Here is a 115,343-nt window from a genome sequence, read left to right as displayed (position 1 = left end):
CAGTTCCTAAACGCTCTTTTTGTTCAAAAATCATTACATCTTTTACAAATGACTGAACAACGTGCGTAACCTCCTTAGCACCACATCCCACAACAACGGCTAATTGCGAAGAGCCAGCCAATTCTATTTGTTTTAAAACATGGCATATAAGAGGCAATCCAGCAATTTTATGAAGTACCTTAGGCAGAGGCGATTTCATGCGCGTCCCCTCACCTGCAGCAAGAACAATAGAAAGACAACTTCTAACCATAAAAACACATAAGACTAACGAGAAAATCCAAAAAAATTCATAATATTGTGCCAACGAATATCTTCAATATAACTCAACGAAGGATAATGTTCTAAAAGCCAAAATGAAATATCCTGCATAGAACCTGTTAAAAACAAAATCCCTGTAAGAAGAAGAAAAATACCAATAATTTTTTCAACTTTTCCTAAATGAATACGAAAAGCGCCTAAAAATCGCATAAAACTGCTCGAAAATAAAGCTGCCAACACAAAAGGGACAGCAAGACCTAATGCATAAACTGCTAAGAGAATAGCTCCCTCGCCCACCGTCTCTTTTGTTCCAGCAAGCGTTATAATAGGCCCTAAAATGGGGCCAATACACGGTGTCCAACCAAAGGCAAAAGCTAAACCAATAATATACGCGCCTAAAGGACCAGCAGGTGTTTTATGGGTCTGAAAACGCGCTTCACGAAATAAAAAAGCGATCTTGAAAATCCCCAAAAAATTTAAACCAAAAATAATAATGACAATTCCAGCAGCAAGTGCAAACCAATCACGATAATAACCGATGAATTTCCCAATTGTGCTAGCACTGGCACCTAAAGCAACAAAAACAGTCGTAAACCCAAGAACAAAAGCAATAACAGAAGACAATAAAGTCCACCGTATAAAGACTTTCTCATCACGATTTTCTGAACGAAAATCATCAATACCAATCCCTGCCATATAACACAAATAGGGAGGAACTAACGGCAAAACGCATGGTGACAAAAAAGAGAGTGCCCCAGCAAAAAACACACCAACTGTTGAAACTTCAATCAAAACTCATACCCCATCTCTCATCATAGTTTACCCCCATGAACAACGATCAATCCACATCTTCATCAATTCGTTGCATATTTTGTTCATTCGCCACCACACTTATATCTTCATCATGACCAGAAACGACTGAAAAAACTTTTTGATAAATTTTATCTTTATTTTTAGCAATTGCAATATACTCTCCCTCCGCTAACACGAGTGAAACATACGCACCAACTGTTTCATAAACGATATCACCAGAATCATTGGCAAGAGACCAACTTGTATCTGCAAGTGCTTCTCCTCCTTCTTGTCGGACCAGCTTTAAGACAATTTGAGCGGCCTGATGTTCAAGAGTAGCTTCTGTTATTTTACCAGCATCCACTTGAATATCCGAACGAGCCGTCGCATTAATAGAACCATAATGGGAAGCAACATGGTAGCGGCCAGCTTTTAAACGCACAACTGAGTGGGGTTTAACATTTGATATAATCACTCCCGTATCATCATTTTCTTTTTCATCCTCATAAATGGTAAAACGGAGTTCCTTTTCATTCATTACGCCATTGAGCAGTGTTGCATTTAAAATAACACCACCAGCCTTAAGATTAAAGTTTTTTACAAGACTTTGCCCATTTTCTAAACGAATATGGCGCACAGCACTCGTGTGACCAAATGAGACATGAACAAGATAATTTCCTGGTTCGAGATTAAAACGTGCACTTCCCCCCTTATAGGTTGCCACTAATGGTAATTTATTATCAATCCCTAGAATAGGGGCATAAACCCGCCAGACAAGCCCTTTTTCAATATCCGGATGACTATTTGTTAATCGAGCATTCAAAATGAGTTGTGTTTGAGATGCTAAGTTTTCATTTTCCTGCTCTTGAGTCTTTACAATAAAACTCCTTGATTGTCTCTGCTGCTGATCTTGCCCTTCTCCTGCTTCAGAAAAAGCACAGTGACTCCAAGTCAATAAAGCAAGCACCACGCACAACCATACACATCGGTGCACTATTTTTATAAGAATACCCATTTTTGCATTGTTGACCAACATGATCTTTTTTTCAAGAAACAATATCACACAGCCATCATTTTAAATTGAGAAACTTACACCACAACCACATGATGAAACAGCATTGGGATTGTGGACTTGAAAAGACTGCCCCATAAGATCATCAACAAAATCAATCTCAGCTCCTTCCATAAAAGGAAGTGATAGTAAATCAATAAACACAACTGCCCCGTCTTTTTTGAGAACGAGGTCATCTTCACACATTTCAGAAACCAAGTCATATTTATAAGAAAAACCAGAACACCCACCACCTTCAACAGAAATACGTAATGCTATTTTATCGGGTTCACGCAAAAGTATCTGTGCAATTTTTTTGGCAGCAACATCTGAAATTTTCACATTCATTTTATATATCCTTGCATTAAACCATCAAGAAAGAGTATCCTACACTCAAAGAGCAGTTTATTTGTCATAAACCACTCTCAATTTTAAGATGATAATAGACAGCTTGCAATGGATATAGGAAATATCGACTTCAATTACCAATCTCGAGCAGTATACAGTGCTCATCCACAAACAAGCCGTGGTCGATTATACCATGAAACGATGAGCACCACACGCTCACCTTTTCAACGAGATAGAGATCGTATTATCCATTCTAATGCATTTCGACGTCTTAAACATAAAACGCAAGTGTTTATTGCTGATGAAAGCGATCATTATCGTACTCGCCTAACCCATTCCATAGAGGTTTCTCAAATTGCAAGAACATTAGCCCGTGCCCTGTGTCTTGATGAAGACCTTGCCGAAGCCATTGCCCTTGTTCACGACTTTGGACACACACCCTTTGGCCATGCTGGAGAAGATGCTCTTAATGAAGCCATGGTATATTATGGCGGCTTTGATCATAATGCACAAGCATTACGCATTGTAACAAAACTAGAACAGCGCTATGCAAATTTTGATGGACTTAACCTTACATGGGAAACCCTCGAAGGACTTGTAAAGCACAATGGTCCCCTTTTAGGGCCTTACGCGAAGAATAAGGAGGTTCCTATCGATATTTTACAATACAATGTAAAGCAAGATCTTGCACTCGATTGTTTTGCAGGATTAGAAGCGCAATGTGCTGCTATTGCAGATGATATCGCATACAATGCGCATGATATTGATGATGGTCTACGTTCGCAATTTTTAACACTCGATCAATTTGAACATGTTTCACTAACAGCAGCAATATTAAAAGATATAACAGATGAGCATCCCCACCTCGACCAAACGCGTCGCGGTTACACACTTGTACGAAGACAAATAACAACCATGGTTGAAGATGTTATCAAACAGTCACAAAAAAATTTAGCACGCATCAAACCAACAAGCATAAACGATATTCACCAAGCAAAACAAACCATTGTTACCTTTTCACCGACAATGACCGTTTATGAAAAAGAACTAAAAAACTTTTTATTTAAAAATCTTTACTACCATGAACAAGTTCTTAGTCGTCGCAATGCAGCAAAATGCATTGTACAAAAATTATTCAATTGTTATTATGAAAATCCAAATACAATGCCTGAAAGTTGGCAGAGCAAAGCAGTGCACTTAAAAAATCAAGAGTTAGCACGTTTGATTGCTGACTTTCTTTCAGGCATGACGGATCACTACGCTCTACGTGAATATCAGCGTTTATTTGACCATACAGATAATTTCGTTTAATGGCTTTTGGCATCATCATGGAAGCTAAATATGAACATCTTTAAAAACTTCGAAAAAAAAATTAAGAGATCAATTGAATTATCTGATATAAAAGGAAAAAATGGAGAAGATCTAGATTTATCAAAAATCACTGTTGATCCTCCGCGTGATTCCTCCCATGGTCATTTATCAACCAATGCTGCTATGGTGCTTGCAAAATCTATTGGAATCAATCCACGTGCACTTGCAGATAAAATCATAGAACTTCTTAAAAATGATTCCTCTATCGAAAATATAGATGTTGCCGGTCCTGGTTTTATAAACATAAAGCTTACAAAATTATTTTGGCAAGATGCTATAAAATCTATGCTTGAATTAGGCACTTCTTATGGTCGTATTCCAATGGGACAAGGAAAATGCGTCAATGTTGAATATGTCTCAGCAAATCCGACAGGACCAATGCATGTAGGACATTGCCGCGGAGCGGTTGTTGGGGATGTTCTCTCCAATTTGCTACAATTTACGGGCTATAACATTACAAAAGAGTATTATATCAATGATGCGGGTCAACAAATCGAAGTCCTCGCCCATTCGGTACTATTGCGCTATCGTGAAGCTCTTGGGCAAAAAATTAATGAAATTCCAGAAGGACTCTATCCTGGAGAATACTTGATACCATTGGGTCAATCGCTTGCTCAAGAGTTTGGTGACCAACTCCTCACAATGGATAAAGATGAAGCCTTATCTCTTGTGAAAGAACGTGCAATTCATGCAATGATGTCCATGATTCGCGAAGATTTGGCTGCTCTTAATATTTATCATGATATCTTTTTCTCTGAGCGAATGCTTTATGCAGATAATGCACGTGCCATTCGTAACACTATCAACGACCTCACTTTAAATGGTTATATCTACAAAGGAAAACTCCCCCCTCCCAAAGGACAAAACACAGAAGACTGGGAACCAAGCGAACAAACTTTGTTCCGTTCAACAAATGTCGGTGATGACCAAGACCGTGTTTTAGTCAAATCTGACGGTTCTTACACTTATTTTGCTGCTGATGTTGCTTATTTTCGGGATAAATTTAATCGTCATTTTGATGAAATGATTTATATTCTAGGCGCAGACCATGCTGGCTATGTAAAACGACTAGAGGCAATGGCAAAAGCGATTTCTGGTGATAAAGCCAAATTAAGTGTTTTCTTATGTCAATTGGTAAAACTCTTTCGCAACGGTCAACCTGTCCGCATGTCAAAAAGAGCAGGATCATTTGTCACTCTACGGGATGTTGTCGAAGAAGTTGGTCGTGATCCTGTGCGTTTTATGATGTTATACCGTAAGTGTGAAGCGCCTCTTGATTTTGATTTTGCAAAAGTAACAGAGCAATCAAAAGATAACCCCATCTTTTACGTACAATATGCAAGTGCACGTTGTCACTCAGTCTTTCGTCAAGCACAAGAAGCGCTTCATATTAAAAGCTTTTCAAATGATACATTGATTACCTATCTTCATCGATTAACAGATGACCATGAAATATTGTTAATACGCAAACTTTCTGAATATCCACGTATCATTGAACAGGCCGTAGTTCATAAGGAACCGCATCGATTAGCGTTTTATCTTTATGACCTTGCCTCCAGCTTTCACACCCATTGGAATAAAGGGAGTGAAAACCTCAATTTACGCTTTATTCAACCCGATGATAAAGAGTTATCCTTTGCAAGATTAGGATTGATACAAGCTGTTATCAATATTTTATCATCAGGGCTTACCATCATAGGAGTCGAAGCACCCATAGAAATGCGTTGAAAAAGTTCTATAAATACATACAATAGGTACTCTATTGATAAACTTTTTCATGTATCCTTGCATGAGAGGGGGAAAATTTATAATTTTAATATAACAAATCAAATCAACCATTGATTGCACGTAAGTGCAAACCATCATGTGAGAAAAGCTATGAGCGATAACGATCGCAAAAATCTACACGAAACAAAACACGATCATGAACACCATGATCCTTTAGAAAGGCTTACGCGCATTTTTAATCCGCACAAACAAAGCGGAAACCAAAATGGGCAATCTTCTTTAAAAACAGATCAATCAACATCTCACCCCGAAATATCATCCCATGATGATGATTTTGATTTGTCCTTTCTAGAAGAGGAACTTGAAAATAATTTAGCACATGACTTACCGTTTGATGATCAAAAAAAACAATGGGGCTTGCATGCAACCAGCAACGCAAAAGCCTCAGATATTGCACAAGCTGCTTCTTTCAACCATTCAAAACAAAATAATTTATCTGAAGAGAAATATTCTTCATCTAACAATCATGATGAAGAACAAATTTTAGATGCGCTTTCTCCATTACCAATCCCCAAAAATCAATCACATCAACAGAAAACAACAGCAACCAGTGCTGATCCTTTTCTTGAAAAAAGTAATCTTATGTCACAATCAGAATCAGAAAATTTCTTTTTTGATAAATCTGAAAGGCGTGAAAATAAGAGAGAGACACCAGAAGATGTTGAACAAACCAATCGTTTTTCACAAATAAATTCACAACAACCTGAGGCTACGAATATACAAAAAACTTATGATGACAATCAAAACCTCTATGACACTCCTATAAACCATCCCTATAAAATTTCAGCTGATCAAGAAAATTGGATTAAAAAAGATTATCCTGATTCCTCCTCTTCTACAGAGGAAAATGAGTTTTTCTCATCTTCTAATCTTGTGTCAGAAAGACAAAACACTACAAGAAATCAAACAACAAGTACCTTCTCCTCACCTTTAGATTCTCCACCAGTTGATAGACAATCTTATTTAAAGGGAGCTTCACAAGAAGATCATAAAACCAATTATCCCCATTTTTTTGAAGAAAACCCCTCACAACAAGAAACTTATAGCGAAAAAGTTCCGATATATGATGAGGCTCGAGCCCAATACATCAATAACGCCGAAGGTGCGTCTAACCCAAATAGAGAAATTTCATATAATGAAAATAATTTAGATGAGTTTCTTTCCTCATCCCCCTCTTTAAATACAAAACAAACGGATGACTTTTTTACCCATAACTATACGCACAGAGATACTCCCCCTCCCAATGTTGATACTTATAAATTTTCAGAGGAAATCGTAGAAAAAACTGGCCCTATTATGGTTCCAGAAGTTCCGTATGAAGCGCCAGAATATGATGTGCCAACTAATGGTGGTTTAGAAGAAGAATTTGCTGATGTACTCAATGTAGGGAATGTCCCAACGGATAATTTTTCTCAAAAACAACAGAAAAATGAGGTTTTTAGTGAAATTTTTCATCAGTCTATGCAAAATTCAAAAGAAGGTGTTTATATAAACTCTAAAGAACAAAACTCCGACTATTTTTCTTCTGCCAATATGGAATATAATTTTCCCTCTTTTAGCGAGAATTCATCATACACAAGCTCAGATGAGGTTCCCACGCATCCATCAGCTCCTCCTCCCTTAAAAAGTTTTATTTTTGGTAAAACTTTCATTAAAGGTTTTTTTATACTTATTTTAATAGGAATTGGGTTTGCTGGTTATTCTCACTTTTTTATGCCATCACAAAAAAATCAAGAAACGGTCATTATCCACGCTGATAATACGCCTTTTAAATTCAAACCAGAAACAACTGAAACGAAAAATGATGTTGCACATAATTTAGATATCTATAAACAAACAACTGAACAAAATGAGAAACAAGAAAATACACAACAATTTCTTATTGATAACTCTGAACAACCTGAAAATTTAAAAGAATTAAACCCTGAAGAATCTTCAAGCGTTTCCTTATCGTCTTTAAATGAATCTGATGTTGAAGATGCAGTCACAGAAGCCATAAATCATACTATTCCAATGCGAGAAGTACAAACTGTTATTGTCAATCAAGATGGTACAGTTACACTAGCCCCCGCGCATCAAACAAACAGCAAAACTGCTGCTCAATCTGAAGAAAGCATTGATCAAGCTTCTAATGAACTTCAAGATTCGTCCCATGATTCTGATATAAACGACCAAGAAAGAGATCATGATCTCAAAAATAATATTGATAAAATAATCGCAGAAAATAATTCTAGCTCAAATATTGAAGAAAAATTTATCCCAATTCCTTCTCATGCAGAGAGAAATGCACAAGTCGAAACAGAGACTGCATCTCGCCCCACCTCATCAAACAGAGTTGCACCACAAAATTCAGAAAGTTATTATGTACAACTTGCATCTCAACCAACGCATGAGCTAGCTAGAGATTCTTTAAAAAATATGAAATCTAAATTTGGGTTCCTTATCGGTGCCCGTCCTTTAAATATTCAATCCGCTTTTATACCAGGAAAAGGCACTTATTACCGTGTTCGGATTCAAGCGCAAGACCGTAATGAAGCCATAATCCTTTGTGAATCCATTAAAAGTTCTGGTGGAAGCTGCTTCATCACACGCTAAACCAATAATGCAGCGGTTTTAACAACCGTTGCATTATTTATTTCCATACCAGCTCATTACTTATCGAAAACGTTAGAAATTACAATTCCCTCAATCTTTTTCGCTTATGTCTTTGTGCTGACTTTATTCCTTAATCTACGTCGATTTTTGCTCTATCTAAAAGATTATATTTATGAAAAAATCACTCCGTACCCTTATAAGTATAAGGTACAAGGGGAGGTGAATTTAAATCTTTTTTGGGCGTTGTTACGCTTTGGCTTGTTTCTGGGGTATTATAACGCGAACTATGTTCAGGAGATTTTGCAAAAAAAGATCCTAAAAAACCAAAAATAAACCAGATAATAACCATCGCAAGAAGAATAGCAAAAATACCCTTAGCGATTGAAACAGGTTGTTCACGACCTCTTCTTTCTGCGGCCATACGTTCTTCATATGTGTGATAATTTTTATCAATCATAGTGGATTCCTTTTCTCAATTCCCTTACCTTTAAATTTCTAGAAAATATGCATATATGAAATTATTCAGATACTTATTGTGAGAAAACGATAATTATAGACAAAAGTTCCAGCTTACTTCATAAAGTTGAGGAGAAGAGGCAGGGATAGAATTAAAATATCCACCCTACCCTAGCCTTTGAATTCTATAATAAACCCCTTTGTATTCTATAATAAAACATTGACACAAAGGTTTTGTTAATAATAGAGTTATAATTAAAATATTTCATTATTTTTATTAATAAAAATGAAACATACTCAGAAGGTTTTTTATGAAATCTCCCATATCATCGCTTCCCTTTAAAATAGAAAAACACCCATCTCCTCTGTCAGAAGAAAAACGTGAAAAAATTCTACAAAGTCCCGGTTTTGGTCAGTTTTTTACAGATCACATGTGTACTATTCAATGGACTGAAGACAAAGGCTGGCATAATGCCATCATTTCTCAATACAAAGCTTTAGAAATTAATCCTGCAAGTACCGTTTTGCATTACGGACAAGAAATTTTTGAGGGCTTAAAAGCATATCGTGCAAAAGATGGACGCATCTTGCTCTTCCGTCCTGATGCCAATGCACAACGCTTTATAGAATCAGCACAACGGTTAGCGATGCCAGAATTACCAAAAAATATTTTTCTAGATGCCGTTCATCAATTAGTAAAAATTGATCAAAAATGGGTTTCCGACCATCCCAATGCTAGCCTCTATATACGTCCATTTATGTTTGGCAATGAAAGCTTTTTGGGTGTTCGCTCTTCTCAAGAATATCTTTTTTGTATCATAGCCTCTCCAGTTGAATCCTATTTCAAAGGAGAAGAAAAATCTGTCAGCGTTTGGATTGAAACAGATTATAGTCGAGCCGGTCCAGGGGGGACAGGGGCTGCCAAATGTGGTGGAAACTATGCAGCGAGCTTACTTGCACAAAAAAATGCAACTGAAAACAATTGTAGCCAAGTGCTCTTTCTCGATATGGTTGAACATGAATGGATTGAAGAACTTGGTGGTATGAATGTCTGCTTTATTATGGACAATAATACACTCGTAACTCCTCCACTTAATGGAACAATCCTTCCAGGAATAACACGTCATTCGCTCTTAGAATTGGCAAAACAAATAGGATTAGAGATAGAAGAGCGTCCTTATTCCTTTAAATCTCTCCAAGAAGATGCAAAGAGTGGACATCTTAAAGAAGTCTTTGCTTGTGGTACAGCTGCCGTTGTCACATCAATTGGTCGTTTTAAATATAAAGGGGGAGAGTTTATTATTGGAAATGAAACAGTTGGAGAAATTACAAAGCAGCTTCGTACACAATTGGTTGGCCTTCAAAAAGGGGACATAGAAGACAAAAACGGCTGGGTACATTCTATCCAGCTCTCATAATAATGAGATATTTTTATATTTATAACGCTTCCATGAATACATATCTACCTTCATGGAAGCGTACGTGCTCACTAAAAAGTTTCTCTATTTTTTAGCGACTACAAAAAATATTAATCAAATTTTGAATAATCTTTATGCTGTGCTTTAATATTGCGGACTGTTCCCGTATGGGAACGCATTACGAGAGTTTCTGTTTGAATATAGCGAGGCGTGAATTTAACGCCAGAAAGCATATTACCATCTGTCACCCCTGTTGCTGAAAACAAAACATCACCCTTTGCCATTTCTTCCATTGTATAAACCTTATTGGGATCACTAATCCCCATTTTAGCTGCACGAGCAATTTTCTCTTCTGTATCAAGTAGCAAACGACCTTGCATCTGTCCCCCAATGCAGCGCAAAGCAGCAGAAGCTAAGACCCCCTCTGGAGCTCCACCAATCCCCATATAGATATCAATACCTGTTTCTTCTGGATCAGTTGTATCAATAACAGCAGCCACATCTCCATCCCCAATCAAGCGAATCGCTGCTCCTGTTGCTCGTACTTCATCAATCAATTTTTCGTGACGAGGTCTATCCATAATACAAACAGTAATCTGATTAACCGCCACTCCTTTAGCCTTTGCAAGAGCATGGATATTATCGGCAGGACAAGCATCTATATCTACTATTCCCTTTGGATAACCAGGACCAATAGCAATTTTTTTCATATAAACATCAGGAGCATAAAGAAGGTTACCCTTTTCAGCAATTGCAACCACAGCCAAAGAATTGGCAATATTTTTAGCACAAAGTGTTGTTCCCTCTAGTGGATCAAGTGCAATATCGATCGCCAATCCACTTTGAAGACCTACTTTTTCTCCAATATAAAGCATAGGCGCTTCATCCCGCTCACCTTCACCAATCACCACTGTACCATCAATAGGCAATCGATTAAGTTCCTGCCGCATTGCATCTACAGCAGCTTGATCCGCAGCCTTTTCATCGCCACGTCCGCGCCAGCGTGCAGCAGCAACAGCAGCACGTTCAGTAACACGTACCAATTCAAGTGTCAAAATACGATCAAGTCCATTTAAAATCTTCTGAGTTGTGGGCATATGAAAAAATCCTACCGAATGAATACCAGAAAAAATATGAGTCCTTATTAAATACTAAGAATAAAGTTTTTGGCAAAGATGAAAATTTTCCACAAGAGACAAAAGAACTCAAGCTTACCTTTTTGTCATTATCAAGAAAGTTATCAATTCTCTGCCATAGGTTCAATACGAATAAATTGAGATTTTGCAACAAGATGTCCATCTTTTTCAATTTCTGCAAGTGCCTGTCGTACATTCACCTCTGTTGTTTCATGCGTAATTAAAATAATTGTTTTTTCAATTTGATCTTCTACAAAAGATCTTTGAACAATCGACTCCAATGAGATGTGATTATCAGCCATATGCCTTGCGACCGCGGCAAAAACACCAGTACGATCATGAACATTTAAACGAATAAAATAACCACCTGCATGATGCGAAATACGTGCTTTTTTATGAGGAGCAAGTTCTAATGCTGGGCGTCTTAAAACAGGTGCATACTGAAAACCAGAACGTGCTTTTGCTATATCAGCCAAATCACCAATAACGGCTGATGCTGTTGCCTTTCCTCCGGCACCGGGACCAGAAAACAGTAATTCACCTAATAAATCACTTTGAATAGAAAGAGCATTGGTTACACCATTTATCTGTGCAATCATCGAGGATGTTGGTACCATTGTTGGATGAACGCGTTGCTCTATTCCAGAATCCGTTTTTAATGCAACCCCTAAAAGCTTAATCCGATACCCCAATTCATCAGCTGCTCGAATATCAATTTGCGAAATATTATGAATTCCTTCAACATAAACATCATCTAACGAAACAGCAGTTCCAAATGCCAAGCTTGTCAACAAAGCTAATTTATGAGCAGTATCATTTCCCTCAATATCAAAACTTGGATCTGCTTCAGCATACCCAAGTCTCTGTGCATCTGCTAAACAATCTTTAAATGAAAGACCTTCCGTAAACATACGTGTTAATATATAATTACAGGTTCCATTGAGAATACCATAAATTCGCGATATGCGATTACTAACAAGTGATTCTCTCATCGCTTTGATAACAGGAATTCCCCCAGCAACAGCTGCTTCAAAATGAAGAAAAACACCTTTTTTTTCTGCAATTATAGCGAGCTCTACTCCATGTTGAGCAAGAAGAGCTTTATTGGCTGTTACAACATGATGTCCCGCCTCAAGCGCTCTCTTAACAGCGGTATACACCACATCCAATTCACCACCAATTAACTCTACAAAAACATCAATCTCATCAGAAGCAGCCAACTCCACAGGTGAATCAAACCATTTTATACCACTAAGATCAATTCCACGATTGCGGCCTTTATCACGCGCACTAACAGCAACAACTTTGATGAATCGTCCACATTGACAAGCTAAACTATTCGCTTTTTCACATAGAGTTCGAACAACTGAAGTACCAACTGTACCAAGTCCCGCAACACCAACTTTTAAAGCTTCTGCCATTATTAACCACTGATCCCTATCTTCATTGAAAAATCGTTTAAATGATGTGCCAATCAACACAAAAAGTACTTATGTTCATAAAAACAAAAGAAATACCCTGCTCTATTCATTTCATTTTTTCTAATAGAATTATCCCCGCTTGTTCAATCAACATTCCTAAAAATATAATATTTATTGTCTTCAAAGATTTCAGAATCTTTATAAAATATCTAATTCAGAATGAAAATCTGTAAAACTTATAAATGCAAGTTTCCATAAAGAAAAGTTCTAAAAAATAATCAATAACCAGTTAAAGAATATTGAAGAATTGGTAAGAAAGAATAAAAACATCTCTTCTAAATCAACAAGTATGGAACAAAAAACATTCTTTCATATGATAAATTAAGGGAATGAATAAAATAAAGTAAATCAGTAAATGATAACACATTCCTTCCTACCATTCCATAGCTTTAACTATAAATCTTTAATGCAAAAATCTTAACGCACTCATATATCAAAATAGAACCTTACATTAAAGTAAAAAACAAGACTTGATATGTGTACACCATAATTCTGAAATATTATAAATATGGAGAATAAATTTGCAAAATTCGAATATTTTATCTCAACTTATTACCACCTCTTTGCAAAACTAGCGAATTGAAGTGACAAAAAACTCAATTTACCCTTTATCCACGCTAATTCATTTTCAAATCAAGAACTTCTCAATATGTAAAAGAACAAATGAATGGTTTTTAATTTTAAAAATTTTACAGTCATATAAAAGTAAATATAAGAAAATTATTTTTTAATATATTCTGTAAAAATTGCTTTAATATTTTTATTATAAAGAATCTTTTTATATTTTGTTAAACTGAAAGGAATCTGTGGCTTGTTCCTCAAAAAACTTTTGTATGATTGGTATTATTTGTTAATTTGGTAATAAATATTGTCTTTCTAATTCATAAATTATACAGTTTTTGCTTTATGATAAACTCAAATGAGAAGTCTTCTGTATAAAGGCTCTTTCAAGCAAGTTAAATAATATTCTCATATGGTGAGCAAAGATAACAAACGATAAAATATGCAAAAAATAAATACATTAAAAATGCTGTTTTTGATCATTTTTGCCTACTCCTCAAACTGAAAAAAACAATCCAAACAGAAATCGCTCAAAAATTATTCAATAAAACACACTTTTTTCAAAAAAAATGACACAGAGGGCTTGCGAAGTAAAAAGATCCTCTCTATAAGCCTCATCATTGGTTTGCGCCCATCGTCTAGCGGTTAGGACATCGCCCTTTCACGGCGGAAACAGGGGTTCGATTCCCCTTGGGCGTACCATGTTTCTTTTTTCTATGTGTAATATATTCATTTTATTTGTGTTTTTAAAAATGAGGGATGCATAAATAAAAACGAGGGAATAAGATTTTAAAAGGAATCTCTTCGTAAAAAGGATACAAGAATCATTAGGTGATTAATTTCTTTGTTGCATTTCGAGGATAGTGCTTTACTGTGCACAGTTAATAACAATAAGAATCGATAAAACATAAAAGTTAGAAGATTCTAGCTCGCGATACGGTAATTTTATAAGTCATATCCTTGCGTATTTTCCAACCTTCAAAATTGAAGTTTATCCTAAACGCATTTTATATGAAGCATTTCTAATTACAGTGCCATTGTTATCACATTAAACTTTTTATAAACAAACAGACCGTAAGCTTAAAATTGAAATAGAAATATAAAAATAGTTTCTTATTCACCTAACACAACAAATCAAGAAACTATAATTCAGAATACGATCAACTTATTAAATGGAATCTCTGATAATAAAAATGTATAATCTCGATCCCCCGATGATCTAACTACCTTAATCTATTAAACAGATTCCTCATCAATCATAGAATAATTATAGATTTGCAAACACATCACTTCTTTTCAAAAGTTAAACCCTCCAACAAAATTTTACACTCTATTGATAATATATTCTAAAAGCTCATATTTGAATGCTTTTTTCCCCTGTTTTTACTTTTCATTATAAACTTGAAAGTGTTATACAAATAGTATCGCTTAAAAGAAAAAGGATTTCTAATGGTAAAGATCAAAGTAGAAAACCCCGTTGTTGAACTTGATGGGGATGAGATGACCCGCATCATCTGGAAATATATCAAAGATAAATTAATCTATCCCTACCTCGACATTGATCTAAAATATTATGATCTTTCCGTCGAAAATCGTGATGCAACCAATGATCAGGTAACTATCGATTCTGCCAATGCTATCAAAAAATATGGGGTTGGTATAAAATGCGCAACCATCACACCTGATGAGGCACGCGTTAAAGAATTTAACCTAAAAAAAATGTGGAAATCACCTAATGGCACAATCCGCAATATTTTAGGAGGAGTCATTTTTCGCGAACCCATTATCTGTAAAAATGTCCCTCGCCTTGTTCCTAACTGGACAAAGCCAATTATTATCGGACGTCACGCTTTTGGTGATCAATACAAAGCAACAGATTTTAAATTTCCAGGAAAAGGAAAATTAAGTATTAAATTTGTCGGTGATGATAATCAAGTTATTGAACATGATGTTTTTGATGCTCCAAGCGCAGGGGTTGCCATGGCTATGTATAACCTTGATGAGTCAATTCGTGATTTTGCCCGCGCATCCTTTAATTATGGACTACAACGAAATGTTCCAGTTTATCTTTCAACAAAAAATACCATTCTAAAAACTTACGATGGTCGTTTTAAAGATATTTTTCAAGAAATATTCGATACGGAATTTAAAACTGAATTTGAAAACCGTAAATTATATTACGAACACCGTCTTATTGATGATATGGTTGCTTCTGCATTAAAGTGGTCAGGTGGATACGTATGGGCATGTAAAAACTATGATGGTGATGTCCAATCTGATATTGTTGCCCAAGGCTTTGGTTCTCTGGGTCTCATGACTTCTGTTCTCATGACACCTGACGGCAAAATTGTTGAAGCAGAGGCAGCACACGGCACCGTAACACGCCATTACCGTCAGCATCAAAAAGGTGAAGAAACATCAACAAATTCCATTGCCTCTATTTTTGCATGGACGCGTGGACTAGCGCACCGTGCTAAACTAGATAACAATGAAAAGTTAAAAAACTTTTCCACGACATTGGAAGAAGTTTGTATTAAAACCGTCGAAGAAGGTTTTATGACTAAAGATCTCGCACTTTTGATTGGGCCTAAACAAAAGTGGCTTTCTACAACAGGTTTCCTCAATAAAATTGATGAGAATCTCAAAAAAGCAATGGGCAATTAAGTTATTACTTAAATTAAAATTCAAAGCTCTAAACAGAGCTTTGAATTTCTCTTGGCAAATTTAAAGAACTGCCTTATAAATAAAAAGAGGATAAATTTTATTAAATAGCAAAAACAGTGAAAAAACAAAGCTGGTCTGCGCTTTTATTAGGTAAAAATGGTCTTTGCTTTTTGACGTTTATAGGCGGTGTTGTGTTACACGCTACCAACGTTTATATTGTTATTACTATTTTGCCCTCTCTTATGAATCATATTGGCAATGAAATATATTATTCTTGGGTGGCAACTGTCTTTATTACAGCTTCACTTCTTGGGACTTCACTTGCAACAAAAATATTAGGGAAATTAGGTCCTCGCAACACTTATGTTCTCTCTGGACTTATCTTTACCCTAGGCACTTTCATGTGCAGCATTTCTTCATCTATGCCATTATTTTTAATAGGACGTTTTATTCAAGGATTTGGAAGTGGTTCTTTGTTATCCTTATCCTATTCCATGGTACGTATTGTTTTCAGTCCATCTTTATGGTCACACGCATTAAGTGTCATCTCTGGAATGTGGGGAATATCAACCTTGTTAGGACCAGCAATCGGAGGAATTTCTGTATATTATGGCATGTGGAGAGCATCTTTTTGGATCATTGGTGCATTAGCTATATTATTCTCACTCATAGCCTTTAAATTTTTACCCCAAAAGAATGAAAATTATATTCCAACAACCCCTCTCCCTCTGCTCCAGCTTCTCACACTCACCTTATTGATTTTTATCATTTCTGTTGGAGGAGCTATGGACACAACAATGGCCAAAATTTGCGGATTAGTTATCGGACTTAGTCTCCTCTTTGTCCTAGCAAAAATCGAATCATCTACCCTTCATCCTATGTTGCCACGCAAATCCTTTTCTTTTTCTTCTGAAATTTTTCCTGTTTACGCATTAATACTCGTTATGACGACAGTCGTATATAGTATGGAGCTTTATTTCCCACTTTTTCTTCAAGAGCTTCATGGACAAACTCCACTTCTTGCTGGTTACATAGCAGCACTTATGAGCCTAGGATGGACATGTGGAGCCCTCTCAAGTGCTGGTGTATCGGCAAAAAAAATTCGCAACATCATTATATACTCCCCCCTATTAAAACTATTAGGCATAGCTATTCTTTTATGGCTCATTCCAACAAAAGTTTCCACACTTGAATATATTTTTATGATCTGCTTAGCACTGTTTTCTATTGGAATCAGTGCGGGCATAGCATGGCCACATTTGCTCACAAGGATCTTACAATGTGCAAATGATGAAGATGCTCTCCGTGCCAGTGAATCCCTTACCTCTGTACAACTATTTTCAGCGGCCTTAAGTGCAACTCTAGCAGGAGTCATCACCAATCTTGCTGGCCTCTTTAATCCTGGAGGAACAATAGGAATGATCTTAGCAGCAAAAACTCTTCTTATAGTGCTCATGGGTCTTTTATTTTGTCTTGCTATTCCATTAGCACTGCGCATTTCTTACTGCATATTAAAAAACCCAACAGGACATTCCAATAACTAAAAATAAATATAAAAATTCCTTCTTCATTTAAAAAATGAAAAATATTAAGCATGCTTCTCCATATACCATGAGATGCAAAAAACCATTAATCCACACAAAGTTAGAACACTTCCTAAAACAGCTGTATATTCATAACTATAGCCCAATTTTAAAACTAATGCTCCAGATTCTGCACCAAGAGCGTTGGCAATATTAAAAGCAGACTGCATTAATGCTCCTGCCAAAATCTGTCCCTGTAGTGCAACATCCATAATTTTTGTTTGTATAGAAGGCATAGCAGCAAAAGAAGTTCCAACAAAAAAGCATCCTATTGCCGCTGTTAACGGAGCATAGGATAAAAAGAAAAAAAGAAAAAAAACAAATACGCTCCAAAGCATAGAAAAAAATATCATCGGCGAAATACCAATTTTAACGGCTAATTTAGGCCCCAAGAGATTTCCTACCACCATACCCAATCCAACTAAAGGCATGATAAATGGTACCAACTCAAGTGAAACACCAGAAATATGCATTAACGTTGGCTTGATATAAGTGAAAACAGAAAATAATCCTGACGCTCCCACCGAAACCATCAACAAAAGAAACCACACCTGCTTTTGCTTTAATGCACCCATTTCTTGCAAAGGATTCGTTTTTGGAAAAATTGAATCACAAGGAAAAAAATTCCAAATAAGCAAGCTACACAATAAAGCAATCATACCCACAAGGATAAAAGCAATCTGCCAACCAATAAGTTGACCAATCCAAGTAGCACTGGGTGCTCCCAAAACGGTTGCAATTGTTAAGCCGAGCATAACATATCCAACAGCTTTAGAACGTTCTTTCATTTCGACCATTGAAGAGGCAACCATAGCCGCAAGTCCAAAGTAGATTCCATGGGGAAGTCCACTGAGAAAGCGTAATACGACTAATATGCTAAAATCAGAAAAAAAGGCACTAGCGATATTTGCTAAAGCATAAAAAAGCATCAATCCTATCAAAACAGTTTTGCGTGATACCTGAGCTGTTGCCACAGCTAAAAGAGGTGCTCCAATCACAACTCCTAATGCATAAGCAGAAATATATTGACCAGCGGTAGGAATATCAACATAGGAACTTCGTGCCATCTCTGGTAGTAGCCCCATTGCGACAAACTCTGCAGTACCAATAGCAAAACTCCCCACAGCAAGAGCTAAAATTATTAAACGCCGTATTCTCGAATCAATTCCCAATGCAAGAACCTTTTGTTGATAAAAATCCTTCATATCATCACTTCTGGATAGGAGTTTTAACTGTAGATATCTGTAATACACACAAACAAAAATTCAAAACATTGTTATACGCATGCCCAATAGTCCCTAATAAAATTTTAGAAATATTTTGATATATAAAGCATTTTATGAAGCTTTAAGTAAGATTCTTTAATGAAAAACCTTTGAAAACCTCAAGGTCACAGACGTATTTACCTATTTTTATCAGATCTGCCAGATAATAAACTTTACCTCCTCTTTTCAGTCATTGTAATTTTACAATGAAAGCTTTATTTTGCAACAACATACTATATCCTATAAATAATTCTAAAATTTGCTGAAGAATGCATTTCAACAAGTGAATAATATCTCATCATTATTTTGATACAAAGATAAAACGTCTCCCCTAAAATTATTGTTGCTTTATTTTTGCTACCTGAATACAGCCCCTCCAAATCGATAAGTTATAATTTCAACTTTATGCCATTTTTATAAATTATTATAAATTTTTTTAAAAATTCTCATGATAATAGTGCTTGGTTTCTAGATTTATTAAATACCCTCTTTTAGGCATCTTTAGCCCTCCCTCATCTAACAGAGGAATCGCATCAGATATCTAACTCACTATCTGTAAATTAAAATATTCACATAAATATATTATGATTATTTTCAGATAAATTCTATAAACAAAGCAAAAAACAAATATAACAAATTTTGTATAAGTATATTTATTGATATTTTATAAATATGACAATTATCGTGATTAATATTTAATTTATTATAACATTATATCTATAGTTTTATAATATTAATAATATTACATAAATATATTTTAAAGAATATTTATATATGAAAAATTAAAAAATAAAATTACAACATTTAAAATGTTGTAATTTTATTTTAACTTTATTTTAATTTTCTAAAAATTTATCTGTTCGATTGTATATAATCCATTCTTTAACTTTAGTAATAAAAAATACCAAGTAGCTTATAAAAGTACAATTTTCATACTTCTTTAAGAGTTCGCTAACGCCTCATTAACATTGTTGCTGTAAACAGTCATCAGAAACAGAAAAACTGTTTTTCTCCGGATCAGGTAGCGCGTACCGGAGTAACAGTTTCTGTTTTATATAGTACTTAGAAAGAGAATATATGCCCTATAAAACCGCACTGTTATATCTTAAGATAGTGGATTTTATAATTTTGGAAGATATTTCTAATTTCATATTTTTAGCTAAATTTGTAAGTGCGAGAATAAATTCAATAAAAAAATGAGGTGCTATATTTCGATTAATATTTTAGCGTCCTTGTGCCCATAGAGCACGCGTTTCAGCGCAAAAATCAGCATAACAACCTTCCTCAATGGCATCACGAACTCCCTGCATAAGTTGTTGATAATAAAAAAGATTATTCCAAGTCAATAACATCCCCCCAAGAGATTCACCAGATTTGATCAAATGATGCAAATAAGCACAACTATAATCATGTGCTGCTGGACAAAGTGACTGTGGATCAAGAGGATGTGGATCTTCTGCATAACGCGCATTACGCAAATTAATTCTACCAAAGCGGGTAAAAGCTAAACCATGACGTCCTGCACGCGTCGGCATAACACAATCAAACATATCAATACCACGAGCAACACTTTGTAAAATATCATCAGGTGTCCCTACTCCCATAAGATAGCGTGGTTTATCCTCTGGTAAAATCGGACAAGTAGTATCCAATACTGCTGTCATAACACTCTGCGGCTCACCAACAGCAAGCCCTCCAATAGCATAACCTTTTAAATCCATTTCTTTTAATGCTTGAGCAGAACGCTCACGCAGTTTCATATTATCACCACCTTGAACAATCCCAAACAATGCTTTATCTGGCTGATCTCCAAAAGCTGTTTTACAACGCAACGCCCACCGCAATGAAAGTTCCATAGCTTCTTCCATTTCTTTTTCAGTGGCAGGTAATGCAATACATTGATCCAACTGCATCTGGATATCCGCATCAAGAAGCCCTTGAATTTCGATAGAACGCTCTGGACTCATTTCATAGTAAGCGCCATTAATGTAAGAGCGAAAAATCACACCTTGTTCAGTAATTTTACGGATTCCCTCCAGCGACATCACCTGAAAGCCTCCAGAATCAGTTAAAATAGGTCCGCTCCAGCGTGAAAATTCGTGTAATCCTCCCAAACGTGCAACACGTTCAGCTCCTGGACGTAACATTAAATGATAAGTATTTCCCAAAATGATATCTGCACCAAGATCACGAATTTGATCCATATACATAGCCTTAACGGTTCCTGCCGTCCCAACAGGCATAAATGCGGGTGTACGAACGCATCCTCGCCCCGTTATAATTTCGCCTCGACGTGCATACCCATCTTGAGCAATTTTTCTATAATGAAATGTCTTTATCATAACTCTCGTCTTTTTGATTCCATCAATGCATATCTCTATAGAAAGAAAAAAGATATCCCCTTACGAGCATTGTCATAAGCTTTATGAATTAATTTTTGATTCGCTCAATATTGTAATCAGCATCAAAAATTAAACGAGATAAAAGAACATTTCTTGTTAAGAAATCAACATAATAAAAGTGATAATCTAGCTCCAGAAAACAAGTAAAATCCTTATAATATCACACCTCAAAATACCTATGCTTAACGCACTAAAGCCTTAACAGAACTGCAAAATTATTATCTCAACAATCTCATCTTTACGTACTTTCATAAGTAATAATTTCGTACGAATAGAAGAAAGTTATGAACGCATTGTACAACTTACAATATTCTTTAACTTTTACAGATAAAAAGTTTTCATCTATCGGGCACCGAGAGCCTTACGCTTAATAAAAGTGCAAATGCATATTATCATTTATCCGTTCACAACATTGAGATAGCCCTTGAGATAATTCATAAAAGGGAGCTTTTTCCAATAGTTTTTCCCCACGCCAATCTCATTTGTGACGAGCAAAAGGGATGATTTTGATTAATTCAACCGCATGAATAATCTGTAAGAGACCCCTACCGTGAAAAAAGAAAGGCTTACAAACCGACACTTGTAGAAAATTCACCCTTTAGGATGGAGAAGAAGTCAATATAAGAGAAATTGAAATAAGAAAATCTTACAATATTCAAAGCGCTCTTTCAATGGACAAAATAATAATTTATCCGTTATAAATCAATGTACTAATCTAGAAAGAAACCTATCTCTAAAGTTATTTAGATATAACTTCATAAAACACAAGCCTAGAGATTACATCTTTGCTCCATTGTAATTGCAAATAAAAAAATCATGATTTCATTTTCATTATCTTGCGCAATATATTCATATAATATGGCGTTAAAATGCTCTCCAGATTGTACAAGACAACCAACATCACAAATGTAATACTCTATTTTAAAACCTTACCTTGTATCATCCACATTGATAGATTCATCAAAATTTTTTAAAAAGCACAAGCATGAAAAAATAATTCATTCAATCTAACAGGAAAAATCCTTAATTAAACTGTAAGATCATTACCCACATGGGATAAAAATAAAATGAACCACCTATTATGAAACGCAAAAACAATTTTAAAAAACGACGAACCCTATAAATAGTAAGTACAATAAAATAGGCTATTCATACTCAAATTACATCGAACAAACCGTATTAAGATGTAAAAGCCAAACTTTGATAGAATATCCTATTAACGACAATATTTAGAAACAGCATCAATACATTGATTTATAATAATAATTCATTTCTATATGTTGAATGAAGGGATAGCTTCTCTTATTGTAAATCTGTATATATTAAAATAACTAAAATCATTTTCTTGCACATCACAAGAGAGATTAACGTGTAAATAAAAACACTAAAAAAAAGCACTTTTTTAAGATTCTCACATACTGTAGCTTATCATCGGGTTTTGCATCAATTTATTTTTTTCAAATGATTTTTAAGGGGCTCTCAAAGGGTCTTCAAAGGCGGTTTTCTGGGATTTCACAGACTTTTTAAAAATCTTCAAAGGATTTTAAAAGATCTTTCAAAGCCTTTTATCATTTTTGCTCCAAAATTCCAAATTTCGTTATTTTTAGCTCTTTTTGGCAATTTCAAGTGTCAAAATCCATTTTGACAAAATACGCATTTAATGCTAAATTTTATACATAAAATAGTAAATTATCACGCATTCCTAACTAATCCCACCTCTTCCCACTTACTGCGAAACTTACTGTCAAACTACACATACCAAAGGCTCTGTTATAACATTGGAGGCTGAAAAAAGCATATGATGATACTGGCTTGCTCCTTCACAAGCATAAAGATGAGGGAGTTTAAATGAATGTTGGAATAGACTGAGAGATGTTTCTTTAAAAAAGCGCGTAAATGCGCAACTCTATTTGGGACGCTCTATTCCACGTAATGAGTGTTCCTCTTATTAAAAAACAAGAGGAACCAAAGCATAAGGCAATGCGTCATCTTTATTATTTAAAAGACATTGCTTTAGATACTTTTGAAAAAGTAAAGCTGAATTAAAAAGGAGAGAGCAAGATGAGCCTTTTATTTTCATCTTTACGTCTTCCACCCAATTGAGCTGTCTCTTCGTTCGAGAAAACACCCAAACAAATTACAACCTTTCCCCAATACAGCAAACAAAATTCTCTAAATCCATAAATTAAAAGAAACTTGGTAGAAAGAATAAAGGCATAGCAGCTGAACTCTGTTAGGAATTTAAGCTGTAATCACTGATCACCACCCTATATCAGATAGGAGAATTTTCTCTTAGCAACTTACAATTGAAACCAGTATAATTTATACTATTCTACATCCGCAGCAATAATGGCTTTGGTAATTGAATCTGGGTCTGCAACAGGTTCACCACGTTTAATTTTATCAACATTTTCCATACCTTCAACAACCTGCCCCCATATGGAATATTGACGATCAAGCCACGGAGCATCTGCAAAACAAATAAAAAACTGAGAATTAGCAGAATTTGGATTCTGACTCCGTGCCATAGAAACTGTACCACGCTTATGAGAAAGATTTGAAAACTCTGCTGTTAAATTTGGTTTTTCTGCCCCCCCCATACCAGCACGTGATAAATTGAATTTTTCACCATCCTTCTTTCCAAATTGCACATCTCCAGTCTGCGCCATAAAGCCATCAATAACGCGATGAAAAATAACATTATCATAAGCACCTTCACGGACAAGTTCTTTGATACGTGCAACATGACAAGGCGCTAAATCAGCAAAAAGCTCAATAACAACTCTGCCCTTTGTTGTTTCAAGAATTAAAGTATTTTCCGGATTTTTATCCTCAATCATATGAAAAGCTCCTTTGCTTCATCTATCAACTTGTAAAGTAGCAGCATTAATAACATCTGGATTTTCTACAGATCCATTATTACTTGTGGTACCTTTTTTAATTTTATCAACAACATCCATCCCCTTTATTACTTCCCCAACAACCGTATACTGACCATTTAAAAAAGCAGCATCATCAAAACAAATGAAGAACTGAGAATTCGCGGAATCTGGATCTTGTGAACGTGCCATCCCAACAGTACCACGCTTAAATGGCTGCTTTGAAAACTCAGCCGGTATATTGGGATAATTTGATCCCCCCATACCAACGCGTTTCAGATCAAAATCTCTACTGCCTTTTTTTCCAAATTCTACATCACCAGTTTGCGCCATAAAGCCAGGAATTACACGATGAAACACAACATTATTATAGGCCCCTTCCTCTGTTAGTTTTTTGATTTGCGCAACATGTTTTGGTGCCAAATCAGGACGCAGGCGAATAACAACATCACCGTTGTTGAGAGATAAAACAAGAAGGCTTGAATCACTCGCTGGACTAGAATTACCAGCGACAGCGGACAATGAAAAAAAACAAAACACACATATCAAAACAGCAAAAATTCTACGAGACACACTTATTCTCCTCTAAAGACTGGAATTTCGAGCGCAAAGCTTGTGCAACATTGGGCGGCACAAATGGTGTCACATCACCTCCCATAGAGGCAATTTGACGTACCAATGTAGACGTTATCGCACGCCCAGAAACACTTGCGGGCAAAAAAACAGTTTGCAATTCAGGAGCCAGAATGCCATTCATCCCTGCCATTTGCATTTCATAATCAAGATCAGTACCATCACGTAATCCGCGAACGAGAAATGAAGCACCAACTTCACGTGCCTTGTCAATGAGAAGGTTATTAAATGAAAGAACCTGCAACCGATTAGAATCTGCACCGAAAAAGTCTTTCCCTACTTGGGTAATAAAACCAACACGCTCTTCAAAGCTAAAGAGTGCTTTTTTGTCACCCTGTATACCTATAGCGACGACCACCTTATTAGCTAACACAAAACACCCTTTTAAAACATCAAGATGACCGTTTGTAAGAGGATCAAACGAACCTGCGTAAAGAGCAATTTTCATGATTTTACTCCTTCCTCTTAAAAATTACTTTTCTTCGCTCATATCAATCGTATCAGAATGCTTCTCACCTTCATCATCCAATGAACTCGTATCATCTTCAGGCTCAGAAATACGTTCAACCGATACGACTCTTTCACCTTTGGCTGTATTAAAAATTGTGACTCCCTTAGTTGAGCGCCCAGCAGTACGAATTCCCTCAACAGGGACACGAATAAGCTGCCCCCCATCTGACACCAACATAATTTGGTCTTGCGCCTTCACCGGAAAAGCCGCTACTAATTTACCAATTTCAGCTGTTTTAGATGGATCTGTTGCACGAATCCCTTTTCCACCACGCCCCGAAATCCGGAACTCATAGGAAGAAGAACGTTTACCATAACCAAATTCACTCACTGTTAAAAGCATTTGTTCACGTGCATGAAGTTCTGCATAACGTTCATCTGTTAACTCTGTTTCAACACCCCCATCTTCATCATCCAGAATGACAATATCTTCAACATCAGCATCTGCACCAGCAGCACGCCGCTCATTCATGACACGTTTAATATAAGCAGAACGTTCAATGGACGTTGCCTCGACATGCTCTAAAATTGTCATTGAAATGACTTTATCGCCTTTAGCCAAATTGATACCACGAACTCCCACAGAATTACGCCCCGCAAAGACACGCACATCAACAACTGGAAAACGGATACACTGTCCATTCGCTGTTGTTAGAACGACATCGTGATGTTCTGTACAAGTTTCGACAGAAAGAATTTCATCTTCCTCATCAAGTTTCATTGCAATTTTACCATTACGGTTAACCTGAACAAAATCTGACAACTTATTACGACGCACAGTTCCACGTGTTGTCGCAAACATGACATCCAATGCGCTCCAGCTTGCTTCATCTTCAGGCAAAGGCATAATTGTCGTAATGCGTTCACCTTGTTGTAAGGGAAGCATATTGATCAAAGCCCGCCCACGTGATTGCGGTGTACCTAGCGGTAAACGCCAAACTTTCTCCTTATAAACAATCCCACGTGATGAAAAGAAAAGAACCGGAGTATGCGTATTGGCGACAAACAACCGTGTTACAAAATCCTCATCCTTCGTGGACATACCAGAACGCCCTTTACCACCACGACGTTGCGCACGATAGGTATTAAGAGGTACGCGCTTAATATAGCCACTATGGCTCACCGTTACGACCATATCCTCTGGCGCGATCAGATCTTCACTCTCCATCTCAGCGCTACCAAAACCAAATACGGTACGTCGCGGTGTTGCAAATTCCTCACGCAGAGCACTCAACTCGTCCTTAACAATACCCATAATGCGTACGCGCGATGCTAAGATATCAAGATAATCAGCAATATCCACACCAATTTTATTCAATTCATCAGCGATTTCATCACGTCCAAGGGCTGTCAATCGTTGCAAACGCAATTCTAAAATAGCACGTGCCTGTTCTTCAGAGAGATTATAAGTACCATCCTCGTGGATAATATGACGAGGATCATCAATAAGTTTAATCAAAGGCGCGACATCCATCGCTGGCCAACGTCGTTCCATTAATTGTGTACGTGCTGTATGTGGATCAGGAGCTTTGCGAATAAGCGCTATAATTTCATCAATATTGGCAACTGCAAGGGCAAGACCAACCAAAACATGGGCCCGCTCACGCGCTTTACGCAAAAGATATTTTGTTCGCCGACTGACAACTTCTTCCCGAAAAGAAACAAATGCACGAAGCATATCAAGCAACGTCATTTGTTCGGGTTTTCCCCCATTCAACGCAACCATATTACAACCAAAGGAAGTTTGCAGCGGCGTATAACGATATAATTGATTTAAAACAACTTCCGCAACAACATCTTTTTTCAACTCAATAACAACGCGATACCCATCACGATCCGATTCGTCACGTAAATCAGAGATTCCCTCAATGCGTTTATCGCGCACCAATTCGGCCATTTTCTCAATCATTGTGGCCTTATTAACTTGATAAGGGATCTCACTCACAATAATTGCCTGCCGACCACTACGAATTTCTTCAATATCAACTTTAGCACGCATAATAATTGAACCCCGCCCTGTTTCATAAGCTGAACGGACACCAGAGTGGCCAAGGATAATACCCCCTGTAGGAAAATCCGGACCAGGAATAATTTCAATTATTTTATCGAGTGTGATATCAGGATTATCAATCAAAGCAATACAACCATCAACGACTTCACCAAGATTATGGGGAGGAATATTGGTTGCCATTCCCACAGCAATTCCCCCTGACCCATTAACCAAAAGATTGGGAAAACGTGCTGGCAAGACAACCGGTTCACGCTCACGCCCATCGTAATTATCCTGAAAATCAACAGTATCTTTATCAATATCAGCTAAAAGTTCTTCTGAAACTTTTTCTAAACGACACTCAGTATAGCGCATAGCTGCAGGTGGATCACCATCAACGGAACCAAAATTCCCCTGACCATCAATCAATGGATTTCTCAAAGAGAAGTCCTGCGCCATACGCACCAAAGCATCATAAATTGAAGCATCACCATGAGGATGGAATTTTCCCATAACCTCACCAACAACACCAGCAGATTTACGATACGACTTATTGAAAGAAAGCCCCATCTCATTCATAGCATGAAGGATACGTCGATGAACAGGCTTAAGACCATCACGGACATCAGGGAGTGCACGCGAAACAATCACGCTCATCGCATAATCGAGATAGGAGCGTTGCATTTCATCAATAATACTGATTGGTTCAATACCGGTCAGCACATCACGTTCTGGGTGTGGAGTAAGATCGGTCACAATTTAAAAACTTTCAAAAAAGAATCATTTCACTTTATTTATATCGGTTTATATCGAAAAATACACAAAAATGCTAATTTCTCTCCCATAACAAAAAAGAAATTTAACAATATTTTTCAAGATGTTATTAATTTATATTTTAAATTACCAATAATAATTAACAACTTTCACTTTGCTAAACTTCAAAAATCTAAAACAAACAAACCATAAAGCAATCATAATACTGCAACTTTAAAGCCTTTTAAAAAGGAACATCATCATCTAATTTGTGTGAAAAACTTTCTCCTAATTGGTTATTATTTTGACCAAAAGTATTTCTTTGATTTGAACTACTATTAGCAAAGTCACCACTGTAACTCCCCCCTTGACTTGCTCCCTGCTCTCCACCCGCTGCTCCGCGCCCATCAAGCATTTGTAATTCACCACGGTATTTTTGCAAAACAACCTCTGTCGTATAACGGTCATTTCCATTTTGATCTTGCCATTTTCGTGTCTGTAACTGCCCCTCAATATAAATTTTGCTCCCCTTTTTTAAATATTGCTCTGCAACTTTGACAAGGTTTTCATTAAAAATAACAATACTATGCCACTCAGTGCGTTCTTTTCGCTCATTTGTATTCCGATCGCGCCAACTTTCTGAAGTAGCAATACGCAGATTTGCCACTTGATCACCAGAATTCAAACGGCGGATTTCAGGGTCCGCACCAAGATTACCAATTAAAATAACTTTATTAAGGCTACCAGCCATCGCATAAACTCCAAAATTTTAATTTGTAAAATACTCTGTTCTATAACAGTTATAACCATCTTGACCTTCAATTTACATGTCGCAATTGACCATCAATATAGGTATTGCTATCCTTTACCAATATTGTATTCAGTGTAATTATAACAAAAGATGATAAAAACGCATAGTTTATTCCACCTCGAGAGAATAAAAAGCTGCTTATTTGTATTTTCTTCACAAAACTTATACCTTCCTTTTGCATTAAAGCAGTTAAACACATTGTAATTCTAAAAAAACAGTTTTATTCCATTTTAGGTGCTCAATTTTTGCCACATATGCCAAGGATAAAGTATGACTCATCAAAAATATATCTCCATTCGCGGTGCACGTGAGCATAACCTTAAAAATATTGATCTCGATCTGCCTCGTGATAAACTCATTGTTATAACAGGACTTTCTGGATCAGGGAAATCATCCTTAGCGTTTGATACAATTTACGCTGAAGGACAACGTCGCTATGTCGAAAGCCTTTCGGCCTATGCACGCCAATTTTTGGAAGTCATGCAAAAACCCGATGTCGACCGCATAGACGGTCTCTCTCCCGCTATCTCCATTGAACAAAAAACAACCAGTCGCAATCCTCGTTCAACGGTAGGTACCGTTACTGAAATCCACGATTACATGCGTCTTCTCTTTGCCCGTATTGGCATTCCTCATTCTCCTGTGACAGGACTTCCTATTGAAAGCCAGACAGTAAGCCAAATGGTGGATCAAATTATGTCCTTACCAGAAGGAACGCGAATTTTTATTATGGCCCCTTTGGTGCGAGGACGAAAGGGAGAATATAAAAAAGAGCTAACAGAACTTTTAAAAAGAGGATTTCAACGCGCTAAAGTTGATGGAAAATTCTATGAAATCGCTGATATTCCACCTCTTGATAAAAAATATAAACACGACATCGATGTCGTGGTAGACCGCATTGTTGTACAAAAGGATATCACCTCTCGTTTAGCTGATAGTATAGAAACCTGTTTACAGCTAGCAAATGGGCTTGCCATTGCTGAAATGGCAGACCAACCCTTAGCACAAAAAGAAACGACAAAGGAATCTGCTCATAAATCAAAAAATGATACACACAAACGGCTCATTTTTTCAGAAAAGTTTTCCTGCCCTGTATCGGGTTTTTCTATTCCTGAAATTGAACCACGCCTTTTTTCGTTCAATAATCCTTTTGGCGCCTGTCCTCTCTGCGATGGACTGGGCATAAAAAAAGCAATGGATCCACTGAAAATTGTGCCCAATAAAAATCTTACCCTCAAGAATGGCGCCATTGCCCCTTGGGCTAAATCAGATTCACTTTACTATAAACAAACCTTAGAAGCATTAGGAAAAGCTTACGGTTTCAAACTCACAGATCAATGGTGTGAACTCTCTAATGAAGCACAACAGGCTATTCTTTACGGTACAAAAAGAGATGAAATTTCTTTTATCTATAAAAATAATTCTGGTTCGCATAAAACGACCCAACCTTTTGAAGGAATCATCCCTAATATGGAGAGACGCTGGAAAGAAACCGATTCTGCTTGGTCTCGAGAAGAAATCGAACGTTATATGTCTTCTTCGCCCTGTCCGGCTTGTCACGGTTATCGTTTAAAACCAGAGGCACTTGCTGTAAAAATCAACGGAATGCATATTGGGCAAATATCAGATCTTTCCATCTCACAAGCAGATGATTGGTTTGCCAATGTTCATCAATATCTCACAGAAAAACAACGTAATATCGCCGTACGTATTTTAAAAGAAATTCGTGAACGTTTGGCTTTTTTAAATCATGTAGGATTGGAATATCTTACCTTGTCTCGAAATTCAGGAACGCTTTCAGGGGGAGAAAGCCAACGTATTCGATTAGCATCTCAAATTGGTTCTGGTCTTACAGGCGTTCTTTATATTTTAGATGAACCATCTATCGGTTTACACCAACGCGATAATGAACGCCTTTTGGAAATGCTGCAGCATTTGCGCAATCTTGGCAATACAGTTATTGTCGTTGAACATGATGAAGATGCTATTCTCACGGCAGACTATGTTGTCGATATGGGGCCGGCCGCGGGCGTTCATGGTGGAAAAATCGTAGCACAAGGAACACCGCAGGAAATTATAGAAAATTCAGCCTCTCTCACAGGCCAATACCTTTCAGGAAAAATGGCTGTTAGAATGCCAACAGAACGGCGTAAAATATCAAAATCGAAAACACTTAAAATCATCGGTGCCAAAGGCAATAACCTCAAAAATATCAATGCGAACATCCCTCTTGGAACCTTCACATGCATAACTGGTGTTTCTGGAGGAGGAAAGTCAACATTTCTTATTGAAACGCTTTTCAAAGCAGCATCACATCATATCATGGGCTCTCATCACAGCCCTGCCAGCTATGACAAAATTGAAGGACTAGAATTTCTTGATAAAGTTATTGATATCAACCAGTCCCCTATTGGACGCACCCCACGCTCTAATCCCGCAACCTATACAGGCGCTTTTACACCGATTCGTGAATGGTTTGCCGAACTTCCAGAATCAAAAGCCCGTGGTTATAAAGCAGGACGTTTTTCATTTAATGTTAAAGGAGGACGCTGCGAAGCATGTCAAGGTGATGGAGTCATTAAAATTGAAATGCACTTTTTACCTGATGTCTATGTTACTTGCGATGTCTGTAAAGGAAAACGCTATAACCGAGAAACACTAGAAATAAAATTCAAAGGACAGTCTATAGCCGATATTTTGGATATGACAATTGAAAAGGCAGAAGAATTTTTCCAAGCTATTCCCGCTATTCATAATAAAATGGAAACTCTCATTAAAGTAGGATTGGGTTACATAAAAGTAGGACAGCAAGCAACCACACTTTCTGGTGGGGAAGCACAACGTGTAAAACTTGCGAAAGAACTTTCTCGTAAAACAACGGGACGTACACTCTATATTTTGGATGAACCGACAACAGGTTTACATTTTCATGATATTTCCAAACTTCTTGAAGTGCTTCACGAACTAGTCGAGCAAGGCAACACAGTCATCGTCATTGAACATAACCTTGATGTTATAAAAACAGCCGACTGGATTATTGATTTAGGACCAGAAGGTGGAGATCGCGGTGGAGAAATCGTTGCAATTGGACGCCCTGAAGACATTATTAAAATTCCCGCTTCCTATACAGGAAAATTTCTAAAAGATGTTTTACTGCGCCCATCCCTCTATAATTCCAATTCTTAAAAATGCTTCCCCTTATAAAACACAGCATACGAACAAAGCCTGTACTTTTATTGTTACCTGTAAACCAACACCTAATTCCAGTGGTGCAACATGTTGGAAGCAAAGACTAAAAACAATTTAGCGCTTTATAAGCTGTTTTATTTTAGTTTTTGTATTGTCAAATAGCGGCAAACATATTGCATAGCTCTATTGGGTGTAATCTCTGAAACGAGAAGACAACCTAATTTTGAAAGGATATGAAGTTTTAAGGGTATAAACCAGTTTCCATCTTTACCCTCCCCTTTTAATTCATCTTTACGATTTTCAAAAACATCTACAGCAATATTTTAAAAAGAATGAAGATTGCGCATTGCTTCACGCTTTTGTTTATCGCATTCTTTAATGAGATCTCGCTCCTCACGAAAAACAAAACGCCCCAAATAGAATATATTTTCGTTGCCAATTCACACGCTTGTTTTAAAAAATATTTTTCAACACTCCCAAATCCAGTTCACGACATCACCTGAGAATGGTAAATTAATTATTATACACCACTATCTTTGTGCTTTTAAGCAAGTGCAAACTAACACCTTCATTTCCAATATTTGCGCTCTCCCCTAATCTCTAATATTGTAATAACCTTTGGTTATCGAGAGCTTTCATAAAAAGCATTTATATTCCTTTTTCAAATGTTTTTATCCACACACTCATATCTCTTGATATACAAGGATATAGCTTTGATGAGACGATCTAAAATGAGAAAATCTTACGCTATTAGAATTCCTCATGCCATATAGAAAACGTCTAATTATCCTTATAAGTCAATGCATTATCCCCCAAAAAGGAAGCAAACTCTCTTAATGATATTATTTTGATTCGCTTATAAGGATTATAAGTTTTTTCCAAAACAATAATATTTCACTTTAATTTTACAAAAGAAGCGCCTCTCCAAGAATATATAGTATCATCATTTCCGACTTTTTGTGCACAAAGTATCTGTTGGACATCTTACAGTTGTCAATATAATGTGATGCAGTCTAAAAAGACAAAATAACGTTGGAGATAATTTCAGCATGAAAAAAATTGAAGCCATTATAAAACCTTTCAAACTTGATGAAGTGAAAGAAGCGCTTCAAAAAATTGGGTTACATGGTATTACAGTAACAGAAGCGAAAGGTTTTGGTCGTCAAAGGGAACATACAGAACTTTATCGTGGGACGAAATATGTTGTTGACTTTCTCCCTAAAGTAAAAATTGAAATTGTCGTGTCCGATGACAAACTGGAACAAACTGTTGATGCAATACGTAAAGCAGCCCAAACCAAACATATAGGAGATGGAAAAATATTTGTCTTTTCCATTGATGATGCCATTCGTATAGGGACTGACGAAACTGGGATCGATGCCCTTTAATAGATAACGAAAAAATTAGTCTTTTTATCCACCTCAACGCCACATTAAGGAAATTGAATATGACAACCGCATCAGATATTATCAAACAGATTGCAGACAACGAAATCCGTTTTGTTGATTTACGTTTTACTGATCCACGAGGAAAATTGCATCACATCACAATGGATATCGCAGAAATCAGCGAGGATACTTTTAGTGATGGTGTTATGTTTGATGGCTCTTCAATTGCTGGTTGGAAAACAATTAATGAATCTGACATGGTTTTAATGCCAGATCCAGCAACAGCACATATTGATCCTTTTTTTGCTCAATCTACTTTGGTCATATTTTGTGACGTACTTGACCCTGTCTCTGGTGAGTTTTATCGTAGAGATCCTCGTTCTATCGCCAAAAGGGCTGAGGTTTATATGAAATCTTTAAACATTGGAGATACAATCAATGTGGGTCCAGAAGCAGAGTTTTTTATCTTTGATGATGTGCGCTATAAAACGGACCCTTACAACACAGGGTTTAAACTCGATTCAAGTGAACTTCCCTCCAATGATGATACGGAATATGAAACAGGAAATCTAGGGCATCGCCCACGAATAAAGGGAGGCTACCTTCCTGTTCCGCCGATTGATTCTTGCCAAGATATGCGTTCTGAAATGCTCACAGCACTCAAAGATATGGGTGTACAGGTCGAAAAACACCATCACGAAGTAGCAGCGGGCCAACATGAATTGGGTATTCGTTTTGATACACTTGTTCGCGAGGCTGACAAGATGCAAATTTTTAAATATGTTGTACATCAAATAGCAAACAGTTATGGGAAAACAGCAACCTTCATGCCAAAACCAGTTTTTGGTGATAACGGCTCTGGAATGCATGTCCACATTTCCATTTGGAAAGATGGCAAACCCATTTTTGCAGGAAATGAATATGCTGGACTATCAGAAACCTGTCTGTTTTTTATCGGTGGTGTTATTAAGCACGCAAAAGCAATAAATGCTTTTACCAACCCATCCACAAACTCCTATAAACGTTTGGTTCCTGGTTATGAAGCTCCTGTTCTTCTTGCCTATTCAGCACGTAATCGTTCTGCATCTTGCCGTATTCCAATGAGCTCCTCACCAAATTCAAAACGCGTAGAAGTTCGTTTTCCAGACCCAACAGCAAATCCCTATTTGGCATTTGCAGCCCTTTTAATGGCTGGTCTTGACGGTATCAAAAACAAAATTCATCCCGGACATGCTATGGATAAAGATCTTTATGATCTTCCCTTAAAGGAACTTAAAGAAATCCCTACTGTTTCAGGAAGCCTGCGTGAAGCGCTTGAAGCACTTGACAAAGATCGTGGCTTTCTTAAAGCTGGCGACGTTTTTGATGATGATCAGATTAATTCCTTCATTCAAGTAAAGATGCAAGAAGTCTTGCGTTACGAAACAACACCCCATCCTGTTGAATTTGATATGTACTATTCTGTTTAAACAATTAATACGCATTCTTTTGATTTTAAAAATGGAGGCAAAAGCCTCCATTTTTGTGGATATTCGTCTCATGCAAAAGCGCAAGAGGCTTTTTGCTCATCCGCTTTTCCTTTATAATGTGTTGAATCTCTTCAAATGAATTAACAAAGGTTTCTAATGCCGCGAATTTGTTTTCTCGTTCCCGTTCTTTTATGCATTGTCTTTATCACATCAACAACTAAAGCACATACAATAACCAACCAAAAGCTTACAACTCTTGAGAAAGCAACATCTGCTTATAGTAAAGCACTTAAAAATGCCGATGCAAATGCCATCTTAAATGCTATTCCTCCCCAAATCATCAACCGCTTAACCGCCAAAAAAAATCTTAATCAATCACAATTTCTACAAATTATGAAAAGCCAAATAGAACGGTTGGCAGAAAGTTACAAGATTGAAACAATCAACATTGATCAAAAACAAAAACGTGAAGGGACACTTGATAATGGCATTCCTTATTTTGTTATACCCGTGGAGCTTGTAACCGCAACAAATGCTGGAAAAAAATGCTCTATTCAAACTGAAATTATTGCCCTCCTTCACGATAATGAATGGTATTTTATCCGTGGTAATGACGAAGCAATCTTAAACATAACCAATGAAATATTTCCTGGACTTGAAAAAGTAAAAATCAATCCTCTCAAAATCACAAAAATAATGTAACAGCAAAAACAACACATTGATTTATAAATGAATTAGAAAGCTAAATATCGTAAGATTCTCTCATTTCAAATCTGTGTATATTGAATCAATAAAGACCATTTCCTTGCGCGTCAAAAACGAGGCTAGCATATGAGTAAAAACTGTACAAGAAAGAACTAAAAATGCCTCTTATGAACCCTCTCAAATACCAAGGACTGTTCGCAACACCTACGAGCTGGTAAAGTGTATGATGGTACTGGCTTGCTTCTTCACAAGCGTAAAGATGGTGGTGTTCAATGGCTTTATCGTTATACCATTCATGGTTGTCACCGTGAAATGGGCTTGGGTACTCTTTGAGAGATGTTTCTTTAAAAAGCCCAAGGAAATAAAGAAATCTTATAAACATACTGTAGCAATTGTAACCGCAGCATTAAATTCAACTTTTTTATGAGCACGGCGTGCTATTGTTTCTTTATCCGTTCCCCATTGTTCCATCATCCAATCTTCATCTAAATGGGCAATAGACCATGCATGATCAGCATCAATCTTTCCCGCAGCAACCGCAAGAGCAATGAGAGCAGATCCCGTTAAGGTCGTCATCATATGAAGTGCAGCAAGCATATAAGGAGATTCAACTCTACGTAAATAATTACTGACTGCTTGAAGTGCTTCTGGTGATTGTTCCACATGCATTAGCCCTTCTGTCAAATAAAATCGCGCCCCCAATTTTTCTTCTGCCCAATCTAATAAAGGATCCCACTGTTTAGATTGTTTTTGCACCAGCTCTTTAGGTGTCTGCGCACGATAAAAGATCATATCACATACAACGAAACGCAATAAATCTTCAAACACAGCCTGCATATCATCAGCGATACCATCAATAACTGTGTTAACCAAACGCGTCATCGGCATTTTTGCAGGATCAACAACGTGCTTTTGGCTCTCAAATTCCTGAGCAACGAATTCAGCAAACACTTGCGTTGGCACATAAAAATGACGCCTTGCGGGCGTCTTAACAGAACGTTCATCTAATAAGATAGTAAAACCTCTTTCCTCACAAGCAATTTTCACTTGTTTATAAAATCGTTTTGGGTGTGATTGGCATGAAAGATTTTGAGTCTGTTGAACAGAAATCTTTTTATTCAATGGCATATCAAAATGATCCAAAATCTCACGCATATTGTTTACCTCTGATCTTTTCAAGAAAGAGACTATTTTTTCTAAGTTTTATATATTTTAATAAGATTTAATCCACCCTTCCCACACCTCAAAGAAGGAAAAAGATTCTTGCCAACCTCACTCTAATTTAAGAATCATATTTCATCTTTCTTTCACAAACAAGCCAATGGTGATACCTTTTCCTATATTCAATACAGTTACAACTGTAGAATATTTTTTAAAAATATTATTTTAATTAAAAAGTTAAATATATTGAATGAGATGGTAAAAGCAATCGTGTTTTAACACTCTGTTCGTTATCCACCTACAATAGTGCACTCGATACGAACAGCTAAAAAATACTTTTTGCAAAATTTTAAAGTAGAAAAAAGCTTATTATCCCCAAAAGAACAGTGTGCTTTACACATCATCAACCTTTGCTTCACCATTCCAATAATTCTCTAACATATCCAATAAACACCCCCTGCATAGAATCTTTTCTCCCTAATAACTCCCCTAAATAACGATATTTTATGGCAATAGGGCAATGACAAAACAAAATTATAATCGTAAATTTTCTTTTACCTATACATATGTTTTCTAAAGCACTAAATTATTTAACTTATTTTTCTTAATATACTTCACATACTGCACTAGCTTAAATTTAATTGTATAATTATAGAGTGTAGAGGTCGTGAAACCTGAAAATAATACTTTAATACACTTGGCCCTGCAGAAACTAACTGTGCAACTGTGGCTTAATAGTGGCTTGACAATCATAATCAAAATATTTTTTCCTCTGATTCAGAATCGCGTATTATCTTATATGCAACTCTTGAAGAAGCCTTTGATGAACTCGCTCAGAAAAAGGATGGTTATCTCCTAAGCTGTGCAGCTTACCCCGACTTGCATACATTTATATTCACCCGTTTAGGTGACATGCAATTATTTAATAGCTTTTCATGCCTACCCATTCTATGGTTTTAGCTAAACACAATAAATAAGGCTGATGAAATTAAAATCGTAGCGACTCGTCCTACTCCGCAATCTCTGGTAGCTCATCAATATGACAAAGTATTTGCCAACAGCAATGCTGATGCAGCCGTTCTTTGTAAGGCTGAAAAAGCCGATGCTAGTATCACAACATCGGTTGCAGCAAACCGTTATAAGCTGAATATTATGAAAAATTTTGGACAAGTGCCAATGGCTTTCTTGCTCCATTCGCTAAAGTCAGCTCATTATAAAACAATCTGAAGCTCCTCTTTCTATTGTTAACTTGGTTGACAAATTCCGTATGCGTCAAGAACGAGATGGGAGCATTAAGGAACCAACTTCGGCAGATAGTAATATGATTAATGAATTGATCACTCTACTCAATCATCATGCAGATATAATTGACGGATTATCTCCGGAACTTTTGGTGACCACTTCTGATGATCTTCATCAGTGAATGCTCAGCGGTTTAACTACCCCTCCTAAACTTGATAACACCTTGACTGCTTTCAAAGCGCCATTACCAGATGCTCCCCTATTTTTCTTGGCTCCAATGCGTGCAACAAATGGTCCCGATCCAGAAGGATTCCGACTGGAATTAGACAGGATATCGTCATGAAACGGACTATCTTGCCGACGCCTCAAAATATACAAAGGATTATGTATCACCTTTTCAATGTATAAAAATGGGAAGAGCATCAAAAGGTTTTTTAGAAGGCAATTACATTGTTTTATTCCCAAAATCTGTGCAACTGCTAAAAAAATTGACAAACAAGCATTTGCTTTGTTTGTTCAGCAAACTCTTTGATATTTACAACAAGCAAACAATTGTGAAAGCTGAAAATTTACTCGGTCGAGATAGTAAATTCCTGTTCAGTCAATTGCATAGTCGTAACTTATCTAAAGAAGACATTTACGATGTTCACTGTTTATGGGGGTATTATCATGACTATGCACATCATACTGGACCGCAACCATTAAATAAGAATCTGTATATAAAATTAAATTGGTTTACAGATCTTCTAGAAGAAATTAAAGTTAACTTAGTTACAGTGCGTATTATGCTAGAAGACTGTTCAAAGTTTTGGAAAGAAATAACTGAATTTATCCTCTTAGAACGCATATTTCGTTATCCAAAAGATTCTGATCAGCATATGACATTCGATGCTGGTACAGGGATCTTGCTTTTTGAAATATTGATGTGAAACAAAGCATTGATTGAAACGGATCAAGGAGGTATCTTTAATTTGGAGCATCTCAAACAAGTAATAGCATTGATGATTGCAGCTATAAAGCACTTGAAGCATTAGATGATGATGCTTATTTGGCAGGAGCTAAGGATTATATCCAAGATAATCTTGGAAAACCACAGACCTCAAAGTCACGATTTAACTTTTCAACATCATCTTATGCACAGTACATTATTGGGGGATTAAATCATTGAGTTTCTTAAAAGGACGGTTATTCCTATTTACCTTTGCTATTCTAGCATTGTTTTCCATAAGTTGGTTATTATCTAAGAATTTGGTTAGCAATATACCCGTCATGCATGCGGTTGGACTTAGGTTGTTTGCCACCGCTGCCGCCTTATGGTTAATTGCACTATTTCGTGAGAAAGCCGTTTTCAGATCCCTACCATTGCTTTCCATGATACCTGCTTTTTTTATTCTCTCAGTGTTAGGATTCTCGCTGTATTTTGTATGCAGTTTTGGTGCATTAAAATCACTCAAAGCTAGTGATTTAACCATGATGCTTGCTACTATTCCAGGGATTACTTATATATTAGGTGCATTGACAAATGTCCTTAAATTCTCATGGCTGAAGCTTAGTGGAGTGATAATTGTCAGTGTAGCAGCTGTAGCATTCAATATAAACAGTGGAGAAGGTGGATATTATAACCTGATAGGAGTAGGTCTTGCCTTAACAGCAGCACTTTCTTACTCTGCTTATGGCTTATTGTCTAAACGTTATCTTAAACATTTACCTTTGCTCACCTCACTGGCTTGGATTACAACAATTTCTGCCGCATCATTTATGCCATTATTCATTTTTGATCCTGCCCCACTCTTATATCTTAAGTTAGAAGATGTATTTAAGATATTGATTTTAGGAACTATTTGCTCGGCACCAGTTTACGTTTTGTACCAAAAAGTTTTAGCTGAGGGAGGTGTATTATACGCCAACACTATTGGCGTATTATCCCCTTTTGCAGTGGTTACATGTGAATGGATAATCGGCTCGAGCCCTTCTCTCAACATTATCAAAATAATTGCTATGATGATGGCTGTTATAGGAATGACATTCTTATTTATAGATGCATCAAAGGTATCTGGATGGCAACAAAAACGTCGTGCCACAAATTCCAAATTTAATAAGGAAACAAAATGAAAAAACTCGCATTAGTTTGCCAGCGCAATACAAAGCTCCCGTTTATATTTGAAGCAGCACAAGCAGCTAATATCGAATTAGTAATGATCTATGATACCGCTGAAAGCGCTCCTATTCAACACCCCGCAGCAGTTAGTGAAACTTGGCAACTTCCTGTTTTTGATAAGCCAGAGGCAGCTCTAGACGCTTTTGCAGTAGGCGTAAAAGAACGCAATATTGCTGGGGTTATGACCCTTCGCGAAGAAGCCATTCTATGGACAGCTTTGGCTGCCAAAAAAATCAACACTCCAAGTATTGAACCAGAAGTAGCAGCATTAACCAGAAACAAATATCTCATGCGTCAAGCTTTTGCTAAAGCAGGCTTAAGAACACCAAAATTTCTGTATATAGATAATCCAGAAGACCTATCACAAACACAAACCTTAGACTATCCGCTCGTTATTAAACCCGTCTCTGGATGGGCGAGTACAGGCGTCATGTTAGCTAAAAATCCTGAAGAATTTTCTAAGCTCATCAAAGCTGTATGGAATATTCAGCATAAAGATATGGCACGTTTTAATGATAAAAATAAACCTGTAGGTTTAATTGTAGAACAATATTTGCCAGGAAAAGAATTTGTCGTAGAATGTTTTGTTGATACAACAGGTGTGCATGTTTTAGCCGTTGGCGACAAAGGACAACCTGAAGGACCATGGTTTGAAGAAACAATTTATCGTCAACGCTGTGATATAGATGATCCTTTAATTATTGCTTTATGTGAGGCTGCATGCTCTGGAGTCAAAGCTCTTGGTATAAATATGGGAGCTGCCCATGTAGAGCTACGCCTAGATGCTAATAATTTACCTTATATCATTGAGATCGGCGCTCGTATAGGTGGGTCAGGTGTCTCCCATTTTATTGTAGAACAAGGTACAGGAATTTCATTTGCAAAACTCTGTATGAATGCCGCTTTAGCTGAACAAAATTTAGATCTTCCTGATGTCCTCCCAGCTAAAAAAGTGGCTGCAAATTATATTATTCCTCTTCATGGGTATGGACGCTTCTCTGGATTTTTAGGTCTCGATAAGGTCGTACAACATCCACAAACTAGCAGAACTATCATTTTCTTTGAAACGGATCATATTTCACCACCTCCACCAGCATTTGGTGGATATCCTGGCTTTATTTTCTCTGTTCATGCCTCAAACAAAGAAGCGTGCAATTACCATAAATGGCTTGATGACACTTTAAACATCATATGGCAAAATACTGACTTATAAAAACAATTTATTGTTTTGCATGTTGAATGAGCGTTCCCAATATTGGAGAACTCTCTCATCCCAACCCTGTTTATATTGAATCAGTCAAAACAATTTTCTTACACGTTACAAAAGAAGTAAAAATGCCTCTTATGCATCATCTTACGACAAGAGCTGTAGCAAAAAACATTGGAAGCTGGCAAAGTGTGTGATGGTGCCGGCTTGTTACTTCATAAGCGTAAAGATGGGAGGCTCAATGGATTTACCGTTAGACCATTCAAAAATGCCGTCGCGAAAGGACTTTTGGAACGTTGAGAGAACTTCTTTAAAACAAGCGCGTAAAACTGCACCCACTGGAAATACCATATTTATCAATAAGCCGATAAAGATATTTCTCTTACCCTTTTCAAAACCTAATGATTGAGGAAGCGATGATCTACTTTTACACCCCATTTTAATAGACTCTCTTCAATATCTCCATATTTCAAACCATAAAGAAAACTTGTCATCGACTTTTTCGATATGATCAATCTCTTCTCCCCACGCCTTAAAGAAAGAAGAAAATCTTACCACTTTCACTCCGATTTAAAAGTTATATTTCATCTCTATTTAACAAACAAAACAACGGCCTTGTTCATCTATTCAGCAACAATTCTAACAATTTCTTCAAAGGATTTATCTTGATTTTAAAATTAAAGATAGTGAATCTTATGGTGAAAGGAAGCACACTTTACCACTTTTCTTATTCCCCACTTACAATAATGCACTCGATTCCAAAGCTTCAAAAACGCTTTTTGCAAAATTTAAAAGTAGAAAAATGCCCATTATCCATGAAACTATAGAGTTGTGCATTCTTTCCCTTCACATATCCTTAAAAGCAAAGGCTCTCAATCAGCACAAACAATATTCCCCTGCCTTTTTTCATGCCTGATATCAGCATACCTTACACAACGGTGTTTTATGGCATAATAAGATAACAATGCTGTTCTTTTAAAAAGATGATAACGAAGGTATCCCAAATATTTATAGCCAAAACAAGACAAAAAAATTTAGAATCTAATAGACCAATTTTTTAAAAGCATTTAAGAAATGCTATACTCAATAAAAATAAATCAACGTGATACTTTCATATTTATTAAAGCACATGGGACTATTGTTAAAAAATTCTGCACAAACAATGGTTTTAGTTCTCGACAACAGAACAAGATTTTGAAAATCACATTTATTATTTTTAAAAAGAGTGATTAAAAATGATAGCGCAATCCACCAGAAAAACGAACTCCAGAAAAACCCGCCTTGGTTAACGTATGCTGATAGCCAAGATCACTGTAAAGTGTAACTTTAGAAGAAAACTGTGAATTGACACCCAAGCCAACCTCTAAGGAAGAACCAAAAGAACTCAACTGGAAAACATCTTTAAAATGAACAAATTTTTCTTTATCAAAACAATGAGTAAGATGAATATTGCCATAAAAAGAAGTGATACGATCCTTTTCAGATGCTGAAAATGTTTTATTTAAACGCCCACCGATACGCACCAACCATTGACCTATTTTTTTCATCTCAACATCAAATCCATCAATATCACGAAACTTATTAAATTGAAGATGTTGATAAATAAGCTGAAGTTGCGGATCAAAAATAAGATCTTCATATCCTGTCATAAACACTTTACCAGCAGAAAACGAAACGTTGAGAGGATTTGCTTTTAATGTCGCCGTCTTACCCCAAGCATGGGTAAGCACTTCCCCTTTAAACAAACCATAAGATAAAAGACCATCTACATAAAAACCAGTGTTGTTTTCCACACTAGCGTATGCCGTAAATGACCATTTATTAAACGTACTCTTTTGGCTTTGTTCTACATTATGAGGTTTTAAGGAAAGCTTTCCATAGGTTCCCATAATCCCAAAAGATGTCGTACTATATGCGCTTTCTATTGTTTTGAGCAAAATATCTGTTTTTATAGCGTTATAATCAACATGACCATCGTACCCATATTTAAGTGTAGAAAGATCTGAGACATAACGATAACGCCCACCATAACTGTGAATAGATAAAGCAAAATTCTCTTCGTTTTTTAACAATTTACGAGAAATAGACCGCGTAGCTTGCAACTGCTTTTGTTGATGACTAATATCCATGAGTCCAACATGAAACAAAGCATTTGGTAACAAAAGATAGGTCGGAACTTGTGGAACAACCTCTCTGACCTTTAACTCAGAAGGGGGAATAGCAGACACCTCTAAAACAGGCTGAATATATTTACTTTCAAGGCGGAAATCCCAAAAGTCTCCATCTCCTTCAACCAATCTTTGAGAAGTTTGTGCATTTCCAAGAGAAGAATTCGGACCATAAGCATGAAGATAATATTGGTAAGGCAAACCCTCTAATGCAATATAAGCACGATCTAACTGAAAAGAATCTTCTGCCGCTTTTCCAGAAACCTGAATAAGTGAAATACTATGAGCCTTTTCACCGGTTGCTATCTCCCCCTGATTTCCTGTAACAAATTGCACATAAACTGTGGTTTTCCCAGAAACATCACCATGTATCAAAAGTCGGTCAGTCTGTTTATTATCAAGCAAACCATCACGACTGAGATGTGTATTGAGATAAATATCTGCACTATCTTGCGCACTATAAACTTCTTTCTCTCCCTTCCCAATATAAAGTGTCTGATACTCCTGAAACATTGGCGTTTCAAAAGCAATCAAACTATCAGAAAGTTTTACAAATGAAATAAATGAACTTGTACGGTTTGCAATATGTGAATCTATCGCCCTTCTTTTTGTTACGAACCATTTTGATCCTCCTGTTAAATAAAGCTCAGCAATAGAATCATCAGCAACACGAGTTCCTCCTATCAATGAAGAAGAATCAGCCAAAATCGCTACAGCCCCCCCCTTTTCAGCTGTTAATAATAAGTCACCAAAAATTTTTGTGCCTTCTGTTACTGCAATATAACTACGACTGTTATGACTATGAATAGCTGTTCCATCTGCAACCTCAAAAACCGTCCTTTTCAAAAAAACTAGTCCTTGTTCGTACGCATTGTTCCCTCCCCCCATCTCAAAATGCATACCATGTTTGTTACCGATTGCCTTAATTGTTGAATCTTCAATATTAACCCGCGAAATTAAAATATTTTCATTCCAGCCAACATTGGATTGTGCCTTAGAATCTTGTCCAACCATTAAAACATGAACATTTGTAGAAACAATATTAGTCTTCTTCAAATAAACAGAACCACGCTGGTCTACATTGAAAACTGTATACGCAATTTTTTCATTTGTATTTTCTTTATCTTCTGTTTTTTGACGTTTTGAAGTAATGGTAACATCATCTAAAGTTGCATTTCCCCTTATACCCACATAAAGTGCAGCGGCATCATTTACATCAATAAATCCACCCGTCATCTGAATGCCCGCATCAGCACCAACGAAAAAAGCACTCTCTCGACCAATACCCTGACCTTCTACTTTAATTTTTGTATTCGTTAACCTAACAGCTGCTTCTTGCTTCTCTGCATAAGCAGCTATATGAGAAGCTTCAATTGTTCCACGATTGACCTCAATTATTCCACTATCAGCTTTAAGACCTACTGATACATTTTTAAAAGCTGAATCGCTTAAAACAATTCTTCCCCCTCGTGATACAACAGCACCATAAATATCTTCTATACCTGAAATTCCTTCAACCTCTACACGCGTTGCCTGAATAACTGTATTAGGCTCCTGTACTACTATAGCAGCAGGCAATATGAGAGAACTACCTTCCCCATTCTTTTCTTTAACAGGTGCAGTGAACTTATATATTTTATCACTAATTGTATGCTTTGCACCATCTCTGCATTCATAAGGTAATTTGTTTTCATCACATGACAGTAATACAAATGAACGAGAATGTGCCTCAATATTTGTGTTTAACAAAAAAGAAAAAATAGCTGCCGTAAAAACACACGAATATAAGCGATTTTTAGATACCTTGCTTATCATTATTTTCAAAACTTTCTTTTTCTCAACAAACACAAAAAATGCCGGTAAAAAATAAACCATACATTAAATACGATAAGAATAAAATAAACAAAGTTATTTTACTATTTTACTGATAAATGACAGCATTTCATAATATGTTTTGTATTTTATGTAAAGAAAGAACAAAAAACTTAATAATACCATTTAGGATTACGCTCTCTTAAAGAACTAATCCCCCAATTGCTGAGAATGGCAACACAAAGTGTCGGAAAAATAATCCCAAAAAAACTTGAAGAAAGGCAAACTTGGGAGAGATATAATCTTAAATTTCTTTCACTACCCAAAAATAAAAATACAATAAAATGAGAATAATTGTTAAGATTTAAAAACTCAAAATGTCTTAATAAAAACACAACACTATGAAATAAACTATACAAAAGTTATAATTGCACCATTTCTTCTACAACAAAAACCTAAGGAAATGCTCACTAGCGTATAAGTTAATGTAGGTATCTAATTCTATATAAAAGCTGTAAACTACCTAGTGAAAAAATTGAATAAATTTTCTCGTAAGTTCCTATCATCAATGTTTTCAATTCATCAATAAACCACTCTAAAAGATATCATCTCGAAATAGACCATAAAATGAAAAGATATTTACATCAAAATTACTTGCATAACGCTTTAATATCTTCTGATAAAATTTAAAATACAATAAAACACTCACTTTCCTGAAATTAAAAAACATCAAAATAAAATATTTCATCAAACTCATTTCTATAAAAATAATCTATTTATTATCGTTAAAGAGGATATTTTAGCAAAGCTATTCTTTGCCATTTTTTATATTGAATAATCTTCTCTAAAAATGCTAACCATCCCCCAATATTATTATCATCTGAAAATAATACATTGCTAAGCTAGTTTCTAATGAATATAACTATATCGAGGATAAAAGAGCAGCACTTTTACTCCCTCACCCCTATTAATATTTTCATTGAACTATTACTTTAAAGATGAATATATTTTACTGTTAGGTCACTTTTTCAAAACTTTTCTATTTTTTATCATTCTGAAGACGTAACATCAAATCTTGTTTTTGTTTCAAAGTATCATTGTCCATAACCTTCTGATACCCTGCTACCATTAAATTGACTAAAAATGAATCACTTCGCGGTGTTGATGAAAAATAGATTCCCTTTGAATCCTGCAATTTGTACCGATAACCTGCTTTAGTCATACACTCATAAATTGCTGCAAATTCACTTGCACGCGAATCCATATTTTCAGAAGAAACGTAGATTGGTTTCCATCCACATTTTAACAGTGCTTGTTGAACCATAGATTTATTGACACCAGGCTTTTCCCCTCATGCCAATATCGATGGGGGAGATTTACTAACACATCCCACAGAGCTTAAAAAAAATCATAGCACTCAATAATTTCAATATTTTTTTCATTTTCCCCCTCCCTCAATATTTACGAATAAAAAAGCCTATAACTCTGTGCTAATTTTTTCACATGTAAGATTGCTAGTCTATTGAGAAAAACAATCCCGCCCCCCTTGCGAGAACAAAAATATAAGGATTATTGATTACAACAGCATCAATATTTAAGGTTGACATTCGGGCTGCTCTTTGTTCTCTTCACAATGAGGACTATTCAAGCGCCTCTCTACACTTCGCTGAGGAATAACAGCATCAGGCTGACAAATTGGAAGATTTTCATACTTTTCACACCACTTTACCCTTCCCAATTTATCTTGGAAACCTGCTTGTATCATGCATGCATTCACAGACTCCTCTGCATTGAATCTCTCATCAGTACTTGTTTCTGTATCAAAACGACCATCAAGATACTGTATTCCACACTCTAACAGAGCTTTTTTTATCTCAAGTTGATCAGCACCAGACTTTTCCCATGCATCTACAGCTGTTTGAGAAGGCTTTTCTGGATAACATCCAGCCATAACAAATAGGGTCATCCCACTTAATAATTTTAAAATCTGCTTCATTTTCCTATCCTTGAATAATTTGATATTATGAAACAATCCATAAATTACTTTACATGCTGTTTTTTCACTTCCAAAATAACGATGAACATTATCAACCTTCATGGTTATTTATCTCTTTCCGATAATTATGCCACCGATATTATATCAAAAATACAGCAAAATTACTACTTAAATCGTATTCTATCAACGTTATGCATATAATTATTCTCAATATTTTGATTACAACCAAGATAGATATTTTATATTATTGCGCCAACAGTTGTAGTCCCCATAAATAAATAGCATTGACATGCTGAATTAAGCCATCCCCACACGGGCATGAGAAACATGAAGGTAGGGATTGTTGATCGTCACAAACAGCAAGACTTAAGGTTTGCATTCAGGTGCATTTTTATATTTTTTACAAAAAGGGCTGTTTAAGCGCTTCTTGACACTGCGCTGTGGAACAACAGCGCCTGGACGACAAATCGGGAGATCTTCGGCTTTATGATTCTCGCACCAAGTCCCTCCCCCCACTTTATCACGAAATCCCGATTGAACCATACAGGCATCAATAGTTGCCCATGCATTGTAGCTGAGTTTTCTGTTTTCTGGATCGGCATCAATAAGGCTTGGCATACCACATTCTAACAAAGCTTTTCCTACCTCAGTAAAATCAGTAACACCATTTTTCTCCCACGTAGCCACCTCTCCTGGAGGAGGTTTATTAAACTGGCACCCAGCTATACCCAATAGAATTATCGCACTTAATAATTTTAAGGTTTGTTTCATTTTTTCCTCCATGATTTAATTCAAGGCTTTTGTTCTAAATGAGATGTGCCATAAAACTTTTGGCATTTCGGACCCGCATCTCCAAGACAGGTATGGGAGCTTATGGGATTCATGATCACTCTCCACCATTCTGTCCACCAGTTACTACCAGCAGGTGCTGTCTCGTAAGTATAGTCATTGCCGCCAATAATTCTGCTTACAAAGTCAAATCTATGCCCATCAAAACCTGTTTCATGCCTCTGTGAATGACCGCTATGATGGTTTGTCATGCTAACAACCGTCATACTTTCTTCCATTACATTGATATCTTGACCAGAAATCAGATGAGAAGCAATAATCGTAGCATCTCATTGTACATCCATATCAACTTTGCCTGTTACCTCAAGGATAAACGGAATCGTTGTTGTGTGTGTTTCAGAGCTATTGGAAGACTTCTCGTGTAAAAAGCCACTTTCCGATGATTGTTTTTTCTGGTCGTAGTGTTCTTGAGCGCCTTTTATGGTAATATTGAATAATTTTGCACCGAAATACAATTGCGGAGTACATTTTGTCCGCCTCCACTTGTAATAAAAACTACTCTCGTATCAATATTATAAAAAATAAGTTTGATCCTTCCTCTTGTGAGAGCAATAATAATAAGAATCGTAAAACTGTCACACGTTCATTGTTCTTTTTAATTTACTCTTCTATGAGATTTTATTGTAATATCTTGCTGCTGTTTATTAAAGTTTTTATAAAAACAATGATACAATGCCTCATGTAACTTTGTTATCCACTATTTTCTACCAACGCCAATTCTCTTTAAGAAAAAAGAATAGAAAAAAAAACTTCACCCCTTCTTTTCAAGAAAAGACATAAAGAACTTTATCTTCGTTTCTAAAAGCAATAGTAATTTTCTAAACAACAAAATTTAAGCAACCAATTTTTTAAAGAGCTTAAAAAAACAATTCTTACAATAACTTCTCTTGTAAAACAGAACTTCATTAATACATTTAGAAAAAGATATCTGCCTATAATCTTGTATCTGGTAAAATCTATTTGCACTGTTAGGCATTTTAACCTGAAAGACTTATATTGATAGCACAGCTCACCATCAAAAAACGCCTAATATTTATATGATTTGGTCGTTACCGTAAGCAATGGCTCACAAAAACTTCCAAAGCAAAATAATAACGAACAGATTTTTTCAATCTAGATTGTTCTAACCTTTAGAGAATAACAATCAAACACCTGTTTTCCTGATGACATCAGCTATTTGTTTTGAGTTTTATCTCTATTCACATTTTATTGCTGTTTCTTTTGCTTAAAATTATAAAGTTTAAGTACATAGAAACAAACAACAAGCCAAGCAATCCAACTAACACCTATAATTAAAACCGGTCGTGTCTCATCAAAATACCATAAGAGAATAAAAATAAAAACCATAAATAAAATAGAAAAAATCGACCCTATTGGCCAAAATGGAATGGGAAATTTTAAACCATTCTGTGCTTCTTTAGGCATCTTAATTCGCATAGAAAATTGTGAAAGTAGAATCATCATCCAAACAAAAACTGTCGCAAATGTTGCCATTGCGGCAATAAGAAAAAAAAGCTTTTCATGATAAAAATAATTAAGGAGAGCACCAAGAAGAAAGATACCGAAGATCATCAAAATAACAAAAACTGGTATACCATTTTTTGATAAATATTGAAACTTTTTTAAAGCATAACCTTCCTGCGATAAACCATGGATCATACGACAAGCACCATACATTCCACTATTCATTGCTGAAATAGCCGCTGTAACAACAACAATATTTAAAATATTTGCTGCATACGAAATCCCAAGATTTTCAAAAATAGATACAAAAGGGCTATCCATAAGACCAATCTCATTCCAAGGATAAAGAGACATTAAAATAGCTAACGTCATGACGTAAAAAAGCAAAATACGAACTGGAGTAGAATTAATTGCCTTTGAAATCGTTTGATGAGGGTTTTGAACTTCCATAACTGCCATGCCAATAATTTCTATGCCACCAAAAGCAAAAACAACAACACTAAAGCAAGCTAAAAAACCAAACCAACCATTGGGAAAAATACCACCATTTTTCCATAAATTATGAACAGTAACGGTAGAAAAATCTGCACCTTCACCCCACCCCCAAAAAATAATTGCTATTCCTAAAATAATCATCGCAATGATAGCTATAACTTTAATAGAAGAGAGCCAAAACTCTAGTTCACCATAGACTTCTACAGCAGCTAAATTAATGCCTGTGATGATTAATGTAATACTCAGTGCCCATACCCAAGGAGCAACATCAGGATACCAAAAACCCATATAAGTCGCAAAAGCTGTAATATCAGCCAAACCAACAAGAATCATCTCAAATACATATGTCCATCCCGTTAAAAAACCTGCTAATGGTGATATGTAATTTGCCGCATAACGAGCAAAAGAACCAGGCAATGGATTATGAAGTATCATCTCTCCTAGAGCCCGCATAACCATAAAAATAGCTAAACCAGCAATACAATAGGCAATCAAAACACTGGGACCCGCAAGCTTAATTGCCTGTGCAGACCCATAAAAAAGACCTGTTCCAATAGCAGAACCAAGAGCTAAAAAAATAACTTGGCGCTTACTCATACCCCGTTTCAGTTCATTTATTGCCATTTCTTTCCTTACTTTTTGAAATGCTGACAATCCACACCACGATAACAGCCCTATGATAAATAAAGCCTCATGTTTCTTTCACAAATATATTTCAAAAAACATCGAAGACCAGCCAGTCCAACACTTTGCTCTAAACAATGAAAAAATACTTTTATTGCGAATTATTCAGCTTTTATAGCCTACAATTTCGTATTATTTTATTCAAATAAAGTGATAATGAATTTTTTCACAATTGTCATTTAATTCATTTCGTATTCTCTAGTTTTTTACAGAGAAAATTAACCTTAATGTAATCTAAACTTTTAGGCTTCTATTTCGGTGCACTGAAATAGAAGCCTAAAAATTCATAACAAACACATTAACTATGCATAAAATTAATTTTTTGTTACTTTAAGCAAACTTTCTTTGAGCCCATAAAACAAACTTTTTATGCCAATTGAATAGCTCAATCAATGATAATACGAATCTCGCAAGTCTTCAAAAGCATGAGAAAATTTATCTACAACCCATCTTTTAAGGACTCCAGCTGTCTTAACGACAAGCTTTCCAATGAAAAAAAAATATACGATAAAAAGAGCATCTTTGATTATTGGTCCGATGATAGCGTTCTCATTACCTCTGGGAATTTGCCCTGAGATAGCAATAAAATCTTTGTTTTTCGCTGAAATAAGAGGCTCTTTCTCTTGAGCCACTATCATAATGAAAACTTCCTCTGGAAAGCTAGCTCTCCTAAAATTTGCATGAATCTCAAGAATTTGAGAGAAAAAAAGAACTGTTATTGAAACACATAATTTAGCACTTTTAAACATTCTTTTCTCCTTTTTTATTTTAAATATCAAAAATGAACTATAAAATTCATAAAGTATTAAAAATAAGAAGAATATAAAATAAAAATTTTATATTTACTTGATACAATACATATATCATAATTTATATTTATAAAAATATAATATCACGAATATATAATTCGTATATATTATTTAACTTATATTAAAATTTCTGATATAAATCAGAAAATATAGGTGCTTTAATTTTATAGTTTCTATAAAATAACAAAATATCTAGTTAACTACAAAAATCAGATATATACAGTAATAAATATACATTTTATTAAATAATTCAAATATAGTATTGCTCCTCTATATTTTCATATGAGAAAGTTTCAAAATTCAATATCCCCCCTTCAGCATTGACCTTAAAACAAATACTATTGAAAACTTAATGAAGGAAAAATTGTTTCTGGTAAAACAGATAATAAATGTCCTTCACGCACAAGTATATGTACTCGATGAAGATCTGGAGCCAGATAGCGATCTTCCTTAAGAGAAGCAACATTTTTTCGTAAACATTCCATAACAGATTGCAAAAAAGTACTTGTTTTTAAAGGTGCACGATATTCAATTCCTTGTGCTGCAACAAGCGTTTCAATGCCAATAAGTGTAAAAAGGTTTTCACTCATGACCAATAACCGACGAGCGCCATGGCAAGCCATTGAAACATGATCTTCTTGATTAGCTGAAGTAGGTGTTGAATCAACGGAAGCAGGATAGGCCATTTGCTTATTTTCAGACATTAAAGCTGCTGCTGTTACTTCAGCGATCATAAAACCTGAATGAAGACCTGGATTATGCGCTAAAAAAGCTGGAAGTCCATAAGAAACAGCTGGATCAACCATAAGAGCAATACGCCGCTGAGAAATAGATCCTATTTCACACAAAGCAAGAGCGATCTGATCAGCAGCAAATGCTACAGGTTCTGCATGGAAATTCCCACCTGATACAACCTCACCATTCCTTAAAATCAAAGGATTATCTGTAACAGCATTTGCTTCAATAATAAGTGTTTTTGCTGCGGCTAACAAAATATCAAAACATGCCCCCATCACCTGTGGCTGGCAACGTATACAGTAAGGATCTTGTACACGCTCATCACCCCGTAGATGTGCTGCACGAATTTCTGAATTCTCTACAAGTTTTTCTAATGTTTTCGATACGGCAATCTGCCCATAATGTCCTCGTAAAATATGGATATCAGGATGAAATGGCGCCGTTGACCCCATGAGGGCATCTGTTGTCAAAGCTCCTGCCAGCAATCCACCACACAATGCCCGATAACCTCGAAAAAGACCGGCAAGTGCAAGGGCTGTTGAGGTTTGAGTCCCATTAATAAGAGCGAGACCTTCCTTTGCCTTTAAAATAATAGGCGACAATCCCGCTTTTTCTAACGCAGCTGCTCCACTCATACGAATATTTTTAAAAAATGCTTCTCCCTCTCCCATCATAACAGCCGCCATGTGAGCAAGTGGGGCGAGATCACCGGAAGCACCAACAGACCCTTTTTCAGGGATGACAGGAATGACGCCCTTTGCAAGCATATTTTCCAGCAAATTTATCAATTCTAGACGAACCCCTGAAGCCCCTCTTCCTAAAGAGATAAGCTTTAAGCTCATTATCAAACGCACAATATTTTCTGCTAAAGGTTCTCCCACCCCACAACAATGGGACAAAATAAGATTTCTCTGTAAAACAGCAACATTGTCCGTATCAATTTTAATGGAAGCCAATTTCCCAAAACCAGTATTAACACCATACACTGGCTTACTTCCAGCAGCAATTTCAGAAATGCGCTGCGCTCCTTTCTCGATAGCTAAATGCGTATTATTATGAAGTTTACCCACTTCTCCATTAAAATAAATATCTTTAAGTTCACTAAGCGTTACCTCGCCCGGTTTTAGTGTAATCATCATGATTTTCTTTCTTCGTTCATTAAAGTACAATGCTTAACATTATTGATCTTTCTATAAAACAAAAAAAACTATAACGACTCTTTAAAGCGATAATGCTTTCTTAAAGGTATTCCTTACAATGGAGTCATTATCCAAAAGTAGAATAGTTGACGATAAATGAAAATGAAATATTGACAAGCACAACCAAAGTAATGGATTTCAAAAATAGATAACACTTTAATTTATAATCATAATCTAGCATGCTGCATATTAAATGAGAGAGCTGAATATCTTAAAACTCTCTCATTCCAAATCTGTGTATGTTGAATAAATCAAAACCATTCGCTTGCACGTAATAAGCGAGATTGGCGTATGGATAAAACTGTAAAAAAGGACTAAAAACTCCTCTTATGAACCGTGTCAAGGGCTGTCGCAACATTGGGAGATGAAAGTGTGGATGGTGCAGGCTTATTCTTTTATGAAGCGTAAAGATGGAAAACTCAATGGATTTATTATCAAGCTATTCTTACTAAACTTATAAAAACCTTAAATAGATAGCTGTCACAATCTATCATGATTGCAAAAATCAAACTCTATAGAAAATTAAAAACTTATTCAATACATCACAACAGAGAAGAAATTGAGCTTATTTGCCACTTCTAAAATTGTATTTAAAGCGCCAGATTAAACCTTGAAAAACACATCTTCAATAAAACCACATAAGACTCGGCCTAACCCGTTATTTAAAATAGAAAATAAAAGAAGTTTTCTTATATCAAAAAAAATAATTAATATATTGTTTTATATTATATCTTTTAAAAAGAGAAATGCTTCATATAGCATATTTATATTTTACTTTTTTGTTATACTGAATCTAAATTTAGAGATAATTTCAAAATGAGTTGTTTTTTTAAGGTTCTTCCAAGCCATTACTTTTTTACTACAAATTTCTGATTATGATAATTTTTTGTACTTTTTCAGTTATTTTTGTCAAAATTTATTAAAAACACTCTCATTTAATAATAAAAAGCAATCATAAAAACAAAGAATTATCAAACATTTCTATTCAATCTACCTCTTTCCATTTTATAAAATAATCTGTTGTTAAACTGCAGTAAAGAAAGCGCTTCGATGCTATAATGCAGAGCATAAGTTTTCTATTTAAACTCTCTCATATTAAATGAACAATGAAAATCAGCGGTAATAAGATGTCAATGTGAATGCTGAAGAAGAAAAAACCTTTCTCCCTCAAAGTCTGCCTTAATAATGCGTTAATTTTCTGAATACCGCCCACTCTGATGTGCTAAAAGAGCAAAAGCAATCATCGATATCGGATTATCCTGCATACATATAGAGCTCACTTCGATACAAAATCTCCAAATTGCCTTGCACTTCATATTTCTTTATCAATGCGACCAATTGCCGCAAATATTCTTTTCCATGGCTCGCAATAGCGCGTTGCGCTTGCGTTGAAGAGCGGCTCATTCCAATAAAAGATTCAGACGAGATCATCATCGTCCAATTATGCGTATGGAAAGAAATTTTTTCTGCTTTTACCCCAAAGCCATCACTCATTTCCTGTAAAAAATCAAAATTACGATAATAACGGGAATAATTTGGACTCATCTTCTCTAACAATGTCTCATAAGCCTCTAGAAATTCGCTATGCTTGAAATCACGATTATTTTGAATAACCGCCATGACACCATTGACCCGAAGTTGATCTGAAATAACGCAAAGCAATTTAGGGCGATCCATCCATTGAAATGCCTGCGCTGCAACGATAAGATCTACCTTGCCTATTTGAGGCAATAGATCTTCGGCTCGGCCCTGATACCAACGCACGTTCGGAAATTTTCTTCGTCCCTGCTTAATCATATCTTCCGATACATCAATAGCATGATATTGGTGCTCGTTGCCTAAAAATTTAACAATCCCCTCTAATGCGATGCCTGTCCCAGCGCCTACATCCACGATGGACAAATTCTTTTTGTTCTTAAAAGGAAAGAGCATGGTCTTAAATAAAGTAAGGGGATAGCGAGGACGATAGCGATTATAATCATCAGCCAATCCGTCAAATTTTTCACTTTGCTGTTGGACACTTTCTATCATAGAACTTTGTCTCTCCTTACAGTTGCTGATATACATAATTAAAAAGTATTTTTATCCAATACGTTAAGCATAACTTCTAAAGGAAGAAAATAAGAACTGCCCTTACCTTCTATTTTTCTATAAAATTGATCCTTACATTTTTCTCTTTTCCAATTATTATCTGCACGTTGCGAAATCCAAAACTCCTACGAAAATAATATAATTTTCTGTAATAATAATTGATATAAATATTATTGATCTTTTATAAGATGACATCTATATTACTATTATTATTTTAATATCAACAAGTCACTTAAGCGTACCTAAAACGCATAGAGATATCAATTTATTGATAAATACGCCTGTTTATAAATTTCAAAATACTTTCCACCAAGAAAAAAGACTCTATATAATACATAAAATATCTGTGGAGACATCTTTATGTTAAATGTACAAACTTCTTCAATGTTTAGAATATTAAAACGATTTTCAATTATTATTTTTTTGGTATGGTTAGTGCCATTTTTAAGTGGTTGCGGATTCAATGCGATACCAACAAATGAAGAAAAAGCACACGCCGCATGGAGTGAAGTGCTCAATCAATATCAACGTCGTACAGACCTCATCCCTAATCTTGTAGAAACAGTTAAAGCTTACGCAGCTCATGAACAAAGCGTTTTCACAAATGTAATTGAAGCACGTGCTAAAGCAACGCAAGTCAATATTAATGCAGATATGTTGAATAATCCAGAAATTATGCAGCAATATCTCAAAAATCAAGCAAACTTATCAAGTGCACTTTCGCGGCTTATGGCTGTTGTTGAAAACTATCCGGATCTTAAAGCAAACCAAAACTTTCTTGCTCTTCAGTCACAATTAGAAGGAACAGAAAACCGTATTTCCGTTGCGCGCCGCGATTATATTGAAACAGTACGTGCCTACAATACTGCACTCAAAACAATGCCGACGATGATTTGGGCAAAGTTATGGTTTCGCGATGCTAAACCCATGCCAACTTTTACCATCGATACAGATAGCCAACAAACACCAAAGGTTAATTTTAATTAATGAAACTATTTCGATACTCTTTGCAACGTATTGTATTTCCAAAATTATGGGCTTTTATCTGCTCTCTGTATTTAGTTGCTGCATTGGGAAGTATCGCTTGTTCGCAAATAAAATTTCCTCATTTAACAGGGTATGTTAATGATGTAGCTCATTTGCTCGATAATGCAACCAAGGAAGACTTGATAAAAAAACTGGCAGCACTCGAAGAGAAAACGGGAGATCAAATTGTTCTTGTCACACTCCCTACTCTTTCGGGCAATGATATAGAAACATACAGCAATTCTCTTTTTCGTACATGGGGATTAGGCCAAAAGAAGATCAATAATGGTGTATTACTGGTCATTGCACCAAATGAACGCACAGCACGTATCGAAGTAGGCTACGGTCTGGAAGGAGAACTAACAGATGCCATTTCTTCTGTCATCATTAATAGCTTCATGATTCCTAATTTTCGTGAAGGAAATTATCAAAAAGGGATTGTCGAAGCGGTTCATGCAATTATCAAAGTAATCACACAAAGTGATGCTGATTTTTCTTTTCGAATCAATCAAAAAGCTAAAGCTGTTGAAGAACAACGTAAACAAGCTGAAAAAGAAGAAATGATTATCAATACAATCATGTTTTTCATTCTCTTTATAGTCGTTGGTTTGCCCATTCTTGCAATGATTTTTGGTAAAAAAGTAGGCCCACAAAAGTATCTTTGGATGGGGATTATCTTCACACCTTGGTTTCTTAACTTAAGTGCCGGTGGCAGATATCCTGGTGGAAAGTTCGGAGGTCCTCGAGGTGGAGGGGGATTTAGGGGTGGTGGTGGATCATCAGGTGGTGGCGGTGCAACAGGAAGATGGTAAAACGAGCATATAACGATTTTTTTATAAAATTCATTGCACTTCTTATAAACTATCTCTTAATTTTATTCTTTTTTTATTTTTCTGATTACAATATAAACTCAAACATCAAGATAAATATTACTAATGACATTTGAATTGAAACATACGGATCGTAATCACTTATCACATCATTTTAATGCAATTCTAGGCAATCCACCAGTTGAATGGAAGATAAGTGATCATCTAGTTGAGTATCCTGAAGCTCTGCGTTATATGCAAGAACGTGTAGAAAAAATTCTTGCAAAAACCGCACATGAACAAGTTTGGCTTCTTGAACACCCTTCCCTTTATACAGCGGGGACGAGTGCCAACAAAAAAGATCTTTTAGCACCCCATTTATTCCCTGTTTATGAAGCAGGACGTGGAGGTGAATTTACATATCACGGTCCAGGACAACGTATTGCTTATATCATGCTTGATCTTAAACGCCGAAAACAAGACATTCGTGCTTTCATTAGTGCATTAGAAGAATGGATCATACAGATGCTTGCAAATTTTAATATTAAAGGCGAACGACGAGAAGATCGCGTTGGTGTCTGGATTAAACAGCCTCATTGCCCATCAAAACAAAATGATCTTTCTTCTGAAAATAAAATTGCAGCTATTGGCATTCGAGTGCGCAAATGGATAAGCTTTCATGGAGTTTCTATCAATGTTAATCCTAATTTAGCCCATTATTCAGGAATTGTTCCTTGTGGAATTACAAACCATGGTGTAACAAGCTTTCTTGATCTAGGGTACTCTGTAACAATGTATGATATTGATATCGCTCTCAAACACGCTTTTGAAGAAATTTTTGGTCCAACAATTGATGTTTCCTAAGTGCATTGATTTTTAAATAAAAAACAGGCATAAAATTTATTTTAATAAATATTTTATGAGGTGGATAGTTAAACGCTATGAGCGATAACAACAAGGATCTTTTTAGTGTTTTAAATAAAGCCCAATCTCGGGTAAATACAAAAGAAAGCACTCTGCAGTCTCCAATGAAATCAAAAGCGATGATTTCAAAAAAAAGTGCGAAAGATATGCAAGAAGATGACTATAATGCTCTCTCTATTCGAGTACTTGAGGGGTTAGAGCCCGTACGTTTACGCCCTGGAATGTATATTGGTGGAACAGACAGTAAAGCACTTCATCATTTATTTGCCGAAATTATTGATAACGCGATGGATGAAGCTGTTGCGGGTTATGCAGATTCTATTGAAGTCTCATTAGATAGGAACGGTTATATAACCGTTACAGATAATGGACGCGGTATTCCTGTCGAAAATCATCCTCAAATGCCTGAGAAATCTACTCTTGAAGTTATTATGACACAACTCCACTCAGGCGGAAAATTTGATGGAAAAGCTTATCAAACTGCTGGTGGGCTTCATGGAGTAGGAATTTCTGTCGTCAATGCTCTTTCTGATGATATGGAAGTTGAAGTTGCACGAGAACGAAAACTGTACCGCCAACGTTTCTCACGCGGTATTCCTCAATCTGGATTGGAAGATCTGGGAGATGTTTATAATCGTCGTGGTACGCGCGTTCGTTTTCATCCTGATCATGAAATTTTTGGTGAAAAAGCAGCTTTTGATCCAGAAAAAATCTATAAGATGACATGCTCCAAAGCCTATCTTTTTGGTGGCGTAAAAATTCGCTGGTGTTGTGATCCCGTCATACTTGAAGGCGCAAAAAATATTCCTGAAAAAGCTGTTTTTCATTTTCCCGATGGGCTTAAAGACTATTTACTTGCGTCACTAAAAGATGAATATCGAGTAACGTCAGAAATTTTTTCTGGCAAAACACAACAAAATAACGGCCATGGCTGCGTTGAATGGGCGATCGCTTGGCATGGTGGTGATTCTTGTGTGCAATCTTACTGCAATACGATTCCTACAGGAGAAGGCGGAACACACGAAATAGGATTACGCCAAGCTCTTTTGCGTGGATTGAAATCCTACGCTGAGTTAATAGGAAACAAGCGCGCAGCAATTATTACGTCTGACGATATTATGATTTCAACAGCCGCAATACTTTCAGTCTTTATCAGTAACCCTGAATTTGTTGGACAAACAAAAGATCGATTAGCAACCATTGAAGCACAGCGTATCGTTGAGAATGCAATCCGCGATCCTTTTGATCATTGGTTAGCAAATTCCCCACAAGAAGCAACAAAACTTCTCGATTGGGTTATCGAACGTGCTGAAGAACGTGTTAGACGACGCCAAGATAGAGAAATAAGTCGAAAAACTGCTGTCCGTAAATTACGTCTGCCCGGTAAACTTGCAGATTGTAGCCAGAACCATGCTTTGGGTGCTGAACTATTCATTGTTGAAGGGGATTCTGCAGGAGGATCTGCTAAACAAGCAAGAAATAGAGCAAACCAAGCAATTTTACCTCTTCGTGGTAAAATCTTAAATGTCGCTAGTGCTGCACATGAAAAAATGAACTCAAGCCAAACAATTAGCGATCTTATCCTTGCTCTTGGATGTGGAACACGCTCCAAGTATCGTGAAAAAGATCTCAGATATGAACGTATTATCATCATGACAGATGCTGATGTTGATGGTGCTCATATTGCGTCACTGCTCATTACCTTCTTCTTTCAAGAAATGCCTGACCTTATTCATCAGGGACATTTATATCTTGCCGTCCCTCCCCTTTATAGAATATCGCAAGGAGGAAAAGTTGCTTATGCTCGTGACGACATTCATAAGGATGAATTGCTCAAAACTGAATTTACTGGAAAAGCTAAAATCGAAATCGGGCGTTTTAAAGGGCTGGGTGAAATGCGCGCAGAACAACTTAAAGAAACGACTATGCATCCTCAAAAACGTACATTGCTTCGTGTTTCTATTGATGCCGTGGAAATACAAGAAACGAAAAAGACTGTAGAAAGTCTCATGGGAACAAAACCAGAAGCACGATTTCGTTTCATACAAGAAAACTCTACTTTTGCTTCTAATCTAGACATCTAATATAAAAAATATCCCTTTCAAACCACTGCGGCTGCGTCAATCACGCGCAGTTGCGGATTGATCGTTCCATTCCAATAATTCAAACTAAGATGACCAGCTAAATGAATCATTTCACCAATATTTTCAAAAAGAAAATCACCAAGTGATGTCCCTACAGCACGAAAAGCTATTCCTTGTAGTTTTTTTCCTTCAACATTAGATACAATGAGGCGAAGATGTCCTTTACCAACTTCAGATAGATTCACCAGTCGATGAGAGGGAAGAACAAAAACAGGTGTTGCATTCCCTGCCCCAAATGGCCCTGCTTTTTCAAGCAATTCAAACAGCGCTTCATTAACACCGGAAGCAGAAAGAGAACCATCTATACTAAGAGATTTTTTTGCACGCAACTGTGAAACCATTAAAGAAACTTTTTCTTCTAGCCATTTTCGAAAAATTTCAATTTTTGTTGATTGAATTGTAATTCCTGCTGCCATACTGTGTCCCCCTCCTTTTTCTAATAAATTTAATGTAACAGCTTCACGAACGAGTGCTCCTAAATCTATACCATTAATTGAGCGTCCCGACCCTACGCCATTTCCATCTTCTTTCAAAGCAATAGCAAAAACAGGACAAAAAAAACGCTCTTTGAGACGGGAAGCAAGAATACCAATAATTCCCGGATGCCATTCTTTATGAGAAATTACAAGCGACAATGGTATTTCTTGATCTTGATAAAGAGAAGTAATATAAGATTCCGCTTGTGCTAATTGAATGTTCTCCATTTCTTGGCGTTCTTGATTAAGCCGATCTAATTGTTCTGCTATTCTGTCCGCTTCATCTTTATTCTCACAACTAAGCAAACGTGCTCCCAAAGCTTGATCACCAATGCGCCCTCCTGCATTAATTCTAGGACCTAATAAAAAACCTAAATGAAAACTATTAAGCGGCTCCCCTATTCGTGCAACCTTTGTTAAAGCTGTTATTCCTAGATTATGCATAGAACGAGCAACTTGCAGCCCTTTTATCACAAAAGCACGGTTAACCCCCTGTAATGGAACAACATCACATATGGTTGCCAATGCAACAAGATCAAGCATACTGAGAAGATCAGGCAGTTTCCCTTTGAATTGTTTTTTCCGCAGTAAATGATGAACCCAAGCTAATGTAACAAAGACAACACCCGCTGCACATAAATGACCCTGTTCAGAAAAATCATCAGGACGATTAGGATTAACAAGAGCAATAGCTTCTTGATGAATCTCTGACATTTGATGATGATCTAAAATCACAACATCAGCCCCAGCAAGCCTAGCTGCTTTTACGGCATCTGGACTGTTTGCGCCACAATCAACAGTGATAATTAACCGAGCGCCTTCTTGCACAAGCATCCTCATTGCTTGTTCATTCGGACCATAGCCTTCAACAATACGATCAGGAATATAAATTTTGACTTCAATACCAAAATAACGAAAAAAACGCGCTATAAGTGCCGATGAACAAGCACCATCAACATCATAATCACCAAACACAGCAACCTGTTCTTGATTGAAAAGAGCCTTAACAATACGCTCTGCAGCGCATTGCATATCCCTAAAACTTTCTGGATCAGGCATAAGCGTACGCAATGTTGGATTAATAAAAGCAACAGCCTCAGCTTCATCCACATCTCTTGCTGAAAGTACTCGAGCTAGCTGATCTGGAAAACCAAATTTTTGAGAAATAGCGCGCGCATTATTTATCCCTTGAACATCAAGGGCATCTAACCAAGCTTGACCACAAGCAGAAGATTCAACATTGAGAAAATAACGAGGCGACTGCATTATTGTTTATTTTATAATGAAGAACGATAAAATACAATCATGCGTTAAAGATAAAATAGTCTTTTGCAACATTCATTTTAAATTTAAATGATCCACAAACTTCTTTAATATGGTATTATAATACCTCTCTCATAACATGCTGTTTTATAAAGTTTTTATTTTCTCTTGACGTCAATCAAAAGACATTATATCAGAGCAAGTAGTATGCGTTAAATATTTCGCTATGGTAACAATTTTCAACGCAAAACAGTAAAAATTCCCTTATATTAAAAGGGTTCTAATAAAGGATACTTCTATGGCAACTTTTTCACAAAAGCCAACTGAAGTGGTGAAAAAATGGGTTATTATTGACGCAGAAAACCTTGTTTTAGGTCGTCTTGCCACATTTGTTGCGAACCGCTTACGTGGCAAACATAAAGCTACATTTACTCCACATGTTGATGATGGTGACAACGTTATTGTCATTAATGCAGATAAAATAGCTCTCACTGGCAAAAAATATACGGATAAAAAATATTATTGGCATACCGGCTATATTGGTGGAATAAAACAACGTACAGCACGTCAACTTCTTGAGGGGCGTTTTCCCGAACGCGTTATTGAAAAAGCGGTAGAACGTATGATTCCTCGTGGGCCTCTTGGTCGCCGTCAATTGAAGAATCTGCGTGTTTATGCTGGAAACCAACATCCACATGAAGCACAACAGCCTGAATCTCTTGACGTTGGTGCTTTAAACCGCAAAAACAAAAGGATTGCTTGATTATGGCTGAAATTAATTCTCTTTCTGAGCTTAGCATAGTAACAAGTATTACAGAAACACATGAAAATGTTGTTCCTGTTCACGTGCAAAAGCTTGATTCACAAGGACGTGCTTACGCAACAGGAAAGCGTAAAGACGCTGTTGCACGTGTATGGATTAAACCAGGTTCTGGAAAAATCACGATCAACAATAAGGAATTTGACAAATATTTTGCTCGTCCTGTTCTTAGAATGATTCTTCGTCAACCAATTGTTGCAACAAATAGGGATACCCAATTTGATATTATTGCAACCGTTGCAGGCGGTGGTCTTTCCGGACAAGCCGGTGCAGTGCGCCATGGCATTTCCAAAGCTTTAACCTATTACGAACCAGAACTTCGCTCAATCTTGAAAAAAGGTGGGTTTCTTACCCGTGATAGCCGTGTTGTTGAACGTAAAAAGTACGGTAAAGCAAAAGCACGTCGTTCTTTCCAATTCTCAAAGCGTTAATTTCAATTTTTGCAATGCATAAAGCCTCGGACAAAAACGGGGCTTTTTCCCCTACTAAAACAAACTTTTAGATGAATGTAGGAACAAATCTATACCGATTAGAAAAAACAAGAATGCAAAACAATCCCTTCTCTTAAGATAAAAGGCAAGAAAAATAGACCGAAAAAATTCAAAACTTCAGTTTCAATTTTTAAAATCTGTTTTACTAACTTGTAATATATCCACGTGCTGAAGCACAAAAATATTTACGCGACAACTTTAACAATCTTATAAGCTTTTCAATGCTTTTTCTATCACCACTTAACAAGCTTTAGTCCAAGAAATGCTTTACCATTGTGATAAAATGAGGGACAGAAATAGGCTTTGACATATATTCTTCACATCCACTGGCACGAATTCGCTCCTCATCGCCTTTCATAGCAAAAGCTGTTACAGCAACAACGGGGATTGATCGAAGTTCTTCATCTTCTTTTAATTGTTTAATAACATCTATTCCAGAGACCTCTGGCAACTGGATATCCACAAGGATAAGAGATGGCATTGATGAACGCGCCAAATCTAATGCCATAAGACCATTACGCGTTTCAACGGTTTCATAACCACTCGCTTCTACAAGATCGCGAAATAACTTCATATTAAGCTCATTATCTTCCACGATCATGACTTTTTTTGACATTCGTATAACTCCACCCTTCTCAGATAAAATAGAGAAATAGAAATGAATTCACATTCTCTTTGCTTAAGATAAAATGATAAAATGAATTGTAAACCACAAAGAGATTAAAAGATTCCAATAAAAGCATTTTTGCAAATATTTGTAAGACGCATCGCTATACTTATTCAGTTCATCAACATAAAACCCACAAATAGTCGTAAGATTGTGTGACCTTGTATTTTTTGAGTTGATATACAAAGTTTATGGATATCTCAATTAATGCATTCGCGTTTTCATCATAAAAAAATATCAACCACAAACTTAGCTAAAATGCGCATTTTGAAGAGGAAAAAATTTAAGTAAATTTAAAAAGCAACTGATTAGCTGAATTTAATGCACCATATACTGGCATCCACAAAACAATATCTTAATGATATAAAAGGATAAACTTATCAATGTCATTAAGATTAAAAAAAATAAATAAACCGTGATTAATTATCACGATTTATTTAATATAAAACATTCAATAACAGAATAATATATAAGTTTTATGTAAAAATAACTTGCTGTATTTATACAGCTTTTTTACAGTGAGGGACGCGTAAATAAAAGTTAGGGAATAGGATTTTTAACATTTCTCTATAAAGCACGCTTCGCACAATGTTTCTAATGTTTCTTTGAAGTCTGCTAACGCTTCTTGATGTAAGCCATCTAAAAGTCTCATAAACGCAACAACAGTTTCACGTTGCAACGGAGTAGAAGGCTTTATGATGATGCTTTTTCGACATGCATAGGCTTCTTTTTTTAAGAGAGAAGCCTTCTCTTTATCTAAACCGTAAAGCTCTATGATCTTTTCCTCCAGTCCTACAGGAACAGATTTTTTGCCAATCTCGACAGAAGATAAAAATGCTACAGATATGTCTAATTTCTTAGCCATATCTAAGAGGCGTTCGGAGTGATCAATGCGAAGTTTCCGTAAAATTTTACCAAAAGATGTAACCATATAAAAAGTCCTATTAGAGAAGAAATATTTTCTTCTGATTCTAACAAATCTTTTTATGATTTTCTTCAGTTATTACGAATCAAGAGTTCTTTTCGGGGTGGTTTTTTAGCAAAACCAGAGGTCCAAAGGATCGCTATTCTAAGATGTTCTAACTTTTTGTTATCCATCTTTTAAGATGTAAGAAGCTATTCTCTATGGCGTCCACAAAACGGGAAAAATCTATTACAAACATAAAGAGAATGAAGGCAATCCACTTCATGATTCGTGACATCATCTTTAAGCCTTGATAGGTCTCTATCATCTCATGAAGAAGCTGTTGTTCTGTTTCTGTAAGATCTTTATCTTTGCTGCTTCGTTTCTTGACCATCTTTCCAACCACATAAATGGGCTCCCTGCTTGTTATGCTTCAAAATATCTCTTGCAAGGTTGGAACTGATGACCTCAACATCCTGATTATCCAAATAAATGGGCAACCAGCCACCACAAGAAACAGACCTATTTGCCGCGCACCCAACGAGAAAGTTCAGAGCGCACACCACCATCACTTTTTTGATTAACTTCATTTTCTACCTCAAGACGGGTTGTTGCTGTCTTTAAAGCATTCTCTGTTTGCTTTTGCCGTTCGCTTTGCTTGCCAAGCTGAAACGCCTTGGCTAAAGCCATAAAAAAAACGGCTAAAGCCGCTGTAAACATAAGAGAATATTTCTTTAGCCAAAAAATCATAAGCGTTGCTCCCGAAAACGCTTGGCGACAATCACTATGCCCGTTACAGCCGCTAAAACCATGATGCCTGCTAATGCCCATTGCACCGGACCATTGCCTGCTAACAAGCCACCAAAACCAGAACAAGACCCTATAATCGGGGCAAGCGCTTCTATCTTTAAAAGACCGCTTGCTGTTTTCGTTTCTACCCTTTGATAATTCGAAGAAACATAAGCCCCTTTTACCCATAATCCCGCTTCTGCTGCTCGACGGTTGGCTAAACCCGCAAGAGGCTTCCCACCGACCTTATTCCATTTCTGTAATTCTAAGGGTACGGCTTCATAATCCCCTTGATTAAGCTTCTTCAACAAGGTTGACTTGCGAAAAGCTGCTGTTCCTACATTATAGCAAAATGAGACCAATGCCGCGAATTGGCAATCCGTTAACGAAACCGTCACCGATTCCTCTACCGTCTGCTCAAATTGCTTTAAGTCTTCACAAAGGATTTCTTCTGCTTGCTTTTGCGTAATACGCATGCCTTTTTTGACAAGGGGGTGACCCGCATTGCTGGTGTGACCATAACCAATCGTCCAGATACATGCCGTGTCTCTATATGCCTCTAAACGCAATCCTTCCCATTGTTTGATAAGCTCTAATCCTTCTTGCGATATCTTTCTCATCTGACGCTCCATAAAAAAAGCCCCACAAAAGTGGAGCCGGATAAAAATGTTTTCTTATGATCTCTATTGACTATGCTCTTTGATCAGCTGCTCGACTTCTTCAACACGAAAGCCAAGTTGAAAGAGCGGCGCATAGTCGCTTTCCTGTAATTCATACTGACAACGCTTTTCTACAAAATCACCATTTGAATCAAACGGTATTTCTGTTGTTCGACAAACCTTATGCGTATCATCTTCTACCCCCTCTTCCCCTTCACTGAGTTCTTTGACAAAAAACCAATAAAAACGCGTTGTCAAAAGCATCTCTAGCCTTCTTACTGTTTCAACTTTGTCAAAAGAAAGCATGTTCAGATAATCTTCTTTGCTATTTAAATGTTCTGGATATTCTATCATCTCTCCCTCCTAAACAAAATGACGCGTATGGCTACATCCACGCGCCGCAACTTGTTCATTTCCACCATTGACGATCATGGTGGCTCGAGTAAAACGCCCATTATCCGTTGTATTACTCCAGCTACCACCCCCTAACAATGCTCTCATTTCAAACGTATTTTGCGTAAGGCTTATGGGTATAGGAAACGTGCCCGATAAAAATTGCCAAACATAACCGCAACCATCCTCACAACCGATATGCGAGATCATTCGACGATTCGCCGTATCCTTATATCCACCTGAAACCTTAGAGGTTGGTTCTTTCTTGCCAACAATATGTGTCTTTTCATTGCTTCCATACATAGCAGAAGCAAACGCTTCATCACTCAGTAAAGATTTTTTAACACGCGCCATATCTGTTACATGTTCGGTATAATTACGGTTTGTTGTTATATTGGTACGATACATTGATTTCGTATTTTCACCCGTCCCTGATTGAAGATAAATATCAACCCAAAGATCTTGCAAAGGATCATAAACCATACCTTCTGGTGAACTATGCGGACGGTGATTGAGACACCAAACTGAATTGGGTAAAATATCCCCTGCTCTATAACCAGACAATGAATGACCGGAAATCGTACCAACATCCGCACAGAGCGTATGGAACCCTCCTATCTTTCGCGAATTACTCACTGTGTAATTCCTTGGATACGTAGAGTTTTCTGATAAAACAAATTTATGAGACTGTCCTCCATCAGAAACCAAATAAACATAATAATCCTTCCCCGCCGAAATAGAAGAAACGTTTATTATTGTATCTGCCGTATAACTTGCAACCAAAGTATCATTGCCTAATGCCAAGGTTATACGCGTTCCTTTCTTCAATGTGAGTTGTTTTTTCCCTGTCGCAACAAGAAAAGGGGTGGAAATTGAAAAAACCGTTAAATTGGACTGTTTCAGTAAATTGTTTACCTCTTCCGCTAGCGCTTTTGCCTGTGAAGCTACTGTATGGGCTGTTGTTGCCGTTGCTAGGGAATTCTTGATCCCTCCAAGCTCTTGTTTCGTCGTATCGGCTGTTTTTTTGGCTTCTTCTGCTGTCCTTTTCGCTCTATCGGCTACTTCTTTGGCTTTTTCGGCTTCGCTCTTGGCTTGATAGGCTTGTGAATCTGCCGACGCGGCTTTTTTCTTGGCTTCTTCGCCTGCCGTTTCTGCTAAACTTGCTGTAAGCTTAGCACTATCTGCTGTTTCATTCGCTTTGTGGGCTTTATTCCACGCTGCATTCGCTGTGCTTTTTGCATTTTCCACCTCACTACGCGCTTGCGTCGCATCATGTCTTGCATAACCAGCAGACTCCTTGGCTTCCTTGGCTATTTTTTGTGCCTCTTCCGCTTCTTCTTCTAAAGACGCGGCTTTCTTACCCGCTGTTTCGGCTGCCCTCTGCGCCTCTCCTGCTATATATTTTGCATTACTCGCTATTTCCTTGGCTTTTTCTACTTCATTCTTGGCTTCATACGCTCGGTCATCGGCTTTCTCTGCTATTTTCTTGGCTTCTTCACCTGCCATTTCTGCTAATCTGGCTATAGTCTTAGCGTTATTGGCTGCTTCATTCGCGTCGTAAGCTTTACTCCACGCTTCATTCGCTGTGCTTTTTACTTTTTCCACCTCACTACGCGCTTGCTCCGCATCATGGTTAGCATAACCTGCTGTCTGTTTGGCTTCTTTAGCTATTTTTTGTGCTTCTTCTGCGGCTGCTTCTAAAGACGCGGCTTTTTTACCCGCTGTTTCTGCCGCTTTCTGTGCTTGTTCTGCTGTATATTTTGCACTATTAGCTATTTCCTTGGCTTTCTCTACTTCACCCTTAGCTTCATACGCGTAGTTATTGGCTTTCTCCGCTATTTTCTTGGCTTCTTCACCCGCTGTTTCCGCTAATCTTGCTATAACCTTGGCGTCCTTCGCTGTTTCATTCGCGCTGTGGGAATTACTCCACGCTGCATTCGCTGTGCTTTTTGCATTTTCCACCTCACTACGCGCTTGCTCCGCATCATGTTTGGCATAACCTGCTGTCTGTTTGGCTTCTTTTGCTATCTTTTCAGCTTCACCCGCTACTGTCTCTACCTGTGATGCCTTCTTTTGTGCACCATCAGCTACCTTCTTTGCCTCTTCGGCTATAGACTTCGCACTACCTGCTACTTGTTTTAGACCATCCAAAGCACCTTTCGTTTCTTCTGCTACCTTCTCTGCTGCTTCCGCTTTACTCTTTGCTGCTGTAGCTATACCCTTCAACGCCTCCACACTCGCTTCACCTGCCGTTTCTCCTGAACGCACCGATGCTTCTGCTGCTACCTTCGCTTCGTTGGCTATTCGTGTTGCTTCTGTTGCACTCTGTTGCGCTTGATCGGCTTTCGTCTGTGCACTATCCAACGCACTTTTGGCTTCTAAGGCTGTCGCTTTGGCGCTCCTTGCTTCTTCTTTTGCTTCTTCTGATAAGCTTTTTGCACTAGAGGCGGTTTGACTTGCTTGTTCACTCGTGGATTTCGCTTCAGTCGCAACAGTCTCTAAATTTTCTGCTTTAGATTTCGCATCGCTAGCCTCTTTTACAGCTTGCTCTACTTTCGCTGTCGCCTTATCAACGGCGCTTTTCGCTTCCTCCGCCAAACCCTTCGCCTCAGATGCCGTACTCTTAGCTTCTCTTGCTTCTGTTAATGCTGTAGTCGCTGTAGATTTTGCTTCATTCGCAACTGCCTCTACACTTTCGGCTTTAGCCTTTGCTGTTTCTGCTGTCTCCTGTGATGCTGCTGCCAACCGTTTTGCTTCTTCTGATAATGTTTTAGCTGCCTCAGCACTCCCTTTCGCATCATTGGCTATACTAGATGCCCCGCCCGCTGTTGTTTTCGCAGAAGTCGCTTCTCTTAATGCCTGTTCTGATGCCTTTTGCGCCTCTGTAGATGCCGTATTCGCTTTTTCCGCTAAACCTTTCGCCTCTTCTGACGTGCTTACAGCTGCCTCTGATTGTGATTTGGCTTCTCTTGAAGCTGTTAATGCTGTCTCTACTCCCGCTTGTACTTGTGAGGCTGTTTTTGTGAGTTCTGTAACAGAAGATGTCGCACCTTCTGATAACTCTTTTGCTTGTTCTGCAATATCCTTGGCATCATCGGCTGCCTGTTTGGCTCCATCTGCCTTTAGACTTGCTTGCATGGCTACAGTCTTAACTTCATGACACGTTGCTACCGCCGTCGCTGCTACTTGCGTCGTCTCTGTTGCTGTTTGTGAAGCTTCTCTTGCTGTTTGTTCTGCACGCGTTGCAATGGTCTTCGATTCATCGGCTAACCTCTTGGCTTCGGTCGATAAATTAACAGCATTCTCACTGCTCTGTTTGACCTCTTCAAAACGTTGTAATGCCGTAGCCAATGAACCTTTCGTACTATTGATTTCCCCTGAGGCTCTATCGACTGCTGCTTTTGTCTCTTCTGCCATGCGCTTCGCTGCATCAGAAGTATTCTTGGCTTCTTCTGCTAAGCCATTGGCTGTATCCGCTGTCTCTTTCGCAAAGCTAGCCGTTGTCGTCGCTGCTTTAGCTTCTTCCTTCGCTTCATGAGACGTCGTAAGCGCTGTTGTCGCTGTTTGAACTGTTTTCGTCACTTCGCTAAGCGCTTGTTCCGAAACCCTCTTCGATTCTTCTGCAACCTGTTGCGCACCATTCGCACGCGACATGGCTTTTTCTGCTTCTTGACGTGCATTAACAACCTGCTCTAACGGCGCAAAGGTTTCATACGAATACAAAGAGGCCGTCCCTAAAAGCTTCGGAACAACAACGCTGTCTTGCGAAGTCCCTTCTCTGATTTCCTCTTTCGTTGCAACAGGTATCAAATATTCATGTTCATGATCGGGTATCTTCATCTGTTTTATTCCTTCATTCAGAGGGCTTCATCCAATGAACACTCTTTCAAATCTTCAAGCTCTTCGCTTAACGCCTCTAAGCGCTTCTCTAAATCTTTCAGTGAACCATCAAGCTCTGTTTTCAAAGCGGCTTTCAGTAAATCAAAAACCCCATGAAGAGGCGCATGCACAAAACCTCCCCCCGAATACAAAACGACCCGTACTTGAGACGGGTCGCTAAGCTCTGATATTGCAAACGGTTTTAATGACATTTCAACTCCTCATGTCTTGATCCCATAAATTACACTCACATTAACGGGGCGCGTTTCAACACCACCAACCCTCTCTGCCATGAGATGATGTTCATGATGCTCTCTGTCATTCAGACCGTCTGTTATAGGCGTTGAATAATATAAAAAATTAGCAAAGGGACTCCTGATAAACCAAGGTAAACGCGGCGGCTTGTCTTTTTCTGTAAACCAAAAGGGAGTCTCTACCTGTGGACTTCCTGCTATTTGGTCAAATTCTTGATTACACTTGTCCAAAGCATCCCCACTCAAACCTACACACTCTTCGTCTATAGCTCTCTTGCGCCTTGTCACGCCCGCTTCAGTAGAAGAAATATCCCGTTTCTTTCGAGAAGAAAGACCTTCTGATGACGCGGGACCTATAAAATGTTCATGCGCTTTTAAAGAACAGGGTTGTATACTTGCAAAAGAACGCCAAGGGTCTAAATTGCGTTCATTATCAAGTCCCCGTAAAAACATTCCTCGAAAATCGGGAACATTAAATGTCGTGGCGCCATCACCTTCTCCCCACGTCGTCCCTATTACTTCAAACAAGGCTCTATACGTTCTTCGCGAATAAGCCTTCCCATCACATGGCAACCAACCATCTGGCAAGCGCTCCATTGCAAACGGTCCTATCAGACCGGAAGGTAAACGTTTTAAGGAAGAAACTTTGCCCCTTGTCGGATTGAGAATTTGCCAACCAGTTATATCTTCATCGTAAATAACGGTATAAAGACAGCCATCTTGTATCTCTCCTCCCGATAAGGCTAATAAACCGGTTTCTGTCGCCTTATAAACGGGCTTACCAGCTAAATTATTTAAAGCAATTGTTGTCGCCCCAACATTCTTGCCCTTCGCTTTAAAACAAACCGATATGCCATTCTTATACTCTAAAAATGCCGATTGGCTTAGAAGCCTTATCACGCTCGTCTTTTGGTTATTATCAACCGTCACAATCCCTTCAAGCACACCCCCCGTATCCGATAAATACTCACTTACCCGTTGCATCATAAAACGAGCGCTATTATTAACCGTGTTAGGGTGCTGTCCCTCTGACCAATTAATTAAAGCATCAGCACCACCATTCTCAGATGCCGTTAAAGACCAATCATAAATCGTGGACATCTAAACCTCACATCTTGATTCCAAACACAACACTCATATTAATCGGGCGCGTCTCACTTACACCTGAACTTGCCAATGCAACATCGCGCATATGAAGGTGGGAATGGGGAAAGGCGAGCTTATGGTGCACGCGTATATCCTCTGCTCTCACGCCCAAACGTTCAGCAAGCTTCAACCTTTGCTGGTCATTCAACACATATCCCCAGATGATCGTCATATCACCATGCCAACTCTCTTCCTGATTTTCATCATTCAAAATCGTAAAGGATTGACCCCCATGGTCATGCTTTCTCATTGCGTCATTTTGTAAAGTGCCAAGATAACGAAAGCGGTCTATCTCGCGGTCATCATCAACACCTCGTAAAAAAACACCACGCAAATCGGGAACATTAAACTTCGTCCAACTATCAGCGCCTCCCCACCTGATCCCTATCGCTTCATAAAGAGCAGGATAATCACTACGCAAATAAGCCTTCCCATCACAAGGCAACCAGCCATCTGGCAAAACTTGCATCCCAAAAATCCCTATCGTCCCTGGTGGATAAACGGGAATAACCGGCTCTTGTGATAAAGAGAGAGGCGTAGGATTTAAAACTTGCCAAGCATGATCCCTATAAACCAAGCTATAAATGCATCCCCTTTGAAGCTCGCCCCCAGATAAAACACGAATGCCTAATTCCGTCGCCTTGTAAACAGGTTTAGCCGCCAAATCATTCAAGGCAATTGCGGTTTCCCCAACATTCTTGCTCTTCGCTTTAAAACAAATTGATATCCCATTCTTATACTCTAAAAATTGCGATTGGCTTTGAAGTCTTATCAACGTCGTCTGGTGTTCAGTATCAACCGTAAAAGTGCTTTCAATCACACCACTCGTATCCGATAAATATTCACGCACACGCTGCATCATCACACGAGCACTATTATTCAGACTACTAGGACGTTGTCCTTTTGACCAATCAATCAAATCATCACAATAGGCATTCAAGGAGGCATTTAAAGACCAATCATAGATCGTCGACATCTTACACCTCATGTCTTAATCGCAAACAGAACACTCACATTTACTGGACGCGTCTCGCCTTCACCAGTGCTCTCCAAAACAACCTCTTGGTTCTCATCAAGAGTATGAGAACTTACAATGTAGCCCCCTAAATTCTCACGCTCTATGCCCATAAAATTCGCTAGAGAGCTCCCCCCAAACAAGCCTAGACGATAGCCCAACACATCCGTCGTATTCCCATCCCAAAAGTTTTCGTTGCTGGTAAAATGAGACATCGAAAGGCTCTGTCCTTGATGTTGATGCGACTCGATTAAATCTGTTTGCACACTTGCAAAAGAACGCCCCTCATCAATATTGCGCCCTACATCAAGCCCCCGTAAAAACATTCCTCGAAAATCGGGAACATTAAATGTCGTGGCGCCATCACCCACGCCCCAAACCGTTCCTATCGTCTCAAATAAATCACCATAATCACGACGCAAATAAGCCTTCCCATCGCAAATTAACCAATCCTTTGGAATCCCGCGCATTCCAAACGTTCCTATAAAACCCGTGGGATAAAGACTGCTTTCTTCTACTAAAGGGAGTGAGGTAGGATTAACAAGATGCCAATGATCTCCATTATAAAACAATGTATAAATGCACCCTTGTTGGATTTCCCCTCCCGATAAAAGCGATAAACCCGTTTCCGTTGCCTTATAAACCGGCTTGCCATCTAAAGCATTTAAGACAATCGTGGTCGCTCCAACATTCTTACCCATAGCCATAAAGCGCAAAACAATACCATTCTTATACTCTAAAAACTGTGAAGTGCTTGCAAGTCTTATCACACTTGTTTGTTGGACATGATCATTTGTAACAATGCCTTCAAGCTCTCCACCCGTGTCTGACAAGTATTCCTTTATGCGCTGCATCATCACACGGGCGCTCGTGTTCACACTGCTAGGACGCTGTCCTTCGGACCAATCAATCAAATTATCCACGCGCGTATTATCCGACGCTCTAAGCGACCAATCATAAATCGTTGACATTTCTCGTGAATCCTAGCTTCTGTAAAACGGTCCGTAAAACGCCCGCATGAATGGCGTCATCAAAGGATTATCATCTTCATCACTCTCTTCTTCTTCCGAAGCCTCTTCTTGTGATGCTAATAATGCCCGTAAAACCTCTAACAAGTTGTCTCTATTTCTAATGTCACCATGCGCTGTAGGACTTGCTCTATGAGGCTGCCCACCATACATCTGTAATACACGGTTGACAAAATCACTTGCACGCATAGCGTTGTTTCCACCATTCAAGCCAACCGCATTGCTCCCAACAATTTGCGCCGCATTGGCATGGGGATTTTGAAGAAGCCGCGCGGCTCCTCCTGCTCCTTGTTGATGGGCTAAATACAACTCCGCTTCACTAGGCGCTCTTCCCAAAAGGCGGCTTAAATGATTGCGATTATCAAGCGTCAACCGCCCCATGGCATCAGCTGCTTGTATGGGGTCAAAACGATCCTGCAAACCATATTGTTTGGCGGTGCTGTCTATAAATTGATACAACCCACCAGCAGAAGAGCGGGGATTCCTTGCATTCGGATTGCCTCCACTTTCCACTTGCGCAACACGGTACAAATAACTCTCTGGCAAACCATAACGCGCTGCCGTTTGCCGTATCGCTTGATCGACTGAAGGACTATAACGGGTCATAGCCTAATCTCCTCCCTTACTCAAATGCACTCAATAAATTCAACTCCTCCGTTGAGGCTTTTCCCCCACCTCCAAACAAAGCAGCAGAAAGCTTTTTGAACCATTCTTTTGTCGCATATCCCTTATGATGCGCGTTTACCATGCGTTGAATGAGAGCTACAATTTGATCATTCTTAATCTGTGTTCCCCCTGTTAACAATTTGACAACATCCTTTTCAATCCGTTGACGCTCTCTAAACGCCGCCTCTTTGAAAGGAATCCAAGCAGCCTTCCCAGCAGCTTTTGCTAATTGTACAGCTGCATCATGTTTACCCGTTGGCATATTGACGTTATGCCTAAATGATATCTTTTCATCCGCTACACGACCTGGTATTCTATTATAAAAATCTGCATAATTAGCTTCTTTTTCGACAACCTTCTTAACAGCAGAAGCTTTATCGGCTCCATAAATCTTTGCAAATCGTTCATACAGATCATTCGTACCAAAAATATCTTTTGCCTTGGAAACTTGATCTCCTAATTGCCCCATACCTTGTAAAAGTTTTGCCCTTGAGCCCTTTTTAAAGTATTCTTGTTCTCCCTCTGATAATTCATCAAAGATTTTACTGAACTCATCCTTATTAACTGCCTTGCTAAGGATTTTAGAACCTTTACCCATAGCATCTACATGTGAACTATATTGATGATACAATGCCCGCCCTTTCTTATATTCAGACGATATATCATCCATAATCTCTAATAACTTTTTGTCGATATCTACTAAGCTACGAACTTTGCTATTGTTTCCTTGCCTCTTTTCTGCCCGTATCATAAAATCAATAGCCTCCTTAGTTTTATGGAGAATACCCATGTTGGGTTTTTCTTTAAGAAGGCTAAATTTTTCAGAAGAAAACGGACTGGCTTTATTACCATCACTAATGAATCCCCTTAGCCCTTTATTATAAGCTTGTTTAAAGTATGGACGCTCCATTAATTCATTAAGTGCCCCATAATATTTCTCTCCTATTGGTATCTTTTTAGCTATTTCATAAAGAGTATGGGATGCTTCTTTCCTACTCGCGATAAGATCACCTTTTAAACCTGTGACATTTTGACGAGGAACAAAGTGTTCATCAGCAGCTTGATGAATACGCTCCCCTCCTCCCAGCGCTCTCTGCCCAGCTCTTTTAGTCAAATCAAGATAAGCTCCTTGATTTCTTTTCGCGATATCAAAAACAAGATCTTGTAAAAAAGGACTATGATCAGCTACATAATCGGTAGGAACTGCTTTTTTAAAAGATTCTCCTAGCTCTTCAGACGCCTCCTTACCTAAATGTTTACTGATTGCTCTTAACGTGTCTGTTGCAACACCTTCCTTATGAGAAGGAGAAAAAAGTCTTCGTATTCCGCTTACCGGATAACCAGCTAAATGGGCTAAAGCACTTCCAGCCAATGCCCCACCCGCTCCTAAACCTGCACCAGATAACGTACTTGTAAGTGTATTACCAAGTCCTTCACCTTCTCCCGCTCCATGTAATGCACCAGATGCCGCCCCTACTTTAAGCAAATGCGGCAATGTTGTTTTGTTCGTGATGCCTAAAAACGGGCTTGCAAATCGACTTGGGGGTAACTGACCTGCTTTCAAAAAGGCTTGACCTAATTTTGACCCCGCCACATTCCTTGCAAGTGTAGGCGCTACAAAGCGTGCTCCTGAGGCTAACAATCCTCCCCCTAACGTCGCAAGTGAAGGGATTGCCGACCCTAAAGCATTTCCAGCAAAAGAAGTCCAATAATGTTGATCACTCATCCTACGATAATAATCACGTATTCTATTGGCTTCTTTCTCATATTTTTCTATGGTTTTCTTATCTCCAGTCCAATAGTTGATAAGCCCCTTCGCAAAAGCCTTTATTGCCAACTCATCATCAGAATCACGTCCTGCCGCTGTGATCCCTGCAATCTCATCATCTAAATTAAAACTCAAACCATGCTTTAAAGAGTTCCAAAAAGCTTCACTTTGCGTGATTTCGGGATGTTGGGATGATGTTTCGTATTCATCTTTAGGGATACGACGTATAACCCTTATTCCAGGACCAAAATCTGGAAATGGTTCCTCTACCGATGTTTCGTATTCCTCTTTAGGGATACGGCGTATAATTCTTATTCCAGGACCAAAATCTGGAAAATCTTGATGAGCATTATTATGATGAACCATTTATCTATCCCTAATAATGTCATATATATAGTTACCGTCTGGTATGGATACTCTTTCTCCAATAGCAAGTTTTTTAATATCTTCTCTGCTACTTATAGTTGGCAAGTTTTCAACACCTCCTTGCGGCATCGACTGATTAGCATATTGAGTAGAATACTTTAGACGCGATCTTACTTCCATTCCGTTTGACAACCTATAAATTTCCTCATCATTCAGTTTTTTAAAAAGATCAAACATATCTTTGATTTTTAAGAGCGTTTTATATAGTTCTTCTGGTTTATCGCTAATGTCCATAGTACCATAAGATGCTACTATGCGCCTGCTTTCTTCATTAGATAACGGTCCAACGCCTAATTTCCCGCCGTCACTTTGCTTTTTGATTGCTTCAATCACTCGAACAAAGACACCACCTTCAAGCGTTTTTAATTTATTTTTTAATGTTTTTGCAGCAGTATCGGGGAAAATCTGAGCAAAAGCACCGACCTTACCAGCAGCCTTTTTGGGATTCTTCTCTATAATTTGAAGAGCATTGTTAACTGTATCCACAATATGATTAATTTCTTTTGCTGCTACAGCAGCAGTGTTTCTCTTACCTATTTCCCACTCTTCTATGTCTCGTTTTTTCTGATTATACTCAAGTTCCTGCATCGACCCCTTAACCGGTCTCGCTCTACGTTCACCTAATTGTGAATTGGGATCCCATTCATAACCTTTATCTAACTGAGGTTTATCACCACCTGTTAGCATCGCACTAAGCATTTGCGGATTACGTGCCATAATAGCAGCTTCTTCTTCACTATAGCCTTTAGACTTTAGATACTCGACAGTCTGGTTAACCTGTCCTCTTTGTTTATCTCCTTCATTAAGACGCTTCACACCACTTGCAAGCGCATCCCACCCAGAACCGTCTGATGAAGATTCTGCCATACCTGCAAAAAGATCTTTGAGTTTCTGATACGCATCTGATTGAAAAAACTTATAAGTATTGGACTGTAAAAATTTCTCTGCATCTGTCAGTTCAGGAGTCGGTGTTGGGGAAGCGGGTGCTAATGGTTGCGTTTGTTCATTAACATGAGGTTTTAGTTCTTGTGGAGTACTCTCTAGTGCATTTGGCATAGGTGGCTGTTGATCAACTCCAAGAAGCATATCCGCTCTAGGAACCGTATAGGGCATAAATGGTCCATATGGATTCTGCATGTTCTGTAAATAGGGGTTGGATGGTGCATGTGCTTTCTCTGGTGTCATCATACTTTCAATGGCTGACCCCACACCCATAACTGCACTGGTTTTTGGATACTTTGCTACGAATTTCCCCACGGGGCTCTTTGTTATTAATTGTCCCAATCTGTTCGCCCCTGTAACCGCTTTGGGAGCAATATATCTAAAAATATGAGGCGCAGCTCTCGCTGCCATAAAAGCTGCCCCAGCTAATGGAAATAATAATGGAAATGCCATCACGCTCTCCTACAAAACTATTCTTTAATGATTATACAGCTATTGTTTCTGTTTCTTATTCATGTGATCTAAAAAAAACTTGGATGCTCCTCCTGCCAACGCTGCTCCCATTGGACCACCTGCCATGTAACCAAAAGCCATTGGTGCTGCCTGAAGTGCCAGAGAGCCTATTGTCCCTACATTTTTCCATGGACTATTCCCTTGTATCATCGAAGCTGTATTATTATTCGTTGTCGTGCCGTAATTTCTTGCAAAGCCATGACCGGCATTCATAAGCATATTCAACCTATTCCAGCCGCTATTGTCTTGTTCCAGCCAACGTTCTCTATTGGCATCAACAAGGCGTTGATTGTGGGCATCAAGCACACCTCCCCCTTGTATGGCATTGGAATAGGCATTCCCATAACCCTGTAAGAAGTTATTTGAAGCTCCTAACTGATTTTGATTGGCTTGGTCTATCATGGCATTGGCTTGCATCATGCGATCCGCATCACGATTATACTGGTCTGCTGTAGCACTTGTAGACAAAGCACCAAGTTCATTTGCCAATACACCCGTATGTGCACCAGAACCATAACGACCCGCACCGGCAAAAGAGCTGTTAATCGTATCTCTGACGCGGTCTAAGCTATTTTGAAGCGCAGCATTAAAAGACGGATTCTGTCCAACCATATCACCAGAAGCCACTCTTCCAAGATTGCTTGCTGCCGACGTTGGATTATAGATTGTATTCATCAAAGAGCGATTGTGATAATGCTGAGGAATACTTCCAAGACCACCAATTCCATAGCGTGTTTGAGCACTTAACGGGGCAACACGCGGTCCCCCATACACATTACCCCCAATCCCTGTATCATACATTTGATACGCATCTGCACCCCCACGCTTAAAGACATTCTGCATCCAAGTGGGAGGGGCGCTTGTTTGTACCTGCTTCTGTTCTGTCGTTGTTGGTGTCTTGCTCCCCATGTCACAATTCCTTCCTATAATAAAGCATAGCTATGCCATAGCCTTGCTTGTCCAATGCGCGCTTCCAACCTAAACGACCCAAGATCTCCATTTCAGAAGCCCCATTCTCACGCGCCCAATCCTCTACAAATGTCAAATTATCAACTTGATCAAGAACGCCCTTGCCACTACATTCACAAATCAGAGCGCGCTTCTTTCCTAAAACTGTCTGTTGTATCTGGGTCGTGAATGCCGCTAAAAAGCGCTCCTCATCATCCAAAACAAGCCATAACTGTTTCTTACCACTGCAAATCGCTTCAAGGAGCTCTTGCAACGTGATTTCATGTTTAAAACGTTCCACATACTCTCTAAAAGATTCAATGATGTCTTCCAGATAAGGCGCTATACGCTCCACATCCCAAGACGTGGTCAAAAAAACTTTTGCCATTACCCTCTGCCTAAAGGACGTAAATCCACATTAAACCCTGTGATATGGTTCCAATGAACGCCTTCAGGAATACGTAATTTAAAGCGGTGATAACGATTGCGCGAACGACCATGATAAGCGCCCGTGACATATGAACATGCCCTCTCTTGGTGCCATGTAATCGGTGTCTGATGATTACGAAGCCGACGCTCTCCAATGCTTAAAAGACCTTCCGTCGTATCAACTTCGGCAAACATTTTCGTGATAAAGTTAAAACTTCCATCTGGTGCTCCCATTTCTTGTGAAACAACCGTTGCCTCCATCGCTGCTCCCGTAAACATAACAAGCCGATTGTTATCATCAAAAGCACCAAGCATTGGCGCGCCACTTTGCCAACGAGGGCTGTCTAAAGAAGCCGGCAAGGACTCAAGATTGATCGAAATCTCATCTAACTGTTCTAAAGTATAACCTGTCGTAAATACTGGAAACAACGTGAAAGGTTTTCCCTGTAGCGTCGACCATTTCTGCAAGCCCCAATCATAGACAAAGGTCGTTTGCTCGTTATTGCCTCTTTTTAAGGACCAGTAAATCCGGTTATCAATGGGATCTATCACTCCTTGCATCTCATCAAGAGCAAATTTATCAAAAGTTTTAAAAACCGTTCTATCAACCTTCTCAAAGCCTATCGGCAAAAGTTGACCATCCAAACTCATCTGATAAAAACCACCATCACCTGCAAAAAAAGCATCACTCCCTCGACATGCTATAGAGGCTGCACTGCGGGCTCCTCGCTTGTCTTGTATCTTTTGAAACGTAAATACAATCTTAGAACCCGCAACAAAGGTTCCTGCATAAATAGCAGAACGCATAAAAATGAGGGGATTGGTGGACTCTGTTGCCCCTTGAACATATTCTCCATCCGGAAAATCTTGAAAATCGCAATCTTTCTCTTTAACTGTCCAATGAGTAGCATCTTCCAAGCCAGACCAATGAATGCGATTGGGGTGATCTGTCAATTGCATCAAACAAACAAAAGGTCCCCAAACCTTCACCAAGCCTGCTTTCGGTGGATTGCCTCCTAAATCTTCAAACCGTTCAGAGCTATGGGTATTAAAGACTTGCGGTTTATCATTTTTATTCACTGCAATAATTCTTTGACCAAACAAAGCGAACGACCATTGATTATCCTCATGTGCTTGATACGTCACACCATTTTGGCTGATGTCTTTCCAACCCTTCGTTTGACTATCATAACTGTAAAGCTTTTGCTTGCCTCCTACGATTATCTTAACACCATTGCCACTTCTAAACGCTATTGAACCCAAAGGCTTTTCTTCTAAAGGATGAGACACAACCATTGCACTAGGCATGGGTATGTAACCGCCATCTGCCGGTAAAACATTCACAAGTGTATCCGTAAAGCTACCGTTGACGATCGCAACATCTGGTCTGTAATCAGCGATTGGAAAATAAACCATCTTAAAAATCCGTTGGTATTATTCTGGTCACGTTATGACGTTGAGACGTCTCTGCACGCAATTCATGCAACTGTTCGTTAAAGTCATTGTACGCTGCCGTTGCACAATCGGGTTCTTTAAGAATATTCTTGTACAGTTCATATTTTGCACGCGCCTTAATCAAATCAAACGCGTGCACAAACCATGGATGCTCCTCATCAACACTCTCTATCTCTGATAAACGCAATGGAGAGAGAATGAGTTGAATCTGATAGGCTCTATCCGGCGTGGGATAAAGATGTAATTTCCTATCAAAATAACTGTAACAAACCGGCGTTCCTTGCTGCTCTGATGATAACAAAGGCTCTAAAGAAACATGATCCTTACACTCCAATGCAAACTTATGATGTTGATCAGAACTCAGATAAACGTTTTTGATTTTAACAGCTGTTTCAATAGGGCGGGTAGTGCTTGCATCATAAACACCTTGTCCCGCCCGTGTCTCAAACACCACATCACGGCTTTCGTTAAAGTAAAAGGTCTCTCGTTCACAAAAACGAATAGCTGCAAAAATGCTTTCTTGGATTTGATGAACATACTCATCGGCTATGTCATCAATCTCATCTTGAATGACCGACACTAAGTGCGAAAGTGTTCTCTTATGACGATAAACATCTCGCTTTACAGGTATCGGTCCTCCGGTCTTAACCCGAATATAATGACGTGTCATCAAAATACCTTTCTGTGAGGAATATTATTATTGACATTATACATTATGTGTATTACAGTACACTAATGGTGTTCATTCATAAAACGATAGAATTTGATACTTGGCTTAAGAAACTTAAAGATAAAAGCGTTAAGGCTATTATTCTTCAACGTGTTATACGCTTAAAACAAGGTCTTCTCGGTGATGTTAAATTCTTTAATGGCATAGGTGAATTACGTATCCACTATGGTGCTGGTTATCGAATTTATTTTATCCAAAAAGGCTCTGATTTTATCCTTTTGTTATGCGGTGGAGATAAATCAACGCAGAAAAGGGATATCGAACAAGCATTAAAGTTAAAAGAGGAGTACAGTGATGAAAATAACCCCATTTAAACCAGAAGAATATCTTGAAGACATTGAAGTACAACAAGCATTTCTCAATGAAGCCTTCAAAACTGGTGATGCTGCTCATATAGCGGATGCCATTGGTATTGTTGCTCGCTCTCAAAATATGCGTGCTTTAGCAAAAGAAACCAATCGAGAACGCAGTGGATTATACCGCTCTTTAAGCAAAACAGGTGACCCTAAACTTTCTACCTTAGTCGCTGTCTTATCTGCCCTTAATTTACAACTCTCTGTACAATCTGCTAATTCATAAACTGAGAGGAGTTAATAGATATCTCCTCTCAATTTTAGTGATTGGTTACGAATTCAACGACTATACTTGCTTGACCAGCTTGTACCGTTTTGTCCGCTTTAGCATAGAGAGTAAGTTCTTCATCATAAGGGACAAATTCCTTCTGATTGGTGGGCTTAACTTCTTTGACTGCCTGCTGTTTGATTTCTGCTTCCCCAAACTCAGTCCCTCCAGCAGTGCTGCCTATTTTTACCTTCGTGTCCGAAAATGCTGTCTTAACATATACTTTGATCGAAGTAATCAAAGCACCACGAGGTAGCGTACCTATTCTCATAGCGTTTTCTTTATCTTCATAGCTAAAATTAAGCCGCAAAAAGCTTACCTGCTGCGTATGAAGACTTCTCCCTTGCAAGGGCTGTGGTAAATAATCTGCCATGTCTTATCCCCTCAATGATTTGTCACGAATTGCACAACCACAATACATTCACCAGCATCAGTGGTTTTGTCTCGTGTTGCATAAAGGGTCATCTCCTTATCATCTGCAACAAAAGACTTTTGATCTGTTGGCGTAAAATCTTGCGTGCCTTGGGCTTTGATGTCTTTTTCACTGAACTCATTGCCTCCATAGGTGCTGCCTATCTTTAATTTTGCCTCAGAAAACGCGGTCTTGACAAAAGCCTTCATCGAAGTGATCAAAGCGCCACGAGGCAAAATTCCGATTTTTTCCGTAAGATGCTTATCTTTATGCGAGATATTCAAACGTAAGAAACTCACCTGTTGGGTGTGAAGATTTCTTCCCTGTAATGGAGGTGGTAATTGATCTGCCATGTCTTGTTTTCTCCCTATGATTAATTATCAGGTTCACCACTGTAGGTGGGGATAACAATCGTTCCAAAATCTTGCGCTGCTTGAGAGCTATTTGGAAATTTGAAACGGGTTTTCTTCATGCCAATCAGTGTTTTCGCAGACAAACCATAGTAACGTTGATAGTCGAAATGCTCTTCCACCAATTGATAGCGATTGACATTGCGATTGTTCCCAAAAGCCATAACGATACTTTGTGCTCCAAGAAAAACAGCACGACGCACGCTTTTTTTCGCTGCACGATTTGTCGAGTTAACACCATGGGTAACATGTTCAGATTCACGTAAAATCACACCATTATACATGCCTAAAGAACCATCAAAGATTGGATTTTTGGAACGCGAACCGGTATAAGCAGCTTTCTGAATATCAAGCCATTGACCAGTCTCTGTATTGGTGCGCAATTGCATCACTTGTGTTGGATGCAAATAGAGTACATAAACACTCTCCCCATTCACACGCACTGGTCGAATTTTGGGATTAGCAAGTTTTGCCATTTTTACAGCTTCATCAATAAGCTTCAAACTAAAGCTATGTTTGTCTGCTTCACTTAGATCTTCATCCTTGGTTTTCTCATCTGGACGGATAATTCGCTTACTACTTGGTGCAAGAGGTTCATTAAATCCATAATGCACATTCTCGATATCTATCATCCGATCTTCAAAAGAGATTGTCCTTGCTGTATATCCGCAAGCTTGAATGAAAAACATCAAGCTTAAGCGATCTGCATACCAATCAACTAAGCCATCTTTTGCTTCGTCACGCAAATCAAACGTTGTACGTTGTTGCGCTATACTACCTTCATTTTCTACACGAACTGCATGCGAAAGTTCGTCAATATAGAGTCTGTCATGAAGGAATTGTAATGCCTCTTCATTCCCCTCAAGCGTCTGTCCTGAGGTAACACCCCGTCCCAAAAGCTGTGTACGTAAGCTAAATGTAACACAATCCCCTCTTCCTTTCTGCATTTCGGTTTTTAGTTGAATAATGCTGTTTGAACCCTTGCCTATAAGGGGGGCAATAGGTATCGCCTTTGAAACTTCTGTATTTAATAATTTTGACCACGTGCTTATCGCATGAGGATCATCTGCTCTAACTGTTGTTAATGCCATTGATTTTACCTTTCTTTGCTGTAAAAAAACCGGCTTAAAAGCCGGACCATAACCCTGCATAAAACAGGCTAATTTCTATAAAAATGCACTCTTAATACCCGTTACCAGCACCATGCAATTGCCGAAAAATTGCTTTATTTTTCGGATTTGATATCCAAGCGTCAAATTCTTCTTCTGACATCCTATCAATGCTTGCTAAAGTGATTGGTCCAACACTCCCCCCTCCTCCAGATGCCGTTAAGGTTCTCGCAGAATTCTGCCGACTTTGAAGTTCTGCAACTTGATTATTCGCTTGTAATGCTTGGTTCTGATAGCCAAGATTTTGCGCTATTCTATAAATCTCTTCTGCCGGATTGAGATCTCTTTGTGCACAAGTCGCTACAAGCGCATGCAATTGATCTCTTATAATCGCATCTATTGTGTTTTGTTGTCCATACTCAGGATAAAGTGATGACCAAGAACTCAATTCCTTTGCGCGTGCCTCATAAAGAAAATTTGCCGCGGCATCAAAATCACTGGATTTATTTTGAAACGACTTAACAGAATTATTAAAAAATTCACCAAGACGCATATCGTGCTGCTGCTGTTCCTCAGCTTGTCTTAGCGCTTCTTTCTGTTCCCTAATATACGCATCCTGCTCTCGAATCTTTTTTCCCATCCAACTCATATAGCCAATAATGTCTTGTGTAGGGTCTGGGGGTGCATTTTCACCTTCAACCATTGGTGTCTGGGATTGGGGTTCATAAAGCTTGACAAGCGCTTCACGAGCTTGTTTGGCTTGTTGCTCCACACGCTGCTGTTCTATACTAGGAACAATCTCTGAAGGCTTTTCAACGGGCTGTGCAACCGGCTCTGGAGACGTGATGTCATCATTATCAATCGTTTCACCATCATAAGTGCCAGCATCAAAAGAGTTCTCATCATCAAATACCGGTGCACCAACCCTATAATCTTCATTCATAGCTTCGTTCATTTCTGCATTCATTCTTTCACCTCTCTCAAATATGCATGCCTCTGTGCAATGCTATTCTCTCTCGCATAATCTGATTGTGTGCTTGTTCATTGAGAAGCTTCTGACGTTCAATGTCATGCCTCTGTTGCATCATTTCGGCTTCCAATTCTGCTCTCTTTTGACGCATGAACAATTCAATCTGCTTTTGTTGCAAATCCATCTGTTGCATCTGGCTTTTAGTCGCAATATCCTGCTGCTTTTCTTGCAACTTCATTTCTTGTTCCGGATCCATTTGCTGTTGTTGGGCTTGTTGTGCCATTTGCTGCTGTTGCATCTTCTCACTAACACGATTGAGTAATGACGCAGGCAATGGTGAATAACGAAGCAAATCAAGCATGATATCCGGTGTTACGGCATTTTGAAGCAACGGTAATAATTGCGTGATAATGCCAAAGGTACGCTCTTTCTCATTCGGGCTGGTTGGAGCATCATCAACTACAATATCATACTCGACACTCGTTACTTCTTCACGCGTCAATGGAATATATTGCGCGTTCTCCTCACCCGATATCCGTACCAAGCGACCATCAGACAAATAATTCTGTATAAGGTGTAAAATAATCTTACCTTGCCGCTTGCGATACAAACGCAAGCCATCAAACAGACAAGCAAGCAGGTTAAGACTAGATTGACGCCGTTGTGCCTCTAAAATCCCTGCTTGTGAGACTTCTCTCGTCCCGATAAACTCAGGCGATAAGCCCGTAACTTGGTGATGCGGCATTATATCAAAAAACACAATAAAGTCAATAGGTTGTGTGAAGTTATTTTATATGAATCCACTTAAGAATCCACACTTTTATACGTGATTCATTTGACTATTTTTTATATAAGATTGCCATGTATGAATAGACCATAAAAAGCAAATCATAATGTAAATATTATAACGCATGTAAACGTTCATATGAAATGAAAAGCCGATATCATTCATAACAGTTCATAAATTTTATGATACGTTTTTATCACAGCACAAATCACATTGTTTTAAATTTAGTCGTTTGAAAATATCGATAACATACGTTTAAAGATCACATCTTGTTTTAAAGATTGGATTGTTAATCACATAAAAGAGCAAATTAACATTCGCCAAAATTGGCGAGCGCAAAATAGAGAGCTGTCATAACAGCATCATCATAACACCGAACATTTTAAAGATTGCATAAAAGGATTTAAAGACAAGATCGATTTTATAACCACGGTATTTTTTTACCGAGGTAGGAAATAAAGGTCATGAAATTCAAAATGCTATATCTTATGAAATGAAAAGCCTTTTAATGAATAGATTGCAGGCTAGTCTTTAAGAATGGAACTATTCGCTTCCACAAAAAAATGGAGGCAAATAATGCCATGGCAGTAGAATAACTATCTACTTTAGATTTGGTACTAAAAACATTTTAAAAGTTATAGTTTAAAAATACGAAACCAAATGAGCTCTTTCCAAATTTGGGGGCAGCTATTAAGACAAAGATAAGCAAACAAACTTCAAAACCATTGTAACATCATAAGGTATGGGTTTTTACTTAATTTTGAGTCAAAAGCTGTAATGTTTAAAGAATGCTCTATTCTAAGATAATGCCTCCAAAAATGGACCGGCTAATATTTAAAGAAATTAGGTTTTAATGAAAAGTACAAATACGCTTATGAGAACCTCTTTAAATGCACGTTTAAACGTTTGAAACATAAGATGAGATCTTTATAAGAAACGTTAAAACTTTTTTTTATAACAGTTATAACTTAGTTATCATTTGCTCTTAAAAACGTTTCATTTATGAGAAAACTAAGATTTAGCTTTCACAGCAGAGCAAAATCTTAAAAACCTTACACTTTATAAAAGCGTTTGTTTATTTATCTTATGAAAAGCTGCTTTTAAAAACCAACGCTTCCAAATGTAAAAAGAACGTTTTTTGCAGATATTTATTGAATATGCATTTGCTTTTGATTGGATTGTTAAAGCTACCGAGCATTTTGATTTGTTTGATACGTTTGATAGCCATAACAAGCGTTATAGGCTCTCTCATTCAAATGAGTGATTAAAGATCATACGCACATTTACATTCCTTTTGATAAGTTTTCATATCTCTCATAGAGCGCTTGCAATATGATACGTTTTGTATATATGCATTCATTACTCCATTGTGGATGATTCATTTTAATCAATAAGAAACGCTATTTGAAAGCCGCGTCATATCATTTGACACGGCTTTTTTTATGTTACTCTCTCTTTTATGATATTTTTATAGCAATGCATTTTATATGCGTTTATACACCATAAAGAAAGCACGCCCCCCACGCCGTTCTTTATTCTGTTTTATCAGTTATATTGACAACATTATCCCTTTCATACACCTCACAATTTTTTGGAACCAACCTTACTTTGCTTTTTTTATTGATTTTTGCATTGCCATAAACACGCCCCCAGATCGTTGCACAATATGAGATTTTAGCATTGCCATAAACAGAGCCATAAATCTCACAAGAGCCACTCACACAAGCATTTCCATAAACCTTGCCATAAATTTTAGCACGACCATTAATAACAGCATAATTATAAACTTTTGCATGGCTATAAATGCAAGCAGAGCCACAAACCTTGGCATGACCATAGACGCGTGCATAACTAAAAACCGTAGCATCATAAGAAACATGCGCATGATCATAAATATGAGCATCAGCAAGAATGCGGGCACTACCATTCACATGAGCATACCCATAAACATTGCCATAAACATGAGCATTGCCATAGACAAAAGCATGGTCATAAACTTTAGCATATTGAGAGATAAAAGCCTTTCCATAGACTTCAGCATTGCCATAAACTTGACCACAGACTTGAGAAAAATGGCGTATTTTTGCATTTTCATACACTCTTGCATGACCATAGACACAAGCCTCATCATACACCCAGCAATTACCATCATGGGATAGGTTAACTTCCTTTTCAATAAAGCCGCCTAAAGACCCCGCCTTTATATCATCGAAATCTTTTAAAGCACGAATGCGATAAAGAGTTATAATATTTCGAGTAAGAGCATGTTTGATTTTTTTGATTTCACTGGTTAATTCATATTTTTTGCACATAGAGATACCCTCACAATTTAATGTGATAAACATTTGATAAAATTTGGAATGGGAAAATTTGAAAGAGGGGCGCCCCCGCCGCGCCCGCGCGTCTTTACGCAGCGTTATTTTCAATAATCTTTACAACGGTATCGTTTTCATAAATTTCACAATCTTCAGGAATTCCATATGCATAATAAAAGTTTTGTTTGACATATGAATAACCATCTCTTTTTAACCTTGCATTGCCATGTACCAAACCTCTAATGGTGTGATAACCAGTCACTTTTGCATTCCCATAAACAGAACCATAGACCTTAACATACCCACCCACGCTAGCATTGCCATAAACCTTGCCATAAATTTTTGAAGAGCTACTTACAACAGCATGATCATAAACCTCAGCTTTGCTATAAATGCGTGCACTTCCTGTTAATTTTGCATTCCCATAAACCCTTGCATATTGATAAACCCACACCTTATCAGAAAGATGCGCATTATCATAAACATGAGCTCCAAAATACACGCGGGTTTTATCATATATATGCGCATTGCCATAAACAAAACCACCAATGGCAGCATTGCCATATACCCTTGCATTTTCATAAACACGACCAGATTTTACAACACAAGCATTATCATACACCCAGCAATTGCCATCATGAGAAAGGTTATCTTCCTTTTCAATAAAGCCCCCTAAAGTACCTGCTTTAACATCAGCAAAGTCTTTTAATGCTTTAATGCGATAAAGGGTATGATTATTAATTACACGCGTTTCATTTGTGAGTGCAAACTTCTTTTGCATGAGCACAATTCCTTTATAGAGATTTAAATTTTTAAATGAGATGTTTAAAGGAGGGCGCCCCCGCACCGCCCGCGCGTGTCATTTACGCAGCATCACTTTCATATTCGCTGTCATTATCATCGTCATAATACCCTTCAAAATCAGCATAATACTCATGACGATAATAATCATCTTCGCTCCCAAACTCAGGATATGCATCATCACAGATATCTTCATTAGCTGTTAAAGAGGCATTGCTATGAATATATGAAGAACCAGAGATAAGAGCATCACAAATAACGGCATCATCAAAAACACGTGATTCATCACAAATGTAAGCAGAGCCACTTATTTTTGCATTGCCTCCGACATGAGCATCATCACAAATGACAGCATTATCGGAAATATGAGCATGATCAGTGACACGGGCGTTATCATAAATTTGTGCATTGCCTTCAATTACAACGGCGTTGCTAGCATGCGCATTACCAGACAGCTTTGCATTGTCCTTTAATGTCATACCTTCAAAAATAGCATTCCCATAAATTTGAGCATTACCATAGACATCAACAAAAAAGCTTTTTACTTTAGCATTTCCAAAGACGCGTGCATTTTGAAAGACCCGAGCTTTATTATACACCCAGCAATTACCTTCATGAGAGAGATTATCTTCACTTTCAATATAGCCACCGAAGTCACCTTTTTTCACATCATCAAAATCTCTTAAGGCTCTAATTCGAGTTAAGAAATGACCATCGATATATTCACAATCATCAATAAATTCGTATTTTTTTGCAGGCTCTTGTTGATTAGCAAGCGCGGTTTCATTTGAAATAGAAGAGATAATGGGGGTGTTGTTTGAATTTGTCATAATTAAAACCTATCTGTTTAAAAGCTTGTTATTGACAGCCCATAAGGGCGCCGGGCGCTAACAAACACGGCAGATAGTCCGTTGCTATGCTTTTCCCTCGCGAAGGGTATTGTATAACATAGCTACACCCGACAAAATCATCATATATGCTAACAAAAGCATAAAAGATAGTCAGTTTTTATAACAGGATTAGGTTTATCGTAACCTATTCGCTATCTGTTTTAGTGTTTGTTAATCACTTGAGTATTTATATAATAAAATACGTATTTATTGTCAAATAATATTTTATCTTTTTTGATATTTTTTCTTATTTTTTAAATACGTTATGTATTGATAATATCTTATGCTTATTAATTGCTTCTTTTATATTTATGTGCTTTTAAAGCTATATTACGGGCTTTGTGAAACGATTGCGTATTTTCTGAATCTATACATTTATAATATTTTAGAAACGCTCTCATTATGCGTATTTTAAACTTTATAACCTATCAATTTTATTGCTAAATGGCTTTTAAGATTTCTGTTAATTTCTTTTAATAACACATTTTAGACTTAATAGCCTTTATAGGGACTGTCTTTATAAACAAATGCTTTCATTTGCATTTTTGCTTTCTCTATAGTTGTTATGTTCTTTATAGCCATGGCATCATTGTTCATGTTCATAAGAGAAATGATAAATAGGATAATTGCGATTTATTGTCTGTTATGAAAACACTTATGAAAACATCTCAATAGAAACTGATCATTATAGAGATGAGCAAAATCCCTTTTAATAAACTTTTGTCATTTTTGTCAGTTCTTTTTAGAACCTATATCATTTTTTTTAAATGATAAAAAATTAAAATCATTATATTTCAATAAGTTAAGTTTTATGAATTTTTCAAAATACAACTTATTAAAACATCCATAACAAATAAATACAACTGTAAATATATATTTGTCAGTTTATGTCAGTACATTGAATCGACAAAAGTGATCATTTAGTGAATGATTAAAACATGTCTTATGAGAGTATGTGATCTTTTAAAGCCTTTCAAAAGAAAGGGATTATAATCATAATAAATGCTATCAAGACCATTATGGTTATGAGTTTTGGAGGTGCTTTTTACGCCCCCCTTTACATATTTTTCAATAAAAAATAAAAATCATTATATTTCAATATGTTATTTTTTATCAATTTTTCAAAAAACAACCTATATCAATAGTACAACCTATAAATTCAACTAATGCTCTATGTTTTGTAAGGGTTTTGGGGGGGTAGAAACATTCAAAACCTATAAGTAATATAAGAAAATGAATATACATAACCCTCTTTAAATAAAGCTTCTGATAACAATAAAGCACTCATTTTAGATTACGGTTTAATCTTTTAAAGGCAATGTAAATAAGAGTATCTAAAAGTGCAAGTTTCTTCTTTTTAAATAACGTATGATAAATTATCCTTTTAAAGATTGTATGTCAGCAATTTATAAAAGGGATATAAGAACCTATAGGTATAAAACCTTATACCCCTTATGAGTTTATCATATCCATTATGTGAGCATGCTTTTAAGTTATTCAGTTTCTCTTATTTTCAATTTTGGTAGGTTCTTAACAATTTTCATTGTCTCTAAACTTATGGAAATAACTCTAGAGGGTAGGCAGGGTTGCCAATGGTTTCAACAGCATAACGATTGGCATCATTAACAATGCCACTCTTTTTATCAGTCTTAACACATTGACGCCCCATAACCCATTCAAGAGCGGATTTACCATTAACGATATACTCACAAGCGTCAAGAGGGATATCTGTTATTGTGATATTGTTATTATAAATAACAGTGGTTTTATCTTTCTCTTTACCTGTTTTTGCGAATTTCATTTCAGTCACGTAATAGAATTTTTCTGGATTAGAGATCTCTGTAACTTTTGGATTACCTTTTTTAAAGGTTACGCGATAAGGTTTTACAGTTTCATAATTCACGTGCAAATGATCCAGTTCACGCCCTGTTACAACAGAGCTCCGTTTTCGTATAAGGGGTTTAAGTCTCTTCAAAAGAATTAAAATGAAGCTTATTAAATCCATTTTGAACGAATTGAGAAAAAATGCAGAAAAATGCTAAAAAAGCCGATAATTTTTTCAAAAGAGTTTTTTAAATGCTGTTTATCCGCAGCCCATGAGAGAGATCAGATCAGCAAAATAGTGAAATTTGCTGTTTATTTTATGGAAAAAAGACAAATGAAGCATGTGCTTTTAAAATATCATAATGATTATTTTGATAGGTTTTATGAGTCACTAAAATAATCTAGTTTGTTAGTTCAATTTACAGACACAAACTGACAAATATATATTATTGATTGTATTTAAGGTTGTATTGTCGATATAGGTTGTATCGTTAAAATACTAACCTATTGAAATATAATGTTTTTAATTTTCTCTCATTTAAAAAAAATAATATAGGAGCTAGAATGAACTGACAAGACTGACAAAACTCTTCTGATAAGGTCACTCAGATCATTTGCTTTTGGAAAAAAGTTCCTTGATGAGAATGCCATAAAAAGAGTTTTGCGTGGTTGTCTTAAAGACTTCAAAAGAGATTTCTTTATTGTTTTATGCTGTTGTTTTTAACCAAAGGATTCCATTCATACCGTCTATCAGGACGCCGACCTAATTCATTCCCCTCTATAGGAAATTCACGAATATAGTTACAACGACATAAAAGCTCTAAAGCTTGCTTAACGGCTCCATTGTCTTTTAAAGATCTCCAACACCGTCTATAGATATCTCTTGCCGTAAAAACATTGGGTAAAAGATCACAGCGCTCTACAATTAATTTTGCACGCTCTGCTGTTAATGTATCATTCGCCGCATAAAGACGTTTTGCATGACTTATCAGATATTCTTCCCAATATAAGGCTCTCTCAAGGGCATCTCTATTGATTTCAAAACGCCCCCCTTCACTCAATTCAAAAATCAATGCAAGGGTTGGTATGGTTTTATTCATTTTCAAAAGATGCGCTTGTAAACTTGATGAGAAATGACCTCCTTTGATTGTTCTTTGAAAATTTTCCCACCATACACGAAACATTTCTTGAGCTTCAGCAGAAAAGCGTATGGTAATAGGGTGTTTTGGTGATCCTAATGGTTTATCATAAAGAGAACGAAAAATTCCTTGATAACTTTCCCATGCCTTTTGATTGGGAGGTCTATCAACCCATAACCGCTCTTTTCGTTCATCGGGCCACACCAGCATTTGAAATCGTTGCAATAAGCCGTCATTATTTGTTCCATGGTGCATTGCTTGAATAATGGGAATAATCCGTGAAGGTTGAATGCCCCCAATAATGGAAATGGTTGCATTGGGAATAAAAATGGTTCCACGTCCTATACGGTCATAGGTGTATGATTTTTTGCCATTAAAAGCTGTTAGATAAAAAGAACGGTCTGATTGATATTCCTTCCGTTCCAAATCGGATAAAAAACCAGATAATTCATCACGAACCAACAAGAGACCACGGGGGTTTTCTTTTAACAATTCCCCAAGCTTTTCGACGGTCACATCGTTGACAATAAGACGTCGTTTATTAAGCGTGTCATCTTCCTCACTTTCTTTATGTTCAAGAGATTGAGAAAGAAGAGCAAGGGCTTGTTCCTCGTCTTGATCTTTGAGTGCTTTGTAGGCTTGTTTTTTCTTTTCTCTTTTGTCTAATTCAATAAGAATATCTTTTGTTTCTTGCTGTTTTTTCTTCTTTAACCATTCTTGATGCCATTCCTCTTGAAAAACATCAAGAGGTGCTAAAGCAGCTTCCATGGTATCTGTTTTCATAGTTGAAGGTTCCCCCACAATGGCACCCCAGAGATTAGGAACAATTTTCCAATTGGCATGTTGTTTTGGAGAAACCCGCACGCCATTTCCAATGACAGCAGACAATCCACATAAAGCAGAAACAGCAACAAAATCGATAGAAGATTGTTGAATATCAGCAACGTCATAAACATAGTTTATTAATGGTGTTGGAAGCAGGAATATTTTAAAAGGCTCGACGGGTAAGAGAGCCGTAGCAATCGGTTGTAATTGCCCCCAACCATTTTGTTGCAAGGCTTGTTCATAAGAAATGGCTTTTAAACAAGTATTTTCGTTTAAAGAGACATTATCGTTATCATTGACGGGAGTATTTTCATTATTGTTTTGTAAATTACTATTTTTCATAGTTTCCCTCTTTTAAGAAAGTAATACGTTATTAAAATCGGTTCCTTTTGGAGCTTGCATCATAAAGACCTCAAAGCCATGGCTATAGGCACGTGCAGCTAGGGTAAAACCTGCTTTACGACCCGCATCATCGCCGTCCATTGCAATTGTCAGACGTCCTTTTGTAGGGGGTAAATTCACACGCATCATGCCACTGGTTGAAAGAGAAGCCCATAAATTAACGGGCTCTGATAACAACCCAGACAGCAGAGACAGCCCCGTTTCAATGCCTTCACAAATGACCAGATGTTTTGGATTGGCTTGGCTTAAATGCACCCCACCACCCGTTACAGATCCCAACATGGCTTTTGCTGGTTTCTGATCTGTTTTGCAGCCATTGTCTTTTAAAAAGGTTCTATGAATGGCAAAGGAACCAGCCCCCTTAACAAGAGCAACCAACGCGGGCAATGTACCCCCAGAGGGGTGTGGACATTTGCTATGAAAACGTAAATCAGCAGGCAAATCACATGTAATACCCCGCATACGTAAATAGGTTTCTGCTAAAGTATTTTTGATTGGTTGGCTTTGTTGCCAAATTGCTTTTGCTCTCTCTGCTTTCTGTTTTGCTCGTTTGAGATCAGCACAAAACTGTTTTGAGAAAGAGAGCGTCTGATCATAAGCTTGTTTTCCAAGCAATCCAATTCTAATAAGCGCTTGTATGATCTCTCTAAAAGAGCAGCCAGCATAACAATAGAGTAAAAGACGCCCATCATGTCCATTGGCAAGGGATAAGCTAGGCAGCCTATCATCATGAGCAGGGCAACGGGCTGTTCCATAACGCCCATGCCAAACCCCGCGCAAGGCACGTGTGATACCTTGCGCATTCTTAAAAGAACACATCATTGTAAATCCTATAACGTTGTGTCATAGGACGGATTGTGCTATCTCTAGGGTGATGAGTTTGAGAAAGCCTTGTCCGTCCTTACGTGACAAGGTTTTTTTTATGCCGCGTCACTTTGACGTTGCTGTTTTGCTTGCTCGATGACATTGATAAGATCCGATTGTAACCAACGGGACAAAAAACCAAATTTTAAAGGTTTTGGGAGAGAGCCATTGGTTACATGACGGCGGAATGTTGAGACACTCATATGAAGCAATTTTGCACTTTCACGGTCTGTCAAAAGAATATCATTTTCTGTCATACTAAAATCCTTTCTATCAAAAAATGGTAACAAATCATAACTATTTATTAACCACATTTTGGTTCATTTGGAAAGATGTTTTATTTATAGAAAACAATATTTTATCATACAATTTTTGATGTGATAATTTATGACTCTTATTGAGAAAGAATGAGAGAGAAGAGAGAGAAAGTTATCCACAGATCATGGGGTTATGCACCCCATATCTTAAGATTGACCAGTGACATAAGCCGCCCATTTATCCATATAGACACGGCGCTGTTCTAAATAGTCAGTACGACGATAGGCACGCTCTACTTGTCCTCCTACTGTATGACCTAGGATAGTTTCAGCAACCTCATAAGGGGCATCGGTTGTTTCGGCGAGCCAATCACGTAAACTAGAGCGAAAGCCATGGGGGCAGGCTTCAAGTTTATTTTTTCTCATATACGTAGCCATACACTTCTCACCAAGGGAACCCCGACCTGTTGCAGAAAAAAAGAATTCATTGCGAGAGAGCAGGCGCGCTTGTTTTAAAATATCTAATGCTTCTGTTGATAAGGGCACACGAAATTCTGTTGTAGCATCACGCCTTCCTTTCATATTCTCAGCAGGGATTGTCCATATATCCCCCTCAACTTGATCTTTATGAATATGACACAAAGGATTGGTACGAACCCCTGTAAGAATAAGCAAACGCAAAGCTAAATTCGTCATAGTTGTTTTTTCACAAAGTGTTTTATAAAAAGCCGGCACATCTTTCCAATCCATAGCTGGTCTATTAATAGTTTTATGAAGTTGTTTACCTAAAAGAGCACGTGCTTTTTCTGTTGCTTGTAAATCAACATCCAATCCTAATGCAGCCGCATGTTTGAGACACATATTGAGACGAATAAGAGCTCTATTAGCTGTTGCAGCTTTTGTATGCCAAATAGGGGCAAGCGTATTGCGTATCTCTATTTGCGTAATCTCAGAAACGGGCAGACAGCCTAATTTGGGGAGAATATGAAGTTGTAAAGGCGAAAACCAATCTCCATTTTTACCCTCTCCTTTTAATTCAGCTTTACGAGTTTCAAAAGTGTCTAAAGCAATATCTTTTAAATAATGGAGATTACTTATTGCCTCACGCTTTTGTTTATTGCGTTCTTTAATGGGGTCACGACCCTCACGTAAAACCGAACGCCACCCAGTTGCCAATTCACGGGCTTGTTTTAAAGAAACATCTCTCAAAGCACCCAATCCCATCTCACGACGGCGCCCATGAATGGTATAACGATAAATCCATTGAGCACCTCCATCTTTACGCTTATGAAGAAGCAAGCCGGCACCATCATTATATTTGCCAGCCCCCAATGTTGCGACAGATCTTGCATTAAGACGGTTCATAAGAGCCATTTTTTAATCCTTTCTTATACAAATTTGATCCACACACTCATCCCGCTTCTTATGTGCAAATGAGTGGTTTTGATTGATGCAACATAAACAGATTTGAAATGAGAGAATCTTACGTTATTCGGGACTCTCATTCACTATGAATAACGCTAGATTATCATTATAAATCAATATCTTGTCACTTGGTTAATCGCTTCCTTGGCTTCATTAAACAGTTGGAAAAAACCGGTTGGGAATTGCGCTACGGGTTTGGGCTGTATCTTACCACCTGCCAAAGCGCCATTTTTTAAAACCGTAATACTATCTACTCTGCTCCAACTCTTTACAGCTTCTCTCACATCTTCAAATGCGCCCCGCTCTGCCATTATCCCACCTTTGGATTGGCTGTTGAGGATATGCATTACTTGACTAAAATATTTATTTGCCCATCGTTGAGGGTCTTTTGTCGGTCTTACAACCCCATAAAATTGCCGTTCTATCTTGTCAAAATACCCCGTTATACACTCCCAACCCAATTGACCCGCTGGAACCAAAGGTTGATCAGGGGATTCAAGCAATTTTCTCCCTAAAAAAGCACGTTTTACGACCTTTTTATTGAAAGCTGCCCCTTGGATATCGGGCATCATGCACTGTAACTGCTTAAATTCCTCTTCACTATAATCACGCAATTCACCCGTTTCTAAATCAGGTGCCTTATAATATCGTTTGCTTTCAAACCAACGGCATTCAACGAGTGTGACCATCCGACGACCGTTTTCAACATCAATGCCCTTCTCATCATCGTAAGCTTCAAGATCATTATGATGAATGCCTTCATAGGCAACCCCATCACGCGCCCAATCAGCACTCAGCTCTGTCCAATGGGCTTTGGGAAACATCTGCTTGGCTACTTCCAAGGGCTTGCGGTCTACATACCACATGCGTTGTGCATCGGTTAAATTTGGTTGCACCGCTGCACTATCCCAAACCATTTTTAAAGGATCTAAACGCGTAATAACCGGTTCACCATCTATACTGTTCTCATAATCAAGCCGCGTATCGGTCCACCCCATGCCGCAGATGACAGCGTCTTGGAAAGCATCACTATCTGCATATTCAGCATGTGCCATGTCGCGAAACCATTCCGCTGCTCCTGTAAGCAATTCACTTGGCAATGCCTTGCCTATTTGACGGGGAATGAATTGCACCTCTCGTTTATTGTTACGCTCTGAACCCACAACGGCATTAACCAATGGTGCAATGCGATTAAACGTCATAACGGGGCGGCGTTGCTCTTTTAACGCCGCTAAATCAGCCTCATTCCACTGATCACCATTGTAAAATTGAAAATCCTCCCTTGCATGTTCACGCCATTTGTTCACATGCTCAACATCTTCTTTGTACCAATTCACAAGCTTGCGAAATAAGCCTTCTGTCGACAAATCTGATGCGTTATGTTCTTTTTCTAAATGCTCTTCATCATCCATCATTCTGCCATCCATGACGTGCTCTCATAAGTTTCTCTACCGCTATAAGCTGGTCTCTTCTGTTTCTGCATCGGCTGTTCATACCCCACACACATCAATCCAAAGGCATCTGCACCATGACTGGACCAATCATGCTCGGCGCCTAAACCAATATTACGCTTCTCATCCCATTTCTCATGATACCAATTCAGTGCTTTACGACCCGCTACGGTTGTCTCTTCATTAAACCAAACAGACGGCAAAATACGTCGCACCGCCTCTATACGCATCTTAACCGCCCCTGCCCCTTGATTAGGGATCACTTGCGTTTCAAAACCCGCATCATTTAAAGCGCTCTCAAAACTCACATTGTGCACACGGTCTCTCGTCGCACCATCATGGGGTAACACCATCAATGCCTTCTCATAACCATTTTGACGCAACCAACCGATATGTTCGGATAAAGGCTGTCCCTGAGCTTCGTAATAATCAAGTACTCTGATCTCCCTACCAACAAATTGCGCTATCCATATCGCTGTGGCATCTGCCTTAGCACCCGTACCCCCAATGTCCCAAAAAGCGCGTATCTGCATTAAAGGATCACGAGCAACACGCCCTATCCGCCCCTCCTGCTCGGCTGCCAACATTTCCTTTTGATAATAAGCGCCTTGAACCGCTGTAAGATAATCCCCTTCCCAGATATGTTTATAGGTCTCGGGGCGGTTTCTCAGATCATCAAGTCGTGCTTCATTCAAGATTTTCGGAAACTTCGGATTGTCTGACCAATTGATCTCTACACGCTTAATGGCTTCATTGTCTGAAAAGCGAAACCGCTTCTCAACGGGGGCATTCTCTCGCAACGGGTTCCATGTCACCCATAACTCTGCTCGCCACCCCTCGCCCTCTTCACGCAAAGTCGGTATAAGCGTCTGCCAAGCTGTCTCTGTAACGGGCTCTGCCTCATCAACCCAACAAAGCAAAATACGCCCCATAGACTTGATACTGGCTATATTGCGGTCCAAACCAGAAAACTGAAAGGCTATACGACCATCTATCGACTTAATCGACGACTCCCCAACCTTGTAATAGTCCTTTAAAAAGTCGTGCGCTTCAATGGCGCGCTTAATCTCCTCCAATGAACTTTCTGCCAAAGAATTCTGAAACTGACGTGCACAAAGAATGGTCCCCGATATCCCCTGCATACCAAATTGATAGCCTTTTAAAGCAACCATCAAGGCAAATGATCTTGTCTTTCCAGACCCTCGTCCACCCCACGCCGCTCGTACCAAAGCGTCTCCTGTAAAAATAGGAATGAGTTTTGGTACAATCTTAATCTGTCTTGTCGTCATTCATTGTTAAAGGAGCAATTTCTACACGCCCTATGATCTTAATCGCGCCCCCATCTTCCCCCGTCACTTGCAAAGGCAACACCTTCCCAAGCAACGCTAAATAAGCAGCGGGGCATTCCATAGCCTGCTTTTCCAAATAAGAGATCAAACCATCCTTGCCAATTTTATTCCCAGCATTCTCAGCAGCCTTAACCACTGCTTCTTTTAAAATGCGCGTCACTTTATTTGGAACGCCTTTGACACGCCCTTGACCTGCCTTTGGTGGTATACGCTTTTTAATCGGTTGTGGAGCCTGTTCTGTATTTTGTGATGTCATAAAATACACCCTCCAGATAATAAAAAACCCCGCATTTGCGGGGATTTTGAACTGTACATTTCCCTCTCTAGACACAATACGCCTAAGTACAGTAATGTCATTAAATACGATTTGCTACACTTTGTCAACATAAAAATAACACATATTGATAATTTCAAAGGGAATCAGTTAATGATAATTCCAATAAAACCAATTAAAGAGCAATAAACATGACAATCGTATTAATTATCTTATGTATTCTACTATTACTTCCATTTACTGGAATTATACTGGAAGCTTTATGTGCTATAGTTGGTTACGGTATAGGTGCCGCTATGATTGGAGTCCTTATTTTTCTATTAATAATAGGAGCAAAGTTCTTAGGATTTATATATAGCTTGTGTTTAATAATAGCGTTTATGGCATTAATTGCGATTTGTAACATTAAATCAAACGGAAACACATGGGAAGAAGCAATTTCATACAGCACTGCACTATTTTTACCACTGCTTATCTTATGGTTTATTATATGGTATTTCTCTGATAATCGTGATATGTTGGATATATCATCCGTATTGTTTATTACAGCAATAATATGTTCTATTATTGCGATCCCATTCACATTCAATCCTCCAACGAAAGATATTAAAGGCTATCCTGGATTTCTAATTAAAATGTATTGTGTAATACTTATATTTTTTGCGGGTCTTTGTTGGAGCAAAACGACGGCAATAGTAACGGCAATAGTATCAGTAATAATATTGATTGGCTATTTCATTATGATTGCATATTCAGATAATGATAAACCTGATGAAAAAGATGAAAAAAAAGCTTCTAATGAAAATACTTCCTAATAACATTAAGAACGATACGCAATGAATTCACAAGGTGTGGTAGCATTTGATCTTCTATAACGAGGGACTGTAACGCAGCATGAAGATTATACTGTCTATAGAGGCATTGGGCTTCTTTTAGTGCCTCTTGCATGTTTATAAACTGCTCTGTTGCAAATTCTACCCATTTGTCTCTTGCCTTATCATCAGATGATGACGGCATTTCGTCATAAATTGCATTAGGCAAGCCCTTTGCACAAAGGTAATTATTTCTTATCTGTAAGTACTGTTGCGCGGCATCATATTGCTCTTGAGTAATCACGCCTTGCAAACAAAGACGCCCGATATAGGTACCAGAAAGTGGATTTTTTGCCTCCTGTAGCGTTAAACCGAAGCGCTTTGCACGCATTTCTATTGCCAATTTATCAACGGCTTCACGCGGTGCTTTTGCACGTGATATACGTCCGTTTGGTTCTCTTACCTGCCCTGCTATTTTAGGGCGTCCCCTCTTTTTGTTTTTTTTCACAACACCGCCTTCTGTTTAAAAAGGAACGCTATCATTCATAACGGTATGAGATGTATCAAGAGGCTTGTGAAAGCTTCTGTCATAAGCAGATGACTGATCTTGATTATCATCATTTTTGCCATCTAAAAGCTTTAACTCGCCTTTGTACTGAGGCAATATGACTTCTGTTACATACCGATCAATACCATTTTTATCTTGCCATTTACGGGTTTGTAGTCGCCCCTCGATATAAACTTTGCTGCCCTTATTGAGATACTGGAGTGCTATTTTTGCAAGATGTGGATTAAACACCACAATGGAATGCCATTCTGTTTTGTCTACTTTCTTATTGGTTGCCTTGTCTGTATAGCTCTCAGACGTTGCCATTCGAAAATTGACCACCTCGATGCCAGATGACATTGTTTTGCTTTCTGGATTTGCACCTAAATGACCAATTAAAATCACTTTATTAAGCATGTTTGTAAGTCCCATTAAATGATGTAAAGATCATAACATATTTTATGTGTTTTTACAATGTTTTCAGTTGTCTAATAACAATTATTTAATGTTTTACATTATGTTATAAATCACTAAAGCGTGTAAAATCGGATTGAAAGGCAAGGGGAACGATTCCTGTCGGACCATGGCGTTGTTTTGCTATAATAACCTCGGCTTTACCCTTGGCTTGCTCCATTGCATCTTGCCACTTGCTATACTCAGCAGTGCCTTCTTTTAGTTCTTCATTTTTGAGATAGTATTCTTCACGATAAACAAACAGAACAATGTCGGCATCTTGCTCGATTGAACCAGATTCACGTAAATCGGATAATTGTGGACGTTTATCGGTTCGGTTTTCAACTTGACGCGAAAGTTGAGAGAGAGCGATGATGGGAATATTGAGTTCTTTTGCAAGTGCTTTTAATCCGGTGGTAATAGCTGTAATTTCTTGAACGCGATTTTCTAATGAACGCTTTGAACCGCTTGTCATGAGTTGGATATAATCGATAATCAAGACATCTAGACCATGTTGTCGTTTAAGACGCCTTGCACGAGCGGACAATTGTGCAATAGACAACCCACCCGTTTGATCAATATAAAGAGGGATTGTTTGTAAAGAGCGCATTGCGTGAATAATTTTTGCAAATTGCTCTTCTGAGATATTACCACGACGCATATCCGAAGAAGAAACCTTTATTTGTTCGGAAATAATACGAGTTGCAAGCTGTTCAGTTGACATCTCAAGTGAGAAGAAACCAACAATACCCCCTTCATTGGCTTGGCTGTTATCACGCTTACAAGCATTAGCAATATTAAAAGCAATATTGGTAGCAAGTGATGTTTTACCCATCCCAGGGCGTCCAGCAAGGATAATTAAATCAGATGCTTGTAACCCTCCCATTTTCTCATCAAGTGTTTTGATATGGGTAGCTATCCCTGAAAGCTGTGAGGAACGCTTTTTCGCTGCACTTGCCATGTTAAGTGCTTTTGCAATGGCTGTATCAAAGTTTTCAAACCCACCTCCATATTTTCCTTTTTCTGCTAGCTCAAATAACTGATTTTCAACAGTTTCAATTTGTTGTGATGTTGTAAGTTCTATAGAAACATCATATGCTCTATTCACAACTTGAGTGCCAAGGTTAATTAAAGAGCGTCGGATAAACAGATCATAAATGACACTCCCATAATCTTTAGTATTAATGATTGTTACAGCTTCTTTAGCTAAACGCACCACGTAATTATATACAGTGATGTCACCAATTTTCGCATCATTTTCAACAAAGGGCTTAATAGTAATGGGATCTGCAATTCTTCCCTTTTGAATAATTTGTGAAATGATATCAAAAAGCTTTTGATGCAACGGTTCAAAAAAATGCTCTGCTTTTAAAAAATCAGAAACGCTATCAAGAGCATTATTATTAATCAGGATTGCTCCAAGTAATGCCTGTTCCGCTTCAATATTATGGGGAAGTTGACGAAAAGAAGATTTTTCTTCTGTTTGAAAAGAAGGTAATTTAACAGCGTTCATTTTATTCATTATGATTTAAATTGATTTGATAAATGATAATTATAAATCACTGAATCTACAGTGTGAATCCCATTTTTATTTTACTTAACAGCTTGCTTTTTGATACGTTTTGTGCAATAAAGAGATGTTCTTTTATATTTCGATTGGTTACTTTAATCGTTTATTTAGATCGCTAATTGTTTTGCTCATGAAAGCCGTGTCTTAAAGGACGCGGCTTTTTTGCTATAAAGCAGCCCCCCGCCCCGTTATGTTATTTACGCTGCTTTATTTGTGCTTTGTTCACTACCATCAGTATCTTTATAAATTTTTTTATTGCCTTTAATAACGGCATTGCCATAAATTTTTACAAAGAAATAAACTTTCGTTTTTCCTTGAATGCATGCATTGTCATAAATTTCTGCACCTGGACAAATACAAGCCGCCCCAGTTATTTTTGCATTCCCATAAATCAAACCACCAACACAAGCATTATTCAAAACTTTTGCATTGTCATAAATTTTTGCTTCTGTCGATACCATGGCTTTATTACAAACAAGGGCATTCCCATAAATCTCCCCACAAATTATTGCATCATCGCATATTTTTGCATTGCCATGAACATAAGCAGCCTTCTCAAGAACCCGCGCTTTGTCACTAATCACTGCATTTCCTGATACCCTTGCTTCATTAAAAACATAAGCATCATGACGTATTTTTGCATTTTCAGAAACGACGGCATTGCAAAAAACAAGAGCATTATCGTAAACCCAGCAATTGCCATCATGTGACAAGTTGCTTTCATTTTCAATAAAACCGCCGAGATCCCCTGCCTTAACATCATCAAAATCTTTTAAAGCACGAATGCGGTGTAAAGTAAGACCATCTAAAATGAAGGTTTCATTAGTAAATTCATATTTTTTAGATACAGTTTTAGTGGTCATAGGTAGCTCCCTAATCTAATATTCAAACAAATTTTTAAATGAAATGGTTATAAGGAGGCGCCCCCGCACCGCCCTATTGTTTAATTAAGCAGCTTCTTTTTCACATTCTAAATCGTCATCATTTTCCGATTCAAGATCAGCATCATAATAGTCTTCAAAATCATCATAATACTCATGACGATAATAATCATCTTCACTACCAAATTCGGGATATGCTTCATTCCAAATATGATCATCTGCCGTTAAAGAAGCGGCGCTATGAACATAAGAATCTCCTGAGATAAGAGCACCACATACAACGGCATCATCGAAAACACGCGCGTCATCACAAATATGAGCAGCGCCGCTTATTTTTGCATTGCCTCCAACATGAGCATCATCACAAATGACGGCATCATCAGAAATATGAGCATGATCAGTTACATAGGCATTATCATAAATCTTTGCATTGCCTTCAATTACAACAGCACCTTTAATACGAGCATTCCCATAAAGACGCGCATTGCCTCCCATAAAAATAGCTTCAAAAATAGCATTCCCATAAATTTTTGCATTCCCACAAACGTCTACAAAAAAGCTTCTTACTTTTGCATTCCCAGAAACACGGGCATTTTGAAAAACGCGGGCTTTATCATATACCCAGCACGTACCATAATGCGATAGGTTGCTTTCATTTTCTATAAAACCACCTAGATCCCCTGCTTTGACATCTCCAAAATCTTTTAAGGCGCGTATACGGTATAATGTGAGACCAGTCATATGATCTATTTCATTGGTTAATTCATATTTTTTGGATGGTTTTCTCTTTTTAACTGTAGCGTTCATGCTAATTTCTTTCTTAACGTAATTAAGTTTTGAATTGACACCCTAAAAGGGCGCCGGGCGTTCAAAACACGGCGTTAAGTCCGTCGTCACACTTTTCTCATAAAGAGTATTGTATGGTGTGACCACACCCGACAAAATCGTTATATGCCAACGATAGCATAAAAGAAAGTCAGTATTTTAAGAAATGGGAGAAACCTTTTCGTGGTTTACCCGCTTAACGTTTAGTGTTTTGAAGCACTTGCCAACCTTATTAAACGACCTTTTCTTTAAAGTCAATACGTATTTTTTATTTTTTTCACTTTTTTTCATTTTGATATCTACCTAATTGAATACCAAGTGCTTTTTTTAGCTCTCTTTCTTTTTAAGAGATGATTGTATCGCGTAAATGGACATGTTTATTAAACTGCGTGTATGCAACATGAGAAAGAATGAATAAACTAAAAAAAAGTACCAAAAAACGATATCTAAATACCAAAATACAGTATAACTATTTGGAAAAATTAAAACGACAAGTGCTAAACTTATTAGCTTTAAGAGTCGGTGCATATAATGTTGTAAATCACGTGTTAATATCTTCCAACCTGTTGTATCATCATCTTTATATTTTGGACTGTTCTGCAACTCAAAAGGAATATGAGAATTGCATAAAATTACAAAAATATTTGTTATTATTATCAAACCAAAAGATGCAAATATCAAAATACCTTGGATAAAATAGGGATTTTTTTTAATTTCTAAAAAGCATAAAAATATAAAAATTATAATACCAAACAAGGCTCTTAGCTGCTTATCTGTAAACATATTTATTTCCTGCGGTTTTTGATAATTTTTTGATCTCTTTATTGATCTCATCTATGAGAGGTTCGTAATTGAGAACGCTTTTCGGAATACCACCCCCATAAATCCACGCTTTCACTTGAGCCTTGGTACTGTAATCAACTTTCTCAGGTATCTCATGATACTGACCACCGTCAAATTCTTCATATTCTCTTGTACCATCATCATATTCGTAAAGATTGTAAAAATACTCTGCTACCCCTAATCCCCATGGTGCATATCCAACCGCTGTTGCAACAAACTTTTTCCCCCCCTTCTGTTTACGTTTTTTTAAAAACATCTGGTTTAATATCCCCTATCTAAATCCATAACTTTACCAATGGGTTTATTTGCCTCAAAATGGACCGTACAGAAGCGTTTTTAATTTCAATGTGGTTTTTATCACAAAATATTTAAATCGCTCTGTACGGTGCCTTTCTGTCAATTTAAACGCATATCTATTCTCAAAATCATCAGCAAACTTCACTACTTTGCTGTTTTTTTCGGATCCATAAGTGTCTTTAAGCGTAGATCGCTGTTGCAAGTTGATTGAAGCTTTCTGAAAGGTTATTTGCGAAATTGTTTGACGGTGGTTTATAACATGCGCTTTCATATAGTTTTTTCACTTCTGATTTTTTGTGTTTCTTAATTACCAATCCATATTCTGGATGCGTAATCCAATTATCCCAAGCGCTTTGCCAATCGCGTTCATTTGCATTTCGACATGGATTGTTTTTTGAAAAGCGTACAAATTTTTCAAATTCTGATAAGGCTTCATCATGCGTTAATCCTTGTTCAGTTGCGTATTGAAAATCGGGTTTGAAATCTTCTAGTATTCTTTCAACTTCTTGTTTTTCCCTTATTTTCTTTGTTCCTTCAAAAAAGTTTGCTTTCTCTGGAAAATAAGCAGGCATTATCTTATCAACGATTTCTGAAAGTTGTTTTCCAACCTTTTTAACTTTTCGTGAAGGCAATTTCTCAATCATCGCTTCGTCAATTTGCCATCGGTTGTTAGCATTGTTTGAAGTGTTGGTATTTTGCTCGTGAATGATTGGTTGTTTGGTTTCTATCGTTTTGATTTGTTCTGATTGAACATCATCACACTCGATTGCCTTTTCAACAAAATCGTTTGTTTCTAAATTTTCAAAATCAATTTCTCTTTTTGATAAAATAATATTTTTATTTTTTTTGTTATTGTTAATGTTAATGTTATTGTGCATTTCCAAGCATTGCTCGTGCATTGCGTATGCATTGCTTGTGCATTGCTCATGCATTGCACGTGCATCATCATTACTTTTATCTTTGTTTTTATCCCATCTAGCTTTTGCTGCTTTTGATGCCTTTTCTGAAGATTTTTCTAAATTCTCATTGCAATTTAGTAACTCTTCTTCAACTTGTGCACTCCATAAATTTCCATTTTCCAAGCGGATAATTAATTTTTTTCGAATGAGTTTTTCTAATGATTTTTTAAAAGTTTGTACTGAACAGCCAACAGCACGTGCTAAAACAGAGACATCATCATAAAGAGGTTCACAAGTTCTATACATAAAAGCAGTGAGTGTACTATAAGTGGCTTTTTCTGCTGCATCAGTGCCAGCAAAGTCCATAATCCACTCTTGATAAAAATTACGTACCCAAGGTAATTTATTTGCCATAATTACCCTCCTGCTCTTCAATAAAAGCTGCTTCTTTTAATTCTTCTTCAACATCTGAACACCACAAATGACCATCTTCTGAAAGAATAATGTGTCCAGATCTAAATAAGTAATCTAATGCCTTCTGAAATCTTTTTACTGAGCAACACGTAAAATGAGATAATATTTGCGCATCATTTACAAGAGGCTCTCTAGTACGCAACATTTGCAATCGCAATCGCATATAAACATTGCCTTCAATTGCGGGTAAACAAGCAAGATCAAGTAGCCACTTGTCTGCAAAAAGCCTCGTCCATGGCAACTTAGTTGACATACTTCACCTCCCTTTCTTCATTATTATTGCAAGTGAAATTATCTAGCTCTTCAGTGACGTTTTTGAGTTCTTTTTCAACTTCTGAATTCCACAACCCACCATTGTCTAAACGTATGATGAATCCATCTTTAATCAAGGAATTCAAAGCTGCTTCAAACTCTTCTACTGGATAACCAACCCAAAAAGCTAATACCCTTAAGTCCTTTAAAATAGGCTCACCAGTATAGAGCATTAGAAGTCGCAACATGACATAGATACATTTCTCGGTCGGCGACAAACAACCAAGAGTAAGAAGCCATCTGTCTGCAAAAAGCCTCGTCCATGGTAATTTACTGGACATGTATTGCCTCCTCTCTTTTCTTACTCCACCTTGCTAAAGCTGCTTTTGAAACTCTTTCTGAATATTTTCTTTGAACACTTTGATCAAAAGCTAATGACTTATGCCATAAGCGCCTATTCTCTAAACGCGTAATAAGACCCATCATTATTAAAGTTTCTAACGCCTTTTTAAACGTTTGCACTGAACACCCACACCAACCCGATAAACAAGACGCATAATTGATAAGAGGCGCTTTTCTATTATTCATTAGCAACACAAGTGTTGTATAAACAGCCTTCTCTGTCGCTTTTAAACTTGTAAGCTCTTTTAAAAACTGATCTGTATTAAATTTTACAAACGCCACTTTATTGTTGGACATCATTTGAGATCTCCCTTTCTTTAACTAAATATAAAATTGCTAAAGCATCTGCTTCATTATCATCACATGGCTTGTATCCTTTAAGACACATTGCCTCTATCATCTCTTCTTTCGACGCATTCCCCTTCCCCGTCATCGCTTTCTTAATCGTACTTACTGGTATCCCCTCATACGGTATCTGATGCTGTTCACACCACGCCGTTAACGTTGCTAACAAACCGCCGTAAACATGCGCGGCATCTGTACCTTTATGACGCCTCACCTCTTCAAAATACACCGCGTCAATATCACCTGCTGTATGCTTTATTTCTGTAAGCCATTGCTTAAAACGCAAGTAACGCATTCCGCCGCCTTCAAAACGACGGGGTTGCAAACTCATCGTACCACTGAATATATGACCATTTCCCCCTCGTATCGCCCACCCCGTTTTGGTACCTAGATCAAAACAAAGAATCGTGTTAATCACAGCGCCACTCCATACAAAACGTATTTTATAAGATTACTATTTTCCCATAAGCGGGGGGAGAAAGATGTGAGAAGTATGCCAACAATATATGATTTATTTTCTTCCACCATTAGTATAGCCGTTGGAGGCTTTGTTTTGTATACAAACTACAAAGCACAAAAAGAAAGATGTTTAGGACAAAAATTGCAAAGTTATAGTGTACGTGAAATTTTTGGACACATGAGTCCAAATAATCCTCAAGACCTTGAAACTTACCTAGAGTTAATCATCCACAATCCTACAAATCAAATAATCAAGATAAATCATATCAAAATACCCAAAGAATATCCGTTTGTATTTAATAAAGTATGCCGCCCAGATCCTAACGAAGCTATCACAGACTCTGAAAGAGATAGAAATGGAATAAAGGTCATCCCAAAAACTCCAAAGCACATTGATTTAATAGACCCAAAACTAAAGCCAGAGCATTTGGGTTTTTTTGATCTTTTTAGCATAAAAGCCAAAAGTAAATTAACTCTTTGGTTTAAGATACACCCAAAAGAACCGTCCTTCAGAAAACCTATAATCATTGTAGTTGAACACACCTCATGTAATGATCCAGAAGCAACGCTTGAAACCAAGTTTTGTCTTGGTTTTTTCCGGTGGACAGACCAGCAAAACGAAACGTGGTTTGATAAACTATTTAAAAGAAAGCTCTTCATGAATAATTCTAATAGCTAAAGCCATATTCCGCACTCCCAATAATAACGGAGTCGCTCCCATATTCTACGGTGCCAAGGTAGAGATGCCATGTATTGTTGTGGTGTTAACATAGACAATTTATAAGTCGTATTGGAAATGTAATTAAAGTTTGGAACTAGGTGATCACCACGTAATCTGCCGCCACCAAAAACAGCCCCTAAACCACTAATCCAACAATTACCTTCGTGACTGAGGTTCTCTTCACTCTCTACCCAGCCACCTAAATCACCTTTCTTTACTTTTCCAAAGCTTCTCAATGCTCGTATTCGGTGTAACTTGAAAGGACCGAGATCAACTGTATCGTCTGTAAGTTCGTATTTCTTTTTACTACTATTAACTAAATCACAACCACTAATAAAACCTGTATCAATCCATGCATCACCACACACACGGGCATTTTCACAAATTATTGCTGTACCGTATACATGTGCATTACCAAAAACTTGAGCATCAAAATAAACAATGGCATTGCCATAAACATGAGCGTTATCATAAACGTTGGCATTACCAAAAACCTTGGCTCGACCGTAAACCCTAGCACTACCATAAACCTTTGCATCGTCCCCAACCCAACAGTCTCCCTCATGACTTAAATTGCTTTCATTTTCAATAAAGCCACCTAGATCCCCTGCGTACACATCTCTAAAATTTCTTAAAGCACGTATACGATGAAGCGTAACTCCATTAACTTCGATTGTTTCATCAGTAGATTCATACTTCTTTTTAACTGTCATCTTATCCACTCCTCACTTACCCTTCTTCTTACTCTTCTTATTCTTATGAGGCGGCGCTTTTACTGCTTCATCACGCTGTTTAATCTCTTGCTTCAGTTGTTTAATTTCCTTGTCACGTTCTTCAATTTCCTTGTCGTCACGTTCTTCTATCTTTTGCTTCAGTTGTTTAATTTCCGTATCACGTGATTGCACATCTTCTTTTAGTGTCCGTATCTTTTCACTTTTCCGTTTAAAATCTTCTCGGTACGCATCTATCTTTTGTTTTAGTTCTTCTATCTCTTGCTTCAGTTCTTTAATTTCCTTGTCACGTTCTTCAATTTCCTTGTCGTCACGTTCTTCTATCTTTTGCTTCAGTTGTTTAATTTCCGTATCACGTGATTGCACATCTTCTTTTAGTGTCCGTATCTTTTCACTTTTCCGTTTAAAATCTTCTCGGTACGCATCTATCTTTTGTTTTAGTTCTTCTATCTCTTGCTTCAGTTCTTTAATTTCCTTGTCACGTTCTTCAAGATCCGCATCACATTCATCAATTGTCTGCTTGCTTTCCTTTAAATACCTAAACTCATTCTCTTTCATTTTTTTCTTAATATCTTGAACCTGCTCTTTAAGTGCTTTAACTTGATCGCGATAATGCAATGCAATACGAAACATCACTCCGCTTAAGAGCAAAACTGAAACCACTGCTATCCATAAAATTTCATTCGAACTCATTTTGATCTCCTTAATGCTGCAATCTATCGCCCGTCTGATCAACAACGCGGCTTTTAGAAATTGAAGAAAAATTCTCTTGATACCAATCGCTAGGACTTATGTAATTATCAGTAACTTCTGCTATTTTTTGTATTATCCTAGGATGTGGAAATCGCTTCTTATTCACATAGCGTGCTATAGATGCTTGCGTAACACCTACCAAAATCGCAAACTCGGCATAAGTAATATTATTCTTTGATAAATACAGTTTTAGTTTAGACATTCCTCTTTATACCATATCGGTATTATTAAAACAAGCGCATTTTACCATATTGGCATTTGAAAGGATATTTTTTTTTATTAGGATAAGAATCATGAATAATTTGAAATTTTTCAGACAAAAAGTAGGTTTAACTTCAAAAGAATTAGCCGAATTGGTAGGAACTAGTCAGCCACAAATTTTTCGTTTAGAAAATGGACAACGAAAATTAACAAAAGAGTGGGCTGTACGTTTGGCACCACACTTAAAAATTACCCCAAAACAACTGTTGTTTTCAGGAAATAAGCCTAATAGCTTAGATGAACAAATTGAAGATATGTTAGAGCATCTAAGCTACGATAATAAGGTTAAACTTCTTGATCTCCTTTCTTCATTTTATCAAGATAAAAAAGAATAAACTCTCTTTTTTCATCTTCTGTCAATTTATTCCATAGTTCTAATATTTGCGTATTAATTGACCATTTTTCATCCATTTTTTCTACTCATAAAAAATAAAAAATAAAAAATAACCATTTTGGTATTGACTTTAAATTACCGTTTTGGTATCAAATATCCCATATCTTAGAAAATAACTTTTGCCAATAGGCTGTATGGAGGCATTTGTGAATAAACCAGTGTTTATAAATTCTGATGAAATTCTCTTAGTCATCTGCGAAAATGAAGAACAAAATCTCGCTAAATCTGGTCCTTTCTTAGAAGAAAAGGACATGATCAATTTTATCGACCAAACCGATAATGCTGTCCAAATTTTGCGCGTAGAACCAACGACTAATCGTTGCGAAGATATCTCTGAAGATATTGCCGAATTCTATCTTAAAGAATGTGAAGAGCAGTGTTTCAACGGAAACATTCCTCACGATTTTATTCTACACAGCACAGCATACGGTTTTTTTTTAGATGATATAAAACAGCGCGAATATGATGATGCAATGTATGGTTCTTACGAAAAACAACACCGTTTGCGTCCTTGTGATGTGCTTTAAAAGCTAAAGGCGTTTTTAAAAGACGCCACCTTTTCAAAAAATTCACCACACAATGCAATGCCGTTCTTTTGCAAGAACGACAAAGGCAGAATCTAACTTAAAGGAGTAAAACCATGGAAAAAAAATACGAAATGACTGATGAAACAATCGAAGTTGGGGGCAAAACTCTCCACCGCATTCGTGCATTGAGAGACTTTGGAAGAGTCAAGAAAGGTGACGTTGGTGGTTTTATTGAGCATGAGGGTAACCTCTCTCATGAGGGCGATTGTTGGGTTTGGCATGATGCCGCGGTTTGTAATAACGCTAAGGTTTTTGGTAATGCACAGATATTCGAAAAATCAATAATTAGAGATAATGCCAAGGTTTGTTGTGATGCCATAGTTTATGGTGATGCTCAAGTTTTTGGGCGTGCAAAAATTTACGACAATGCCCGTGTTTTTGAGAATGCCAAGGTTTGTTGTGATGCCATAGTTTATGGTGATGCTCAAGTTTTTGATGATGCGCATATTTATGACAATGCACAGATTTATGGTGATGCCATGGTTTATGGTGACGCGCATATTTATGACAATGCACAGATTTATGGTTATGCCAAGATTTATGGTGATGCGCATATTTATGGCGATAACGTCATGTCCACTGGAGAAAAATCATGGTGAAAAAATACGAATTAACTGATAAAATGACCAATGAATATGGACATACGCTTTACCGTATTCGTGCACTGAGAGACTTTGGATATGTCAAAAAAGGTGACCTCGGCGGTTTTATAGAAAAAGAGAGCAACTTAAGCCATAAGAGAGACTGTTGGATTTTTGGCAATGCAAAAGTTTACGGTAATGCCAAAGTTTATGATGATGCCCGTGTTTATGGGAATGCACAAATTTCTGGAAATGCACAAGTTTTTGATTATGCCGAAGTTGGTGGTGCTGATGTTGGAGATAATGCCAAGGTTTTTGACTATGCGCGGATTTATGGGAATTCTGTTATAGGGGAAAGTGTACACGTTTACGGAAATGCTAAAATTTACAATCAAGCATATATTCGCTGTCGTGTAGACATTGCTGGAAATTGTAAAATTAGTGGCTCCACCCTAATCGTAGAACGTAAGAAATAGTAACCATGAAAAAGAAATACGAACTTACTGATGAAATAGACATCCTCTATCGTCGACCAGTTCGTCGCATTCGTGCACTGAGAGACTTTGGAAAGGTCAAGAAAGGTGATCTTGGTGGTTTTATAGAGCATGAAGGTAACCTCTCTCATGAGGGCGATTGTTGGGTTAGGGATAAGGCAAAGGTTTGCAGTAATGCTCAAATTTATGAGAATGCACAAGTATTTGGACGAGCACGTATCTCATGTAATGCACGTATTTATGGAAATGCTAATGTTTTTGGAAACGCTTGTGTTGAATCCAATGCACATATTTTCGATAATGCGCAAGTTTACGGAATAGCCGAAATTCACGGCAATGCCAAAATTTGTGAAAAAGCTCATATTGGTGGTGAAGCTGTTGTATGTGGTAACACATGTATTTCAGGCAACACACATATTAGTTATAGTAGAAAAGCCGAACATATCCCTAGGAAAAGACAGAGCGTATAAGCACTTTCTAACAACCAACCATTTTTAAACACAAGCGTGATTCACGCCACGGGGGAATTGCGCGCAAATCAAGGAAACAATAATGACAAATTCTACTTTTTTAAAAGAAATGGCAGGAAAATATGGATTTTCTGCTGAAGAATTTCGAACCACAATCATAAAAACTTGTATTGGAGATAAAAATGCTAATGTCATCACTGATGCAGAATTTGCCGTTTTTCTTTTTGTTGCCAATACTTATGGACTTAACCCATTAACAAAAGAAATCTATGCATTCCCTAAAAAAGGCGGCGGTATCATACCCGTTGTTTCTATTGATGGGTGGATAAAGATCATCAAATCAAATCCTGACTTTGATGGCATGACCTTTCAAGATCAACTCGATAAAGACGGGAATCTCATTGCTATCAAATGTGCTATTCGTCTCAAAGGCATTAAAGACCCTATCGAAGTCACCGAATATCTCAAAGAATGCGAACAAGGCCACAGTGACCCTTGGAAAAAATATCCAGCACGTATGTTGCGCCATAAAGCTACTATACAGTGTGCTCGCTATGCTTTCGGGCTTTCCGGTATTTATGAAGAAGATGAAGCAAAACGTATCAATGAAACAAACCATAACGTACAAACGAAGTTAGTTTCTTATGATGTGCTTATGCAAATCAAACAATTAATAAACATCACTCAAACAGAAGAAGAAAAAGTGCTTGATTATGCACAAGTCGACAGGCTTGAAGATCTTCCTGATGAAGTAGCACAAAGGATTTTGGATGTTTTGCAAAAGAGACAGCATGAAAAAGAACAATCTTTCCGACAACAAAAGCAAATAGAGGCGCCTATACAAGATGCCGAATATATTCACGTCCAAGATATCGAATATGGACCACAAGAACAAAGAACGGCGGTGTGAGATGGAACAAAGAACAGCAGAATGGTTCCAAGCACGCTTGGGTAAAGTCACCGCATCAAACATTTACAACATACTCAATAAAACTACAAAAGGATTGCCTACGAGCAAATATGAAGACTACAAA

Annotated in this window: 103 protein-coding genes, 1 tRNA gene and 5 pseudogenes (1 of these 109 running past the window's edge); 34 read left to right on the top strand and 75 right to left on the bottom strand. The window is 37.6% G+C overall.

The window, feature by feature from the left end; all coding sequences use genetic code 11:
* The 4 genes in view from glmU to ACFIML_RS00530 are tightly spaced (at most 46 nt apart) and all read right to left on the bottom strand, a layout consistent with a single transcriptional unit that may run on beyond the window.
* Window positions 1-250, bottom strand: the 5' portion of a protein-coding gene (gene glmU, locus ACFIML_RS00545) for a bifunctional UDP-N-acetylglucosamine diphosphorylase/glucosamine-1-phosphate N-acetyltransferase GlmU (RefSeq protein ID WP_375608324.1). The gene continues 1,115 nt to the left of window position 1, outside the view; only the first 250 of its 1,365 coding nucleotides appear in the window; its start codon is at window positions 248-250; the stop codon falls past the left edge of the window.
* Window positions 251-264: 14 nt separating this feature from the next.
* A complete protein-coding gene (locus ACFIML_RS00540; RefSeq protein ID WP_375687125.1) occupies window positions 265-1,050 on the bottom strand; it encodes a cytochrome c biogenesis CcdA family protein in 786 nt (261 codons plus the stop codon).
* A gap of 46 nt (window positions 1,051-1,096) precedes the next feature.
* Window positions 1,097-2,086: a carboxypeptidase regulatory-like domain-containing protein gene (locus ACFIML_RS00535; protein ID WP_375608338.1), complete on the bottom strand. Its 990-nt coding sequence runs from the start codon at window positions 2,084-2,086 to the stop codon at window positions 1,097-1,099.
* 39 nt (window positions 2,087-2,125) lie between these two features.
* A complete protein-coding gene (locus ACFIML_RS00530; protein ID WP_375606652.1) occupies window positions 2,126-2,449 on the bottom strand; it encodes a HesB/IscA family protein in 324 nt (107 codons plus the stop codon).
* A gap of 108 nt (window positions 2,450-2,557) precedes the next feature.
* Here ACFIML_RS00530 and ACFIML_RS00525 point away from each other — a divergent pair, with 108 nt between their 5' ends.
* The 3 genes from ACFIML_RS00525 (at window position 2,558) to ACFIML_RS00515 (ending at window position 8,203) form a co-directional block, all read left to right on the top strand.
* A complete protein-coding gene (locus tag ACFIML_RS00525) occupies window positions 2,558-3,760 on the top strand; it encodes a deoxyguanosinetriphosphate triphosphohydrolase (RefSeq protein WP_375608325.1) in 1,203 nt (400 codons plus the stop codon).
* Window positions 3,761-3,790: 30 nt separating this feature from the next.
* On the top strand, window positions 3,791-5,548 hold the full coding sequence (gene argS, locus ACFIML_RS00520; protein WP_375608326.1) for an arginine--tRNA ligase: 1,758 nt from the start codon (window positions 3,791-3,793) through the stop codon (window positions 5,546-5,548).
* Between the two features lie 150 nt (window positions 5,549-5,698).
* Window positions 5,699-8,203 (top strand): SPOR domain-containing protein, encoded by a 2,505-nt coding sequence (locus ACFIML_RS00515; RefSeq protein WP_375687123.1) that lies wholly within the window; start codon window positions 5,699-5,701, stop codon window positions 8,201-8,203.
* A gap of 181 nt (window positions 8,204-8,384) precedes the next feature.
* Here ACFIML_RS00515 and ACFIML_RS00510 read toward each other — a convergent pair whose 3' ends face one another.
* Entirely contained in the window at window positions 8,385-8,660 is a 276-nt protein-coding gene (locus tag ACFIML_RS00510; RefSeq protein WP_375606656.1) for a hypothetical protein, read from the bottom strand.
* Between the two features lie 310 nt (window positions 8,661-8,970).
* Between ACFIML_RS00510 and ACFIML_RS00505 the strand changes: the two genes are divergently transcribed.
* A complete protein-coding gene (locus ACFIML_RS00505; RefSeq protein ID WP_375608328.1) occupies window positions 8,971-10,077 on the top strand; it encodes a branched-chain amino acid aminotransferase in 1,107 nt (368 codons plus the stop codon).
* A 110-nt stretch (window positions 10,078-10,187) separates the two neighbouring features.
* Here the strand turns inward: ACFIML_RS00505 and glpX are convergent, their stop codons facing one another.
* Together glpX and ACFIML_RS00495 are read right to left on the bottom strand one after the other, a co-directional pair.
* Entirely contained in the window at window positions 10,188-11,174 is a 987-nt protein-coding gene (gene glpX / locus ACFIML_RS00500) for a class II fructose-bisphosphatase (RefSeq protein WP_375606658.1), read from the bottom strand.
* Window positions 11,175-11,317: 143 nt separating this feature from the next.
* Entirely contained in the window at window positions 11,318-12,634 is a 1,317-nt protein-coding gene (locus tag ACFIML_RS00495; protein WP_375606659.1) for a homoserine dehydrogenase, read from the bottom strand.
* 1,248 nt (window positions 12,635-13,882) lie between these two features.
* Here ACFIML_RS00495 and ACFIML_RS00490 point away from each other — a divergent pair.
* From ACFIML_RS00490 to ACFIML_RS00480, 3 genes are all read left to right on the top strand, one after another.
* Window positions 13,883-13,957, top strand: a tRNA-Glu gene (locus ACFIML_RS00490).
* A 747-nt stretch (window positions 13,958-14,704) separates the two neighbouring features.
* The gene (locus tag ACFIML_RS00485) at window positions 14,705-15,919 is read left to right on the top strand and encodes an NADP-dependent isocitrate dehydrogenase (protein WP_375606660.1); all 1,215 of its coding nucleotides are present in this window, start codon (window positions 14,705-14,707) and stop codon (window positions 15,917-15,919) included.
* Window positions 15,920-16,035: 116 nt separating this feature from the next.
* Window positions 16,036-17,463, top strand: coding sequence for an MFS transporter (locus ACFIML_RS00480; RefSeq protein ID WP_375687121.1), 1,428 nt, complete (start codon window positions 16,036-16,038; stop codon window positions 17,461-17,463).
* Between the two features lie 44 nt (window positions 17,464-17,507).
* Here the strand turns inward: ACFIML_RS00480 and ACFIML_RS00475 are convergent, their stop codons facing one another.
* The 7 genes from ACFIML_RS00475 to ssb (ACFIML_RS00445) form a co-directional block, all read right to left on the bottom strand.
* Window positions 17,508-18,707 carry an MFS transporter gene (locus tag ACFIML_RS00475; RefSeq protein WP_375606662.1) on the bottom strand — a complete coding sequence of 400 codons (1,200 nt, stop codon included), beginning with the start codon at window positions 18,705-18,707 and terminating at the stop codon, window positions 17,508-17,510.
* Between the two features lie 1,283 nt (window positions 18,708-19,990).
* Window positions 19,991-21,109 carry a tRNA guanosine(34) transglycosylase Tgt gene (tgt, locus tag ACFIML_RS00470; protein WP_375610442.1) on the bottom strand — a complete coding sequence of 373 codons (1,119 nt, stop codon included), beginning with the start codon at window positions 21,107-21,109 and terminating at the stop codon, window positions 19,991-19,993.
* Window positions 21,110-23,496: 2,387 nt separating this feature from the next.
* On the bottom strand, window positions 23,497-24,009 hold the full coding sequence (locus ACFIML_RS00465; protein WP_375606665.1) for a peptidylprolyl isomerase: 513 nt from the start codon (window positions 24,007-24,009) through the stop codon (window positions 23,497-23,499).
* A gap of 18 nt (window positions 24,010-24,027) precedes the next feature.
* Complete coding sequence (locus ACFIML_RS00460) at window positions 24,028-24,621, bottom strand: peptidylprolyl isomerase (protein ID WP_375686563.1); 594 nt, start codon at window positions 24,619-24,621, stop codon at window positions 24,028-24,030.
* Window positions 24,611-25,129, bottom strand: coding sequence for a pantetheine-phosphate adenylyltransferase (gene coaD / locus ACFIML_RS00455; protein WP_375606667.1), 519 nt, complete (start codon window positions 25,127-25,129; stop codon window positions 24,611-24,613). The genes ACFIML_RS00460 and coaD overlap by 11 nt, the downstream gene beginning before the upstream one ends.
* Window positions 25,130-25,153: 24 nt before the next feature.
* The gene (gyrA, locus tag ACFIML_RS00450) at window positions 25,154-27,937 is read right to left on the bottom strand and encodes a DNA gyrase subunit A (RefSeq protein WP_375608384.1); all 2,784 of its coding nucleotides are present in this window, start codon (window positions 27,935-27,937) and stop codon (window positions 25,154-25,156) included.
* Window positions 27,938-28,178: 241 nt separating this feature from the next.
* Window positions 28,179-28,685, bottom strand: coding sequence for a single-stranded DNA-binding protein (ssb, locus tag ACFIML_RS00445; protein ID WP_375606669.1), 507 nt, complete (start codon window positions 28,683-28,685; stop codon window positions 28,179-28,181).
* 330 nt (window positions 28,686-29,015) lie between these two features.
* Here ssb (ACFIML_RS00445) and uvrA point away from each other — a divergent pair, with 330 nt between their 5' ends.
* From uvrA to ACFIML_RS00425, 4 genes are all read left to right on the top strand, one after another.
* Window positions 29,016-31,931 (top strand): excinuclease ABC subunit UvrA, encoded by a 2,916-nt coding sequence (gene uvrA, locus ACFIML_RS00440; protein ID WP_375615115.1) that lies wholly within the window; start codon window positions 29,016-29,018, stop codon window positions 31,929-31,931.
* 1,052 nt (window positions 31,932-32,983) lie between these two features.
* Window positions 32,984-33,322, top strand: coding sequence for a P-II family nitrogen regulator (locus tag ACFIML_RS00435; protein WP_375606671.1), 339 nt, complete (start codon window positions 32,984-32,986; stop codon window positions 33,320-33,322).
* 59 nt (window positions 33,323-33,381) lie between these two features.
* The gene (gene glnA / locus ACFIML_RS00430) at window positions 33,382-34,791 is read left to right on the top strand and encodes a type I glutamate--ammonia ligase (RefSeq protein ID WP_375606672.1); all 1,410 of its coding nucleotides are present in this window, start codon (window positions 33,382-33,384) and stop codon (window positions 34,789-34,791) included.
* Between the two features lie 156 nt (window positions 34,792-34,947).
* Window positions 34,948-35,493, top strand: coding sequence for a hypothetical protein (locus ACFIML_RS00425; RefSeq protein WP_375606673.1), 546 nt, complete (start codon window positions 34,948-34,950; stop codon window positions 35,491-35,493).
* A gap of 375 nt (window positions 35,494-35,868) precedes the next feature.
* Here the strand turns inward: ACFIML_RS00425 and ACFIML_RS00420 are convergent, their stop codons facing one another.
* Window positions 35,869-36,651: an ATP12 family chaperone protein gene (locus ACFIML_RS00420; RefSeq protein WP_375687118.1), complete on the bottom strand. Its 783-nt coding sequence runs from the start codon at window positions 36,649-36,651 to the stop codon at window positions 35,869-35,871.
* A gap of 1,273 nt (window positions 36,652-37,924) precedes the next feature.
* Between ACFIML_RS00420 and ACFIML_RS00415 the strand changes: the two genes are divergently transcribed.
* Complete coding sequence (locus ACFIML_RS00415) at window positions 37,925-38,080, top strand: hypothetical protein (RefSeq protein ID WP_375608388.1); 156 nt, start codon at window positions 37,925-37,927, stop codon at window positions 38,078-38,080.
* Here the strand turns inward: ACFIML_RS00415 and ACFIML_RS00410 are convergent.
* Window positions 38,074-38,277, bottom strand: coding sequence for a hypothetical protein (locus tag ACFIML_RS00410; RefSeq protein WP_375609460.1), 204 nt, complete (start codon window positions 38,275-38,277; stop codon window positions 38,074-38,076). The two genes, ACFIML_RS00415 and ACFIML_RS00410, sit on opposite strands and share 7 nt — an antisense overlap.
* A 32-nt stretch (window positions 38,278-38,309) precedes the next feature.
* Between ACFIML_RS00410 and ACFIML_RS00405 the strand changes: the two genes are divergently transcribed.
* The 4 genes and pseudogenes from ACFIML_RS00405 to ACFIML_RS00390 all read left to right on the top strand — a co-directional run.
* Entirely contained in the window at window positions 38,310-38,828 is a 519-nt protein-coding gene (locus ACFIML_RS00405) for a hypothetical protein (protein ID WP_375609459.1), read from the top strand.
* 235 nt (window positions 38,829-39,063) lie between these two features.
* Window positions 39,064-40,011, top strand: coding sequence for a DMT family transporter (locus tag ACFIML_RS00400; protein ID WP_375609458.1), 948 nt, complete (start codon window positions 39,064-39,066; stop codon window positions 40,009-40,011).
* Window positions 40,008-41,270 carry an acetyl-CoA carboxylase biotin carboxylase subunit family protein gene (locus ACFIML_RS00395; RefSeq protein ID WP_375608701.1) on the top strand — a complete coding sequence of 421 codons (1,263 nt, stop codon included), beginning with the start codon at window positions 40,008-40,010 and terminating at the stop codon, window positions 41,268-41,270. The genes ACFIML_RS00400 and ACFIML_RS00395 overlap by 4 nt, the downstream gene beginning before the upstream one ends.
* A gap of 122 nt (window positions 41,271-41,392) precedes the next feature.
* Window positions 41,393-41,598 (top strand): annotated as a pseudogene (locus tag ACFIML_RS00390) (Arm DNA-binding domain-containing protein); the annotation flags it as partial.
* A gap of 895 nt (window positions 41,599-42,493) precedes the next feature.
* On the opposite strand, the gene ACFIML_RS00385 reads toward ACFIML_RS00390, so the two are convergent.
* The 9 genes from ACFIML_RS00385 to ACFIML_RS00345 all read right to left on the bottom strand — a co-directional run bounded on the left by ACFIML_RS00385 (window position 42,494) and on the right by ACFIML_RS00345 (window position 55,509).
* A complete protein-coding gene (locus ACFIML_RS00385) occupies window positions 42,494-45,247 on the bottom strand; it encodes an autotransporter outer membrane beta-barrel domain-containing protein (protein WP_375687115.1) in 2,754 nt (917 codons plus the stop codon).
* Window positions 45,248-46,283: 1,036 nt separating this feature from the next.
* The gene (locus ACFIML_RS00380; RefSeq protein WP_375608699.1) at window positions 46,284-46,568 is read right to left on the bottom strand and encodes a hypothetical protein; all 285 of its coding nucleotides are present in this window, start codon (window positions 46,566-46,568) and stop codon (window positions 46,284-46,286) included.
* A gap of 270 nt (window positions 46,569-46,838) precedes the next feature.
* On the bottom strand, window positions 46,839-47,240 hold the full coding sequence (locus tag ACFIML_RS00375; protein WP_375606682.1) for a hypothetical protein: 402 nt from the start codon (window positions 47,238-47,240) through the stop codon (window positions 46,839-46,841).
* Between the two features lie 366 nt (window positions 47,241-47,606).
* Window positions 47,607-48,011: a hypothetical protein gene (locus ACFIML_RS00370; protein ID WP_375606683.1), complete on the bottom strand. Its 405-nt coding sequence runs from the start codon at window positions 48,009-48,011 to the stop codon at window positions 47,607-47,609.
* 20 nt (window positions 48,012-48,031) lie between these two features.
* A complete protein-coding gene (locus ACFIML_RS00365) occupies window positions 48,032-48,295 on the bottom strand; it encodes a hypothetical protein (RefSeq protein ID WP_375687113.1) in 264 nt (87 codons plus the stop codon).
* Window positions 48,296-49,295: 1,000 nt separating this feature from the next.
* Entirely contained in the window at window positions 49,296-50,672 is a 1,377-nt protein-coding gene (locus ACFIML_RS00360) for an amino acid permease (RefSeq protein ID WP_375610429.1), read from the bottom strand.
* A 449-nt stretch (window positions 50,673-51,121) separates the two neighbouring features.
* The gene (locus tag ACFIML_RS00355) at window positions 51,122-51,481 is read right to left on the bottom strand and encodes a hypothetical protein (RefSeq protein WP_375609454.1); all 360 of its coding nucleotides are present in this window, start codon (window positions 51,479-51,481) and stop codon (window positions 51,122-51,124) included.
* A 398-nt stretch (window positions 51,482-51,879) separates the two neighbouring features.
* Window positions 51,880-53,418: a histidine ammonia-lyase gene (hutH, locus tag ACFIML_RS00350; protein ID WP_375608697.1), complete on the bottom strand. Its 1,539-nt coding sequence runs from the start codon at window positions 53,416-53,418 to the stop codon at window positions 51,880-51,882.
* A gap of 1,314 nt (window positions 53,419-54,732) precedes the next feature.
* Window positions 54,733-55,509, bottom strand: a complete 777-nt coding sequence (locus ACFIML_RS00345; protein ID WP_375608696.1) for a class I SAM-dependent methyltransferase — start codon at window positions 55,507-55,509, stop codon at window positions 54,733-54,735.
* Between the two features lie 420 nt (window positions 55,510-55,929).
* Here ACFIML_RS00345 and ACFIML_RS00340 point away from each other — a divergent pair, with 420 nt between their 5' ends.
* The 4 genes from ACFIML_RS00340 to parE all read left to right on the top strand — a co-directional run bounded on the left by ACFIML_RS00340 (window position 55,930) and on the right by parE (window position 60,412).
* Window positions 55,930-56,556 (top strand): LemA family protein, encoded by a 627-nt coding sequence (locus tag ACFIML_RS00340; protein ID WP_375606689.1) that lies wholly within the window; start codon window positions 55,930-55,932, stop codon window positions 56,554-56,556.
* A complete protein-coding gene (locus ACFIML_RS00335) occupies window positions 56,556-57,407 on the top strand; it encodes a TPM domain-containing protein (protein ID WP_375606690.1) in 852 nt (283 codons plus the stop codon). The genes ACFIML_RS00340 and ACFIML_RS00335 overlap by 1 nt, the downstream gene beginning before the upstream one ends.
* A 123-nt stretch (window positions 57,408-57,530) precedes the next feature.
* Complete coding sequence (gene lipB, locus ACFIML_RS00330) at window positions 57,531-58,268, top strand: lipoyl(octanoyl) transferase LipB (protein ID WP_375606691.1); 738 nt, start codon at window positions 57,531-57,533, stop codon at window positions 58,266-58,268.
* 77 nt (window positions 58,269-58,345) lie between these two features.
* Window positions 58,346-60,412 (top strand): DNA topoisomerase IV subunit B, encoded by a 2,067-nt coding sequence (gene parE, locus ACFIML_RS00325; protein ID WP_375608695.1) that lies wholly within the window; start codon window positions 58,346-58,348, stop codon window positions 60,410-60,412.
* 17 nt (window positions 60,413-60,429) lie between these two features.
* Here parE and recJ read toward each other — a convergent pair whose 3' ends face one another.
* The gene (gene recJ, locus ACFIML_RS00320; RefSeq protein ID WP_375687110.1) at window positions 60,430-62,214 is read right to left on the bottom strand and encodes a single-stranded-DNA-specific exonuclease RecJ; all 1,785 of its coding nucleotides are present in this window, start codon (window positions 62,212-62,214) and stop codon (window positions 60,430-60,432) included.
* A gap of 295 nt (window positions 62,215-62,509) precedes the next feature.
* Between recJ and rplM the strand changes: the two genes are divergently transcribed.
* The 3 genes from rplM to ACFIML_RS00305 all read left to right on the top strand — a co-directional run bounded on the left by rplM (window position 62,510) and on the right by ACFIML_RS00305 (window position 63,694).
* The gene (rplM, locus tag ACFIML_RS00315) at window positions 62,510-62,974 is read left to right on the top strand and encodes a 50S ribosomal protein L13 (protein WP_375606694.1); all 465 of its coding nucleotides are present in this window, start codon (window positions 62,510-62,512) and stop codon (window positions 62,972-62,974) included.
* A gap of 2 nt (window positions 62,975-62,976) precedes the next feature.
* Window positions 62,977-63,462: a 30S ribosomal protein S9 gene (gene rpsI / locus ACFIML_RS00310; RefSeq protein WP_015856545.1), complete on the top strand. Its 486-nt coding sequence runs from the start codon at window positions 62,977-62,979 to the stop codon at window positions 63,460-63,462.
* A gap of 154 nt (window positions 63,463-63,616) precedes the next feature.
* Complete coding sequence (locus ACFIML_RS00305; protein ID WP_375606729.1) at window positions 63,617-63,694, top strand: hypothetical protein; 78 nt, start codon at window positions 63,617-63,619, stop codon at window positions 63,692-63,694.
* 78 nt (window positions 63,695-63,772) lie between these two features.
* Here ACFIML_RS00305 and ACFIML_RS00300 read toward each other — a convergent pair whose 3' ends face one another.
* From ACFIML_RS00300 to ACFIML_RS00215, 18 genes are all read right to left on the bottom strand, one after another.
* Window positions 63,773-64,138: a response regulator gene (locus ACFIML_RS00300; protein WP_273724078.1), complete on the bottom strand. Its 366-nt coding sequence runs from the start codon at window positions 64,136-64,138 to the stop codon at window positions 63,773-63,775.
* 607 nt (window positions 64,139-64,745) lie between these two features.
* The gene (locus tag ACFIML_RS00295) at window positions 64,746-65,120 is read right to left on the bottom strand and encodes a helix-turn-helix domain-containing protein (RefSeq protein ID WP_375687108.1); all 375 of its coding nucleotides are present in this window, start codon (window positions 65,118-65,120) and stop codon (window positions 64,746-64,748) included.
* A gap of 148 nt (window positions 65,121-65,268) precedes the next feature.
* Window positions 65,269-65,499 carry a hypothetical protein gene (locus tag ACFIML_RS00290; protein WP_375607550.1) on the bottom strand — a complete coding sequence of 77 codons (231 nt, stop codon included), beginning with the start codon at window positions 65,497-65,499 and terminating at the stop codon, window positions 65,269-65,271.
* Window positions 65,500-65,615: 116 nt separating this feature from the next.
* Window positions 65,616-65,843 carry a hypothetical protein gene (locus ACFIML_RS00285; protein WP_375630758.1) on the bottom strand — a complete coding sequence of 76 codons (228 nt, stop codon included), beginning with the start codon at window positions 65,841-65,843 and terminating at the stop codon, window positions 65,616-65,618.
* Window positions 65,840-66,502 (bottom strand): lysozyme, encoded by a 663-nt coding sequence (locus ACFIML_RS00280; RefSeq protein WP_375687106.1) that lies wholly within the window; start codon window positions 66,500-66,502, stop codon window positions 65,840-65,842. Before ACFIML_RS00280 ends, ACFIML_RS00285 begins: the two co-directional genes overlap by 4 nt.
* A 63-nt stretch (window positions 66,503-66,565) precedes the next feature.
* A complete protein-coding gene (locus ACFIML_RS00275) occupies window positions 66,566-66,895 on the bottom strand; it encodes a hypothetical protein (protein ID WP_375614666.1) in 330 nt (109 codons plus the stop codon).
* Between the two features lie 9 nt (window positions 66,896-66,904).
* Window positions 66,905-70,774, bottom strand: coding sequence for a hypothetical protein (locus tag ACFIML_RS00270; protein ID WP_375687104.1), 3,870 nt, complete (start codon window positions 70,772-70,774; stop codon window positions 66,905-66,907).
* Window positions 70,775-70,791: 17 nt separating this feature from the next.
* Entirely contained in the window at window positions 70,792-71,025 is a 234-nt protein-coding gene (locus ACFIML_RS00265) for a hypothetical protein (RefSeq protein ID WP_375687102.1), read from the bottom strand.
* Between the two features lie 9 nt (window positions 71,026-71,034).
* Window positions 71,035-72,168: a phage tail protein gene (locus tag ACFIML_RS00260; protein ID WP_375615467.1), complete on the bottom strand. Its 1,134-nt coding sequence runs from the start codon at window positions 72,166-72,168 to the stop codon at window positions 71,035-71,037.
* Window positions 72,169-72,175: 7 nt separating this feature from the next.
* The gene (locus ACFIML_RS00255; protein ID WP_375607492.1) at window positions 72,176-73,189 is read right to left on the bottom strand and encodes a phage tail protein; all 1,014 of its coding nucleotides are present in this window, start codon (window positions 73,187-73,189) and stop codon (window positions 72,176-72,178) included.
* A gap of 8 nt (window positions 73,190-73,197) precedes the next feature.
* A complete protein-coding gene (locus ACFIML_RS00250) occupies window positions 73,198-74,199 on the bottom strand; it encodes a phage tail protein (protein WP_375687100.1) in 1,002 nt (333 codons plus the stop codon).
* Window positions 74,200-74,211: 12 nt separating this feature from the next.
* On the bottom strand, window positions 74,212-74,862 hold the full coding sequence (locus tag ACFIML_RS00245) for a transglycosylase SLT domain-containing protein (protein WP_375687098.1): 651 nt from the start codon (window positions 74,860-74,862) through the stop codon (window positions 74,212-74,214).
* 16 nt (window positions 74,863-74,878) lie between these two features.
* Entirely contained in the window at window positions 74,879-77,056 is a 2,178-nt protein-coding gene (locus tag ACFIML_RS00240) for a hypothetical protein (RefSeq protein ID WP_375687096.1), read from the bottom strand.
* Window positions 77,057-78,511 carry a hypothetical protein gene (locus ACFIML_RS00235; protein ID WP_375687094.1) on the bottom strand — a complete coding sequence of 485 codons (1,455 nt, stop codon included), beginning with the start codon at window positions 78,509-78,511 and terminating at the stop codon, window positions 77,057-77,059.
* A 39-nt stretch (window positions 78,512-78,550) separates the two neighbouring features.
* On the bottom strand, window positions 78,551-79,480 hold the full coding sequence (locus ACFIML_RS00230) for a hypothetical protein (protein ID WP_375687092.1): 930 nt from the start codon (window positions 79,478-79,480) through the stop codon (window positions 78,551-78,553).
* Window position 79,481: 1 nt separating this feature from the next.
* A complete protein-coding gene (locus ACFIML_RS00225; RefSeq protein ID WP_375607584.1) occupies window positions 79,482-79,907 on the bottom strand; it encodes a hypothetical protein in 426 nt (141 codons plus the stop codon).
* Window positions 79,907-81,364 carry a hypothetical protein gene (locus tag ACFIML_RS00220; protein ID WP_375687090.1) on the bottom strand — a complete coding sequence of 486 codons (1,458 nt, stop codon included), beginning with the start codon at window positions 81,362-81,364 and terminating at the stop codon, window positions 79,907-79,909. The genes ACFIML_RS00225 and ACFIML_RS00220 overlap by 1 nt, the downstream gene beginning before the upstream one ends.
* Window position 81,365: 1 nt before the next feature.
* Window positions 81,366-82,073, bottom strand: a complete 708-nt coding sequence (locus tag ACFIML_RS00215) for a hypothetical protein (protein WP_375615331.1) — start codon at window positions 82,071-82,073, stop codon at window positions 81,366-81,368.
* Window positions 82,074-82,138: 65 nt separating this feature from the next.
* Here ACFIML_RS00215 and ACFIML_RS00210 point away from each other — a divergent pair, with 65 nt between their 5' ends.
* Window positions 82,139-82,447, top strand: a complete 309-nt coding sequence (locus ACFIML_RS00210) for a type II toxin-antitoxin system RelE/ParE family toxin (RefSeq protein ID WP_375606620.1) — start codon at window positions 82,139-82,141, stop codon at window positions 82,445-82,447.
* Window positions 82,428-82,712, top strand: a complete 285-nt coding sequence (locus ACFIML_RS00205) for an addiction module antidote protein (RefSeq protein ID WP_375606621.1) — start codon at window positions 82,428-82,430, stop codon at window positions 82,710-82,712. Before ACFIML_RS00210 ends, ACFIML_RS00205 begins: the two co-directional genes overlap by 20 nt.
* Window positions 82,713-82,746: 34 nt before the next feature.
* On the opposite strand, the gene ACFIML_RS00200 is transcribed toward ACFIML_RS00205, so the two are convergent.
* The 16 genes and pseudogenes from ACFIML_RS00200 to ACFIML_RS00125 form a co-directional block, all read right to left on the bottom strand.
* Window positions 82,747-83,127 (bottom strand): hypothetical protein, encoded by a 381-nt coding sequence (locus tag ACFIML_RS00200; RefSeq protein ID WP_375606622.1) that lies wholly within the window; start codon window positions 83,125-83,127, stop codon window positions 82,747-82,749.
* 11 nt (window positions 83,128-83,138) lie between these two features.
* Window positions 83,139-83,519 carry a hypothetical protein gene (locus ACFIML_RS00195; RefSeq protein WP_252619690.1) on the bottom strand — a complete coding sequence of 127 codons (381 nt, stop codon included), beginning with the start codon at window positions 83,517-83,519 and terminating at the stop codon, window positions 83,139-83,141.
* A gap of 20 nt (window positions 83,520-83,539) precedes the next feature.
* The gene (locus ACFIML_RS00190) at window positions 83,540-84,667 is read right to left on the bottom strand and encodes a N4-gp56 family major capsid protein (RefSeq protein ID WP_375615330.1); all 1,128 of its coding nucleotides are present in this window, start codon (window positions 84,665-84,667) and stop codon (window positions 83,540-83,542) included.
* Between the two features lie 91 nt (window positions 84,668-84,758).
* A complete protein-coding gene (locus tag ACFIML_RS00185; protein WP_375615329.1) occupies window positions 84,759-85,652 on the bottom strand; it encodes a hypothetical protein in 894 nt (297 codons plus the stop codon).
* A gap of 13 nt (window positions 85,653-85,665) precedes the next feature.
* A pseudogene (locus ACFIML_RS00180) lies at window positions 85,666-86,391 on the bottom strand (phage portal protein); the annotation flags it as partial.
* A gap of 1,583 nt (window positions 86,392-87,974) precedes the next feature.
* Entirely contained in the window at window positions 87,975-88,754 is a 780-nt protein-coding gene (locus ACFIML_RS00175; RefSeq protein WP_375687088.1) for a hypothetical protein, read from the bottom strand.
* Window positions 88,755-88,848: 94 nt separating this feature from the next.
* Window positions 88,849-89,538: a hypothetical protein gene (locus tag ACFIML_RS00170; protein WP_375687086.1), complete on the bottom strand. Its 690-nt coding sequence runs from the start codon at window positions 89,536-89,538 to the stop codon at window positions 88,849-88,851.
* Between the two features lie 82 nt (window positions 89,539-89,620).
* Window positions 89,621-90,388: a hypothetical protein gene (locus ACFIML_RS00165; RefSeq protein WP_375687084.1), complete on the bottom strand. Its 768-nt coding sequence runs from the start codon at window positions 90,386-90,388 to the stop codon at window positions 89,621-89,623.
* A 1,553-nt stretch (window positions 90,389-91,941) separates the two neighbouring features.
* Window positions 91,942-92,384, bottom strand: a pseudogene (locus tag ACFIML_RS00160) (type ISP restriction/modification enzyme); the annotation flags it as partial.
* 586 nt (window positions 92,385-92,970) lie between these two features.
* A complete protein-coding gene (locus tag ACFIML_RS00155) occupies window positions 92,971-94,578 on the bottom strand; it encodes a YfjI family protein (protein ID WP_375687082.1) in 1,608 nt (535 codons plus the stop codon).
* A 12-nt stretch (window positions 94,579-94,590) separates the two neighbouring features.
* Window positions 94,591-95,460 (bottom strand): toprim domain-containing protein, encoded by an 870-nt coding sequence (locus tag ACFIML_RS00150; protein WP_375687080.1) that lies wholly within the window; start codon window positions 95,458-95,460, stop codon window positions 94,591-94,593.
* Window positions 95,461-95,558: 98 nt separating this feature from the next.
* Entirely contained in the window at window positions 95,559-95,759 is a 201-nt protein-coding gene (locus ACFIML_RS00145; RefSeq protein WP_011180791.1) for an AlpA family transcriptional regulator, read from the bottom strand.
* 207 nt (window positions 95,760-95,966) lie between these two features.
* Window positions 95,967-97,133 (bottom strand): tyrosine-type recombinase/integrase, encoded by a 1,167-nt coding sequence (locus tag ACFIML_RS00140; protein WP_375615321.1) that lies wholly within the window; start codon window positions 97,131-97,133, stop codon window positions 95,967-95,969.
* A gap of 173 nt (window positions 97,134-97,306) precedes the next feature.
* Window positions 97,307-98,611: pseudogene (locus ACFIML_RS00135) on the bottom strand (portal protein); the annotation flags it as partial.
* Window positions 98,596-99,924, bottom strand: a complete 1,329-nt coding sequence (locus ACFIML_RS00130; protein WP_375687078.1) for a PBSX family phage terminase large subunit — start codon at window positions 99,922-99,924, stop codon at window positions 98,596-98,598. The pseudogene ACFIML_RS00135 and the gene ACFIML_RS00130, both read right to left, overlap by 16 nt.
* Complete coding sequence (locus ACFIML_RS00125) at window positions 99,905-100,240, bottom strand: hypothetical protein (RefSeq protein WP_375607482.1); 336 nt, start codon at window positions 100,238-100,240, stop codon at window positions 99,905-99,907. Before ACFIML_RS00125 ends, ACFIML_RS00130 begins: the two co-directional genes overlap by 20 nt.
* Window positions 100,241-100,449: 209 nt before the next feature.
* Here ACFIML_RS00125 and ACFIML_RS00120 point away from each other — a divergent pair, with 209 nt between their 5' ends.
* Window positions 100,450-101,073, top strand: coding sequence for a hypothetical protein (locus ACFIML_RS00120; protein WP_375607481.1), 624 nt, complete (start codon window positions 100,450-100,452; stop codon window positions 101,071-101,073).
* On the opposite strand, the gene ACFIML_RS00115 is transcribed toward ACFIML_RS00120, so the two are convergent.
* The 12 genes from ACFIML_RS00115 to ACFIML_RS00060 form a co-directional block, all read right to left on the bottom strand.
* Complete coding sequence (locus ACFIML_RS00115) at window positions 101,054-101,578, bottom strand: hypothetical protein (protein WP_375687076.1); 525 nt, start codon at window positions 101,576-101,578, stop codon at window positions 101,054-101,056. The two genes, ACFIML_RS00120 and ACFIML_RS00115, sit on opposite strands and share 20 nt — an antisense overlap.
* 15 nt (window positions 101,579-101,593) lie before the next feature.
* Window positions 101,594-102,034 (bottom strand): single-stranded DNA-binding protein, encoded by a 441-nt coding sequence (gene ssb / locus ACFIML_RS00110; RefSeq protein WP_375615317.1) that lies wholly within the window; start codon window positions 102,032-102,034, stop codon window positions 101,594-101,596.
* A gap of 103 nt (window positions 102,035-102,137) precedes the next feature.
* Entirely contained in the window at window positions 102,138-103,583 is a 1,446-nt protein-coding gene (locus ACFIML_RS00105) for a replicative DNA helicase (RefSeq protein ID WP_375687074.1), read from the bottom strand.
* A gap of 254 nt (window positions 103,584-103,837) precedes the next feature.
* Window positions 103,838-104,503 (bottom strand): hypothetical protein, encoded by a 666-nt coding sequence (locus tag ACFIML_RS00100; RefSeq protein ID WP_375687072.1) that lies wholly within the window; start codon window positions 104,501-104,503, stop codon window positions 103,838-103,840.
* An 84-nt stretch (window positions 104,504-104,587) separates the two neighbouring features.
* Window positions 104,588-105,328 (bottom strand): hypothetical protein, encoded by a 741-nt coding sequence (locus ACFIML_RS00095; protein WP_375687070.1) that lies wholly within the window; start codon window positions 105,326-105,328, stop codon window positions 104,588-104,590.
* Window positions 105,329-105,673: 345 nt separating this feature from the next.
* On the bottom strand, window positions 105,674-106,129 hold the full coding sequence (locus ACFIML_RS00090; protein WP_375615314.1) for a hypothetical protein: 456 nt from the start codon (window positions 106,127-106,129) through the stop codon (window positions 105,674-105,676).
* Complete coding sequence (locus ACFIML_RS00085; RefSeq protein ID WP_375687068.1) at window positions 106,116-106,445, bottom strand: hypothetical protein; 330 nt, start codon at window positions 106,443-106,445, stop codon at window positions 106,116-106,118. Before ACFIML_RS00085 ends, ACFIML_RS00090 begins: the two co-directional genes overlap by 14 nt.
* Window positions 106,446-106,665: 220 nt before the next feature.
* Entirely contained in the window at window positions 106,666-107,799 is a 1,134-nt protein-coding gene (locus ACFIML_RS00080; RefSeq protein ID WP_375615308.1) for a DUF1376 domain-containing protein, read from the bottom strand.
* On the bottom strand, window positions 107,789-108,112 hold the full coding sequence (locus ACFIML_RS00075; RefSeq protein WP_375687066.1) for a hypothetical protein: 324 nt from the start codon (window positions 108,110-108,112) through the stop codon (window positions 107,789-107,791). The genes ACFIML_RS00080 and ACFIML_RS00075 overlap by 11 nt, the downstream gene beginning before the upstream one ends.
* Window positions 108,102-108,452 carry a DUF1376 domain-containing protein gene (locus ACFIML_RS00070; RefSeq protein ID WP_375687064.1) on the bottom strand — a complete coding sequence of 117 codons (351 nt, stop codon included), beginning with the start codon at window positions 108,450-108,452 and terminating at the stop codon, window positions 108,102-108,104. Before ACFIML_RS00070 ends, ACFIML_RS00075 begins: the two co-directional genes overlap by 11 nt.
* Window positions 108,442-108,813: a DUF1376 domain-containing protein gene (locus ACFIML_RS00065; RefSeq protein WP_375607617.1), complete on the bottom strand. Its 372-nt coding sequence runs from the start codon at window positions 108,811-108,813 to the stop codon at window positions 108,442-108,444. Before ACFIML_RS00065 ends, ACFIML_RS00070 begins: the two co-directional genes overlap by 11 nt.
* On the bottom strand, window positions 108,797-109,276 hold the full coding sequence (locus ACFIML_RS00060; RefSeq protein ID WP_375687062.1) for a crossover junction endodeoxyribonuclease RuvC: 480 nt from the start codon (window positions 109,274-109,276) through the stop codon (window positions 108,797-108,799). Before ACFIML_RS00060 ends, ACFIML_RS00065 begins: the two co-directional genes overlap by 17 nt.
* Window positions 109,277-109,351: 75 nt before the next feature.
* Between ACFIML_RS00060 and ACFIML_RS00055 the strand changes: the two genes are divergently transcribed.
* On the top strand, window positions 109,352-109,996 hold the full coding sequence (locus ACFIML_RS00055; RefSeq protein ID WP_375664598.1) for a hypothetical protein: 645 nt from the start codon (window positions 109,352-109,354) through the stop codon (window positions 109,994-109,996).
* On the opposite strand, the gene ACFIML_RS00050 is transcribed toward ACFIML_RS00055, so the two are convergent.
* From ACFIML_RS00050 to ACFIML_RS00040, 3 genes are read right to left on the bottom strand one after another with little or no spacing between them, the layout of a single operon-like run.
* Window positions 109,993-110,751: a hypothetical protein gene (locus ACFIML_RS00050; protein WP_375687060.1), complete on the bottom strand. Its 759-nt coding sequence runs from the start codon at window positions 110,749-110,751 to the stop codon at window positions 109,993-109,995. The genes ACFIML_RS00055 and ACFIML_RS00050 overlap by 4 nt on opposite strands.
* Window positions 110,752-110,763: 12 nt before the next feature.
* Window positions 110,764-111,462, bottom strand: coding sequence for a hypothetical protein (locus tag ACFIML_RS00045; protein ID WP_375687058.1), 699 nt, complete (start codon window positions 111,460-111,462; stop codon window positions 110,764-110,766).
* A 10-nt stretch (window positions 111,463-111,472) separates the two neighbouring features.
* Entirely contained in the window at window positions 111,473-111,724 is a 252-nt protein-coding gene (locus tag ACFIML_RS00040; protein ID WP_375615302.1) for a helix-turn-helix domain-containing protein, read from the bottom strand.
* Between the two features lie 91 nt (window positions 111,725-111,815).
* On the opposite strand from ACFIML_RS00040, the gene ACFIML_RS00035 reads away from it, so the two are divergent.
* From ACFIML_RS00035 to ACFIML_RS00005, 7 genes and pseudogenes are all read left to right on the top strand, one after another.
* Window positions 111,816-112,118 (top strand): helix-turn-helix domain-containing protein, encoded by a 303-nt coding sequence (locus ACFIML_RS00035; RefSeq protein WP_100128398.1) that lies wholly within the window; start codon window positions 111,816-111,818, stop codon window positions 112,116-112,118.
* A gap of 205 nt (window positions 112,119-112,323) precedes the next feature.
* The gene (locus ACFIML_RS00030) at window positions 112,324-112,704 is read left to right on the top strand and encodes a hypothetical protein (protein ID WP_375687056.1); all 381 of its coding nucleotides are present in this window, start codon (window positions 112,324-112,326) and stop codon (window positions 112,702-112,704) included.
* A gap of 113 nt (window positions 112,705-112,817) precedes the next feature.
* On the top strand, window positions 112,818-113,363 hold the full coding sequence (locus ACFIML_RS00025; protein WP_375609816.1) for a hypothetical protein: 546 nt from the start codon (window positions 112,818-112,820) through the stop codon (window positions 113,361-113,363).
* Window positions 113,357-113,821 (top strand): hypothetical protein, encoded by a 465-nt coding sequence (locus ACFIML_RS00020; protein ID WP_375687054.1) that lies wholly within the window; start codon window positions 113,357-113,359, stop codon window positions 113,819-113,821. The genes ACFIML_RS00025 and ACFIML_RS00020 overlap by 7 nt, the downstream gene beginning before the upstream one ends.
* A gap of 5 nt (window positions 113,822-113,826) precedes the next feature.
* The gene (locus tag ACFIML_RS00015; protein ID WP_375607541.1) at window positions 113,827-114,309 is read left to right on the top strand and encodes a hypothetical protein; all 483 of its coding nucleotides are present in this window, start codon (window positions 113,827-113,829) and stop codon (window positions 114,307-114,309) included.
* Between the two features lie 82 nt (window positions 114,310-114,391).
* On the top strand, window positions 114,392-115,219 hold the full coding sequence (locus ACFIML_RS00010; RefSeq protein ID WP_375687052.1) for a recombinase RecT: 828 nt from the start codon (window positions 114,392-114,394) through the stop codon (window positions 115,217-115,219).
* 1 nt (window position 115,220) lies between these two features.
* Window positions 115,221-115,343: pseudogene (locus ACFIML_RS00005) on the top strand (exonuclease); the annotation flags it as partial.

It is taken from the genome of Bartonella sp. AC62GZZY (genome assembly GCF_042196525.1).
Classification (GTDB): domain Bacteria; phylum Pseudomonadota; class Alphaproteobacteria; order Rhizobiales; family Rhizobiaceae; genus Bartonella.
Note: the sequence above shows the minus strand (reverse complement) of the source record. Positions and strands in the feature narration are given on the sequence as shown.

Coding starts and splice junctions, on each gene's coding strand:
- ACFIML_RS00535 (WP_375608338.1), bottom strand. CDS start 2,086: ATGTTGGTCAACAATGCAAAAATGGGTATTCTTATAAAAATAGTGCAC.
- ACFIML_RS00530 (WP_375606652.1), bottom strand. CDS start 2,449: ATGAATGTGAAAATTTCAGATGTTGCTGCCAAAAAAATTGCACAGATA.
- ACFIML_RS00525 (WP_375608325.1), top strand. CDS start 2,558: ATGGATATAGGAAATATCGACTTCAATTACCAATCTCGAGCAGTATAC.
- argS (WP_375608326.1), top strand. CDS start 3,791: ATGAACATCTTTAAAAACTTCGAAAAAAAAATTAAGAGATCAATTGAA.
- ACFIML_RS00515 (WP_375687123.1), top strand. CDS start 5,699: ATGAGCGATAACGATCGCAAAAATCTACACGAAACAAAACACGATCAT.
- ACFIML_RS00510 (WP_375606656.1), bottom strand. CDS start 8,660: ATGATTGATAAAAATTATCACACATATGAAGAACGTATGGCCGCAGAA.
- ACFIML_RS00505 (WP_375608328.1), top strand. CDS start 8,971: ATGAAATCTCCCATATCATCGCTTCCCTTTAAAATAGAAAAACACCCA.
- glpX (WP_375606658.1), bottom strand. CDS start 11,174: ATGCCCACAACTCAGAAGATTTTAAATGGACTTGATCGTATTTTGACA.
- ACFIML_RS00495 (WP_375606659.1), bottom strand. CDS start 12,634: ATGGCAGAAGCTTTAAAAGTTGGTGTTGCGGGACTTGGTACAGTTGGT.
- ACFIML_RS00485 (WP_375606660.1), top strand. CDS start 14,705: ATGGTAAAGATCAAAGTAGAAAACCCCGTTGTTGAACTTGATGGGGAT.
- ACFIML_RS00475 (WP_375606662.1), bottom strand. CDS start 18,707: ATGAAGGATTTTTATCAACAAAAGGTTCTTGCATTGGGAATTGATTCG.
- tgt (WP_375610442.1), bottom strand. CDS start 21,109: ATGATAAAGACATTTCATTATAGAAAAATTGCTCAAGATGGGTATGCA.
- ACFIML_RS00465 (WP_375606665.1), bottom strand. CDS start 24,009: ATGATTGAGGATAAAAATCCGGAAAATACTTTAATTCTTGAAACAACA.
- coaD (WP_375606667.1), bottom strand. CDS start 25,129: ATGAAAATTGCTCTTTACGCAGGTTCGTTTGATCCTCTTACAAACGGT.
- ssb (WP_375606669.1), bottom strand. CDS start 28,685: ATGGCTGGTAGCCTTAATAAAGTTATTTTAATTGGTAATCTTGGTGCG.
- uvrA (WP_375615115.1), top strand. CDS start 29,016: ATGACTCATCAAAAATATATCTCCATTCGCGGTGCACGTGAGCATAAC.
- ACFIML_RS00435 (WP_375606671.1), top strand. CDS start 32,984: ATGAAAAAAATTGAAGCCATTATAAAACCTTTCAAACTTGATGAAGTG.
- glnA (WP_375606672.1), top strand. CDS start 33,382: ATGACAACCGCATCAGATATTATCAAACAGATTGCAGACAACGAAATC.
- ACFIML_RS00425 (WP_375606673.1), top strand. CDS start 34,948: ATGCCGCGAATTTGTTTTCTCGTTCCCGTTCTTTTATGCATTGTCTTT.
- ACFIML_RS00420 (WP_375687118.1), bottom strand. CDS start 36,651: ATGCGTGAGATTTTGGATCATTTTGATATGCCATTGAATAAAAAGATT.
- ACFIML_RS00415 (WP_375608388.1), top strand. CDS start 37,925: ATGCGTCAAGAACGAGATGGGAGCATTAAGGAACCAACTTCGGCAGAT.
- ACFIML_RS00405 (WP_375609459.1), top strand. CDS start 38,310: ATGGGAAGAGCATCAAAAGGTTTTTTAGAAGGCAATTACATTGTTTTA.
- ACFIML_RS00395 (WP_375608701.1), top strand. CDS start 40,008: ATGAAAAAACTCGCATTAGTTTGCCAGCGCAATACAAAGCTCCCGTTT.
- ACFIML_RS00385 (WP_375687115.1), bottom strand. CDS start 45,247: ATGATAAGCAAGGTATCTAAAAATCGCTTATATTCGTGTGTTTTTACG.
- ACFIML_RS00380 (WP_375608699.1), bottom strand. CDS start 46,568: ATGGTTCAACAAGCACTGTTAAAATGTGGATGGAAACCAATCTACGTT.
- ACFIML_RS00375 (WP_375606682.1), bottom strand. CDS start 47,240: ATGAAGCAGATTTTAAAATTATTAAGTGGGATGACCCTATTTGTTATG.
- ACFIML_RS00370 (WP_375606683.1), bottom strand. CDS start 48,011: ATGAAACAAACCTTAAAATTATTAAGTGCGATAATTCTATTGGGTATA.
- ACFIML_RS00365 (WP_375687113.1), bottom strand. CDS start 48,295: ATGACGGTTGTTAGCATGACAAACCATCATAGCGGTCATTCACAGAGG.
- ACFIML_RS00360 (WP_375610429.1), bottom strand. CDS start 50,672: ATGGCAATAAATGAACTGAAACGGGGTATGAGTAAGCGCCAAGTTATT.
- ACFIML_RS00355 (WP_375609454.1), bottom strand. CDS start 51,481: ATGTTTAAAAGTGCTAAATTATGTGTTTCAATAACAGTTCTTTTTTTC.
- hutH (WP_375608697.1), bottom strand. CDS start 53,418: ATGATGATTACACTAAAACCGGGCGAGGTAACGCTTAGTGAACTTAAA.
- ACFIML_RS00345 (WP_375608696.1), bottom strand. CDS start 55,509: ATGATAGAAAGTGTCCAACAGCAAAGTGAAAAATTTGACGGATTGGCT.
- ACFIML_RS00340 (WP_375606689.1), top strand. CDS start 55,930: ATGTTAAATGTACAAACTTCTTCAATGTTTAGAATATTAAAACGATTT.
- ACFIML_RS00335 (WP_375606690.1), top strand. CDS start 56,556: ATGAAACTATTTCGATACTCTTTGCAACGTATTGTATTTCCAAAATTA.
- lipB (WP_375606691.1), top strand. CDS start 57,531: ATGACATTTGAATTGAAACATACGGATCGTAATCACTTATCACATCAT.
- parE (WP_375608695.1), top strand. CDS start 58,346: ATGAGCGATAACAACAAGGATCTTTTTAGTGTTTTAAATAAAGCCCAA.
- recJ (WP_375687110.1), bottom strand. CDS start 62,214: ATGCAGTCGCCTCGTTATTTTCTCAATGTTGAATCTTCTGCTTGTGGT.
- rplM (WP_375606694.1), top strand. CDS start 62,510: ATGGCAACTTTTTCACAAAAGCCAACTGAAGTGGTGAAAAAATGGGTT.
- rpsI (WP_015856545.1), top strand. CDS start 62,977: ATGGCTGAAATTAATTCTCTTTCTGAGCTTAGCATAGTAACAAGTATT.
- ACFIML_RS00300 (WP_273724078.1), bottom strand. CDS start 64,138: ATGTCAAAAAAAGTCATGATCGTGGAAGATAATGAGCTTAATATGAAG.
- ACFIML_RS00295 (WP_375687108.1), bottom strand. CDS start 65,120: ATGGTTACATCTTTTGGTAAAATTTTACGGAAACTTCGCATTGATCAC.
- ACFIML_RS00285 (WP_375630758.1), bottom strand. CDS start 65,843: ATGATTTTTTGGCTAAAGAAATATTCTCTTATGTTTACAGCGGCTTTA.
- ACFIML_RS00280 (WP_375687106.1), bottom strand. CDS start 66,502: ATGAGAAAGATATCGCAAGAAGGATTAGAGCTTATCAAACAATGGGAA.
- ACFIML_RS00275 (WP_375614666.1), bottom strand. CDS start 66,895: ATGATAGAATATCCAGAACATTTAAATAGCAAAGAAGATTATCTGAAC.
- ACFIML_RS00270 (WP_375687104.1), bottom strand. CDS start 70,774: ATGAAGATACCCGATCATGAACATGAATATTTGATACCTGTTGCAACG.
- ACFIML_RS00265 (WP_375687102.1), bottom strand. CDS start 71,025: ATGTCATTAAAACCGTTTGCAATATCAGAGCTTAGCGACCCGTCTCAA.
- ACFIML_RS00260 (WP_375615467.1), bottom strand. CDS start 72,168: ATGTCCACGATTTATGATTGGTCTTTAACGGCATCTGAGAATGGTGGT.
- ACFIML_RS00255 (WP_375607492.1), bottom strand. CDS start 73,189: ATGTCGACGATCTATGATTGGTCTTTAAATGCCTCCTTGAATGCCTAT.
- ACFIML_RS00250 (WP_375687100.1), bottom strand. CDS start 74,199: ATGTCAACGATTTATGATTGGTCGCTTAGAGCGTCGGATAATACGCGC.
- ACFIML_RS00245 (WP_375687098.1), bottom strand. CDS start 74,862: ATGACCCGTTATAGTCCTTCAGTCGATCAAGCGATACGGCAAACGGCA.
- ACFIML_RS00240 (WP_375687096.1), bottom strand. CDS start 77,056: ATGGTTCATCATAATAATGCTCATCAAGATTTTCCAGATTTTGGTCCT.
- ACFIML_RS00235 (WP_375687094.1), bottom strand. CDS start 78,511: ATGGCATTTCCATTATTATTTCCATTAGCTGGGGCAGCTTTTATGGCA.
- ACFIML_RS00230 (WP_375687092.1), bottom strand. CDS start 79,480: ATGGGGAGCAAGACACCAACAACGACAGAACAGAAGCAGGTACAAACA.
- ACFIML_RS00225 (WP_375607584.1), bottom strand. CDS start 79,907: ATGGCAAAAGTTTTTTTGACCACGTCTTGGGATGTGGAGCGTATAGCG.
- ACFIML_RS00220 (WP_375687090.1), bottom strand. CDS start 81,364: ATGGTTTATTTTCCAATCGCTGATTACAGACCAGATGTTGCGATCGTC.
- ACFIML_RS00215 (WP_375615331.1), bottom strand. CDS start 82,073: ATGACACGTCATTATATTCGGGTTAAGACCGGAGGACCGATACCTGTA.
- ACFIML_RS00210 (WP_375606620.1), top strand. CDS start 82,139: ATGGTGTTCATTCATAAAACGATAGAATTTGATACTTGGCTTAAGAAA.
- ACFIML_RS00205 (WP_375606621.1), top strand. CDS start 82,428: ATGAAAATAACCCCATTTAAACCAGAAGAATATCTTGAAGACATTGAA.
- ACFIML_RS00200 (WP_375606622.1), bottom strand. CDS start 83,127: ATGGCAGATTATTTACCACAGCCCTTGCAAGGGAGAAGTCTTCATACG.
- ACFIML_RS00195 (WP_252619690.1), bottom strand. CDS start 83,519: ATGGCAGATCAATTACCACCTCCATTACAGGGAAGAAATCTTCACACC.
- ACFIML_RS00190 (WP_375615330.1), bottom strand. CDS start 84,667: ATGGCATTAACAACAGTTAGAGCAGATGATCCTCATGCGATAAGCACG.
- ACFIML_RS00185 (WP_375615329.1), bottom strand. CDS start 85,652: ATGAATGCAGAAATGAACGAAGCTATGAATGAAGATTATAGGGTTGGT.
- ACFIML_RS00175 (WP_375687088.1), bottom strand. CDS start 88,754: ATGTGCAAAAAATATGAATTAACCAGTGAAATCAAAAAAATCAAACAT.
- ACFIML_RS00170 (WP_375687086.1), bottom strand. CDS start 89,538: ATGCAAAAGAAGTTTGCACTCACAAATGAAACGCGTGTAATTAATAAT.
- ACFIML_RS00165 (WP_375687084.1), bottom strand. CDS start 90,388: ATGACAAATTCAAACAACACCCCCATTATCTCTTCTATTTCAAATGAA.
- ACFIML_RS00155 (WP_375687082.1), bottom strand. CDS start 94,578: ATGAAAAATAGTAATTTACAAAACAATAATGAAAATACTCCCGTCAAT.
- ACFIML_RS00150 (WP_375687080.1), bottom strand. CDS start 95,460: ATGATGTGTTCTTTTAAGAATGCGCAAGGTATCACACGTGCCTTGCGC.
- ACFIML_RS00145 (WP_011180791.1), bottom strand. CDS start 95,759: ATGACAGAAAATGATATTCTTTTGACAGACCGTGAAAGTGCAAAATTG.
- ACFIML_RS00140 (WP_375615321.1), bottom strand. CDS start 97,133: ATGGCTCTTATGAACCGTCTTAATGCAAGATCTGTCGCAACATTGGGG.
- ACFIML_RS00130 (WP_375687078.1), bottom strand. CDS start 99,924: ATGACGACAAGACAGATTAAGATTGTACCAAAACTCATTCCTATTTTT.
- ACFIML_RS00125 (WP_375607482.1), bottom strand. CDS start 100,240: ATGACATCACAAAATACAGAACAGGCTCCACAACCGATTAAAAAGCGT.
- ACFIML_RS00120 (WP_375607481.1), top strand. CDS start 100,450: ATGACAATCGTATTAATTATCTTATGTATTCTACTATTACTTCCATTT.
- ssb (WP_375615317.1), bottom strand. CDS start 102,034: ATGCTTAATAAAGTGATTTTAATTGGTCATTTAGGTGCAAATCCAGAA.
- ACFIML_RS00105 (WP_375687074.1), bottom strand. CDS start 103,583: ATGAACGCTGTTAAATTACCTTCTTTTCAAACAGAAGAAAAATCTTCT.
- ACFIML_RS00100 (WP_375687072.1), bottom strand. CDS start 104,503: ATGACCACTAAAACTGTATCTAAAAAATATGAATTTACTAATGAAACC.
- ACFIML_RS00095 (WP_375687070.1), bottom strand. CDS start 105,328: ATGAACGCTACAGTTAAAAAGAGAAAACCATCCAAAAAATATGAATTA.
- ACFIML_RS00090 (WP_375615314.1), bottom strand. CDS start 106,129: ATGTTTACAGATAAGCAGCTAAGAGCCTTGTTTGGTATTATAATTTTT.
- ACFIML_RS00085 (WP_375687068.1), bottom strand. CDS start 106,445: ATGTTTTTAAAAAAACGTAAACAGAAGGGGGGGAAAAAGTTTGTTGCA.
- ACFIML_RS00080 (WP_375615308.1), bottom strand. CDS start 107,799: ATGGCAAATAAATTACCTTGGGTACGTAATTTTTATCAAGAGTGGATT.
- ACFIML_RS00075 (WP_375687066.1), bottom strand. CDS start 108,112: ATGTCAACTAAGTTGCCATGGACGAGGCTTTTTGCAGACAAGTGGCTA.
- ACFIML_RS00070 (WP_375687064.1), bottom strand. CDS start 108,452: ATGTCCAGTAAATTACCATGGACGAGGCTTTTTGCAGACAGATGGCTT.
- ACFIML_RS00065 (WP_375607617.1), bottom strand. CDS start 108,813: ATGATGTCCAACAATAAAGTGGCGTTTGTAAAATTTAATACAGATCAG.
- ACFIML_RS00055 (WP_375664598.1), top strand. CDS start 109,352: ATGCCAACAATATATGATTTATTTTCTTCCACCATTAGTATAGCCGTT.
- ACFIML_RS00050 (WP_375687060.1), bottom strand. CDS start 110,751: ATGACAGTTAAAAAGAAGTATGAATCTACTGATGAAACAATCGAAGTT.
- ACFIML_RS00045 (WP_375687058.1), bottom strand. CDS start 111,462: ATGAGTTCGAATGAAATTTTATGGATAGCAGTGGTTTCAGTTTTGCTC.
- ACFIML_RS00040 (WP_375615302.1), bottom strand. CDS start 111,724: ATGTCTAAACTAAAACTGTATTTATCAAAGAATAATATTACTTATGCC.
- ACFIML_RS00035 (WP_100128398.1), top strand. CDS start 111,816: ATGAATAATTTGAAATTTTTCAGACAAAAAGTAGGTTTAACTTCAAAA.
- ACFIML_RS00025 (WP_375609816.1), top strand. CDS start 112,818: ATGGAAAAAAAATACGAAATGACTGATGAAACAATCGAAGTTGGGGGC.
- ACFIML_RS00020 (WP_375687054.1), top strand. CDS start 113,357: ATGGTGAAAAAATACGAATTAACTGATAAAATGACCAATGAATATGGA.
- ACFIML_RS00015 (WP_375607541.1), top strand. CDS start 113,827: ATGAAAAAGAAATACGAACTTACTGATGAAATAGACATCCTCTATCGT.
- ACFIML_RS00010 (WP_375687052.1), top strand. CDS start 114,392: ATGACAAATTCTACTTTTTTAAAAGAAATGGCAGGAAAATATGGATTT.